A 111,618-nucleotide genomic window follows, 5' to 3' on the forward strand; every position below is an offset into this window, starting at 1 on the left:
CCGGCCAGGCCGCCCTCGACGTGCACCACAACAAGCACCAGGGCAAGGTCGGCGTGCTCTGCCTGGCCCCGGAAGAGGGCCTGGGCGTCCGCGACCACGAACTGCGCGAGAAGCACCTGCCCGCCATCAACCGCTTCCGCGAACTGCCGGCCGGCTAGCACCTCCGGACGTTTTCGACCCAGCACACGAGAAGTGGCCTCGGCGCGCGGTACACCGCACGCCGGGGCCACTGCCGTCAAGGGGTCAGTGGGCGTCGCCCTCCGGCCTGGCCCGGCGGCGGCCGGCGAGCCAGACGTAGACCAGGATGCCGGCGAAGAGGAAGAGGACGCCCTGGTAGACGGCGGCGTAGCCGGCGCCGGCGAGGAGCCAGATCGAGAAGGCGAAGGCGCCGAGGCCGAGGACGGCGTCGCGGACCAGGTGGGGGGTGTCGACCTTGTCGGTCGCGCCGCGGACCAGCCAGTAGAGCTGGGCGGCGGCGGAGAGCAGGTACGGGACGGTGGCGGTGAAGGTGGTGACCAGGACCAGCATGTCGAACGCGCCCTTGGCGCCGCTGGCGAAGTTGAGGACGGTCAGCACCGAGGCCAGGGCGACACTGACGATCACACCGAAGGTCGGTACGCCGCGCTTCTCCTTGCCGAAGGCGGCCGGGAACAGGCCGTCCTTGGCGGCCGCGTACGGCGCCTGGGCGGCCAGCAGGGTCCAGCCGTTGAGCGCGCCGGTCATCGAGACGAGCGCGGCGACGGCGATCACCGTGCCGCCCCAGGAGCCGCCGAACATGGCGTTCACGGCGTCCGAGAAGGGCGCGGCGGAGTGGATCAGCTGCTCGTGGGCGACGGTGCCGAACACGGCGACGGTGCCCAGCAGGTAGACCACGGCCGCGCCGGAGGTGCCGAGCACGCTGGCCCGGCCGACGTTGCGCTCCGGGTCACGGACCTGACCGGCGCTCATCGCGGCCGACTCCACGCCCAGGTAGCTGAACAGCAGGATCGCCGCGGCGGCGGTCATGCCGCCCATCCAGCCCTGGCCGTTGCCGTCGAAGGGCCCGAGGTTCTTCGGGTCGAAGAAGAACAGGCCGCCCACCGCGACCAGTGCCAGCGGGATGAACTTCAGGACGGTGGACACGAGTTGGACCGCCCCGACGTACTTCGTGCCGGCCAGGTTGGCCAGCGCGGGCAGCCACTGGAAGGCCAGCGCGGCGGTGATCTCCAGCGCGGTGTTGTGGCCGACCGGCAGCAGTACGTCCAGGTAGCCGACGGCGGCGACGGCGAGCGCCGCGTTGCTGACCCAGGTGGTGATCCAGTACGACCAGGCCGACAGGAAGCCGGCGAAGTCCCCGAAGGCCTCGCGGGCGTAGACGTACGGCCCGCCGGTGCGCGGGTTGCGGCGGGCCAACTGCCCGAAGACCAGGGCCAGCGCGATCGCGCCCACGGTGAGGACGACGAAGGCGAGCAGGCTGACCGTCCCGTACGGCGCCACGGCGGCCGGGATCATGAAGATGCCGCCGCCGATGATGTTGCCCATCACCAGGGCGGTGGCGGTCGGCAGCCCGAAGCGGCCGTTCTTCGAGGGTCTCGCATCGACCGGGGCCGGGGTTCGCGGGTCGCTCGGTCGGGTCGCCTGCCGGGGTTCGGCGGGGCTGGTCTGCATGAGGGTGGTGCGCCTTTCGTGGTCCTGCTCGCGCTCGGTGGAGCGACCGTTCATGCTCGGACCGGGCGGTACCTAGCACCAAATCGATGGGATTTGTTCGTCCAGCCCGCCGGATCGCCGCAAGACTTACGGCTGTACGCCGGTCGGACGGGCACTCGTCCGGTGCCCATCGCGAGGCCGTTCGACCCGGAATGGGGTGGTTCGGCCGGGCGGGGGAGATGTGTCACCCGGATGCCCCAGCGCGGTTGCGGCGCGCGCCCGCCGGTGCGGGTTCGTATGCCAACGTTGGCGCGGCGCCTCCCCGTGGGGCGCGGCCCGGTCCGCCTGGCGGTCGAACTGACCGTTCGGAGACGCGGGTTGAGGGACAGAGACGAACCAGACGAACCAAAAGGACATCAGATGTCGCTTCGTGGGAAGATCCGCAAGCTCGCCGTGATCACCGTCGTGACGGGTGCCGCCATCGCGGCCGCGCCGACCTCGGCGATGGCGGGGGGCCACTCGTCGGAGCAGTCGTCCTCGCAGAGCCTGGAGGCCGGCTCCGCGGGCGTCGGTCTGTTCGGCCCGCACGCCAACTGGTTCAACTTCCACGAGCACAGCGACAGTGAGAGCGACTGCGGCTGCTGATCCCGCTGAACTACGAGCCCGGAGGCCGCCCGTCGGCCCCCGGGCTCACGGCTGTCCGCTCAACAGCGGATCGGGGACAGCGGCCGAACGGGACGGTCGCCCCGGCCACCGGGCGGCTTCAGGCCCGGACCGCCGCCCGTGCGCGCAGCTCCTTCAGCACCGCGATGTCCAGCGCGTGCCCGGTGCCGTCCCCGCCGTGCTTGCGGTCCGGGGTCTCCACCAGCAGCGGCACCCCGGCCGTCTCCGGGTGCTCGAACAGCTCCCGGAACGGCTCCGCGCCGATCATCCCCGCACCGATGTTGGCGTGCCGGTCCTTGCGCGCGCCGACCACGTCCTCCGAGTCGTTGGCGTGGATCAGCCGCAGCCGGCCGGGACCGGCCGCCGAGGCCAGCGCGTCCAGCGCGGCCGTCACCCCGCCGGGTACGGCCAGGTCGTGACCGGCGGCGAAGGCGTGGCAGGTGTCCAGGCAGACGCCCACCTTGGGGTGCCCGTCCAGCGCCTCCACGTACTCGGCCAGCTCCTCCAGCCGCGAGCAGAGCGAGCTGCCCTGACCGGCGGTGGGCTCCAGCAGCAGCCGGGGCGCGTCCTCGCCGAGCGCGTCCAGTTCGTCCAGCAGCGGCCGGACGTCCGCCCGGACCTGGGCCATCGCCTCGGCCCGGCGGGAGCCGCCGCCGGGCGCCGTACCGACCGCCGAGCCGGTGTGCAGGACGACGCCGAGCGCGCCGATCGCGTGGCCGCGGCGCAGCGAGTGCCGCAGTGAGTCCGCCGAGCGCTCACGGGTGGTCGGATTGTCCGATCCGAAGTTGATCAGGTACGGCGCGTGCACCCACGCCGGGATGCCCTGCTCGGCACAGGCGGTGCGGAACTCCTCGTCCTGCGCCGGACTGCCCGGGGGAGTGGCCCAGCCGCGCGGGTTGGCCACGAACACCTGCACCGTCTCCGCGCCGACCTTCCGCGCGTACGCCAGTCCCGTCCCGGCCAGGCCGCGGGCGGCCACCGGGACGTGGGCGCCGATCGGGTTGTGGACGGTGGCGGCGGACGGTACGGACGCGGTGCTCATGACCCCGAGGATGTCACGGGCCCGGACCGGGCCGGTTCGCGGCCCGACCTCCCGGCGGTCATGCACGCCACGCCGGAGCGTCCCACCGGCGGCCGACGCCCCGTCAGTCCCGCAGCCCAGCCCTGGTGGCGGGCTCACCCGGGCGCCCATACCGTCGATTCGGCCGTACCCACCGAACGTCACCACCCACACACACCGTGTCAGACGCACCACGTCGGACCAGCTCCCCGAAGTCCCGCGAGCACCCGCACCCGCACCCCGCCCCACCACGCGCGCCGAAAGACAGGTCACCACTCATGCCCACGCGTCGGGTCCAACACCTCGCCGCGGCCACCGCCGCCGCCACCGCCCTGACCACTGTCCTCGCCACCCTGGCCGCCGCCCCGGCGGCCCACGCCGCCGACGGCGCCCTGCACCTCGTCCAGCCGGGCGAATCGATTCAGCGGGCCGTCGACGCCGCGAAGCCCGGCGACACCGTCCAGCTGCTCCCGGGCACCTACCGGGGCAGCGTCCGCATCGCCACCCCCGGCCTGACCCTGCGCGGCGCCGGCGAATTCAGCGTGATCACCCCCGGGGACGGTACGGAGAACGCCTGCGCCACCGCCGGGCACGGCGTCTGCGTGGTCGGCACCGAGCAGGCCCCGCTGTCCGGCGTCACCATCGAGTCCCTCGCCGTCACCGGCTTCCGCAAGAACGGCATCGACGCCAGTGGCACCACCGGCCTGACCGTCCGCGCCACCTACGTCCACGACAACGCCCAGCAGGGCATCAGCCAGGAGATCTCCACCAAGGCCACCATCATCGGCAACCGCTCGATCGACAACGGCCAGTCCGGCGTCTTCCTCGCTAACTACGCCTACCGCGAGGGCGGCGCGCCCGACACCGGGGGCACCGTCGTCCAGGGCAACGAGCTCACCGGGAACCGGGTCGGCGTCACCGTCCGCCGGCTGCGCGTGCTGACCGTCGAGGGCAACGAGATCAGCGGCAACTGCGCCGGCGTCTTCGTGGTCGGCGACGAGGGCGTGCCCCGCGCCGGAGACCTGGACGTCCGGCACAACCGGGTGGTCGCCAACAACAAGTTCTGCCCGGCCAACCCGAGGCTGGGTGTCGTCCAGGGCGCCGGCATCGTGCTCACCGGCACCGAGGACACCCGGGTGACCGACAACGAGGTCCACGACAACGTCGGCACCTCGGGCTTCTCCGGCGGCATCGTCCTGTTCAAGAGCGTCGTCGGCATCCCCAACACCCGGGCGACCATCGCCGACAACCACCTGAGCGGCAACGGCCCGGTCGACCTCGCCGACCGCGACACCGGCACCGACAACTCCTACAGCCGCAACACCTGCTCGCTCTCCCAGCCGTCCGGCCGCTGCTGAGCCCCGCACACCCGAGCGCCCGCCGACCCGAGCCCCACACACCCACAGGGACCGCCCATGACCACCGCACCCACCAACGCCACCCCACAGGCCGCGATGCGCCTGCGCGAGCTCGTCTTCGGCGCCGCCTGCGCCGCCGCCGTCCGCGCGGCCGCCCGGCTCGGCCTCGCCGACGCGCTCGGCGACACCCCGGCCGGCGTCACCGAACTCGCGGACAGGCTCGACACCGAACCCCGCCAGCTGCGCCGCCTGCTGCGCGCGCTCACCTGCTACGGGATCTTCGCCGAGACCTCCGAGGACCGCTTCGAGCACACCGAGATGTCCCGCCTGCTGCGCGAGGACGCCCCCAACTCGCTGCGCTACATCTCCCTCTGGTGCACCGAGCCGTGGACCTGGGAGGCCTGGCCGAAGCTGGACGAGGCGGTCCGCTCCGGGCGCAACGTCTTCCCCGACCTGTTCGGCAAGGAGTTCTTCGACTACCTGCACAGCGATGCGGGCGACTCGGCCAAGGTCTTCGACAAGGCGATGACCACCTCCAGCCGGCAGTCCGCCCAGGACTTCGCCGACTACCTGGACCTCACCGGTATCGACTCGGTCGCGGACATCGGCGGCGGCCAGGGCCACGTGCTGGTCAGCCTGCTGGAGAAGCACCCGGCCCTGCACGGCACCCTGCTCGACCTGCCCAAGGTGGTGGCCGGCGCCGACCCCCGACTGCGGGACGGCGGGGCCTTCTCCACCCGCGCCCGCCTGGTGCCGGGCGACTGCCGGGTGGAGATCCCGGTCCGTGCCGACCTCTACATCATCAAGAACATCCTGGAGTGGGACGACGAGAGCACCCGCCGCACCCTCGCCAACGTCGTCGCCGTGGCCCGCCCCGGCGCCCGGGTCGTCGTGGTGGAGAACCTGGTCGACAACAGCCCGTCGATGCGCTTCACCACCGCGATGGACCTGATGCTGATGCTCAACGTCGGCGGCGCCAAGCACTCCGAGGAGAGCATGGTCGGCCTGATGGCGGAGGCCGGCCTGGACGTCACCGCCGTCCGCCCGGTCAACCCCTACCTGCACGCCTTCGAGTCCGTCGTCCGCGGCTGACCCGAAACCGCGACGGCCGCTGCTCCCCGACTCTCCGGGGAGCAGCGGCCGTCGGTCCTGCCGGCGGGCCCGCGCGCTCGGGCCCTGTGCGCTCAGGCCTTGTGCGAGGACTCCAGGTGGGCGAAGACCACCACGTTGTTCAGGTAGTCCTTCCGTTTCTTGTCGTAGGCGCCGCCGCAGGTGATCAGCCGCAGTTGGGCGTCCGGGGTCTTCCCGTACACCTTCTGGTCCGGGAAGGCGTTCTTGGCGAAGGTCTCCACCGAGTCGACGGAGAACACCGCGACCGTGCCGTCCGCCCGGCTCACCTCGACCTTGTTGCCCGGCCGCAGCAGGTTCAGGAGCAGGAACACCGCCGGGCCCTTGGTGGTGTCGACGTGGCCGGCGACGACCGCGCTGCCGCGCTCGCCAGGGGTGACCCCGTCCCGGTACCAGCCGACCAGGTTCTTGTCGTCCGGCGGCGGGGCGTTGAGCTGGCCGGCCGGGTTGAGGGTGAGTTCGGTGAACGGCGCGTTCACCGCGATCTGCGGGATCCGCAGCCGGGTCGGCTTGGACGGCTTCAGCGCCGCCGCGGCCGGGGCGCCCTTCGAGGCCGTGGTGGCGGACGCCGACGGCGCCGGTGCGGCGGGTGCGGCGGGTGCGGCGGGTGCGGCGGCCGCCGGCCGGGCGGCCTGGCCGGCGGCCGAGTCGCCGCTCGGCCGGGGGGCCACCGAGTTGTAGATCAGCAGCAGGCCGACCGCTGCAGCTCCCATCGCCGTGCGTAGCAGCCGGGGCATTCCGGAGCCGGGACCGCCCGTCATTCCTGTCCTCCGCTCGAAGTTCCGCTGGAACCACCGGAACCGTCTGGGCCTGTTCCGCAATGACCCGCCGCCCCCGTGCGCCCCGCCCCGGCCGGGGGAGGCGCCCAGAGGCGGCGGTGGCAGGCTCAGACGGCGGCGGCGCCGGACGTGCGGCGGCCGCGGCGCAGCGCGTAGGCGCCGGCCCCGAGGCCGCCGAGCAGCAGCACCGCGCCGGAGGCCAGGCCGCCGCCGGACATCGCCATACCGCCACCGCCGGTGTGCACGCCGCCGTGCGGGGACTTGTGGTCCTCACCCCGGCCTTCGTTGCCCCGGCCCTCGTTACCGTGGCCTTCGTTGCCTCGGCCTTCGTTGCCTCGGCCTTCGTTGCCTCGGCCTTCATTGCCCCGGCCTTCATTGCCTTGGCCTTCGTTACCGTGGCCTTCGTTGCCTCGGCTTTCGTTGCCTCGGCCTTCGTTGCCTCGGCCTTCGTTACCGCGGCCTTCGGAGCCCCGGTCGGACTTCTCCTGCCAGGTGAGGTTCTTGCCCAGGTCGGAGGAGCCGTCGGCGAAGGCCATGGGGGCGCCGGCGGTGAGGACGGCCGCTACGGCCGCCCCGGCGAGGAGCGTGCGTGCAGAACGCATGAGGTTGATCCTTCCGGCGCGGGGGCCGCGACCGCCGACGGGGTGCCGGGCAAGAGGACTCGCGGGCAATGGCGCCTGATCCACCGTCAACCACCGAGAGGCCGCCTGCCACCGGAGCGTGGCGGCGCCGGTACTGACTGTGCGCCCTTCGGGTGGAGTCCCGGGAAAGTTCACCCGGGTGCCTCGGCGATTCGGGTGAATCCGTGCGGGTGCGGGGTTGTACGGCCTGGGCCCGCCCTCGGCGCACGGCCGGGGGCGGGCCCACAGTGAGAGCAGCGGGGAGCGGGAGGTCAGCGCTCCCAGCGGTAGAACTCGCGCGCCATCGCGTCCTTCGGCTCGCGCCAGGTGGCCGGGTCGTAGGCCTGGACGAAGGCGGTCAGGCGGTCGCTGACGGCCCGGAACTCCGGGTGGCCGATGACCGTGGCGACGGCCGGGCCCGGCGGGCGGTCGGCCTCGATCAGGTGCAGGTAGACGTCGCCGAACTGGAAGAGGCTGCGGCCGGTGACGCCGATCAGGTGCGGCAGTTCGCCGCGGTCGGAGTCGGCGAACACCTCGGCGATGTCCGGGGCCGCCTCGGGCTTCATCCGGGCGACGATCAGGGCACGGTGGGTTCCGGTCATTGCTCGGCCGCCCGCTTCTCGACCTTCTCGCGGATCAGCTGCATCTGGATCCGGGAGTTCTTGTTGATGTGGTTGACCATGCCCTTGTCGTCGACCGGGGCGGTGGGCTTCATCGCGAAGTCCTGGATCCAGCGCATCCTGGTGCCGGCCGGGACCTCCGCGTACTCCCAGCGGATCTCCATGAACTCGAACGGGCCGGGCTCGACCCGGCGGGCGTTGACCGCGAGCGAGGACTTGTCGGTGGTGCGCTCGGAGACCCAGCTCCACACCATGCCGTTCTCGTCCGGGTGCATGGTGAGCCGGAACCGCACCCGGTCGCCGTCACGCTCCAGCACCTCCACCGAGGCGTACTCGCTGAACAGCTGTGGCCAGTTCTCCAGGTCGTTGGTCATCTCCCAGACCAGGTCGAGCGGGGCGTTGATGACGATCTCGTTGTCGGTGTGTCCGGGCATCTCAGGCACCAGCCTTCGTGACGAGGGAATTGTTGACCAGGTCCATGAACTCGGCCGGGGTCTTGGCGGACTCGGCGCCGGAGGTGACCTTGAGGCCGTGCAGGTTCTCCAGCTCGCCGACGACGCCGAGCAGTCCGAGCGAGTCGACGCCGAACTCCTCGAACTGCGCGCCCGGCTGCTCCAGGTCGCCGGGGTCGACGGTGACGCCGGCCCGGGCCTGGAGCAGGGCGGCCAGCTCGGGATAGCTGAGGTTGTTGCTCACGTGGTTTCCCTTCGGAGGAGTGACGGGGTGGTTCAGGACCGGGAGGCCAGACCCGGTCCGGAGCCGAGGTTCGGGGCCGAGGTTCGGGGCCGAGGTTCAGGGCAGCTCCCCGCGCCGGATCACCAGTGCGGAGTTGGAGCCCATCAGCCCGCGGCTGAGCACCAGCGCGGTGCGCAGCTCGGCCGGGCGGGCGTGGTCGGTCACCAGGGCGAGGTCGTGGCAGACCTCGGTGACGTTGGGGGTGGGCGGCAGCACGCCGTCCTCCATGGCCAGTACGGCGGCGGCCACGTCCAGCATCGGGGCGCCGCAATAGGCCCGCCCCGTGCCGGACTTGGGCGCGGTGACCGGGACGCGCTCGGCGTCCGGGCCGAGCGCGTCGGCCAGCGCGAGGACCTCGGCCCGGTCGGCGGCGGGGATGCCGAGGGCGTCCGCGAAGACCACGTCGATCTCCTCGGGCGCCGCCCGGGCCTCGTCCAGCGCGATCCGGATCGCGGCGGCCAGCCCGTTCCGGGACTCCTCCCAGCGGGAGGCCCCGGTGAAGGTGGCGCCGTGCCCGGCCAGGTACGCCCGGATGGTGGCGCCGCGCCGCCGGGCCGACTGCTCGTCCTCCAGCAGCAGCATCGCGCCGCCCTCGGCGGGGGCGAAGCCGCAGGCCTGCGCGGTGAACGGCAGGTAGGCCGCGTCGGGCTGGTCGGACAGGCTCAGTTCGGGGTAGCCGAGCTGGCAGACCATCGAGTACGGCGCCAGCGGGGCCTCGGCGGCGCCGACCACCACCGTGTCGGTACCGCGCTTGATGGAGCGGGCGGCGTGCGCGAGGGCGTCCAGGCCGCCGGCCTCGTCGCTGGCGACCACCCCGCACGGGCCCTTGTAGCCGCCGCGGATCGAGATCTGGCCGGTGCTGGCCGCGTAGAACCAGGCGATGGACTGGTAAGGGCCGACGAACTTCGGCCCCTGGCCCCAGAGTTGCTGGAGCTCGCGCTGGCCGAACTCGCCGCCGCCGGAGCCGGCCGCGGTCACCACGCCGACCGCGAAGGGCTGTTCGGGGTCGAGCCGGAATCCGGCGTCCGCCACCGCCAGGTCGGCGGCGGCCATCGCGTAGTGCGTGAACCGGTCGGTCTGCACGAGGAAGCGACTGTCGATCACCGACCGGGGATCGAACTGCCGCACCTCACCCGCGACTTTGAGCGGTATCTCGGTGCAGCCCTCGCGGGATATCCGGTCGAGGACGCTCACGCCCTGCCTGGTGGCCTTCCAGAAGGCGTCGGCCCCGACACCGTTCGGTGCCACCACACCGAGGCCGGTGACCACGGCCCGGCGGCCCTGCTGACGTGACGTCATGGAATTCACCCCGTTCTGTTGAGCACGACGGCGGACTGGAATCCGCCGAATCCGCTGCCGACCGAGAGGATGTGGCTCAGTGGCAGCTCGCGCGCGGTGCGCGGCACGTAGTCGAGGTCGCACTCCGGGTCCGGAGTCTCGTAGTTGGCGGTCGGCGGCACCACGCCGTGGGCGAGCGCCAGGGTGCAGGCGACCACCTCGATGGCGCCGATCGCGCCGAGCGAGTGCCCGACCATCGACTTGATCGAGCTCATCGGCGTCCCGAAGGCGTGGCCGCCGAGCGAGCGCTTGACCGCGGCGGTCTCATGCCGGTCGTTCTGCTTGGTGCCCGAGCCGTGCGCGTTGACGTAGTCGACGTCGGTGCGGTTGACCCGGGCGTGGTCGAGCGCGTGGTCGATCGCCCGGGACATCTCCAGCCCCTCCTTGGTGAGGCCGGTCATGTGGTACGCGTTGCCGAAGGTGGCGAAGCCGCCGACCTCGCCGTAGATCCGCGCGCCGCGGCGGCGGGCGTGCTCCAGCTCCTCCAACACCAGGACGGCGCTGCCCTCGCCGAGGACGAAGCCGTCCCGGTGGGCGTCGAAGGGGCGGGAGGCGTGCTCCGGGTCGTCGTTGCGCTCGCTGGTGGCCTTGATGGCGTCGAAGCAGGCGACGGTGATCGGCGAGATCGGGGAGTCGGAGGCGCCGGCCACGCAGATGTCGGCGCGCCCCTCCTCGACCGCCTGGAAGCCGTAGCCGATCGCGTCCAGGCCGGAGGTGCAGCCGGTGGAGACGGTCTGCACCGGGCCGTGCGCGCCGACCCGCTCGGCGACCGTGGAGGCCAGCGTGCTGGGCGCGAAGGCCCGGTGCAACTGCGGCTCGGCCCGCCGGTGGTCCACGTCCCAGCGCGCGCCGCCGGCGCTGACCATGGCGTAGTCGTGCTCCAGCCGGGTGGTGCCGCCGACGGCGGTGCCGAGCGAGACGGCGATCCGCCACGGGTTCTCGGCGGCCAGGTCCAGCCCGGCGTCGGCGACCGCCTCGTCGGCCGCGACCATCGCGAACTGCACGTAGCGGTCGTCCCGTCGGACCTGCTCGGGGGTCAGCCCGTGGGCCGTCGGGTCGAAGTCGCACTCGGCCGCGATCCGGGACCGGAACCCGGTGGGGTCGAACAGGGTGATGCCCCGGGTGGCGGTACGGCCGGCCGTCAGGAGGTCCCAGAAGGCGGGGATCCCGATCCCTCCGGGCGCGACCACACCTATTCCCGTGACGGCGACCCGCCGGGTCACGAGGCCACCTTGGCGTGTTCCGGCGGGCCGGAGGCGGCGGTCTCCTCGGTGCTCACGTGGCCGAGGTCGGGGCGCGGGGCGAGCGGGCCGCAGTGGAAGACCATCCGGGCCTCGGTGTCGCCGACGTTGCGGAATCGGTGGCGCATGTTGATCGGGATCATCAGGCCCTGGTCGGGCTTGAGCGGCCGGGTCTCCCCGTCCAGGTCCACCTCCAGGTCGCCGGAGACGACGAACACGAACTCCTCGGAGTACGGGTGGTAGTGCTCGTTGATCCGCTCCCCGGGCTTGAGGATGGCCAGGCCCATGAAGCCGCTGGTCGCCCCGCAACTGGGAGGGGTGAGCATGGTGCGCAGCTCGGCGCCGTGGCGGCGGTTCTCCGGAGCCTCGTCGACGTTGATGATCCGCGGGTACTGCGTGGTCATGATGGATCTCCTCCGGGTCAGTCGCTCTGTGAACTGCGGTCGGTGACCGGGCTCATGGTGCGGGCGGCGAGGAACGCGCTCAGTCCCGCGACGGTGCGCAGGTCGCCTGTCAGGCCGAGGTCCAGCAGCCCGGCCAGCTCGGCGGCCTCCTGATCGCCCGCCACACCCAGCGCGGCCGCCGGCTCGGCCTCGGCCGGCACCCGCAGGTCGACCAGTCGCACCACGGTGTCCTCGCGCTGGAACACGATGGCCGCCGCGACCGGGCCGGTCGGGTCGGCGGTGGCGAGGTTGTCGTGGTCGAAGAGCAGCTCGGCGACGGCCCGGCCCTGGCCCGGGCGGACCGGGTACAGCACGGCGTGCCGGTGCAGCCGCCCGGAGGCGGGGGAGCTGGCGATCGCCTGGTGCCTGGCGGGCAGCGACGCCTTGGCGAAGAAGGCGCGGGCGGCCATCGGGTCGCCCAGCTGGCGGGCCTCCTCCAGGTGCGGGTTGAGCTCCGCCTCGACCGCCCGCACCTCGGGCTGCATCGCCACGTGGCGCAGCGCGTCGCCCAGGTTGCCGACCACCTCGACCGCCCGGACCACCCGGTTCCCGTGCATGAACAGCGAGGTGCGGCGCAGCCGGGTGTGCGCGTCCACCTCGGCCTTGGGCGAGGCGTAGCCGGCCAGGATGCGGGCCACCTCGGCCTCGCTGCCGGGCTTGACGGTGAAGGTCAGCGCATGGCGGATCACACCGTCCGGGCCCGGGTCGGCCTGCGGCGGGCCGACGTGCCCGGCGGGCTCGCTGCGCGGCAGCCCGGGCGGGACCTCCATCGGGGCCCGGGTGCCGGTGGAGCCGGCCGCCGAGGTCTCCCGCAGGACGGTGTAGCGCAGCGAGCGGAAGTTGTCGCTGACGCAGCCGTGCATCGGCTTGACCATCTCCCGGTGGGCCGGGCTCTCCACCCACTCCAGGAAGGTCTCCTGGTCCCGCCACTCGCTGGTGATCAGCCACTGGCGGGGGTCGTTGATCGACTGGCACAGCTGGTCGCTGACATGGCCGGGCACCGCGGCCACCTGGTGGCGTAGCTGTTCGTAGACGTCGAGGAAACGCTGCTGGGCGCCGTCCTGGAGCTCCAGCATCAGCACCACCCTCAACCGGGTGTCGGACTCTTCGTGCTGCTTCGGCTGCGGTTCGGACAGAGTTGTCATGATCCACTTTCTGCTCTGGGCCGCACGCTGCGGGCCGTGTCGGCCGCGTCCGGCGGGTGCTCCCGGCCTGGGCGAGGAAGGTGCGGTGGCGGTCGGCCCGGGGCAGTCGGCGCCAGGCCTGAGGTCGATCGTGAGCGGCCGACCGGGTGCGGCGCGAGATTTGCGGGCCATCCGGGCGAAGGGGTGGCACAGCCCCCCTCCGGCGGGGGATGGAAGACCGGGGCCCCCGGCTGAGCGGGCCCGTCGAGGGCGGCGCCGAGCCCAGTAGCCGGGCCGCGGAATCCCCTGACAGGGTGGAGCAATCGATGAATCCGAAGGTTGACGACCGGGTGCCGGTCCTGATCGTGGGCGGGTCCCTGGTCGGGCTGTCGGCCTCGCTGTTCCTCGGCCGGTTGGGTGTCAGGCACCTGCTGGTCGAGAAGCACGCCGACACCTCGCATCACCCGCGCGGGCGCGGCAACAACGTCCGCACGATGGAGCTGTACCGGGGGGCCGGGATCGAGTCGGCGATCCGCGAGGCGGCCTCGGTACTGGCCCCCAACCACGGCATCCTCCAGGCGCCCTCACTGACCGGCGCGGAGCAGGAGTGGCTGTTCCGGGAGATCGACCCGGGCGGGCGGCTGGCCCGGTTCAGTCCCAGCTCGTGGTGCCTGTGCAGCCAGAACGACCTGGAGCCGGTGCTGTTGCGGGCGGCCCGCGAGCTGGGCGGCGACGTGCGGTTCAGCACCGAGCTGGTCTCCTTCGAGCAGGACGCGGGCGGTGTGACCTCGGTGCTGCGCAGTCGGGAGACCGGTGACGAGCGGGTGGTGCGCTCGGAGTACCTGGTCGCGGCGGACGGTCCGCGCAGCCCGGTCCGCGAGAGCCTGGGCATCGGCCGGACCGGCAAGGGTGAGCTGTTCCACAACGTCAGCATCACCTTCCGCGCCAAGCGGTTGGCCGAGGTGGTCGGCGACCGGCACTTCATCGCCTGCTACCTGACCAACCCGGAGGCGGACGGCGCGCTGCTGCCGGTGGACAACCGGACGGAGTGGGTCTTCCACGCGCCCTGGCACCCGGAGCACGGCGAGCCGCTGGAGGCCTTCACCGACGAGCGCTGCGAGCGGCACATCCGCACCGCCGTCGGCCTGCCGGAACTGGACGTCGAGGTGACCGGCAAGGCGCCCTGGCACGCCGCCGAACGGGTGGCCGAGCGGTACGGCGCCGGGCGGGTCTTCCTCGCCGGGGACTCGGCCCACGAGATGTCCCCGACCGGTGCCTTCGGCTCCAACACCGGCATCCAGGACGCCCACAACCTGGCCTGGAAGCTCGCCGCCGTCCTGTGCGGCTGGGCCGGGCCCGGTCTGTTGGAGACGTACGGGCAGGAGCGCCTCCCGGTCGCCCGGGTGACCAGCGAGCGCGCCTCGGCCCGTTCCGCCGAGCACAGCCACCCCGGCTACGCGGTGGTCCCGGGCGCCGGCCGCCAGGCCGGGGTGCTGGCGGTGGCGCTCGGCTACCGCTACCCGCGGGGCGCGGTGCTCGGCACCGACCCGTCCGGCGCGGTCGTCCCGGAGCAGTTCGAGTCGGCCGGCGAGCCGGGCAGCCGTGCCCCGCACCAGTGGCTGCTGCGCGCGGGCGTGCGGCTGTCCACGCTGGACCTGTACGAGCAGGCGATGGTGCTGCTCACCGGCCCCGGGGGTGCGGCCTGGCAGCAGGGCGCCCGGCGGGCGGCCGACGGGCTGGCCGTCCCGCTGGACGGCTACCGGATCGGCGACGGTGCCGAGGACGACCTGGCCCCGGAGCCGGGCGCGGACTTCGCCGCCCTGCACGGCATCGGCCCGGACGGCGCACTGCTGGTGCGCCCGGACGGCTTCGTCGCCTGGCGCTCGCCCGGCCCGGTCGACGACCCGGAGGCCGAGGTCGCGGCGGCGCTGCGGGCGGTGCTGAGCCTCTAGCGGTGCCGGAGCCGTAGCGGAGAACGTGGCAGGGCCCGCCGGACGCACGTCCGGCGGGCCCTGCCACGGGTTCGGCGGGGGTCAGTGGCCGCCCGCGTCGACCACCTCGACGTCGGCGACCTCGCGCTCGATCTCCTCGGCGGGCAGCGCCACCCGGATCGCCCAGTAGTAGATGACCAGCGAGAACACCGCCACCAGGGCCATGTCGTACCACATGGGGATCAGGTTGGTGCCGTTGCCGAAGCCGCCCTGCCAGGAGATCAGGCCGAGGCCCAGCAGGTAGACCGGCAGCCATTGGGCGGCCTTCCAGTTGAGCCGCGGCGCGTTCGGCAGGCCCTTCTTGATCGCGTACGCCGCGTAGCTGCCGAGCAGGAGGTAGCCGAGCAGGATGGCGATGCCCAGGCGGTACAGGGTGTCCCAGCCGGCCCAGTAGATGATCAGGCTGGAGACCACGAAGGCGGTCGGGGAGATCACGCCGCCCAGCGGCAGCCGGTAGGAGCGCTCGCGGTCGGGCAGCCGGCGGCGCAGGGCGCCGAAGGCCAGCGGGGCGCCCGCGTACATCAGCACGCTCGCGGAGGTGATGAAGTTGACCAGCGTCTGCCAGCTGGGGAAGGGCAGGAAGCAGATCACGCCGGTGACGAAGGAGATGATCAGGCCGAACCACGGCACGCCGTTCTTGTCCAGCTGCTCGAACTTCTGCGGGGCATAGCCGTTGCGGCTCAGGCCGTAGGAGATGCGCGAGGTCGAGGTGGTGTAGATCAGGCCGGTGCCGCCGGGGGAGATCACCGCGTCGACCTTCAGCACGTAGTACAGCCAGCCGAGGCCGATCAGGGTGGCCAGGCCGGCGAAGGGGCCGTCGATGCCGGGGAAGTCGAGCTTGTCCCAGCCGTTGACGAAGGCGCTGACCGGCAGGGCGCCGATGAAGACCACCTGGAGCAGGGTGTAGATCAGGGTGCCGATGGCGACCGAGCCGAGCACCGCGCGCGGGATGTCGCGCTTGGGGTTGCGGCTCTCACCGGCGATCTGAATGGCCTGCTCGAAGCCGAGCAGGGCGAAGATGATGCCGCTGGTGCTGATCGCCGCGAGCACGCCCTTCGCGCCGAACGGGGCGAAGCCGTGCGAGGTGAAGTTGGAGCCGTGGAAGCTGGTGATCGCCAGGACGAAGATCGTGAACAAAGGAACGAAGATCTTCAGCCAGGTGGCGATGCTGTTCGTGCGGGCGAGGACCTTCACGCCGAGGAAGTTCACCGCCACGAAAACCGCCATGAGCAGGGTGGCGACGATGAATCCGCTGGTGGTGAGGGTGTGGTTGGCGTTCAGCAGTCCGCCGGCCCCGGGCAGGTCCTTGCCGTAGCTGATCATGGCCTCGACCTCGATCGGTGCCACGGTAGCCGCCTGGAGCCAGGAGAACCAGCCGAAGGACATGCCGGCCAGGCCGCCGAAGGCGTAGTGCGGGTAGCGCGCGGTGCCGCCCGAGACCGGGAAGAGCCCGCCGAGCTCGGCGTGCACGAGGGCCAGCAGCACGATCGCTACGGCGCCGATGCCCCAGGAGATGATGGCCGCGGGGCCGGCGGCGGTGACGGCGCTCTTGGCGCCGAAGAGCCAGCCGGAGCCGATGATCGAGCCGACCGAGGCCCACATGAGGCCGACGAGGCCGACGTGCCGCTTGAGCGACCGGTGGGCGGTCCCGCTGGTGCCGGTGTTCTGGCCGGGCGGCGAGATCTGGTTGAGGGAAGCCATGTGCGATCTCTCTGTGTGTGGGGGCTCCGAGGTGGGCGGAGCGCGGAGAGTTGCCACACAGTAGGGCTATTCATGGACCTCTGCACAGAGTTCATTGCTGAATGTTTACTTTCTTTGCCGGATATCCGTGCTGGTAGGGGGTGGTACGCGTCCGGCGGATTACGTGACTCGCGAGTAGGTCCAGGATTTGAGCCGGAATTGAGCATCGACTGGCGAGCGTGCATTATTGGCGGCCAGTCGTTTCATGGGAATGGCGATCGCCGCATAGTGATGCGGTTGGCCCGGATCGATGGCCGATCGGCGGCGTCGCCGGCGGGTGGGCTCGGCCTGTCGGGTGGGGCGAGCGGAGCGGTGTCGAGTCGGAGGTCCCGCTCGGTGAACCGGCTCGGCTCGGTGTGGTGCGACGGCTGTCGTGCGGCTGGGGGCGTCGGCCGACGCGCCGGGGTGCCAACGTGCCGGGGCGCGCCGTGTACGGACGCGCGGGAAGTGGATCCCGCGTGACGCGACGTCAATGTCGGTGCCATGCAGAAGTCCCGCGCTCCGATCGATCGGAGCGCGGGACTTCTGCACTGCCTTCACCAGACGGGTCGTGTGCGCAGCGAATTCGGCCCTTCGGCGGCGGGCAGTGGCAGTCGAGGACCGCCTGGATCCGCCGGACGTCGGGGATTGGTTGCGCGTCGCTTTGGAAGCTGGACCACCGGGTGGCCGCTATGCGCCATCCCGGCAGACATCACCCGCGTGCAGGACGCGTAAACCTGTAGGACAATAGCCATGTTGGTGCCCCGGCCCGATTTCGGCGGGCCGGGGCTCCACTTCATGCCGTTGGCTCAGGTCCGGACGTCCCGGTCGGGCTCAGTTCCGGAATTTCCGGGCGGGCTCGGTTACCACTCGCCGCGGCCCTCGCCGCGCTCCTCGCCGCGGCCCTCGCCGCGACCCTCGCCACCGTGGAAGCGGTGGGCGACCCGGAAGCTGCCCACAACGCCGTCGTCGACCTCGATGCCCTCGTGCACGCGCTTCGGGTGAACACCGTCGCTGGAGCTGTGGGGCCCGACGGTGGCGATGGGGGCGCCGTTGTCGCAGACCGCGCCGCTGAAGACCTCAACGTCCCGCCAGCTGTCGTTGCGGATGTTCAGCGACTTGGCACCCAGGCCGCTGACCACGGTGATGCAGCCGAAGTCGTCCGCGGAGTACGACCGCTCGTTGACGTGGATCACGCCACGCTCGCGGTGCTCGCGGTGCCCGCGGTGCTCGCGGCGCTCCTCCTTGCCCTCGTTGCCCTTGCCCTCATTGCCCTTCGAGTTGCCGTCGAGCGGCGCCTGGGCGAGAGCGGCGGGAGCGACAGCCGCCGGAGCGGCCTCGGGGGCCACCTTCTGGACGACCGGCGCCGCCTTCGCGGCCGGCTCGGATGCAGCCGACGCGTAGGTGATGCCGGTGACGGCCACGCCTGCCGTTGCCGCGAGGACAATGGCGGTGGTCATCTTGTTCATGGAACTTCTCCTGTCTCGACTGGATCGGCTTGGTGCCGACAGATATGAACGTACTGGCCGATTGAAGGACTGTCATATCAACCCGTGCCGAATGGTTGATGAGGGGGGCCAAATGGGGGACCTGGGGTGCTCTGACCCTGTTTTCGGGGGTCGACATGGTCGGCTATCAGATTTCTCAAAACGCCTTATTCGAGGGGGAGTTGACGGCGCGGATTGGGTCTTTCGGGTGGCCACTGACTCCTGCTCACCCTTTTGGCGCTCTCCGGGTGCGCGCGGTGTTGGACCGGAATGACGGGGTGCCAAATTGACGGCCTCGCGGCCCGCCCCGAGGCCCCTGGTCCGGGTCGTACGGCCGTGGCGCGCCTGTCGGGATTCGCGTCGGCGAGGGGGGGATCCCTCGGCTCCTCCGCGATCCGTCGCGTGAGAACTCTGATGATCTTTTTCCTCGCGCCCGTCATGAAAAAGGTCCCGCCCTCCGAGTGGCCGGAGGGCGGGACCTTTTCGCTCGATCTTCGTCAAATGTGCTGTGGATTGGGAGAGTTCAGGCCATCAGCGGTGGGAGGCGGGAGCTGGGGCCGCCTGGATCGGCCGGGCGTCGGTGATCGGCTGAGACCGCTGGTCGACCGTCAGGCGGGTCCCGGGTGATCGTCAGGGCTTTCGCCGGCGTCGGGGTCGGCGGCCGACGCGGGGTGGCCGCTGAGGGGTGGGCGGTGCCGTCCGGACCGGTGTCGTCCACCGGCGCCGGGTGCTGCTGGCCGGGACGGCGCCCGCGACGTGGCGCAAGCGGCCTCCGCCGGGGCGGGGGCGGCCGAGGAGGCCACCACAGCCGCTGCAGGGCGGCGAGCGCTGTCGTGTGCTTCCTGCCCGCCACCCTGGGCGGGCCGATCGTCCGTCGACGCGTGAACGGCGTGACGGTTCTGCTACCGCACGAGGTCCGACGGATCCGTGTTGGCGCCGCACAGGAGGACGGCGATGCGCTCGCCGTCCACCTGGTCCAGTGCCGCCAGGGCGGTGGAGGCGGCGTGCTCGACGGCGATCCGGCGCTCGTCCCACAGCTGCCGTCGGGCCCGCACGATGGCGTCGTCGGACACCAGTACCGAGCGGACGCTCTCGTGCCCGGCCGCGTGCACGGCGAGGGCGGTGGCCCGGCGGGCGCCGAGCGCGTCCTGAGCCACCGACGCGACCGGGACGTCCACCGGGCGGCCCGCCGCCAGCGCCGCGTTGAGGGCCCGACTTCCCTCCGGCTCCACCGCCACCACGCGGACGCCGTGCTCGCGGGCCGCGACCGCGACCCCGGCGAACAGCCCGCCGCCGCCCACCGACACCACCACCGTGTCCAGCCCGGGCACCCGGGCGCGGATCTCCGCCAGGACCGTCCCCGCCCCGGCCGCGATCAGCGGGTGGTCGTACGCGTGCGAGGCCAGCGCCCCGCTGTCCGCCGCGAACTCCTCGCAGGCCGCCAGCGCCTCCGCGTACTCCCGGCCGACCAGCCGCACCTCGGCACCGTACGAGCGCAGCCGCGCCAGCTTCACCGGCGAGGCCGTCTCCGGCAGGAACACCGTTGCCCGGACGCCGAGTTCGCGTGCCGCCCAGGCGCAGGCCAGCCCGGCGTTGCCGCCCGAGGCGATGGTGACCCCGGCCGACGGGAGGGCGCCCGCCTCGGCGTGGGCGAGCAGGAAGTTCTGCGCGCCGCGGGCCTTGAAGCTGCCGGTGTGCTGCAGGAACTCCAGTGCCAGCCAGGTCCGTCCGCCCTCGTCACCCGGCGCCACCGCGACCGGCCGCACCCGCCCGGCGATCCGCTGCCCGGCGGCCTCGACCTCGTCGTGCGTCAGCTGGTTCATCGCGCGTGCTCCTTCGCCCGGGGGGTGCTCCCGCTCGACCGTAGTCGGCCCGGGCGGGCCGGAAAAGATCGCCGACGGGCGGCGTAGGCTGGCCCTCATGCGTCTCGTGATCCTCCCGCCGCCGGTCCGCTAGCGGGCGGCGTACTTCACCCGACCCGGCCGAGCGGGAGTGCCCGCCGTCGCCGGGGCGATGGTTGCCGCCCGCCGACCCCGCGGACCTGAACCGGCGATCCATCGTGGAGTACCGACGCATGACCTCCTACGCCGCCGTGCCGTTCCGGCACGGCCTGTTGTCCATTTCCGCCGCCGCCGTCGCCTGGGGCGTGGGCGGAGCCGTGGCCGCGCTGCTGCTGCGCACCAGCGGGCTCGGCCCCGTGGCCGTCACCTGCTGGCGCTTCGGCGTCGCGGCGCTCTGCCTGGCGCTGCTGCCCTCCGGCAGGACGAGCGGCGGCCGCCGGGGCGCCGCCGTGCTGACCGGGATCGGGCTGGCCGTCAGTCAGTGCGCCTACTTCGGTTCCGTGCAGTACGCGGGCCTGGGGCTCGGCACCCTGATCACCATCGGTGCCGGGCCGGTGCTCACCAGCCTCGGCGCCCACGTGCTGCTCGGCGAACGCCTCACCCGACGGGCGATGGCCGCCGTCGTCCTGGCCCTCGGCGGGCTCGTGCTGCTGGTCGCCGCCCCGGCCGCCGGGCCGCGCCCGGCGCTGGGCGTCGCCCTGGCGTTGCTCGCCGGCGCCGGCCAGAGCGGGCTGACCCTGTGGGCGCGCGGCGGTGGTACGGCGAAAGCCAGCACCGGCGCCTTCACCACCGGGCTGCTCTGCCTGCTGCCGTTCGCGGCCGTCCAGGGCGTGCTGCCGACGGCCGGGGACCCGGCGCTGACCGGGGGAGCGCTGCTCTTCCTCGGGACGGTGCCGACCCTGCTCGCCTACCGGTGGTACTTCACCGGACTCACCGCCGTACCGGGGACCACGGCCTCGGTACTGGTGCTGCTGGAGCCGGCGACGGCGGCGGTGATCGGGGTGCTGCTCCTCGGCGAACCGCTCACCGCGGGCCTGGTGGCCGGCTCGGCGCTGCTGCTGGCCGCGATCGCGGCGCTGGCCCGGTCGTAGCGATCGAGCACGGCGGCGTGCACCCGGGAGGACGAGTCGTGCTCGCCGGGCGCACGCCGCCGTGCTGTCGTGGGCCGCATGAACCTCTCACTCCTGGCCCGGGTGGCCGTCACGACCACCACCGCCGTCCTCCTCGCCGCCGGCGCCACCGCGCCCGCCGCCTTCGCGTCGGCGAGCGGCAGGCGCGATGTCACCGCCGAGCAGTGCCGGGGTGCGGGAGGACACGTCGAGGGCAGCGGCTACTGCGTCGACGCCGTCAGCGAGGACGCCTGGGGCGAGCCGATCGACGGGCAGGCGGTCAACCCGAACCCGCGCCCGGGCGAGGAGGACTGAGGGCCTGTCCGCCCTGAGGGCGGCGGGCTCTCCCGGGACCGCCGTTCACGGCACCGGCCGCAGGGTCACCGGCTGCGGGGTCAGCGCCCGCAGCACCAGGTCGATCCGGACCCTGGCGGCGCCCGCCCGCTGGAGCGCGGCGGCGACCGCCCGTAACTCCTCCGGGCCGGTGCAGGCCAGGCGGAGCTCCAGGTCGGCGTCCCCGGCGAGGGCCAGGCCGCTCTGGACCGCCGGGAACTCCGCGGCCAGCCGGTCGAAGTCGAGCGGGGTCGGCCCGTATCTGACCCGGGCGATCGCGTGCAGGGCGCGGGCCTGCTCGGGCCGGCCCGGCACGGGTTCGAGTCCGGCCGGGACCAGCTGGAGCGGGGCCGTCACCGGCGCTGGAGCTGGGCGGTCGGGGCCGGGGCGGGCATCGGAGCCGGGACGGATACGGGCGGGGCGACCAGCCGTGGGTCCAGGACCAGGGTGTCGACCCCGAGCGGGGCGGTGAGGTCGCGCAGAGCGGGCTCGCCGATCTCGGTGTGGGCCTGGTCCGGTCCCAGGAGGGCGGTGAGGGCCTCGGGGCTGGAGAACCCGACCGCGCAGCGGCGGCCGTCGCGCAGGCGGAACAGGCGGAGGGCGGTGGGGCTTCCGGTGCCGGTGATGGTGGCGGTGACCGGAACGTGCCAGACGACGCGGGCCATGCGAATGCTCCCGAGTGGGGTGGTGGTGCCTGCCGGGACTACTTCCTCGACGCTAGGCCGGGCCGGGTGCGGCGTCGCCGGTCCTGACGCAGCGTTGACCGAATGGGGTGGTGCGTTGACGCACTCCTGACACCCGACTCACCCGATTGGACGACACCACTTCCGCGCTCGCCCGAACGCTGCCCGACCACGACCCGAACAGTGTCCGACCGACACCTGATCCGGACGGCCCGGGAGCGCTCCGCTTGCCTCCCGTCCCGTCCCGGACCACGGTGGAGTCGGCCGTCGTCGCAGCCGTCCTCGCGGCCGCCGGAGCGCCCCCGGATCCGACCGGCGCGCACTCCGGGGCGGGGGGAGGTGGAGCGAGGGGCCCGGGACGAGATATCTTGACGTCAAGACGTTGGAGACGTGAAGCGGAGTACCGATGACTGACTCGACCATCATCTATACGCACACCGACGAGGCTCCGGCCCTGGCGACCTACTCGTTCCTGCCGGTGGTCCAGGCGTATGCCTCGACGGCGGGTGTTCGGGTGGAGACCCGTGACATCTCCCTGGCCGGGCGTATCATCGCCAGCTTCCCGGAGCGTCTGACCGAGGCCCAGCGGATCGGCGACGCCCTGTCCGAGCTCGGTGAGCTCGCCAAGACCCCGGGCGCCAACATCATCAAGCTGCCGAACATCTCGGCCTCCGTGCCGCAGCTGAAGGCCGCCATCGCCGAGCTGCAGGCCCAGGGCTACGCCCTGCCGGACTACCCGGACGACCCGCAGACCGACGAGGACAAGGACGTCCGCGCCCGCTACGACAAGGTCAAGGGCAGCGCCGTCAACCCGGTCCTGCGCGAGGGCAACTCCGACCGCCGCGCCCCGCTGTCGGTCAAGAACTACGCCAAGACCCACCCGCACCGCATGGGCGCCTGGACCGCCGAGTCCAAGACCAATGTCGCGACCATGGGCGAGAACGACTTCGCGAGCACCGAGAAGTCCGCCGTGATCGCCGCCGACGGCGCCCTGCGCATCGAGCTGCTCGGCCAGGACGGCACCACCACCGTGCTGCGCGAGACGGTCCCGGTGCTGGCCGGCGAGGTCGTCGACGCCTCGGTGATGCGCGCCGCCGCCCTGAACGAGTTCCTGGCCGCCCAGGTCGCCCGCGCCAAGGCCGAGGGCGTGCTGTTCTCGGTGCACCTCAAGGCCACCATGATGAAGGTCTCCGACCCGATCATCTTCGGCCACGTGGTCCGCGCCTTCTTCCCGAAGACCTTCGCCAAGTACGGCGAGGTGCTGGTCGCCGCCGGTCTGAACCCGAACAACGGCCTCGGCGGCATCCTGGCCGGCCTCGACAACGTGCCGCACCTGGGTGCCGAGATCAAGGCCTCCTTCGAGGCCGAGCTGACCGCGGGCCCGGCCCTGGCCATGGTCGACTCGGACAAGGGCATCACCAACCTGCACGTGCCGAGCGACGTCATCGTCGACGCCTCGATGCCGGCCATGATCCGCACCTCCGGCCACATGTGGGGCCCGGACGGCCAGGAGGCCGACACCCTCGCGGTGCTGCCGGACCACAGCTACGCCGGCGTGTACCAGGCCGTCATCGACGACTGCCGCGCCAACGGCGCCCTGGACCCGGCCACCATCGGCTCGGTCCCGAACGTCGGCCTGATGGCCCAGGCGGCCGAGGAGTACGGCTCCCACGACAAGACCTTCGAGATCGAGGCCGCCGGCACCGTCCGCCTGGTCGACGCCGAGGGCAACGTGGTGCTGGAGCAGGCCGTCCAGCCGGGCGACATCTTCCGCGCCTGCCAGACCAAGGACGCGCCGATCCAGGACTGGGTCAAGCTGGCCGTCACCCGCGCCCGCGCCACCGGCGACCCGGCGGTGTTCTGGCTGGACGGGAACCGCGCCCACGACGCCGTGCTGATCGAGAAGGTCAAGACCTACCTGCCGGAGCACGACACCAACGGCCTGCAGATCGAGATCAAGTCCCCGGTCGAGGCCACCAAGTTCTCGCTGGAGCGCATCCGCCGCGGCGAGAACACCATCTCGGTGACCGGCAACGTGCTGCGTGACTACCTGACCGACCTGTTCCCGATCCTGGAGCTGGGCACCAGCGCCAAGATGCTGTCGGTCGTCCCGCTGATGGCGGGCGGCGGCCTGTTCGAGACCGGCGCCGGCGGCTCCGCCCCGAAGCACGTCCAGCAGCTGGTCAAGGAGAACTACCTGCGCTGGGACAGCCTGGGCGAGTTCTTCGCGCTGGCCGCCAGCTTCGAGCACCTGGCCACCAGCACCGGCAACGCCCACGCCCAGGTGCTGGCCGACACCCTGGACCGCGCCACCGGCACCTTCCTCAACGAGGACAAGTCGCCGAGCCGCCGCCTCGGTGGCATCGACAACCGCGGCAGCCACTTCTACCTGGCCATGTACTGGGCCCAGGAGCTGGCCAAGCAGACCGCCGACGCCGAGCTGGCCAAGGCCTTCGACGGTCTGGCCAAGGTGCTGACCGAGCAGGAGCAGGCCATCGTGGACGAGCTGATCGCCGTCCAGGGCTCGGCCGTGGACCTCGGCGGCTACTACCAGCCGGACCCGGCCAAGGCCGCTGCCGTGATGCGCCCGTCCAAGACCTTCAACGAGGCGCTCGCCAACCTCGGCTGACGCCGGGCGTGAAGCACCGGGAGGCCCCTGGGTCCGCTGCGGCGGGCCCGGGGGCCTCCCCGCGTGTCAGGTCGCGCCGGGGACTACCCGGGCGGGCCGGCGGAGCAGCCGGGAATCGTGCAGCAGGAGGGCCGTGCCGACGCCGAAGACCAGGGCCGGCACGCTGACCGCTCCGCCGATCCGTTGGAGCGGGCTCCACCCGTTCTCCCGTGCTGCCATGGCCCGCCCCCTGCGCGCCCGGTTTCCGTCCTCATACTGACGGACCGGGCGGCACGGTCCCATGGCCTGTTCAGGCCAGCCCGAGCACGACCCCCGTGCCGGTCAGCAGCAGGAGCGCGGCGCCGTTGGCGCGGGGCAGCGCGAGCGCCGTGCCGACCGCTTCGCGCAGCAGCTGGTACGGGCCGTGCGCGAGCGGCCCGTCCGCGCCGAGCACCCGGCCGGGGGCGCCGGCCCGGCGGGCGGCCAGGGCGGAGCGGACGGTGTGGAAACCGCTGGTGACGACGGTGCAGCGGTAGCCGGGGCGCTCGGCGGCCATCAGGGCGGCGCTGAAGCGCAGGTTCTCGGCGGTGTTCACGGCCCGCTCCTCGCGCCGGATCCGCTCGGCCGGCACGCCCCGGGCGATCAGGTAGCGGGCCATCGCGGCGGCCTCGGTGCACTCCTCGTGCAGGCCCTTGCCGCCGGTCACCAGGAGCAGCGGCGCGTACCCGGCGGCCTCCTCGGCGGCGAAACGTTCCAGCGCGGCGTCCAGCCGGGCCGCCAGGGTCGGCGCGGGCCCGCAGCCGTCCAGCGCGGCGCCCAGGACCACCAGGTAGTCGGAGCCGGCGGGTACCGGCCGACGGCGCTGGTGCAGTGCGCAGCCGAGGAAGCCGAGCAGCCAGAGCAGGACGTACCCGCCGAGCAGCACGGGCAGCAGGAACAGGGCGTGCATACCCGTCGAACGCACCCGGTGGGGACACCGTTCCGCAACGCCACGGAGCCCGCGTTCTCCGGGGAGAACGCGGGCTCCGGGTGGTTCGGTCGGAAGGGCTCAGCCGGCGTCGGCCGCCGGGGTGGCGGGGGTGACGGGAGCCGCGGGTGCGGCGGCGGTGCCGGCCGCCCCCGGGCGCTGGCCGCGCTTGTTCAGCGAGGCCAGGTAGGCGTTGTACGCCTCCAGCTCGGCGTCGCCGCTGCGCTCCTCGGCGCGGTCGCGGCGACGGGCCTGCCGCTGTTCGGAGCCCATCCACTGGTAGACCAGGGCGATCAGCACGATCGCGGTCGGGATCTCGCCGAAGGCCCAGGTGATGCCACCGGCCAGCTTCTGGTCCTCCAGCAGGTCCGTCCCGGGTGGTGCGCCCTGGACGGTGAAGGTGGAGACCAGCGGGTGGCTGGCCATCATCACCGCCACGCCGAAGAAGGCGTGGAAGGGCATCCCCATGAACAGCTCGATGATCCGCATCACGTGGCCGGGGCGGTTCGGGCCCGGGTCCACGCCCATGATCGGCCAGAAGAAGGTCAGACCGGTCATGAGGAAGTGCACCATCATGAAGATGTGCCCGAGGCGGTACTGCATCAGGAAGTCGAACAGCGGGGTGAAGTAGACCCCGTACAGGCTCGCGATGAACATCGGGATGGTGAACGCCGGGTGCGAGATCACCCGGACGTAGCGGCTGTGCAGCAGCGCCACCAGCAGCTCGCGCGGACCGCGCGGGCGGCCCTTGCCCGCCGGGCGCAGCGCGCGCAGCGAGAGGGTGATCGGGGCGCCGAGCAGCAGCAGGATCGGCGTCAGCATCGACAGCACCATGTGCTGGATCATGTGCGCGCTGAACAGCACCATGCCGTAGTCGTTCAGCCCCGAGCAGGTCACCAGCAGCAGGCTGGCGACACCGGCCACCCAGCCGACCACCCGGCCGATCGGCCAGCGGTCGCCGCGCCGGTACAGCCGGACCACGCCGAACAGGTACAGCCCGAGCGCGACCAGGCCGCCGAGCAGGAACACCCAGTCCGGGGACCAGGTCCACACATGGGAGAGGGTGAACGGGCCTAGTTGGGTCATCCCGCCGTGGTGGTGCATTCCTGACATTCCGTCGCCCATCGGCGGGTCCTGCTTTCCGTCCTCGTGGTCCCTGTGCGGGTCCGGTTCGCCCGTTTTGCTTGGCATACAGCCTAGGTGGGCCTTACCTCGGCCATACCGCCGCCCCCTCCGTACGGGTGGTCCCCGGCGGAGTGGGCGCTGGCTAGACTGACCGACCGGTCGGCAGGGAGGAGCCAGCCATGGCGGTGTCGCAGCGGCCCGCGGAAGCGGCCACGGTCGCGCTCACCGGGGCGACCGGCTTCATCGGCTCCGCCGTCCTGGCGGCCCTGACGGCGCGCGGCGTCCGGGTGCGGGCGCTGGTCCGCCGGGAGCCTCCCGCCCCCGGGGGAGGCGTCGACCGGATCCTGGGGGACCGCCTCGGCGAGGTCGACTGGATCCGCGGGGACCTCGCCGACCGGGCGGCGCTGGCAGGGCTCTGCGAGGGCGCCGGGGTACTGCTCCACCTGGCCTCCCTGGTCGGCGGCGGCGCCGAGGACTGCGAGGCCGTCAACGACCGGGGCACCGCGGCGGTGATGGCGGCGGCCGGCCGGGCCGGGGTGGGCCGGATCGTGCACCTGTCGACCACGGCGGTGTACGGCGAGGGCCCGCACAGCGGCATCGACGTGGACGGGGTGCCGCCTGCGCCGTTCTCCGAGGCCAGCCGCACCAGGCTGATCGGCGAGCAGCACGCCCTGGGGGCCGGCGCCCTGGTGCTGCGCCCCGCGCTGGTCACCGGCGCGGGCGACCGCTGGGTGGTGCCCGGGCTGGCCGAGCTGGCCCGCCGCGTCCCGGCTCGCTGGGAGGGCGGCCGGGCCCGGCTCTCCCTGGTGGACCGTACGGACCTGGCCCGGCTGATCACCGCACTGGCGCTGGACGCCCCCGCTCCGGTGGTGGGCGTCCAGCACGCCGCCCACCCGACCCCCGTCCGCGTCGGCGAGCTGCTCGACTCTCTGGCCGCGCTCGGTCTGCTGCCCGTTCTGGACGGGCCGGCGCTGCCCTGGGCGGAGTGCCGCCGTCGCCTCGCCGCCACGCCGGGGCGGGTCTCCGAGCGCCAGTTCACCATGATCGCCCGCGACCACTGGTACCGCAGCGAGGAGATCTGGCGGCTCGCCGCCTGCCCGCCCGGGCCGGGCCCGCTCGCCCGCCTCACCGAGGCGGCGTCCTGGTACCGGACGGCGCTCGGGCGCGCCTGGCTAGCACCGTAGCCGTCAGGGCCGCACCCGCCCGGCCCGGGCCGACAGGAACCGCTGCTCGGCCAGGCTCGCGGTGGCCCGCGCCGCTTGGCGGTAGTGGTCGTAGGCCCCGGCCCGGTCGCCGGCGCGCTCCAGCAGGTGCGCCCGGACGGACAGCAGCCGGTGGTGCCCGGCCATCCGCTGGTCGCCGTCCAGAGTGGCCAGCAGGGCGAGGCCGGCCTGCGGGCCGGCCAGCTCGGCGAGGGCGACGGCCCGGTTGAGGGTGACCATCGGGTTGGGCGCGATCCGCTCCAGGATCAGGTAGAGGGCGTGCACCTGCGCCCAGTCGGTCCCGGCGGCGGTGGCCGCGTCGGCGTGGGTGGCGGCGATGGCGGCCTGCAGCTGGTACGGGCCCAGCTCGGGGCCGGCCAGTGCGGCCTTGGCCAGCGCCGTGCCCTCGTTCAGCAGGGCGCCGTCCCAGCTCGTGCGGTCCTGTTCGGCCAGTGGCACCAGGTCGCCCGTCGCGGTGGTGCGGGCCGCGCGCCGGGCGTGGGTGAGCAGCATCAGCGCGAGCAGGCCGGTCACCTCGCCGTCCTCGGGGAGTTGGGCGTGCACCGTCCGGGTCAGCCGGATCGCCTCCCGGGCGAGGTCGGCGCGCTCCAGCTCGTTGCCCGAGGAGGCGGTGTAGCCCTCGTTGAAGATCAGGTAGAGCACGTGCAGGACGACCCGCAGCCGCTCCTCGCGTTCGGCGCCCTCGGGGAGGGTGAACGAGCTGCCGGCCGCCCTGATCCGCTGCTTGGCCCGGCTGATCCGGGCCGCCATGGTGGCCTCCGGCACCAGGAAGGCGCGGGCGATCTCGGCGGTGGTCAGGCCGCCGACCGCCCGCAGGGTGAGCGCGGTCTGCGAGGCCGCGGTCAGCGCCGGGTGGCAGCAGAGGAACAGCAGGAGCAGGGTGTCGTCGGTGTCCGGCACGTCCTCGGGGACCACCTCGGCGGCGGTGGTCGCGCTCTCGCGCTCGCGGCGGGCGTGGTCGCTGCGGACCTGGTCCACCAGCCGCCGGGAGGCGACGGTCACCAGCCAGCCGCGCGGATTCTCCGGCACTCCCTCGTGCGGCCACTGGACGCTCGCGGCGAGGACGGCCTCCTGCACGGCGTCCTCGCAGCCCTCGAACCGGCCGTGCCGGCGTACCAACGTGCCGAGGACCTGCGGCGTGAGCTCACGCAGCAGGCCCTCGAAGTCCGGTGCTGTCATGCCTCCAAGTGTCCGTCGGAGAACATCACCTGACGCACCTCGACGCCCAGCCCCTCGATCGCGGCGTCGGGGATCTGCGCGGCGAGCTGGATCGCACGCTCGCGGTTCTCGCAGTCGACCAGGTAGAAGCCGCCCAGGAACTCCTTGGCCTCCAGGAACGGGCCGTCGGTCACCACGGGCCGGCCGCCCCGCACGGTGACCACCGCGGACTGGGAGGGGTCGACCAGCGCCTGGGTGAGGATCAGCTCGCCGGAGGACTTCAGCGCCTCGATGAACCTGCCGTGCCCGGTGCCGATCGCCGCCTTCTCCTCGTCCGTCAGCGCGTCCAGTACGGCCGGGTTGATGTGCAGGCCGATCAGGAACTTCATCGCGTACTCCTCGTCGTGGGCGGGCCCCGGCTGGGCCCTTCGACCGTCGGTCGGAGCCGCCGCCGCCTTCTTGACATCCCTCGCCGAGAAATCTCCCACGAGTTTTCCGCCGTCGCACCGCTCAGCGACGTCAAGAAGTCCGGGGCCGCTCCGACCACCCCGCGACAACGTTTCCGAGGAGAGGAGTCGCCGGGATGGACGTCACCCGGGCACGACTGGGACTGGCCGTCCTGATGCTGCCGACGCTGCTGGTCGCGATGGACGTGACGGCGCTGCTGCTCGCCCTGCCACGGCTGAGCGCCGACCTGGGCGCCGACGGCGTCCAGCAGCTGTGGATCAGCGACAGCTACGGACTGATGGTGGCCGGCCTGGTCATCACCATGGGCACGCTCGGCGACCGGCTCGGCCGCCGACGCCTGCTGCTGACCGGTGCGGCGGCCTTCGCGGTGCTGTCGGTGGTCGCCGCCTTCGCGGTCGACCCGCTGATGCTGATCGTCGCGCGGGCCCTGCTCGGCGTCGCGGGCGCGACCCTGGCGCCGTCCACGCTCGCCCTGATCACCAACATGTTCCGGGACGGGCGGCAGCGCGGACAGGCCGTCGCCGTCTGGGCCACCTGCCAGTTCGCGGGCGGCGCGCTCGGGCCGGTGTTGGCCGGGTTCCTGCTCCAGCACTTCTGGTGGGGGTCGGTGTTCCTGGCCGCCGTCCCGGCGATGGCGGTGCTCCTGATCGCCGGGCCGTTCCTGCTGCCGGAGTTCCGCAGCGAGGCGGCCGGGCGGCTGGACCCGGCCGGGGTCGGGCTGTCGCTGGTGGCGGTGCTGCTGGTGCTGTACGGCGTCAAGCAGCTGCCGGTCGAGGACGCGCCGCTGGTCCCGGGGCTGGCCCTGCTCGCCGGCACCGCCGTCGGGTACGCCTTCGTCCGGCGGCAGTTGGGGCAGCAGCGGCCGCTGCTGGACCTGCGACTGCTGCGCAGCCGCCCGTTCACGGCCGTGCTGGTCTCGCTGGTGCTCGCCGGGGTCGCGATGGCCGGCACCGGCCTGCTGGTGACCCAGTACCTGCAGAGCGTGCTGGGCCACTCGCCGTTCGCCTCCGCTGTGCTCTTCGCCCCGATGGGCCTGGGCGTGGCGCTCGGCACCATGGCCGCGCCGAGGCTGGCCCGCCGGATGGACGACACCACCGCGATCGCGGGCGGGCTGGCCTGTTCGGCGCTGGGCGGCCTGCTGCTGGTCGCCGCCGACGACGGCCAGGGCTCGCTGCCGCTGGTGATGACCGGCATCACGGTGCTCGCCCTGGGCACCGGACCGCTGTTCGCCCTGGGCACCGGGCTGGTCCTCGGCTCGGTGCCGCCGGAGCGGGCCGGCTCGGCGGCCTCGATGTCGGAGACCGGCAACTACTTGGGCGGCTCGCTCGGCTTCGCGCTGCTCGGCACGGTGGCCGCCGCGGTCTACCGCGCCCGGGCCGGCGGCTCCGACTCGCTGGCGGGCGCCGTCGAGGCCGCCCGGCAGCTGCCCGCGGGGCAGGGCGCCGAGCTGCTCCGGGGCGCCCGGGCGGCGTTCACCGCCGGGCTGCACGTCAACGGGCTGATCGCCGCGGCACTGTTCGCCGGGCCGGCTGTGCTGACCCTGGCCATGCGCTCGGCGAAGCGGTCCGCGCCCGAGGCGTCGCGGCCGGACCACGAGGCGGTCCGGCGGTGAGGGCTTGAACCTGACACCGGTGTCAGCTCCTACCGTCGGTGTGCGACTAACGCGGTGACCACGAAGGGGGAACGAGAGATGAGCGAGCTGACCGGCAAGGTGGCCCTGGTGACCGGCGGCAGCCGGGGCATCGCCGCCGCGGTGGCCTTCCTGGCCGGTCCCGGCGGACGCTACGTCACCGGCACCGCCCTCGCGGTGGACGGCGGCTACACCGCCTGAGCGCAGGGCCCGGGCGGGGCGGCGGCCTCGGTCGCCGCCCCGCACCCGGCCCTGATCACGGTGTGGCAGTCCGGGCTCAGCTGCGGTCGTGGTCCCCGGTCGCGCCGTCGGTGAGTTCGCGCAGGATGTCCATGTGCCCGGCGTGCCTGGCGGTCTCGGTGGTCATGTGGATCAGCACCCAGCGCAGCGACACCGTCCGGCCCGACCAGGAGGTGCCGAGGGAGTCCAGCTCCAGCCGGTCGATCGCCTCGTCGGCGGCGGCCCGGGCGCGGGCGTAGAAGGCCAGCACGTCCGCCGTCGACTCGTGCGGTTCGATCCGCAGGTCGGAGCTCTCGTCGGCGTCGAGGTCGAACGGCAGCGGGCCGGTCTCCAGGCCGAAGGTCTCGCGGAACCAGCCGAGTTCGGCGCCGCCGAGGTGCTTGACCAGCCCCAGCAGGTTCGTCCCCGAGGGCGTCAGCGGCCGGCGCAGCTGCTCGTCGTCCAGGCCCTCGACCTTCCACAGCACCGCGTCGCGGTGCCGGTCGAGGGCCGTGTGCAGGCTTTCCTTCTCACCGCCGGTGAACGGCACGATCTTGACCATGGCCGGGACGGTAGCAGTACCCCGACCCGCACGACGAACGGACGCCGAACCCCCGGAAAGTGCTGTTGTGTTGAATCTTGTGGGTTCCTGATAGGTGCAATATCGTATGGCACCCTCGCCCTGCCCCCCCTCGCAGGGCCACTCACCCACTCGGGAAGCCCCCCACATGCGCAGAACTCCACATCGCGTCGTCGGCATACTCGCCGCCACCGCCCTCGCGGCCTCCGGCCTCAGTGCCGCGGCACTCGCCACCGCCACTCCGGCCGCCGCCCTCGGCAACGGCAACGCCCTGACCCCGCCCATGGGTTGGAACTCGTGGAACAGCATCGGTGCCTACGTCACCGAGGGCGAGATCAAGCAGACCATCGACTTCATGTCGGCCAACGGCCTGGTGCAGGCGGGCTACGACACCGTCACCATCGACGACGGCTGGTCGATGCGCCACCGAGACGGCCAGAGCACGGACTTCGCCAAGACCGCCGACGGCGCCATGCAGCTCTACGACAACAACGGCAATCCGGTCAGCGGCACCGACGGAGGCGGGAACGACACCACCAACGGCCACCTGCTCCCGGAGCCCAACCAGTTCCCCGCGCAGACCGTCGACGGCAGGACCGTCAACGGCATCCAGTACCTGGCCTGGTACGCCCACAGCAAGGGCATGAAGTTCGGCCTCTACGCCACCGACACCTACACCACCTGTCAGGGCCACCCCGGCAGCCTCGGCCACGAGAGCACCGACGCCGCCGACTTCGTCTCCTGGGGCGTCGACTTCGTCAAGTACGACGACTGCCCCTACGGCCCCACCATCTACGGCCCCGACGGCTACGCCTACTACCCGCAGGGCGAGGGCAGGGAGCTCACCCAGTCCATCTACGCCCGGACCCAGACCTTCCAGCGCGCCCTCGACGCGGCGACCGGCGCCGCCGGCAAGCCCAAGGTCACGCTCAGCCTGTCCGCGCAGCCCGCGCACACCGGCATCCCCTACCTGCTGAGCGCCGGCGACCCGGCCCGGACCGATCCGCTGATCACGGCCGCCGGCACCCCGCCGCACCAGGCGCCCGGCTACTCGCCCACCGGAATCTGGTGCGGCCAGGTCGCCAACATGTGCCGGATCGGCGGCGACCGGGACAGCGAGCTGGACGGCGTGCTCTACAACGGTCAGCTGCAGACCGCACTGAAGTACCCGGGCAACGTCCACCCCGGCAGCTGGAACGACCTGGACATGATGTTCGCCGGCTGGCAGGACCCGTACGGCGTCTGGGGCGTCACCGACACCTCCAAGGGCAACAAGCCCTTCACGGACGACGAGTCGCGCACCGAACTGTCCGTCCTGTCGATGATGGCGGCCCCGCTCATCTCCGGCGCCGACCTGCGCACCGCCGCCGACTCGCAGCACACCGCGAACGGCTACACCTGGTCCACCGGCATCAGCTCCTCCGCGCTGTCGCTCCTCAAGAACCGCGACATGATCGCCGTCGATCAGGACAGCCTCGCCAAGCCCGCCACCCTGGTCGGCAACCCGCCCTCCTCCCCGACCGCCCCCGTGGTCCTCAAGCGCCAGCTCGCCAACGGCGACATGGCGGTGGCGCTGATCAACCAGGACCCGAACAACTGGGCCATGATCAGCGCGAGCTTCGCCGACCTGGGCCTGACCGGCTCCGGCTACGGCTACCGGGAGCTGTGGACGGGCGCCACCGGCACCGCCACCGGCTCCGTCGGCGGCAACTGGATCCCCGCGCACGGTGTCGCGCTCTACCGGATCGCCGGCGCGGGCAGCGGCACGAGTGGCGGCAGCGGAGGCGGCCGGCCGGGCGTCGTCGGCGACGGCAAGTACCACGCGATCAGCGCGGGCGGTACCTCGGGCCAGGCGCTCGAAGTCCAGGGCGGCTGCTACGCGCCCGTCGGCGGCCACTCCGACATCAACGCCTACCAGAGCGGCAACGCCGCCCAGCAGTGGATGTTCACACCCAACGCGGACGGCACCGTGACGATCACCGACAACTGCTACACCGCCGCCCAGACGCACACCGTGCTCGCCGGCGGCGGCGGGGTCGGCAGCGCCTACCTGCTCAATCCCACGCCCGGCAATCCCTGGCAGAAGTGGAAGGTCACCCAGAACAGCAGTGGCGCGCTCACCGTCACCAACGTCGGCAACGGCCTGACACTGGACGTCGCCGGCACCGCGGCGGGCTCCACGGGCATGACCAACCCGGCCAACCCGGCCGCGGCCGGTCAGAGCTGGACCGTCCTGTCCTGACAAGCTTCGCGAACCGCCGCCGGGAGGCCACCCGCCTCCCGGCGGCGGTTCGCCTCTTCCGTCACGGCTCGCCCCGGTCGGCACGGCGAAGGGCCCCGGCCGGTCGATGTCGACCGGCCGGGGCCCGGGTGTCGCTACTCGTCGCCGCTCAGCCGCTCAGCTCTGGGTGAAGCCCGTGAAATCGGCCTCGCCACTGGTGCCCGTGCTGTGCGAGGTGGTGAACAGCCCGACGTCCTGGAGGGCGGCCGCTCCCGGGACGGTGGCCTGGCCGACCTTCGTCCAGGTGCTCCCGTCGGTGGAGTAGTAGCCGGTGTACGTCGAGCCGTCGCGCACCAGCTTCAGCCAGCTCGGATAGCTCGCGGACCCCGAACCCTGGTTCGCCGGGGCGCTGTTGGAGTCCAGCTTGCCGTCGCCGTCGCTGTCCCACTGAAGCACGTAGCCCTTGCCCGGTGCCTCGGCGAGGATGAGGTACCCGGTCGACCGGCCCGGCTCGGTGATGTCGTTGCGCACCATGATCCCGGCCTTGGCCCAGTCGCTGGTCGGCGCCTGCGCGGTGAGCTTCACGACCGTGGTGGAGCCGTCGTGTTCGGCGCCCGGCCGGTAGACGGCGCTGTACTCGTCGACGTCGTAGTAGAGGTCGGCGCCCGCGCCGTCGATGGCGAAGGTCCCGTCCTGCGCGCCGAAGACGGCGGTGGTGTCGGTGAAGGTCCGGTACGGCGCCTGCACGGGTGCGGCCAGGACGACCGGCGTGGGCGCGGCGACGCTCTGCGGGCCGCCCGGCCCGTGCGCGGTGGCGGTGCCGGTGAGGGTGGCCCGGGTGATCGGCGTCGGCAGCTTCGCCGGGACGGTCACGCGGAACGTGGCCTCCGCGTGGCCGCCGGCCGGCACGTGCCCGACCCGGGTCCCCGACAGGGGCGCGACCGTCCATCCGGCCGGGACGTCGAGTCCGAGCACGACGTCGTTCGCGGACTGGGCGCCGTTGTTGGTGAAGGCCGTGGTGACCGTGGCCGAGCCGCCCGGAGTGAGGTCGGGCACCTTGGTGTCGAGGACGAGGTCCGGGTGGTGCCCGCCCGGGTGGTCGGTCGGGGTGACCCGGTACATGACGGCGCCGTGGCCCGGCACGGTGGAGCTGATCGTCCCGGAGGTCTCGCCGTCGGTGTGCTCCCACAGGTCCCGCAGGAGGTACCCCTTGGCCTGCGGCAGGCCGACCGTGGCCGCGGTGGTCGAGATCACCGTGGGCTGGGTGTTCTCGTTGAACAGCGTGACGGCGACGCTGCCGTCGGCGAGCGGCTTGGCCAGGACGTCCAGGCCCGCGGCCATGCTCACCGGCCGTCCCTGCTTGCCGAGCCGGTCCTGGTCGACGGCGATGACCTCGGTGTTGCCGTAGATCGCGAGGGTGTCGGCGCTCGCCTTGCGCAGATCGGTGCCGGCGATCAACGGGGCCGCCATCTCCGACCAGAGCGAGAAGTGGGCGCGGTCCTCGGTCGCCGTCATGCCGTTGCCGACCTCCAGCATGTCCGGGTCGTTCCAGCCGCCCGGCCCCGCGGCGTCGGCGAGCTTGGCGTTCGCGTGGAAGATGTCCAGCATCCGGCCGAACGAGGCGTCGATGTCCCCCGTGGTGCGCCAGAGTTGGCCGACCGTGCCACCCCAGGTCCACACGCTGTCCAGACCCCAGTTGCAGAGGCTGTAGACGATCGGGCGGCCGGCCTTCGCCAGGGCGTCGCCCATCGCGCGGTAGCGCTGCTGGGACGGTATGCCTTGGTTGTAGCAGTTGTCGTACTTGAGGTAGTCGACGCCCCAGGAGGCGAAGGAGCTCGCGTCCTGCTGCTCGTGGCCGAGGCTGCCGGGGAAGCCCGCGCAGGTCAGCGTGCCGGCGCTCTCGTAGATGCCGAGCTTGAGGCCCTTGGCGTGCACGTAGGCGGCCACGCCGGTGATCCCGTGGGGGAATTTGACCGGGTCGGGGACGAGCCTCCCCTCGGCGTCGCGGGCCTTGCCCATCCAGCAGTCGTCGATGTTGACGTACTGGTAGCCCGCGGCCCGGAGGCCGGAGGAGACCAGCTTGTCGGCGGTCTGCTCGACCAGCTGCTCGTCGACGTCGCAGCCGAACGCGTTCCAGTCGTTCCAGCCCATCGGCGGGGTGGGGACCAGTACGGCGCCGGACGAGTCGGCGGCTGCGGCGGGGGTACTGGCGAGGGGGACAGCGGCGAGCGGCACCGCTGCCAGCGAGGCCGCGAGTAACGCGGCCCACGTCTTGCGCATCGTGTCTCCTGGGTCCGGAGGGGGTTGCGGACGGTGGTGCAGGAACTGGCACCCTGCGCAGGGCGGGGGAAAGCGAACCAAACCAAACAGAGATAGTCAATACTCAACGCAATCAGACGTATATCAACGTGCTGTGGGGTCCCGGTCATCGAGCGGCTGGAAGGTGCCGCCCACGCCGACGGAGCCATGCCGACGGAAGCGCATGCCGACGGAGCCCACGGCGTCGGTGGTCACGACGCGGTGGGCTCCGGCGGTGCCGTGGGCGGGGTCCGGGTCAGCCGAGCGCGGCGTCCCGGAGTCGGGCGGCGGCCTGCTCCGGGCTCACATCGGTGACGAAGGCGTCCAGACCGGATTCCACGCCGGCCAGGTACTTGAGCTTGCCGGGCGCCCGTCGGATGGTGAACAGCTCCAGGTGGAGCGCGAGTTCGTCGCCGCCGGTGTCGGGCGCCTGGTGCCAGGCCGAGATGTACGGGGTCCGGTTGGGTGCCGCGCCGGGCGCGGCGGGGAACAGCGCGTCGAAGCGGCGCAGCAGGTCCAGGTAGAGGCCGGGGAACTCGGCGCGCTCGGCCTCGGTGAGCGCGGTGAGGTCGCGCACCCGCCGGTGGGGGTAGAGGTGGACCTCGTAGGGCCAGCGGGCGGCGAACGGGACGAAGGCGGTCCAGTGCCCGCCTTGGAGCACCAGCCGCTCGGGGGAGTTCCGTTCGGCGGCGAGCAGGTCCTCGAAGAGGTTCCGGCCGGTGCGGGCCCGGTGCGCCTCGGCCCGGGCGATCATCCGGGCGGTGCGGGAGGGGACGAAGGGGAAGGCGTAGATCTGGCCGTGCGGGTGAGCGAGCGTGACCCCGATCTCCTCGCCGCGGTTCTCGAAGCAGTACACCTGCCGCACGCCGGGCAGGGCGGACAGTTCCGCCGTGCGGTCCGTCCAGGCGTCCAGCACGAGGCGTGCCCCGGGCTCGTCCAGGTCGGCGAAGGAGGCGTCGTGGTCGGAGGTGAAGCAGACCACCTCGCAGCGGCCGTTGCCGGGCCGGAGGGTGTGCAGGGGCGCGTCCTGGGCCGCGACGTGCTCGGCGGAGCCGGTGGCGAGCGAGGGGAAGCGGTTCTCGAACACCGCGACCTCGTAGTCGGCGGCCGGAATCTCGCTGAGCCGCCCGTCCCGGGAGGGGCACAGCGGGCACTCGCCGGCCGGCGGGTGGTAGGTGCGCTGCTGACGGTGCGCCGCCACCGTCACCCACTCGCCGAGCACCGGGTCGAGCCGGATCTCGGAGAGGCTCGCGGTCGGCCCGAGCGGCCGTTCGTCCGGGACATCGCGGAGCGCACCGGGCTCCTGGTCGAAGTAGACGAGTTCGCGGCCGTCGGCCAACGTGGTGGCGGTTCTGTGCACCGCTGTACTCCTTACGCGTGGGACGTCGCCCCGGCAGTTTTCGAGCTCCAACAGATTCAAACAGAGACGATCGCTTGTCAACAGCCATTGTTGCTGGTGACGGGTGTTCCGGACTGCCAACTCGACCCGACTGAACATGGCCATCGCGGGTGTTGACCCTAAGGGCAGTGGTGTTTGATTATGTCGGAATTCACTCCCGCTCGCTGATGGACACTGCCGGCGGGAACCAACCCCGCTCGCACCAGGCATGGAGCTGAACAGATGATCGACGAGGCCGCCACCGACTTCGAGGCCGTCCACGGGGCACGGCCGAGCGGCGTTTGGGCCGCTCCGGGCCGGGTGAACCTGATCGGCGAGCACACCGACTACAACGACGGCTTCGTCCTGCCGATCGCCCTACCGCACACCACCCGGGTCACCGCCCGCCGCCGCGAGGACGGACGGCTGCGGCTGTACAGCGCCCAGGGCGACGGCACGGTCACCGACCTCGCGCTGGACGGCCTGGCACCCGGCGTCGTCGCCAGCTGGGCCGGCTACCCGGCCGGGGTCTTCTGGGCGCTCGCCGAGGCGGGGCACCCCGTCGGCGGCGCCGACCTGCTCGTCGACAGCGACGTGCCCGCCGGCGCCGGTCTCTCCTCCTCGGCCGCCCTGGAGTGCGCCACGGCCGCGGCCCTGAACGACCTGTACGACCTCGGCCTGACCGCGCCGGAACTCGCCCTGCTCGCCCAGCGGGCCGAGAACGCCTTCGTCGGCGTGCCCTGCGGTGTGATGGACCAGATGGCCTCCGCCTGCTGCACGGACGGCACCGCGCTGTTCCTGGACACCCGGACGCTGGAGCAGCGGCACGTCCCGTTCGACCTCGCGGCGGCCGGCCTGCGGCTGCTGGTGATCGACACCCGGGTCAAGCACGACCTCGGCGACGGCGCCTACGCGGCCCTGCGAGCCGGCTGCGAGCGCGCCGCCGGCCTGCTCGGGCTGCCCGCGCTGCGCGACCTCCCGGCCGCCGCCCTGGCCCCGGCCCTGGACCGGCTGCCCGAGGAGCTCCGGCCGCTGGTACGGCACGTGGTGACCGAGAACGGGCGCGTGCTGGAGACGGTCGAGTACCTGGGCCACGGTGAGATCGCCGCGCTGGGGCCGATCCTGACGGCCGGACACGCCTCGCTGCGCGACGACTTCCGGGTCTCCTGCCAGGAGACGGACCTCGCGGTGGAGGCCGCCGTCGCGGCCGGGGCGCTGGGTGCCCGGATGACCGGCGGGGGCTTCGGCGGGTCGGTCGTCGCCCTGGTCGAGGCCGCGCGCGTGGCGGGGGTGTCGGAGGCGGTCGAGGCGGCCTTCCGCTCGGCGGGCTTCGCCGCACCGGTGACCTTCACCGCCGTGCCCTCGGCGGGCGCCCGGCGGGTGGGCTGACCCGGCCGACCGCTCAGCCGGCAGCCGGGACGACGACGAGCTCGCCGACCGCCTCGGCGATCACCTCGCGGGCGGTCGCCGGGAGGGCGTCGTCGGTGACGAAGCAGTCGACCTCCGCCAGAGTCGCGAAGCTGCTCAGCCCGACCACGCCCCACTTGGTGTGGTCCGCGACCACGACGGTGCGGCGCGCCGAGGCGATCAGGGCCCGATTGGTCTGCGCCTCGGCCAGGTTGGGCGTGGTGAGGCCGGCCTGCTCGCTGACCCCGTGCACGCCGAGGATCAGCAGGTCCACGTGCAGCGAATGGATCGTCTGGTCGGCCAGCGCCCCCACCAGGGCCGCCGAGCGGGTGGGGGACCCACCGGTCAACAGCAGCGACGGGACGGTCTCCTTCCCGTCGCTCCCGGCTGCCCACAGCAGGTCCGCGATCCGCAGCGAGTTGGTCACCACCGTCAGCTCCGGGACCTCCAGCAGCCGGGCGGCGACCGCGTAGGTCGTGGTTCCGGCCGAGAGGGCCACCACGCTGCCCGGCTCCACCAGCTTCACCGCGGCGTCCGCGAGCGCGGCCTTGGTGCCCTCCTCCAGCGCGGACTTGGCGTCGAAGCCGGGTTCGAAGGTGCTCGCCGTCCCGGTCGCGACCGCCCCGCCGTGCACCTTCTCCACGGCGCCCTGGCGAGCCAGCGCGTCGAGGTCCCGGCGGATGGTCATGTCGGACACGCCGAACTGCTCGACCAGCTCGGCGACCCGGACCGCGCCGGCCCGGCGGATCGCCTCCAGGATCAGCGCCTGGCGCTGGGCGGCGAGCAACGTCTGGTCAGCCACGGAGGACCTTTCGATCGAACGAGCACGTGCGGCTTGTGCGTTCTCGTGGGCGACCGGGAACGCGGCTGGGTCCTGCGGGAGCCATTATCCCAGGACCGGCGGTCCACCTGTCTCCCCGGTACCCCGGTACCCCGTCGGCGAAAGGAGCCGCCGGTGCCCCAGGCGCTCGCGGCACCGGCGGTCCGGTGGCGGTCCGGTGGCGGTCCGGCCGACCTTCACGGCCGGCCGCCGCAGTCGGGCCCGACCGCGGCAGCCGGCAGCCGGCAGGCGTCAGGCGTCAGGCGGGCAGGCCGACCGCGCGTTCGCGGTTGCGGCGCTGCTGGATGACGACGGCGGCGACCAGCAGGGTGCCCTGGGCGACGTTCTGCCAGAAGGCGTTGATGCCCTGGACGGTGAGGCCGTTCTGCAGTGCGCCGAGCAGCGCGACGGCGAGCAGGGTGCCGCCGATGCCGCCCTTGCCGCCCTTGAGGGCGCAGCCGCCGAGGGCGGCCGCGGTGATCGACTGCAGCTCCAGGCCCTCGCTGCCGGAGACGGGCTGGCCGCTGCCGGTGCGGGCGGTGAGCAGCACGCCCGCGAGGGCGGCGACGGTGCCGGAGAGGGCGTAGGCGGCGATCAGGTACTTGTTGAGGTTGATGCCGGCCAGGCGGGCGGCGGTGTCGTTGCCGCCGATGGCGTAGATGTTGCGGCCGATGTCGGTGTACGTGAGCAGGGCGTGCACGGCGACGGCGGTGAGGATCAGCAGCCAGACCATGGTGGGCAGGCCGGCGATCTTCCCTCGGCTGAGGAAGACGAAGACCGGGTCGTTGAGCACGTAGCCCTGGGCCCGGCCGTCCGAGACGAGCTGGGCGACGCCCTTGTAGGCGGCCAGTCCGGCGAGGGTGGCGATGGTGGGGTTGACCCGGCCGTAGACGATGACCACGCCGTTGAACAGGCCGATGCCGGCGCCGATGGCGAGGGCGGCGCCGATCCCGAGGTAGGGGTTGGCGCCGGTGGAGGTGAAGACCATGGCGCTGGTGACGGAGGCCAGGCCGGCCTGGGAGCCGACCGAGATGTCGAGGCCGCCGCAGATGATCACGACGGTCTGGACGACGGCCAGCAGGCCGGAGATGGTGGCGGCCTCGGCGATGACCTGGATGTTGTCCCAGCCGACGAAGTTCGGGTTGAGCCAGCCGAACAGGGCGACGACGGCCACGAGGGCGCCGATCAGGCTGAGGTTCTGGCCGCCGACCGCGGCGAGCAGGGCGCGCGGGCCACCGGACCGGGCGGGCAGGGCTCCGGCGTCCGGCACCGGGGCGGTCGGGGGCGTGACGGTGGTCATCGGGTCTCTCCGGTCTGGGCAGGGGTGGTGGTGGCGAGGTCGTCGGCCATGGCGAGGGCGAGGACGGCCTCTTCCGTCGCCTGCTCGCGGGTGAGCTCGCCGGTGGTGCGGCCGTTCTGCATCACCACGACCCGGTCGGCGAGGCCGAGCACTTCAGGCAGTTCGGAGGAGATGACCAGGACGGCGGTGCCCTCGCGGGCGAGGTCGGCGATGATCTGGTAGATCTCGGCCTTGGCGCCGATGTCGACGCCGCGGGTGGGTTCGTCGAGGATCAGCAGGTCGGGCCTGCGGGCGAGCCAGCGGGCCAGGACGACCTTCTGCTGGTTGCCGCCGGACAGGGTGCGGACCTCCGCCTCGACGGAGGGCGCGCGGACCCGCAGCCGGTCGGCGTACTCCTGGGCGAGGTCCTTCTCCTGCCGGCGCTTGACGAACCGCCACCGGCTGAGTCGGCGCAGGCTGACCAGCGAGGTGTTGTCCCGGATCGTGCGCTGGAGGAACAGCGCCTGGGCCTTGCGCTCCTCGGGGGCCAGGCCGATGCCGGCGGCGATGGCGGCGCGGGGGTTCCTCAGTCGCAGGACTTCGCCGTTGAGGGCCACCGTGCCGGAGCGGATCGGGACGTCGCCGGCCAGGGCGAGGGCGAGTTCGGAGCGTCCGGCGCCGATCAGGCCGGCCAGCGCGACGACCTCGCCGGCCCGGACCTGCAGACTGATGCCGCGCACGTCGTCGGTGGTGACGTCGTCGACGTCCAGGACGACGCGGTCGGTGGCGACCTGCTGGCGGACGAACAGCGAGGACAGGTCGCGGCCGACCATGAGCCGGACGAGCTCGCTCTCGCTGGTGGTGGCGGCCTGGACCACGCCGGCCACCCGGCCGTCACGCAGCACGGCGATGCGGTCGGCGAGCTGGAAGATCTCCTTCATCCGGTGGGAGACGTAGATGACCGCGATGCCCTCGTCGCGCAGGCGTCCGATCAGGGCGAACAGGGCCTCGACCTCGTGCTCGGAGAGCGAGGAGGTGGGCTCGTCGAAGGCGATCGCGCGCGGCGGGACCGCGCCGGTCAGGGCCCGCATGATCTCGACCAACTGGCGTTGGGCGGCAGTGAGTTCGGAGCCGAGGAGGTCGGGGTCCAGGACCTTGTCGAAGCCGAGGCGCCGCAGGTCGGCGACGATCCGGCGGCGCAGCCCGGTGCGGTCCAGGCAGCGCAGCCGGGTGCGGGGCAGCGAGCCGGCGTAGACGTTCTCGGCGACCGGGACGTGCGGGATGATCTCGGGTTCCTGCGGGATGATCCGGATCCCGGCGCGGCGGGCGTCCTGCGGGGAGTGCAGGTCCAGGGCCCGGCCGTCCAGCAGGACGCGTCCGTCGGTGGGGCGGTGGTCGCCGGTGAGGATGCGCAGCAGGGTCGACTTGCCGGCGCCGTTCTCGCCCATCAGGGCGGTGACCTGGCCGGGCGGGAAGGTGAGGGTGGCGTCCGTCAGCGCCTGGACGGTGCCGAAGCGCTTGGACACCCCCTCGGCGCTCAGGCCGGCGGAGCCGTCCGGTGGCGGGAGGGGCGAGGAATCAGGTGGGGTCATCGGGGCCTCGTTGGCGGTGCGGTACGGACGGTCTTCGGGAGCGTCAGGGGTGCGGCGGGGCCGGCGGCGGCCTGCCGCACCGCCGGCTCGGCGCGACGCCGGGTGCGGCGTCAGCTGCAGGACACGCCCGCGGACTGCCAGGTCGCGGCGTCGACCATCTTGGTCGGGGCGAAGGCCTCCTTGGGGAAGTCCTTGCCGTTCTTGAGCTTGTCGAACATCGTCTGCACCGACAGGGCGCCGACGTCCTTGCCGTTGATGAACAGGGCGGCCTTCATGCCGGAGGGCTTGCCGGAGGCCCAGTCCTTGCACGCCAGGTAGGCGCCCAGACCGACGCCGTCGATGTCGTCGGGGCTGATCCCGGCGTTCTGCAGGGCGGTGACGGCGCCCTGGACGTTCTCGTCGTTGCAGCCCCACGCCACCCAGTGCTTGACGCCGGGGTTGGCGGTGATGGTGGCGGCCACCTTGTCCTGCGCGCCGGTCGGGGTGTTGTCGGTGGCCACGTCGATGCTCTGCACGCCCGGCACGGCCTGGTCGAAGGCGGCCTTGGCGGCCTTGACCCGGTCGCCGCAGACGGTCACGTCCTGCTTCCAGGCGGAGAGGATCCGGGTGTCGGCCGGGTTCCAGCCGGCCTTCTTGAACTCCTCCGCGGCGCGCTGGCCGACCTGCTGACCCATCTGCTGGCCGGAGAAGCCGATCCGGGGCACCAGGTCGCCCGCGGCGCACTGCGCCGGGGAGGGGCCGCTCGCGCAGACCTGGTCGTCGGAGGTGAGCAGGGCGGCCTTGGCGTCTCGGGCCGTCTGGACGACCTGCGGGCCGACCGCCGGGTCCGGGACCACGATGATCAGGCCGTTGCTCTTCTGTGCGATCGCGGCCTGCACCTCGCTGACCGTCTTGTTGGCGTCGTCGCCGAGGTTCACGACCTTCAGGTCGGCGCCCAGTTCGGCCGCCTTGGCCTTGGCGCCCGCGGCCTCGTCCACGAAGTACTGCTGGTCGCCCTGCTTCTGCAGGTAGGTGATCGAGACCTTGCCGGACACCGGGGCCACCGAGGCGTTGGCGCCGGAGGGGGAGGTCTGTCCGGTGGAACAGGCCGTCAGACCGAAGGCGGTGACCAGGCTCAGTGCGGCGAGCGAGGCCAGGCGGCCACGGGGGGAGAGGTGCATGGTGGGGCTCCTGAGGGTGGGGGTCGATCAGCCAGTAGCAACAGAATCAATCAGAAAGCATCGCAATCAAACGCGATGGAGCAAAAGGAAACGCCCGGCTCAGGCCTGAGTCAAGCTCAGGTTTGCCTCTGGGGCGGATTCGAAACCGTCTCGTTATGCCCGCCGGTCCTCGCGGGCGCGCTGCGCACTCCATCGGGCTCCTGGCGGTCGTCCTGGTCAGGAGCGGTCAACGGGGGAGCGCTCGACGGCATCCACCTACCGGTCGATAGGTAGGTAGGTGCTCATGACAGCTTCGGGGAAAGCCGGGGCAGCGTCAATGGTCACGGCACCCAGGCGTGTTGGGTCGCCGTGATGATGTGTGGATCGATGATCCCAGGTTGTTGATTGGTGTTGGAAGTCGGGACGCACGAGACCGGGCGGGGACGCACGCGGGCCCCCGGACCGTCAGGAGCGGTCCGGGGGCCCGAAGTGCGGCGGGCGGACGGTCAGATGACCGTCTCGGCCTCCATGTAGCGGTCCTGGGGGACGGTCTTCAGCTCGGCGACCGCCTCGGCCAGCGGCACCAGGTTGATGTTGGTGCCCTGCAGTGCGGTGATGTGCCCGAAGGCACCCTTGTGGACGGCCTCGACGGCGTGCCAGCCGAACCGGGTGGCGAGCACCCGGTCGTAGGCGGTCGGGGTGCCGCCGCGCTGGGTGTGGCCGAGGATCACCGGACGGGCCTCCTTGCCGAGGCGGTGCTCCAGCTCGCGGGAGAGCTGGGTGGCGATGCCGGTGAAGCGCTCGTGGCCGTAGATGTCCTTGCTGCCCTCCTCCCAGTGCATGGTGCCGGGCTCGGGCTTGGCGCCCTCGGCGCAGACCACGATGGCGAACTTCTTCTGGCGGTCGAAGCGCTCGCGGACGACGGCGGTGAGCTTCTCGATGTGGAACGGGCGTTCCGGGACGACGATGGCGTGGGCGCCGGCCGCCATGCCCGCGTTCAGCGCGATCCAGCCGGTGTGCCGGCCCATGACCTCGACGACCATGACCCGCTGGTGGGACTCGGCGGTGGTCTTCAGCCGGTCCAGCGCCTCGGTGGCGACCGAGACGGCGGTGTCGAAGCCGAAGGTCACGTCGGTGGCGGCGATGTCGTTGTCGATGGTCTTCGGCACGCCGACGATCGGCAGGCCCGCGTCGCTCATCAGCTTGGCGGCCTTCAGGGTGCCCTCGCCGCCGATCGGGATCACCGCGTCCAGGCCGAGGTCGGAGCAGTACTTCTTGGCCCGCTCCACGCCGTCCCGCAGGTGGCTCGGCTGCACCCGGGAGGACCCGAGGATGGTGCCGCCCTGGGCGAGGATGCCGCTCACCGAGTCCAGGGTCAGGGGGCGGTGGTGGCCCTCCAGGAAACCGCGCCAACCGTCCTCGAACCCGATGATCTCGTCGCCGTGGTCGACCACCCCCCGGTGCACCACGGAACGGATCACCGCGTTCAGGCCGGGGCAGTCACCGCCGCTGGTCAGCACTCCGATACGCATTAGCTTTGCAACTCCCGAGCAGAACCGAGGAACGGCCGGACTACAGGCTGGGACGACGAGCCGACACCGTAACGAGGCGCCCCCACGCCGGGATGGCGGGGAGGTGGCCGCGAGGTGAAGGACCGGCCGATCCGGACAGAACGCCCGAAAACGGCCGCGAAGTCGAGCATACGGCCCCTGGTCCGGCCGGGCAGGAGCCGACGCGGGAGCGGCGCCGTCGGCGCCCCCGCGCGGAATTGCAGCCTGCTGCCGAGGAGGGTGTGCAGCCGGCAGCCCCATTGTCGTACGTCCGGGGCCGCCCGTGGGCCGGGTGACCGCATGGCGGGCACCCGGCGGGGCGTACCGGGGTACTACGAGGGGCGCGTCGTGGCGGCGATGCGCTCGGCGCGCAGCGCGTCGTACCAGGTGGTGTCGGCCGGCGGCAGGGCGTTGACGTCCAGTGCCAGCCTGATCAGCATGTCGGCCACGGCGGGGTTACGGGCCAGCACCGGGCCGTGCAGGTAGGTGCCGAAGACGGTGTCCCGCCAGGCGCCCTCGGTGCCGTCGCCGGTGCCGTTGCCCCGGCCGACCGTGACGGTCGCGAAGGGCTGGACGCCCTGGCCGAGGTGGGTCACGCCCTGGTGGTTCTCGAAGCCGGTCAGCTGCGGCAGGCCGAGCTGCGGGTTCACGTCCGCCAGCACGTCGCCGACGCAGCGGGCGCCCTCGCCGCGCGCCGTCCAGACGTCCAGCAGGCCCAGGCCCGGCTCGCGCTCGCCGAGGTCGTTGATGAACTCGTGGCCCATGATCTGGAAACCGGCGCAGACGCCGAAGATGATCGCGCCGTTCTCGGCGGCCCGCACCAGGCCGCTGTCGGCGCGCAGCCGCTCGGCGGCCAGCCGCTGGGGGCGGTCCTCGCCGCCGCCGATCAGGTAGATGTCCCCGCTGGTGGGGATCGCCTGGTCGGAGCGGACGTCGATCCGGGTCACGTTGAGATGGCGCTGGCGGGCCCGGCGCTCCACGACCAGGGCGTTGCCCCGGTCGCCGTAGGTGCTGAGCAGGTCCGGGTAGACCCAGACCACGCGCAGGCTGCTCTCACTCATCCTCGAAGGCCTTCCGTCACGAAAAGACTGGTGTGCGGGCGCGGCATCAGCCGGCCACGACCTTCCGCAGCTGCTGGAAGGCGGTGTAGTTGGCGATGGCCTCGATCCGGCCGGGCGGGGCCATCCGGACGGCCTGCTCCAGGGTGTCCACCACGTGGAACTGCAGCCCGGCGACCTCCAGGCGGACGGCCAGGTCCAGCTTGCGCTGGCCCATCACGAAGATGGGGTGGCCGGCCAGGCGCTCGTAGTCGACGTCCCACAGCCAGGAGGTGTCGGTGCCGTCGGCGTCGAGGGCGTTGACGGAGAGGATCACCGGGGCCGGCGGGCCGTCGATCAGCGAGAAGGTCTCCAGCCAGCCGGCCGGGTTCTTGGCCAGCAGCAGCCTGATGTCCCGGCCCTGGTACTGGACCACGTCGTAGCGGCCGGCCACGGCGGTCACCGAGCGCATCCGCTCCAGCGCGACCTGCGGGGAGACGCCGAACACGGCGGCGACGGCGGCCGAGCTGGTGGCGTTGGCCAGGTTGGCCCGGCCGGGCAGCTGCAGCTGGATCGGCCAGGCGCCGCGCTGCGGGTCGATCACGTGGGTGCCCTGGAGCGCCCAGTGCGGGTTGGGGCGCCGGAAGCCGCAGTCCTGGCAGAACCAGTCGTCGCCGGGGCGCTGCATCACACCGCCGCACGCGGGGCAGGACCAGGCGTCCTCCTTCCAGGCCTGTCCGGCGGCCACCCAGACCACCTTCTTGCAGGAGGAGGCGGCCCAGGTCACCAGCGGGTCGTCGGCGTTGGCGATGACCACGGCCTCGGTGTCCTGCAGGCCCTCGCGCCACTTCTCCGCCATCATGCGGGTCTCGGCGGCGCGGTCGAGCTGGTCGCGGGAGAGGTTGAGCAGGGCGATCGCCTTGGGGCGGGTGTCGCGGGCGACGGTCGCCAGGTACTTCTCGTCGACCTCGATCACGCCGAAGCGGGCCTCGCTGCCGCCGGCCAGGGCGGAGGTGATGCCGGCCGGCATGTTGGCGCCCAGGGCGTTGGAGACCACCGGGCCGGCGGCGCGCAGCGCCTCGGCGATCAGGCGGGTGGTAGTGGTCTTGCCGTTGGTCGCGCTGACCAGGACGACGTCCAGGTGGTCGGCGAGGGTGGCGAGCAGATCGGGGTCGAGCCTGAGGGCGACCTTGCCGCCGATCACCGAGCCGCTTCCGCGTCCGGCCTTGCGCGACACGGCGGCGGCGACCCGACCGGCCGTGACCGCGATCTTGGCGCGGGCCGGCAGCGAGGCGTCGCGTGCGCCTGTGGGCTCCGATTCGGTGCCTGCCATGCTCAGTGGTTCCTCCTTGCTGCGGCACCACCCGTGGCCGGATAACAGGCCGTCGGGCGGCGGGGACGGGGTCAGCCTACCGACTCCGTCGACCGACCGGACGACCCGGACCCCGCGCCGCCTGCTGCGACACGGGCGCGGGGGCCGCTGACGGTCCGTCAAGGAGGGCGGTGTACGGAGGGACCCTTCGTTCCCGGGGGGACGCTCCGCGGCTGTCGCCGGGTTCCCGGGACGCTTGGTAAGGATGTAGTGAAGAAATGATCAGCAGCCCGGCGTGCGGGCCGGTGCGGGGGCGGTTCCGGCGGCCAGGGTGGCGGTGATCACCAGGGTGCCGTCCTCGGCGCGGAAGTCCAGCGGCGCGGCCAGCCGGCGCATCGCGGCGATCAGCGCGGCGTTCGCGGCCTGGGTCACCGCGTACACCGTCCCGATCCCGGCCGCCCGGGCCGCCGCGGTCAGCCGCCGCAGCAGGGCCAGGCCCAGTCCGTGCCGCTGCCAGGCGTCCTCGACCAGCACGGCGAGCTCCGCCTCGCCGTCGTCCCACATCAGGTGCCCGAGGGCGAGCAACCGCCCGTCGGGGGCGGTCACGGCGAGGCTGCGGCCGTGCCGGGCGTCCAGCAGGTGGTCCAGGTAGCGGCCGGCGTCGCGGACCGGCCCGTGGTAGCGCAGCCGCAGTGCGGTGGGGGAGCAGCGGCCGTGCATCGCGAGGGCCGCCGCCTTGTCGGCCGGCCCGGCGGGGCGCAACTGCAGCTCGGTCCCGTCCGGCAGGGACAGCCGGGACACCTCCTCCGCGGCCTGGGCGCTCGAACGGGCCGGGGTGTCCGGACGGGCCGGCGCCGGGTGCGGGCGGGCCTGCCGGTACGGGCCGCCGGTGAGCGCGGGCAGCCGGGCGGCCTGGCCGTCGGGCGCCGCGCACCTGCGGTCGGACCTGCGGAAAGGCCGGTGCCAGAGCCGTTCGGAACCAGTGCGTGATGCCGTCATGGAGGCGACGCTACCGACGGCGCGCTTCCGGCCGGTTACGTGATCGTGAACGCACTGATGCCCGGGGCGCAGGCGGCCCCCGGGCCGGGACGGTCCCGTCAGAGGTCCGGACCGGCGCCTCATGCGGTCGGGACGGAGCGACCGCGCACCGACCGCGCACTGACCGGACACGCTCACGGACGGCCCAGGATCCGTGATCGCGGGAGCCCCTTCGGATAGGGATGGCTCGGCTTTCCGCCGAACCCACCTCGACCCGAAGGGGCTCTGCCGTGTTCACCAGGAACTCCGCACTGGCCACCGCCTGTTGCGCCCTGCTGCTGGCCGTACCGCTCGCCCTCGCCCAGTCGGCCGCCGCCGACAGCATCAGCAGTACCAGCAACAACGGTCCCAAGACCCCGGAGGAAGCCGCCACCTGCAAGGCCGTGACCGGCGCCCTGCTCGGGGGCTTCGGCAGCATGCTGGGCAACGCCGTGTGCGTCGTCCAGCCGCCGAGCAACGGCTGAGCCCCGGTCCTCGTCGAACCGGCGGCGGGTGCGTCCTCGGGTGCCCGTCGCCGTCGGTCCCGGTGGTTTCAGCCGATCCGGGTCGGGGTGTCCTCGACGGTGTGGCCGGTGGCGGTGAGCAGGGTGGTGAGGGCGGCGGGGCCCAGGGATCGGGGAGTGCGGAGGAACAGTTCGTCGGTGGTGGGGTGGGGGTGGAGCGAGAGCAGGGTGATCTGGTGGTCGGCGAGGGTGGTGTGGGTGTGGGCCAGGGCGGTGGTGCGCACCCGCCACAGGACGGTCGGGGGAGGGGCGTGCGGTGACCACCAGGCGTGCAGCAGGGCGGCGGCGAGCAGCGCGAGGGCGGAGGTGGCGAGGACGATCGGGCCGTCGGAGCCGTGGAGGACGACCTTCGCGATCAGGTCGGCGGCGGTGACGGAGAGGAAGGCGGCGGCGAGTTCGACGGTGTCACGGCGCCAGCGGCGGGCACGGTGGAAGGAAGGCTTCGAGTGCTCCATGGCCTCCACCGTGCCCGACCGGTGTTTCCCGATCACGACCCCGCCGTGACCTGGCCGTTAAGGTCCGCCCGGCGGTGTTACGGGAGCAGCTCGCAGGCTGCGGCCTTCACCTCGGCGAGGAGCAGGTGCAGGTCCTCCTCGGTGGTCGCGGCGTTGAGCAGGCAGGCGCGGAGCATCTCGTGCTCGCCGAGCCGGGCGCCGGTGACGAAGACCCGTCCGCGCCGCTGGACGGCGAGCGGGAGGTCGCGGTTGAGGGCGTCGCGGGCGGCGGCGTCCCGGCCCGGGGCGCGGTGGCGGAACGCGACGATGGACGTCTGTACCTCGGCGAGCAGCTCCAACTCCTCGTCGGCCTCGACGAGTTCGCCCAGGCGCCGGGCGAGCGCGGTGCAGTGGGCGATGTCCCGGGCGAGGCGGGCGCGGCCGCGGTGGGCGATGGTCGCCCAGACCTTGAGGGCGCGGAACGGGCGGGTCTGCTCGGTGCCGTACTCGGAGAACCAGCCGAGCGAGCCGGCCGCCTCGTCGCGCAGGTAGGACGGGACGAGGCTGAAGGTGCCGCGCAGCTCGTCGGTGTCGCGCACCAGCGCGCAGCCGCAGTCGACCGGGACGCCGAGCCACTTGTGCGGGTCGAGGGCGAGCGAGTCGGCGCGCTCCAGACCGGCGTAGCGGTGGGCGATGGCGGGGTCGAGCCGGCCGAAGGCGCCGTACGCGCCGTCCACGTGCAGCCAGAGCCGCTGCTCCCGGCACAGGTCGGCGATCGGGCCGAAGGCGTCCACCGCGCCGGTGCCGACGGTGCCGGCCGAGGCGACCACCAGGAAGGGCAGCAGTCCGGCGGCGCGGTCGCGCTCGATCGCCGCCCGCAGGTCCGCGGTGTCCAGGCGGCCGTCGGGCCCGGTGGCGACGGTGCGCAGCCGCCTGCTGCCGAGGCCGAGGAGCTCGGCGGCCTTGCGGACGCAGGAGTGGGTCTCGCCGGTGACGTAGCCGACCAGCGGCGGCATCCCGGTCAGGCCGTCCTCGCGGACGTCCCAGCCGGCCTGCCGGGCGGCGCGGTTGCGGGCGGCGGCGAGGCAGACGATGGTCGCCATCGAGGTGCCGGAGGTGAGCAGGCCGCCGCCGGCTGGGTGCGGGAAGCCGACGAGTTCGGCGATCCAGCGGACCACGGCGCGCTCCAGGTGGACGTCGGCGTGGTCGCCGCCGGCCGAGCTGGGGTTCATCGCGGCGGCGGCGAGGGTGGCGAGCACCCCGGCGGGGGCGGGGGCGGAGTTGACCCAGCCGAAGAAGCGCGGGTTGCCGTTGCCCATGGGGTGGGGGAGGACGTCCCGCCCGATGGCGGCCAGCAGCTCGGTGAGCGGCCGGCCCCGGTCGGGCAGCGGGGCGTCGAGCAGCGCTTGCCGGGCGGCCGGGTCCATCGGCTGCCAGACCGGGCGGGCGGGCAGTTCGGCGAGGTAGTCGGAGACGAGCTCGGCGGTGGCGTGGGCGGCGCCGCGGAAGTCCTCGGTGGTCATGGCGTGCTCCAGGAAGGCCGGGGTCGGACTGGGCGAGGCGCGGCTTCCTCGGCGCACCCTGATCAGGCGATGGTCGGGTGATCCTACGCAGAGGGCCCGCGCCGTGTGGCGCGGGCCCTCGTGCCGGGACAGGGTGGGTCAGTCCAGCGAGGTGGACAGTCCGCTCGCGGAGCGGCAGTAGCCCTGCATCTCCTTGTTGCTGATCTTCGCGCAGAGCCGTCCGGCCGCGCCGCCGTCGGTGTAGTTGACCGTGTAGTAGCTGACCAGCCCCTCCGTGCAGGCCTTGCGCTGCCAGCCGTCGGCGGCGGTGGCGCACTGCTGGGCGGCCCAGTCCTCGCGGTCCAGGTTGTACTTCATGGTGCGCGAGCCGACGCCCCGGCTGCAGTCCACGGCCCCGCCGTTGGCCTTGCCGTTGAGGCACCACTTGAGGGCCTCGGCGTAGACCTCGGGGTGGTTCGGGTAGTCGTGCGAGGAGAGGTAGAAGGTCGGGGCGTAGAAGTAACAGGCGGACTGGAACAGCGCCGGCTGGTCCTTGCACGGGTACAGCGGGTCCTGGGCGAGCTTGTCGGCGGGCAGGTTCGCCTTGGCCTGCTCGTCCTCCTCGTCCGGGCCGAAGAGCTGCATGAACAGGCCCTCGGAGCAGCGGATCCGGTTCTGCTCGGTGGTGAACTCGCTGCACAGGCCGCGCGCCTTGGCGACGTCCTGCTTGGCGACGAACATGGTGCCGTGGCCGACGCCGTGGATGCAGGGGCCGGTGTTCTTGGGGGCGCACAGCTTGAGCAGGTCCACCTCGGGCTGGGTGGAGGCGTTGAGCATCTCCTCGACCGCGCCGTGCAGGTAGCCGGCCGCGCAGGTCTCGTGCGGGAAGGAGATGACCTTCTGGAAGTCCTCGTGGTAGCGCTTGACCGCCGCGTGGCCGAGTTCGTGCGCGACCGGGTGGCAGAAGCGCACGGTGTACGGCTTCTCCTTGGTGATCCGGTCGAGGTCGGCGAGGGCGACGCCGGGGTCGGTGGCGTCCATCTCGGCCATCAGCTTGTTGCGCAGCGTCGAGCGGGTCCACACCGCCGGGTCGCCGGTCGGGGTGGCGCTCGCGGTGCCCGCCACGGCCGGCTGGGCGCCGGGGGCGGTGCCGGCGACGGCCGGGGCCTCGCCGGCCGCCGCGGGCGACCAGTCGGTGACGGCCACCGAGCCGAGGCCCAGGACGCCCAGGAGCACGGCGGTGAGAATCGCGAATACTCGCGGCTGCATGACGGGATCCCCCGGCGGATCGAGGTGAACGGTTCGCTCCCATCCTGACGGCGCGGGGGGCGGGAAGCCGCGTTTTCGCCCGCCAATCGGGAGGTGTCGGCGACGCTACCGCATCGTGCGACGACCGGGCGGGGCGGGCCGCCCTGCACCATCGGATGGGCGATGATCACCCGGACGGGTGCGGCGGCCCGCGCCCGGGCCGCCGCACCCGTCCGGTCACAAGGGTCAGAGCTCCAGCGTCACCTGGTACTCCGTCAGCCAGGCGTCCAGGTCCAGCGCGAAGTCGACGCTCAGCAGGACCGACCGCGGGTCGGTGTCCGGGGCGAGCGCGGCGGCGAGCCGGCCCCGGTCGAGCAGGCCGAGGGCGGGGGACTCGTGCCCGGCGGCGAGTTGGGCGAGTTCGGCGCGCAGCAGCGCCGGGTAGTGCGGGTCGGCGGTGACCGGGTACGGGCTCTTCACCCGGTCGGCGATCGCGGCCGGCAGTACGTCCCGGACGGCGGCGCGCAGCAGGCTCTTCTCCCGTCCGTCGAAGCTCTTCATCGCCCACGGGGTGTTGAAGACGTACTGGACCAGCCGGTGGTCGCAGAACGGCACCCGCACCTCCAGCCCGTTGGCCATGCTCATCCGGTCCTTGCGGTCGAGCAGGATGCAGACGAAGCGGGTCAGGTTGAGGTAGGAGATCTCGCGCATCCGCCGCTCCAGCGGGTCGGCGTGGTCCAGGTGCGGGACCTCGGCGATCGCCTCGCGGTAGCGGGCCCTGCGGTAGCCGTCCAGGTCGAGCTTGGTGAGCAGGCCGGCGTCCAGCAGGTGTTCGCGCGGGACGGAACCGGGGCCGGCGATGGTGGCCATGCCGGCGAGCCAGGGGAAGTCCTCGGTGGCGACGGTCGTCGGGTCGTGGAACCAGCGGTAGCCGCCGAACAGCTCGTCGGCGGACTCGCCGGACAGCGCCACGGTGGACTCCCGGCGCACGCCCCGGAAGAGCAGCAGCAGCGAGATGTCCATGTCGCCGACGCCGTTCGGCAGGTCGCGGGCGCGCAGCACGGTGGCGCGCCGGGACAGGTCGGTGAGCTCGGCGGCGTCCAGCTCGATCACCGTGTGGTCGGCGCCGACGTGCTCGGCGAGCAGCTCGGCGTAGGGGCTGTCCTGGGTCTGCCGCACCTCGTCGGTGTGGAAGTTCCGGTTCTGGCCGGTGAAGTCGACGGAGAAGGAGCGCACCGGGCCGGCCCCGGCCCGGCGCAGCGTCATCGCGGCGAGGGCGGTGACGGCGCTGGAGTCCAGGCCGCCGGAGAGCAGCGAGCACAGCGGCACGTCCGAGTCCAGCTGGCGGTGGACGATGTCGTCCAGCAGGGCCCGGACGGTGGCGACGGTGGCCTCCAGCGAGTCGGTGTGCTCGCGCGCCTCCAGCGCCCAGTACCGGCGTACCGAGATGCCCTCGCGGCGCACCCGCACCACGTGTCCCGGCCGGACCTCGTGGATGCCCCGGTACGGGGTGAGGCCGGGGGTGCGGGTGTGGGCGAGCAGTTCGCGCAGCCCGTCCAGGTCGACCACCGGGCGCACCGAGGGGTGGGCCAGGATCGCCTTGACCTCGGAGCCGAAGAGCACGCCGTCCGGGGTGGGGTGGTAGTGCAGCGGCTTGACGCCCATCCGGTCGCGGACCAGCAGCAGCTCCTCGCGCCGGGCGTCCCAGATCGCGAAGGCGAACATGCCGTTGAGCCGCTCGGCCAGGCGCTCGCCCCACTCCAGGTAGGCGTGCAGCACGACCTCGGTGTCGCTGCGGGTGCGGAAGCGGTGCCCGGCCGCCTCCAGTTCCGCGCGCAGCTCGCGGTGGTTGTAGACCTCGCCGCTGTAGGTGAGCGCGGCCAGCAGTCGGCCGTCGTGCTCGACCGTCATCGGCTGGACGCCGCCCTCGACGTCGATCACCGCGAGTCGGCGGTGGCCGAGCGCGGCGTGCGGCTGCAGGTGGACGCCCCCGGCGTCCGGGCCGCGGCAGAGCTGGGTGGCCGTCATCGCGTCGAGGACGTCCCGTTCGGCGGTGAGGTCGTGTTCGAAGGCGACCCATCCGGTGATCCCGCACATCAGCAAGCCTCCGGTCTTCCGCTGCGTGTTCTCCGGATCACGCTACGTGTGGAATCGGCGCCGCTTCAAGGGCCTGTCGGGAGGGTGACGGGCGGGCGTCCATCTGGCTGCCTGAGCTGAAAGTCGCAAAGTCTGCCCGAATTCGGGCAAGATCTTTGGCTTCGGCGGGCGGCGCGACCTAGAGTCCTCACTCGTGCCGAGCTCACCCCACCCTCACGAAGACCTCCTCGCCCACCTCACCCGGACCAGCCCGCTCGGGCCCCGGGAGGCGGCGCGGGTCGTGGCGGAGGTGCTGGCGTACTTCTCCGAGAGCACCGAGGAGTACGTGCGTCGCCGCCACGGCGAGCTCCAGGCACGCGGCCTGACCAACGAGCGGATCTTCGCCCGGCTCGCCGAGGAGCTCTCCGCCCGCCGCGTCGCGGCGCCGGAGCTCTCGGCCCGCCAGTTGCGCCGGATCGTCTACGGCTGAGCGCCGCCCCCCACCCCGCCAGGCCGCGCGACCGTCCCGAGACCCGACCTTCTCCAGATCCGACCTTCCCAAGAGGAGATCACGCATGTGCGGAATCGTGGCCTACATCGGCCCCAAGGACGCGACCCCCTTCCTGCTGGAGGGGCTGGCCCGGCTGGAGTACCGCGGGTACGACTCGGCCGGCGTCGCCGTCGCCGGGCGCACCGGCGGGATCAAGCTCCGCAAGGTCAAGGGCCGGGTCGCCGACCTCGCGGCGGCCGTGCCGGCCCGGTTCAAGGGCACCACCGGCATCGGCCACACCCGCTGGGCCACCCACGGCGTCCCCAGCGACGCCAACGCCCACCCGCACCTGGACACCGCCGAGCGGATCGCCGTCGTCCACAACGGCATCATCGAGAACGCCGACGAGCTGCGCGCCAAGCTGACCGCCGACGGCGCCGTGTTCCGCTCCGAGACCGACACCGAGGTGCTCTCCCACCTGATCGCCGCACACGCCACCGAGGGCGTCGAGCTGGAGGACGCCGTCCGCGCGGCGCTCGGCCGTGTCGTCGGCACCTACGGCATCGCGGTGCTGGACGCCGAGCAGCCGGACCGCATCGTGGTCGCCCGCAACGGCAGCCCGATCGTGCTCGGCCTCGGCGAGAAGGAGATGTTCGTCGCCTCCGACGTCTCCGCCCTGGTCCGCTACACCCGCCAGGTCGTGCACCTGGAGGACGGCGAGCTGGCCACCGTCCGCGCCGACGGCTTCCGCACCTTCACCTCGGACGCCCGCACCACCCACCGCCAGCCGTCCACCGTGGACTGGGAGATCGACTCCTACGACACCGCCGGCTACGAGCACTTCCTGCTCAAGGAGATCCACGAGCAGCCCACCTCGGTCGAGCGCACCCTCAGCGGTCGGCTGGACGAGCGCTTCAGCACCGCCCACCTCGGCGGCCTCAACCTGGACGCCCGGGAGCTGCGCGAGATCCGCCGGGTGAAGATCCTCGGCTGCGGATCCGCCTACTACGCGGGCGAGATGGGCGCGCAGCTGATCGAGGAGCTGGCCCGGATCCCCGCCCACAGCGAGCCGGCCTCCGAGTTCCGCTACCGCAACCCGGTGATCGAGGCGGACACCCTGTACGTCGCGGTCAGCCAGTCCGGCGAGACCTACGACACGCTGGCCGCCGTCCAGGAGATCAAGCGCAAGGGCGGCCGGGTGCTCGGCGTCGTCAACACCGTGGGCAGCGCGATCGCCCGCGAGTGCGACGGCGGCATCTACCTGCACGCCGGCCCCGAGGTCTCGGTCGCCTCCACCAAGGCGTTCACCTCCACCGTGGTCGCCTTCGCCCTGCTCGCCCTGCACTTCGGCCGCATCCACGACCTCTCGCCCGCCGACGGCCGCCGGATCGTCTCGGCCCTGCAGGCCCTGCCGGACCAGATCCGCGAGGTCCTCGAGCAGAGCGACGCGATCGCCCGGCTCGCCGCCGAGTACGCCGACTCCAGCGGCATGATGTTCATCGGCCGGGTCCGCGGCTACCCGGTCGCCCGTGAGGGCGCGCAGAAGCTCAAGGAGATCTCCTACGTCCACGCCGAGGCCTACCCGGCGAGCGAGCTCAAGCACGGCCCGCTGGCCCTGATCAGCCCCGAACTGCCCACCGTGGCCCTCGTCCCGGACGACGAGCTGCTCGACAAGAACCTCACCACCCTCGGCGAGATCAAGGCCCGCCACGGCCGGGTCATCGCCGTCGCCCACCGCCGCCCCGAGGAGAAGCTCGCCGACCACTGCATCCTGGTCCCCAAGAGCGAGCCGGAGTTGGACCCGCTGCTGCTCAACATCCCGCTGCAGCTGCTGGCCTACCACGCCGCCGTCGCCCTTGAGCGGGACGTGGACAAGCCGCGCAATCTGGCGAAGAGCGTGACGGTGGAGTAAGTCCCGTAGTTCGTGAGGTAGTTCGTACGGCGCTCGGGCCCGGTCGCGGTGTGTGCGGCCGGGCCCGAACTGCTGTCACAGGTGTGTGCGAACGGCCGTAGCCACGGCGGCGGAGCGGAGGTAGCGGGCGGCGGTGTGGAAGTCGAAGAGCGAGATGCTCTCGGTGAGGTCCTCGTCCACGTCGGGGAAACGGCGGGTCAGCGGGCGGGGGACGGCCACCGGGTCGCCGTGGTCGCTGATGTTGACCCAGCGCCGCACGCCCGGCGGGCGCCGGCCGACGTCGTCCTCGGGGGCGGGGGAGAGCCGGTGGAACACGCCGTGGGGGAGGGCCAGCGGCGAGCCGAGGGTGAGCAGGAGGTCGACCTCCAGCTCCGGACGGGCGTGCAGCGCCTCGTAGGTGACCACGCTGCCGAGGGAGTGGGCGATCACGATCCGCGCCCCGCGGTCGCCGATGGCCGCGGCGACGGTCTCGCGGGCGGCCTCGCGGGCCGTCGGCTCACCGAGGTAGCGGGCGACGTCGCGGAACAGCGTCGCGATGAACGCCCTGGTCAGCCGGCCGTCCAGGCTGAGGTGGCGGGCGACCATGCCCGCGAAGTGGCGCAGCGGGATGGCGAGTCGGCCCTGTGCGGTCGCCCCCGGCAGACCCAGGGCCTCGGCCCAGTCGGCGGCCAGGGCGGCGGCGGTGGGGTCGTCCCGTTCGAGGCGGTCGAGGTCCGCGTCGTCGTCGGCGCCGCCCTGGGCGGTGGGCCGGCCGGCGTGCAGGTGGTGCGCGTAGTAGGCGTAGCGGAGGTCGAGGCGCTCGGGGCCGAGGCCCAGGCCCTGGGCGAGGTCCTCGGCCCAGCGGCGGGAGCGGGCGGCAACGACGGACTCGGGGGAGTGGGCGGGGGCGTGGTGGCCCACGCCGTGGACGGCGACGATCGGGGTCATGCGGGCACTCCTGGGGTCGGCGGCGCGGGGCGCAGGACGGGGCCGGAGGGATCGAGGTCGAGGCGGATGATGTCCGGGCCCACGCCGACGAACACACCGCCGTCGGGGCCGACGGCGATGGCGAAGACGCTGTCGGGGAACCAGAGTCGGTGGAGCTGGGTGCCGCCGGTGAGGTCCCAGATCCGCAGGCAGCGGTCGAGGCCGCCGGTGAGGGCGACGGGGCGGCCGTCGAGCAGGGCGGAGGCGATGGCGAAGACGGCGCGGGTGTGACCGGGGAGGTCGCGACGGGACGTGCCGTCGAGCGCGACGAGGTGCAGGCTGCCGTCGCTGTGGCCGCTGAGGACGTACGGGCGGCCGTCGACCGTCGACACCGCGAGCGCGTGGACGTCCGAACCGGCGTTCATGTACAGGCGCTCGGGCTTGGCTCGGGTGCGCGCGTCCGCCTTCCAGACGGCCCCGCGCCGGTCCCCGGCCAGAACGGTGCCGCCGATGGTCGTGACGGACAGCACTTCGGCGCCCGCTCGCATGAGGTGGCCGGTCAGGCCGGGCTGGTCGCGGTGGTGGAGCCACACGTGGCCGTCCTCGTCCCCGGTGACGGCGTGCTCGGTGCCGTCGTCCAGGTGGACGGTGGCGATCGCGGTGCTCCGGTGCTGCTGGGCCGGAGATATCCAGTACCGCTCGCCGTCCGGTTCGAAGCCGAGGAGGCCGTGGCCCTGACCGGCCACGAGCAGCAGCGGTACGGGGCCGGCGGAACCCGCCGCGATGGTGTGCGGCCAGTTCCCGGTGAGGAAGCGGAACCGGTCGCGGTCGTCGGCGCGGTCCGCGTTGAGCACGGCGATCTCGCCGTCCCCGCTGGCCGACGCCAGCCGGCCGTCCGGTAGGAGCGCCAGGGCAGTGACCGCGTGCCGGTGGCCCCGGCGCTGGCGCTGGACGGACCTCCCGTCCGGATCCCAGACCCGCACGGTGCCGCCCTCGCCGGCGGTGAGCAGCCGCCAGCGGCCGTCCACCGTGGCGTCGGTGACCGCGGTGACCGCCGTGGTGTGGTTCGCGACCACCCGCCAGCGTTCGTTGGGCACGCCCTGCACGAAGACGTAGTCGATGTCCGCCATCCGGACGGTGCCGTCGTCGCTTCCGGTGAGGAGGTACCGGCGCCGGTCGCCGTCGGGCTGGTTCGCGGCGGTGAGCACGGTGATCTCGGCCGCGTGAGTGGCCTCCCTGCTCCGCGGGCGGACGGTGCGCCCGAACAGGCTCACGGCTGCGGATCGGTGGGCGGTGGCGATCTCCGCGCGGTGGTCGTCGATGGGCGTGGCCGCGGTGATCCGGTCCGCCTGGTCGGTGTGCTCGCCGACGGCGATCCGGGTGCCGTCCGCCGCCCAGGCGGTCACCTCGCCGCCCTCGTGGTAGGCGAGCACACCGCTGTCGCGGTAGCGGGCGAGCCGTTGGACGGTGCCGCTGTACTTGGGCAGGGCGATGGTGGCCGCCGGCGAGCCGGTCGTCAGGTCCCAGTGGCGGATCCGCTCGTCCTCCCCCGCGCTGGCGAGCAGGAGCGCGCCGTCGACCGTCAGGGTGACGACCGTCCAGACCGGGCCGTTGTGTGCCTCGACGGTCCAGAGCCGGCGGCCACTGGTCAGGTCCCAGGCCCGGAGCCTGCCGTCGTCGCAGCCGGTCACCGCGACCGGTCGGCCGGCCACCTCGGCGGCGGCTACGCAGCCCACCGGGGTGCCGTGGTCGGGGAGTTCGAGCACGGTGGTCGCCGTCCGCAGGTCCCAGAGCCGCGCCGTGCCGTCCTGGCCCGCCGTGAGCGCGTGGGCCCGACCGTGGATCTCCAGTGTGGTCAGGTCCCAGATCTTGCCCCGGTGGCCGATCAGGGTGGTGAGCAGCCTGGTCGGCAGCGGGCGTCCGGCGGTCCAGCGGATGGTCCACGGACTGCCGCCGGACAGCGCCCGGTACAGCTCCCACGACTGGTAGCGGGCGGCGTCGACGGCGAGGATCTGTCGACGCTCCGCCGGGGTGGCGTCGCTGTGGGCACCCAGGGACGCCCGGTAGACGACGCTGTGAGGGTGCTGCTCGCCGTGGTGGTAGAACTCGGCCGCCAGCGCCGACGGGTCGGCGTGGACCAGGAACTCCGGGTCCTCCAGCAGCTCGGGCAGTGCCCGCGCCCGGCCGGCGTGGCGGGCGGCGTGCCGGAGCAGGTAGGGCTCGGCGAGGTCCCACCGCCCGGGGCGGATGTCGGCGGCGAGCCGCTCCCACACCACCCGGGCGTTCAGCTCGGGGCGGGCACGCAACCGGTCGGCGAGCCCCTGGTGGAACAGCCGGTACACCGGCGTGCCCTCCTGGTCGGCGGAGCGCCGCAGGTAGAAGCGGGCCTCCTCCAGCAGCGGGCCGGTGCCGGTGGTGCCGGCCGCCAAACCGAGCAGCCGCTCCGGCAGGCCGGCGCCCTCGGCCCAGGCGAGGGCGGTCAGCACCACCCGCATGCCCTGGTCGGGCTGGTGGCTGAGGTCCAGGTCGAGGATCTCGTCGAGGGTCCGGGGAACGGCCCGGCCCAGGGCCTCGGCGTCGCCCGGCGTACGGAGCGGAGGCAACTGCTTCAGCAGTAGCCGGATGTAGAGGCTCGCCACCAGGAACTCGCCCCACTCCTGCTCCTCCGAGACCAGGGTCTCGGCAACCGTCGAGGCCAGCCGCTCGACCAGGGCGACCGGGTGGGCGGCATAGGCGTCCGAGCGGCTGAGCAGCTCGGCGACGTAGTCGGCGAGGTCTCGGCCCAGCTGCTCCCGGGGGACGAGGCCGAGGTCGAGCAGGCCGTCCCGGGCGCGGGCGGCGTCGAGCAGCGGGCGGAGGCCGGGCTCCGGGCGGGTGGCGACCAGGACCCGGCAGAGCGGTGCGTCGTCCCGCCGGCGGCGGGAGGTCAGCGGCAGCAGCAGCGCGGTGAGCAGGTCGACCGGCTGTTCGGCCTCGTCGAGCGCGTCGAGCAGCAGGACCGGAGGGGCCGGCAGGGCGTACAGGGCGCGGATCAGCCGGTCGGCCGTCCACTGGCCGCTGTCCGCGGGGAGCGGGAGGCCCCATTGGGAGGCGAGGGAGGCCACGACCTCCGCCAGTCCGCGTTTCCGGGCGTGGACCACGGCGAGCTCGGGGACCTTGCGGGGCGCCAGTCGGCGCAGGGCGCTCCAGATGTGCTGGGTGGGCGCGCGCAGCTCGGGGTGCGCGGCGCAGGCGAGCATGCCCATCAGCGCGGACTTGCCCACGCCGGGCTTGCCGGTGACGACCCGGAGCGCCGGGCCCTGCCCGTCGAGCCACTCGCCGAGCCGGGCGAGCTCCTCGGCGCGGCCGGTGAAGGAGGTCGACACGTGGGCGCCGTACGCCTGTTGGTGGCCGAGGGCGCGGGTGGCGAAGTGGCCGGGGTCGGCGGTCTCGTCGAGCAGGGCGGCCAGTTGAGGGTCGGTCGAGGCGCCGGGGCGGTGGCGGGGATTGCGGAAGAAGCGCAGATGGCTCAGGTCGGCGCCCAGCGTGGCCATCGGGCGCTCGATCCGCTGCTCGGGGCCGCCCCGGCCCAATTCCTCGACCCTGCGGGCGAGTTCGCGGCAGAAGCGGTCGATCGGGATGTACTCCAGGGACTCGTCGAGCGGCAGCGAACCGTCGGTGAAGCCGTCGAGCACCTCGGCCACGGCGGAGCTCAGCCGGCCGTCGTACGCGGGCTCGTCGGGAAGGCTGGCGGCGACCACCCAGACCCGGCGCCGCTCGGGCCGGGCCACGCTGGCGAAGTGGCTCCACACGACCCGGCCGGAGTAGCAGAGGTCGAGCAGGAGCAGGACGGTCGGGCGGTTGTCGTCCGTGCTGGACTCGATGCCGCTGATCCAGGTGGACAGCTCGTCGGTGAGGAGGCCGTCGCCGCCGACCACGTGGAGGCCCTTGTCGATCCGGTCGGAGCGTTTGCCGTGGGCGAGGAGGTGGACGATGACGAAGCCCGGGCCGCTGTCCAGGGCGGCCCGGACCGCCTCCGACAGCGCGGCGGCGGTGGCGGCCGGATCGTCGGGGGCTTCCACCAGGCCGTAGCGGTAGTCCTCGGTCAGGATGGTGCGCAGCCGGTCGGCGCAGGCCGGTGCGTAGTCGAGCCGCGGCCACTCGCGCGGCCCCTCGTCGGCCGGATCGCCCGCCTCGCCCTCGACCCCCACCACCAGCGCACGGTGCTCCACCGGCCGTTCCCCCAACTTCCCACCCGCGTGCCCGACTGGTCGGGCGTGGACCGGTGTCAGGGTAGCGAGGTGGTGGGTGGGTGGGCGCGGGTGGGCGTGGGTGATGGGGGCGCGGGTGGAGGGGAGGCGATGGCCCGGTCAGAACACCGAGCAGCCGGAGAGGGTGGTGAGGGTGTCGAGGGCGGTGACGGCGGCGACGGAGTTGCCGGCCTGGTCGAGGCGGGGGCCCCAGGCGCAGACGGCGGCGCGGCCGGGGAGTATGGCGAGGATGCCGCCCCCGACGCCGCTCTTGCCGGGCAGGCCGACGCGGAAGGCGAACTCGCCGGCGGCGTCGTAGGTGCCGCAGGTGAGGAGGACGGCGTTGACGCGCTTGGCCTCGCTGCGGGACATCAGCCGGGTGCCGTCGGTGCGCACGCCGTAGCGGGCGAGGAAGGAGCCGGCCAGCACGAGGTCGCGGCAGCTCGCGGCGACGGCGCAGTGGGCGTAGTAGTGGTCGAGGACCGTCTCGACCGGGTTCTCCAGGTTGCCGTGGCTGGCGATGAAGTGGGCGAGCGCGGCGTTGCGGTGGCCGTGCTCGGCCTCGGAGGCGGCGATCACCGGGTCGGTGTCCAGCAGGGGGTTGCCGGACTCGTGGCGCAGGAACTCCCGTACGGCGCCGGAGGCGTCGCCGGTCAGCGACTGCAGGCGGTCGGTGACCACCAGGGCGCCGGCGTTGATGAAGGGGTTGCGCGGGATGCCGTGCTCGGTCTCCAGCTGCACCAGGGAGTTGAAGGGGTTGCCGGAGGGCTCACGGCCGACGCCCCGCCAGAGGGCGTCACCGCCGTCGCGGCTGTGGGCCAGGGCGAGCGCCAGGGAGAACAGCTTGGAGACGCTCTGGATGGAGAACGGCTGCTCCCAGTCGCCGACGCCGTACAGCTCGCCGTCGACGGTGGCCACGGCCATGCCGAAGGCCTCCGGGTCCGCCGTGGCGAGGGCCGGGATGTAGTCGGCGACCCGGCCGCGGCCGGTGGTCGCCCGGGCGGCCGCCTCGGCGGCCTCCAACAGCACCGGCCAGTCCAGGCTCTCCCCGTCGATCACGGCTTCCTCCACGTGCACACGCTTGACGATCATGGTTCGGACCGGGTGTCGGCCTTTCGGTGACACCCGGCCCGACCAGTGATTATCCGTGCTCCGGGGCCTTGCCGCGTCCGTGGTCCGCGTAGTGGTCCGTCCGTGCTGTGTCGGTGCTGCGCCGTGCTCCGTGCAGTGGGTCGTGCAAGGTGGGTGGAGCCGACGGCCGGCGGCCCAGCCGCGACGGTGTCGCCGAGGACGGCGTCCACCTCAGTGGCGAACTGCTCGGGGCGCTCGGCTATCCCGTTCTCCACCCGCACCTTGTAGCGGTAGAGGTGCTCCCCCGTGCCGAAGCGGGCGGAGCCGCCGGGCGCGGTGGTGAAGGCCAGCGAGGCCGGTCCGGTGTGCCAGGGCTGCCACCACAGCAGGCCCGCCGTCACCGCCGAGACCAGCGCCAGGGCGAGCGCGCCGTGCCAGGGCTTCCAGTGCTTCCAGTGGTTCAGCGAGGTGGCCGCCATGCGGAGCAACTCCTGAGCTGGGTCAAAAGGGGTGCATCAGGAGGGACGGGCAGTCGGGCGGTGGCGGTTCAGCGGGGGGTGCCGGCGGCTCCTGTCGGACGCGGGGTGCGGTCGGTTCCCGGAACCACTCGAAGGTGCCACCCGTGTGGCGTGTTCCTGGGGAACGGCGTCGGATTGGGGTGTTGTGGTGCGGGTCGACCGGTTCGACCGCTCCAAACCCACCAGCTGCCCTATCGGAGGCACCGTCATGTCCATCACCACCGTCCTCACCGTCGACGGCATGAGCTGTGGCCACTGCGAGAAGACCGTGAGCGCCGGGCTGGCCGCCATCCCCGGTGTCACCGGCGTCGTCGCGGACGCGCCGAGCGGCCGGGTCACCGTGGCCTCGGCCCAGCCGCTGGAGGAGACGGCGCTGCGCAGCGCGGTGGACGGGGCCGGGTTCACCTTCGTCGGCCAGGTCTGACTCCGGTGCGGTGGGGTCTGCCGCCCGGACCCCGGCGGCAGACCCCGTCCGCCTCAGCCCATGCTCTTCGCGCCGTCCAGGGCCTCGCGGATGATGTCGGCGTGGCCCGCGTGCTGGGCGGTCTCGGCGACGATGTGCATCAGCACCCGGCGGGCCGACCACTCGGCGTCGGCCTCGAACCACGGGGCCTTCGGCAGCGGCTGAGTGGCACTCAGGTCGGCCAGAGTGGCCACCAACTCGTCCGTGCGGAGGGCCGCTTCGGCGTACTCGGCGAGCACAGCGGCCAGCGTCTCACCGGGCAGCATGCGGAACTCGTCGGCACGGCGGGCGAAGTCGGCCTCGGTCCAGGCGGTGAAGTCGGGCATCGCGGAGGGGCCCTCCACGATGAAGTTCGCCCAGAGGCGCTCGACCGAGGTGACGTGCTTGATCAGCCCGCCCAGGCACAGCTCGCTCACGGTGCTCCGCGCGCCGGCCTGCTCGTCGGTGAGGTCGCGGGTGGTGAACCGCAGGAAGTGCCGCTGCTTCTCAAGCGCCACCAGGAGGTCGGCGCGCTCGCCGGTGACGGTGGTCTTGGCGTTGGCGTTGGCGGCGGAGGTGGTGGTCATGGCTCTGGCCTTCCGTTCGGTTCCTGATCCCTCGGACAAGAACCACGGTACGGACCATTGCGGTCACTTCCTGTCCTGAATCCCGGAGAGAATCAGGGCATGGCGAACACCAGCACCCGGACGCTGCGACTGCTCTCCCTGCTCCAGACCCACCGGTACTGGCCCGGCGAGGAACTGGCCGACCGACTCGGCGTCTCCGTCCGCACCCTGCGCCGCGACGTCGACCGGCTGCGCGAACTCGGCTACCCCGTCGAGGCCCAGCGCGGGGTCGACGGCGGCTACCAACTGGCGGCGGGCGCGGCGCTGCCACCGCTGGTCATCGACGACGAGGAGGCGGTCGCACTCGCGGTGGGCCTGCAGGCGGCGGCCGAGAGCCCGGTCGAGGGCGTCGGCGAAGCCTCCGTACGGGTGCTGGCCAAGGTCGTCCAGGTGATGCCGGCCCGGCTGCGTCGCCGGGTCGAGGCGCTGCGCGCGATGACCGTCCCGGTCGACTGGGGCACCTCCACGGGCTCCGGCGTCGACCCGGACGTCCTCACGGTGGTCGCCCTGGCCTGCCGCGACGGTGAACGGCTCCGTTTCTCCTACACCGCCGCCTCCGCGTCCCGCACCGAACGCCACGTCGAGCCGCACCGGCTGGTCAGCCTGGACCGGCGCTGGTACCTGGTCGCCTACGACCTCGACCGCGCCGCCTGGCGGAGCTTTCGCCTGGACCGCCTCACCACCCCCCAGGGCAGCGGTGCCCGCTTCGCCCAGCGGCCCCTCCCCGCAGCCGACGCCGCCGAGTTCGTCCGTGCCGGCCGCAGCGGCATGCCCCGGCCGCACCGGGTGGAGGCCCTGGTGGAGGCGCCCGCCGAGCGCGTGCGTGCGCACGTGGGGCGCTGGGGCGAGGTCGAGGAGGCCGGGGCCGAGCGCTGCCGGCTCGTGATGACGGCGGACTCGCTGGACTGGCCCGCGATGGCCCTGGGCTCGCTCGGCGCCGAGTTCCAGGTCGTGCGGCCGCCCGAACTGCGGGAGCTGCTCGGCGAGTGGGCTGCCCGATTCGGGCGGGCGGCGGGGGCGGGGACGGAGTAGGAAGTCGGCCCGGTCGACTTCTCGTGCGGCGGGGGCTCACGGGGCGATGGACTCGATGGTGCTGCGGAGGCGGTGGAGGGCCTCGGGGAGTCGGTCGAGTGGGGGTGTGGCGAGGGCGAGGCGGACGGCGTTGGGGTGGTGGGGGGTGGTGGCGAAGGCGTCGGCGGTGGAGATGAGGATGCCCTCGGTGGCGAGGAGGGCGGCGACCTGGTCGGGGCGTTGGTGGGGTTCCAGGGTGAGCCACTGGATGTAGGAGCTGGGGTGGGCCGTGACGTCGAGGCCGGCCAGGGCGGTTCGGGCGAGGGCCTGGCGGGCGGCGGCGTCGGTGCGGCGTTGCTGTTCGAGGCGGGCGACCGTGCCGTCCGCGAGCCAGCCGGTGGCGAGGGCCGTCGTCAGGCCGGGGGCGCCCCAGGCGGCCGCGCGTAGCTGGGTGGCGGCGGCGCGCAGGTGGCGGTCGGGCAGGACGGCGAAGCCGAACCGCAGGCCCGGGGCGACGTTCTTGGACAGGCCGGCGACGTAGCAGGTGCGGTCGGGGGCGAGGGCGTGCAGCGGCGGGGGCGGTGCGGCCTCCAGGAAGGCGTAGGTGCCGTCCTCGATCAGCGTGCAGTCGTGTTCGGCGGCGATCGCGGCGAGGCGCTCGCGCTGGGTGCGGTCCAGCACCCAGCCGAGCGGGTTGTGGACCGTCGGGATCGTGTACACCGCGCGGACCGGCCGGGCGCGGCAGAGGCGGTCGAGCGCGTCGAGGTCCGGGCCGGCCGGGGTGACCGGGACCGGGGCCGGGTCGAGGCCGTGGGCGGCGGCGAGCAGCTTGATGCCCGGGTAGCTGAGCGCGTCGACGGCGAGTACGTCCCCGGGGCGGGTGAGCGTGCGCAGGACGCAGTCCAGGGCCTGCTGCGCCCCGCTGGTGAGCAGGACGTTCTCCGGCGCCGTGTCGACCCCGCGGTCCAGCAGGTAGGTGGCCACGACGGCCCGGTCGTGCCGGTGGCCGCCCGGCGGGTGCTGGCGCAGCAGGGCCTCGGCGTCGCCGGAGGTGGCGAGCGCGCGCAGGGCTTGGCGCAGCAGGTCGCCCTGGCCGGGGGCGAGCGGCTGGTTGAAGGACAGGTCGGCCACCCGGGGCACCGGGAGCGCGCGCGAGGGCTCGATGCCGTCGTAGCCGGAGCGGACCCGGACGAAGGTGCCCCGGCCCTGTTCGCCGACCACCAGCCCGGCGGCGCCCAGTTCGGCGTACACCCGGGTGGCCGTGGCGAGGGCGATCCGGCGTTCCCGGGCGAGTGCGCGGTGGGTCGGCAGCCGAGTGCCGGCCGGCAGGGCACCGGAGCGGATCGCGGCCGCGTACTCGTCGACGACGGCCTTGTAGGAGGGCGGTCGCATGGGTGGCCTGCCGTTCCGTGGTCCGAGCTGGGCGGGGGGTGGGGCGGAGCGCGTCAGGAGTGTATCCATGACAATAACTGGATTGTCCTGGGCCGGTGTTCCTAGCCTGCGACGAGCAGGATCAAGGCGAAAGGGAGCATCCGGCCATGACCGTCCGCAGCGAGCGGGACCAGCACGTCGTCACCCTCACCATCGACCGGGAGAAGAAGCTCAACGCCCTCGACTATCCGACGATCGACGCGTTGCTCGCCGAACTCGACCGGATCGACGCCGACGACACCGTCCGCGCCGTCATCCTCACCGGCGCCGGGCAGCGCGCGTTCAGCGCGGGCGCGGACATCCCGGCCCTGACCGCCAGCATCGCGGGCGGGCCCGAGCGGGCGCTGCGCGAGTTCGTCCGGCGCGGCCACACGCTGACCCGGCGGATCGAGGAGTTCCCGAAGCCGGTCATCGTCGCCGTCAACGGGCTCGCGTACGGCGGTGGTTGCGAGATCACCGAGGCCGCGCCACTGGCGGTCGCGGCCGAGCACGCGACCTTCGCCAAGCCGGAGATCTTCCTCGGCTTCCCGCCGCCCTTCGGCGGCTCACAGCGGCTGCCGCGCCACGTCGGTCGCAAGCGCGGGCTGGAGATGATCCTCACCGGCGACCCGATCCCGGCGGCCCGGGCCGCCGAGATCGGCCTGGTCAACTCGGTCGTTCCGGCCGACGAACTCCTCGACTCGGCCCGGGACCTGGCGGACCGCATCATCCGACACGCGCCGACCGCCGTGGCGGCCTGCCTGCGGGCGGTCACCCGGGGGATCAACCTGCCGATCGACGAGGGCCTCGCGGTCGAGGCGGCGGCCTTCGCCGCCACCGTGCCGACGGACGGCGTCCGGGACGGGCTGCGGCGGTTCCTCGACCGCTCGCAGGCCCGCTGAAATTTCGCTTGGCCCGGAGCGGCGGCGGGGCGATCATGGCGGGATGTCCGATCTGCTTGCGCGTGTGACCGCCTTCCATGTCGCCTTCGCCCGCCGCCAGGCGGCCGAGATCGTCGAAGCCCCCGAGTTCCCCGGGGTGTTCGCGGTCCGGGACGAGGAGTTCGTCCGCTCCCACGAGCACAACCACCTGGTCGTCACGGGGCCGGGCACCGATCCGGCGATGCTGCCCGAGCTGGCGGCGCGGTGGCTCGGGCGGCGCGGCCAGTACGCGATCACCGTGCTGGACGACGAGTGGGGCGAGCGGGCCGCTCCGGCGCTGGCCGAGGCCGGGTACGAGTCGGGTGCCATCGTGCTCCTGACCCGCGAGACGGAGGGCTGTGAACTGCCCGAACCGGCCGCACTCCCCGCCGAGTTGGCCGAGCTGCGGGCGCCGGTCCTGCGTCAGCAGTCGGAGTGGTACGAGGACGCGGAACTCGCCCGTCAGCTCACCGAACGCCGGGCCGCCCGGCTGCGCGGCGCCGAGCAGGTGCACTTCCTGGCCGCCCGGACACCGGACGGGCGGATCGCGGGCTGGAGCGACCTCTACCTCGACCGGGCTGCCGGGCTGGCCCAGTTGGAGGACCTGGTCACCGATACCCGGCATCGCGGTGCGGGCCACGGTGACACCCTGCTCGCCACCGGCCTGGCGCTGGCGGCCGCCGCCGGCATCCCCCGGCTCTTCCTCGCCGCGGAGGCCGCCGACTGGCCGCGGGAGTGGTACGGACGGCGGGGCTTCACCGAGTTCGGCCGCATCCACTCCTTCCACTCGCGCTGAGCGGCGAAGGGACGCTGGCCGGCGGCCGACCTCGGCCGGTCAGGATGGAGACGTGAACTTCCCCGTGCGGTGAAGGCCCTCGACACGCCCGCGCTGCTCCGGCTGGAGGAGCGGGCGCTCGACCTCGGCCTCAGTCAGCGGCTGGACCCGGCGTGGGTGCGCGCTCACGCGGCACCCGGCGGACGGCACTACCTGCGCCCGGCCCTGTGGCACGTGCTCTGCCACCGCCCGGAGCTGCCGGGCCAGTTGCGCTGCGCGGTGCTGCTGGCCGTACGGACCGGGGAGTACCTGCGGAGCCTGCTGGACGTCCTGCCGGAGGACTTCGCCGAGCTGCCGGGCGCCGTCCCGGGGGGAGGAGGGCCTGCGGCGGGCCCTGGACGGTGGCGCACCGTCGGTCAGGGAGTGGCGGCGGTCGGAGGGCCAGCGGGTGTCGCGTCCCGCCCGCAGTGGGCCGCGACGGTGTCGGCGAAGGCCCGGGCCAGCGGGCCCAGGGTGTCCCAGTCGCGCAGCGCCCAGCCGACGGTGAGGCCGGGCAGGTCGGGCAGCGGCAGCAGCCGCAGGCCCGGGTGGCCGGGGCCCTGCCACTCGGGGAGTGCGGGTACGACGGCCTGGCCGAGGCCGAGTTCGGCCAGCAGGATGGCGGTGTCCCAGTCCGTGACGCTGGTGTCGAAGACCGGCCGGATGCCCGACTTGCCCAGCCAGTCGTCGAGTTGGGAGCGGGACACCGAGTTCTGCGGCAGCCCGATGAGCCGGGCGTCCTGGAGGTCGGCGGGTTCGACGCTGTCCCGGGCGGCGAGCGGGTCGTTGGCCGCGACGGCGAGGACCCAGGGCAGGTCCACCACGGGCCGCTGGTCGACGCCGCGGACGGGGGTGCCGAGGGTGATCCAGGCCAGGTCGACGTGCCCGGCGGTGAGCGCCTCCAGGCAGTTGCGGCTGGAGACCCCGGTCTGGAACTCCAGGCTGACCTGCGGGAAGCGCTGCCGGAAGTCCACCACGGCCGCGGACATGAAGTGCCGGATACTGGTGGCGCCGGTGGTGATCCGTACCGATCCGCCTTCCCCGCGCGCGAGTTCGGCGATGGTGCGCAGCGCGTGGTCGATCCCGCCCAGGCCGGTGGCCACGGCCGTCTGCAGATGGCGTCCGGCCTTGGTGGGGACGACGCCGCGCGGGTGGCGCTCGATCAGGGTGAGGCCGAGTTCGCGCTCCAGCCGCTTCACGTGCTGGCTGACGGCGGACTGGCTGCACGCCAGGTCGCGGGCCACGGCGCTGAGCGAGCCGGCCCGGCAGACGGCGGCGAAGACACGGAGGTCGTCAAGGGTCACGGGGATCCAAGGTAATGCTTGGAAGTGTCCCAGCAAACCGGTGGATTGACTTGGATGTCCGGCAGGATCGATCATCGATCGCAGGGCCCGCGAGAAGGGCGGCAACCCGCCCGCTGCCTTCGCGGTGTTCCGGACGCCGAGGCGGGGGTACGGCGGGTGTCGACCCGTAGGAGTTCGCTGGATCGGCTGCATCAGGTACGTGAGCGACATCAGGTACGGAGGGGGAGCGGCATGCGGTACGCCGATGGTCCGGGCGCGCAGTGCGAGGTGATCGTCGGGGCTGAGGTGGAGCGGGTCTGGGGGTTGGTGACCGACATCGCCCTGCCCGCCCGGCTCAGCCCGGAGCTCCAGCAGGTCGCCTGGCTGGACGGCGCGGACGGTCCCGTGGTGGGCGCGCGCTTCGAGGGGCACAACCGCCGGGTGAACATGCGCGACTGGCGGACGGTCTCCGAGGTGATCGAACTGACGGAGTGCCGCGCCTTCGCCTGGGCCGTCATGGACGTGGACGGCCGGTACGGCGACCCGGTGTCGGAGGTGCCCGGTGCGCTGGCCCGGTGGCGCTTCGACCTGACTCCCGAGGACGGTGGCACCCGGGTGCGCCAGTCGGTGGTCATCGGCCCCGGCCGCAGCGGCGTCACCCTGGCCATCGAGGCCAGGCCGGAGCTGGAGGAGAAGATCGTCGCCTTTCGGCTGGATGAGTTGCGCGGCGGGATGACGGCGACCCTGGAGGGCGTCAAGTCGCTGGCCGAGGCGGGGCGTTAGATCGACGTGGAGACGGAGTACGCGGGCCTGCTGGAGGCGGTCCGGGCCTCGGCGGAGCGGCTCGGCGCGAGTGTCGGGACGCTGACCGACCGGGAGGCCCGGGAACCGTCGCCGCTGCCCGGTTGGAGTCGGGGGCACGTCCTCACCCACCTCGCCCGCAGCGCCGACGCGTACCGGTGGATGCTCGCCGTGGCCCGTACCGGCACGCCGCCCGGGCCGCGCGCCGACTCCGCCGAGCTGGAACGGCGGTTGCGCGAGGGCGCGGGGCGGGGCGCCGGCGCGCTGGTCACGGACCTGCGGGGCAGTCTGGACGGGCTGCTCGCGGACGCGGCGGCGCTGCCCGCCGAGCGCAGGGCGGTGCTGGTCGCCGCGCTGGCGGGGTGGCGGCACCCGGCCTGGTACCTCCTGTGGCGGGCCTGGCGTGAGCTTGAGGTGCACCATGTGGACCTGAACCTCGGCTACTCGGCGCGGAGTTGGCCGGAGGCCTTCGTCCGGCGGGCGTTGGAGGAGAGCGTGGCGGCGCTGGCCGCGCGGCGGGTCGCGGTCGCCCGGATCGAGGCCGAGGACCTCGGCCGTACCTGGACCCTCGGCGAGCAGGGCCCGGTGGTGCGCGGCCCGGGGCACGCGCTGCTCGCCTGGTTCGCCGGGCGTGGTCCGGCGGCGGACCTGTGCTCGGACGGTCCGCCGCCGGTTCTGCCGCCGTGGCCGCTGCCGCCGGTGCCCGGCTGGGGGTGAGGGGTCAGGGGTTGAGCGTCCGGCCCTCCGCGGCGAGCAGGGCGGCCGCGATCTCCGGGAAGCCCCGCCGCTCGGCGTGGGTGCGGGCCGTGGTGCCGTCGGCGTCCGGGAGGAGCGGGTCGGCGCCGTGGGCCAGGAGGATGTCGACGATCTCCCGGTGGGCGGGGCCGCCGTCGCCGAGCAGGACCGCCTCCAGCAGGGCCGTCCAGCCGAGATCGTCGACATGACCGACCCGCAGGCCGCCCTCCAGAAGATCCTGCCCGGCTGGCTCATCCCGGTCTTCCTGCTCTCCCTGGTCGTCGGCACCATCGCCGTCAACGCCCTCACCGCGTACAGCGCGGGCCTCGCCCTGCAGGCGGTCGGCATCCGGATCCGGCGCACGCTCAGCGTGCTCGTGGCCGCCGCGGTCTACGCCCCCCTGATGCGTCGAGCCGCAGGGCGGCGCAGCGCCTGACGGCCGTGGCCGGTCGCTCGGGAAGTCGGCGGGTCCGACTTCCCGAGCGGGCGGTTGGGGGCGCTGACTAGGGTGACCGGGTGGACATAGCAGCAGTGGCGATCGCAGTGACCGGTGTGGCGGGGACCCTCGGGGCCGCGCTGCTCACCCAGCGGGGTGCCGAACGGGCCAAGCGGCGCGAGTTGGAGCTCGGCCAGGCCTTCCAGGACACCCGTGAGAACCTCGCCCTGCGGCGCGGCTGCTACACCCGGCTGTACCGTGACGCACGGCAGTTCGCGACCGCGCTCAACCGGCACCTGCACGTCCTGCGCGACCGGACGCCCGAGGAGGGCGACATCCGGGCGCTGGAGGAGGCCAAGGACGCGCACCGCAACCACTGGTCCGAGACGCTGATGATCGCTCCCGATGTCGTGATCGCCCCGGGCGACACGGCGAATCAGGCGCTCACCCGCGTCTACGGGATGGTCAAGCGCCTGGAACAAGGCGATGCGAGGCCCGGTGAGAGCCTGCGATCCGCCACCGAGGCGCAGGACGAGCTGTGGGCGCTGATCAAGATCATGCGGCATGCGATGCGGCAGGACCTGGGGGTGGCCGGGGAGTTCTAGCCACACGGGTTCGCCGGGGTGCTCGATCGGGCGGCGAGGGCGGCTCCGCAGTGCGCCTCGGTTCGGGTCGGCCCCGGAGGCGTCGGTCGGGGCGGAGCACCGCGGACAGCCCTCCGTCGGGCGGCGGCGACTGCGGCTGAACGGCGGCTCACCGCAGGTGAGTTCACCTGCCGCACCAACCTCTGCCCGCCTGTCGGTGCTGCATGTCGGTGGTGTCGGCTAGGGTGCGTCCGGCTGCGCCTGTCCATCGCGGGCCGGCGTGAAGGGGAGGGACGTCATGGGCGACGGTGCACGCGGGGGCGAGGGGCGGGGCGGTGGCGGCACCCTGCGGGACGGCACCCCGCCGAACGGCACCCGGCGGGACGACATCCAGTGGCTGGCGGACGCCGGTGCCGAGGTCGACGGGGTGGTGTTCGCCCGGGGCATCCCGCCCGAGGAGCTCGCCCGCCGGATGGGGGCCGACCCGGCGGGCGTCACCGGGCCGATCAGCGGGACGGAGATCTGGGACCTGGACATCGAGGGCTACCGCCCCGGTGGCGACGGCGACGGTGTGATCCGGGTCGGCGAGGCGGGCGGCTGGTCCTTCGCGATCGAGTACGGCGACTCGACCGGTGGTGAGTTGCTCACCGAGATAGCCCGACGCGGCGCCGAGGTGGTGCACTTCCGCCCGATGCCGGAGCAGCCGCCGGCCCTGCTCGACTACGCCCGGGACGGCGCCGTGCTGTGCGGCTTCGGCCTGGGCGAGGAGCGCTGGCGCTGGGGGCAGGAGCCCGATCTGCTGCTGCCCGAGCTGGTCGCCGCGCAGGTCCTGGAGGCCGACGGCATCACCCACTGCGCTCCCGGGGGCGAGCGCGCCGGGGCCGTCCGGCGCCGGGCCCTCGGCGTGGTCGGGCGGCGGTTCGGGCTGCTCCTGCCCCGGGCGGTGCTGGGCGAGCTGCGGCTGCCCGCCTACGTGGTGCGCGGCACGCCGGGGCTGGGGCCGCGCTGAGGTTCCGGAGCGGGTCCTCACCGCGAACGGGAGACGCCGCTCCGACGGCGGACGCCGCCCGGGGGGCGTGACTGCGGGTGCCGCTGTGATGTCGGTCGCGCACGGATCCGGCCAAGTTGCCGAGGACGTCGCCTTCGGACGGTAAGGTTCGCGATCATGGATGCCGCTGAATTCGACCGTCGGGCCCGCGGTACGCACGTGGACTGGATCCCCTCCGACCTGGTCGCCCGGCTCATCGAGCACGGCCACCTCGACCGGGTGCGACAGGAGGCGTCGTCCGGCGACTGGCACTGCGCCCGGGCGTGGGTGGAGCAGTTGGCCGCCGAGGACCGGCAGGACGACGCCCTGGCCGTGCTCGCCCCGTACATCGAGGCGGGCTCCTGGGACGCGGCCCGCGCGCACGCCGAGTTGCTGGAACGGTGGGGCTACGAGGAGGAGGCGATCGCCTTCGCCCAGGTGCTCTCCGAGGTGGGCGTCGGCGAGGGCGCGGCGTTCGAGCACCTCGCCCGGCTGCTCGCGCGGCACGGGCGGGGGGAGGAGGCGTTCGAGCTGCTCCGGCCGCACATCGAGGAGGCGGAGTTCGCGGCGGCGCTGGTCGACGTGACCGGGGGGCTCGGCCGGGACGAGGAGGTCGCGGAGCTGCTCGGGGCCAGGATCGAGGCGACGGCCGAGCGCCGGCCGAACGCGGAGCTCGGCGTCCCCGAGCCCGACGACGCCGTCGGCCTGCTGGCCGCCGTCCGCGAGCGGCAGGGCCGGGTGGACGAGGCGATCGCCCTGCTGCGCACCCGGGAGACCACCTCCGGCAACGGCCGTGACCGGCTGGCCGACCTGCTGGCGCGACACGACCGCGTCGAGGAGCTGCGGGCCTACGCGGCGGAGGACCCGCTCGGGAACGCCGCGACCGCCCTGGCCGAACTGCTGGAGCTGCGCGGCGACATCGAGGGCGCGGTCGAGGTCTACCGGGCGCGCGCGGCGCAGTCGCCGAACCAGGCGGTGCTGCTCGCCCGACTCCTGGCCCGGCACGGGCGGGGGGACGAGGCGATCGAGGTGCTGCGCGCCCTGCCGTGGGCGAGGGGCGGCGATGAGGACCGGATCGTCTCCACCCTGTGCGAGCTGTACGTCGACCAGCGGCGTGCCGAGGAGGGGCTGGCGTACCTGGACGGTGTGCTCGCCAGGTTCGGTGCGCCGGAGTGGGAGTACGTCCGGCTCCGGCCCCGACTGCTCGCCGCCTGCGGCCGCCTGGAGCAGGCGATCGAGGAGCTGCGGGCCGATCTCGATGCCCCGTACGCGGCGGGCGAGTTGGCGTCGCTGCTCGCTGACGCCGGCCGCCTGGAGGAGGCTGTCGCGGTTCCCGCCGTTGCGGCGGACCGCCTGCTGCTCGCGCCGCTGCTGCTGAAGCTCGGACGGATCGACGAGGCCATGGCCGCCCTCCGGCCGTCGGTCTGACGCGCCTGGCCGCCTGGCCCGCGAAACCCGCCTGACCTGCGTAGCCCGCCCTCGAGCGGCGACGGCCGCCGTGCGCAGCCGCGCCGCCGCCTGATTCTCCCGCCGCGTCCACTGCCGGGACAGCGGTGTCGCCGCTCGATGCGTCTGCCCTCCGTGCCCGCGGCTGCGGCCCCGGCGCGGGTGGCCGGCGGTGAGGCTGCCACCCGGTGGGCCGGTTGAACCCTCACCCGGTCGGCCGGTGGCAGTCCGGACGGCGCACGCCCCCCGTCCGGGGCTTCCGGCGAGCATTGCCGCGCCGTGGCCCCTAGGGTCTGTGGTGCGTCGACGGTGCCGCGCGCCGGGGCGTACGCCGCCCGCCGCGCGCCGGTGCGCGGCGGGCCCGAGACCGCGCCGCGCGGCAGACCCCGAGAGGTGGACCGCTCCATGCACACCGTCGTCCGCGGCGCCGGCGCGCTCGGCCTGGCCGCACTGCTGCTGGCCCCCGCCGCCGGCTGCCGGAGCGAGAGCAGCTCCGCCGCCGAGCCCGCGCCGACCTCCCCGGCCACCGGCGCCACCGCCACCGGCCTGGCCGCCCAGCAACTGGTCTGGCGCCCCTGCCCGGCCCCGAGCGCCGCCCAGGGCGGCGGCGCCGCGCCCGGGAACGACTGGCAGTGCGCCACTCTCAAGGCCCCGCTGGACCACTCCAAGCCGGACGGCGGGACCGTCGACCTCGCGCTCATCCGCAGCAAGGCCAAGGACGAACAGCACCGGATCGGCTCGCTGTTCTTCAACTTCGGCGGCCCCGGCGCCTCCGGCGTGGCCACCCTGCCCGCCTTCGCCAGCGCCTACGCCTCCCTCAACACCCGCTACGACCTGGTCAGTTTCGACCCGCGCGGGGTCGGCGACAGCGCCGGGGTGAAGTGTCTGGGCGACCGGGCGATGGACGTCAACGTGGCCCTCGACAGCACCCCCGACACCCCGGCGGGGGTCAAGGCGCTGGACGACGCCAACGCGCAGTTCGCCGCCGCCTGCGAGCGCAACTCCGGCCCGGTGCTGCCCTACGTGGACACCGAGAGCGCCGCCCGCGACCTCGACCTGATGCGGCAGGTGCTCGGCGACCAGAAGCTCTTCTACTTCGGCATCAGCTACGGCACCCAGCTCGGCGGCGTCTACGCGCACCTGTTCCCGAAGGAGGTCGGCCGGCTCGTCCTGGACTCGGTGGTCGACCCGAGCAAGGACCCGCAGCAGGACGCGCTCGGCCAGGCCCAGGGCTTTCAACTCGCCCTCGGCAACTTCATGAAGGCCTGCGCCACCCAGGCCGCGATCGCCTGCCCGACCGGCAACGGCGGCGCCGAGGGCACGGCGAAGATCACCGGCCTGCTGCAGAAGCTCGCGCAGTCGCCGCTGCCCACCGACAGCGGGCGCAAGCTCACCGAGAGCCTGGCCATCACCGGCATCGCGGCCGCGCTGTACAGCCAGCAGACCTGGCCCGTGCTGGCCTCCGGGCTCACCGAGGCGATGCAGCAGGGCACCGGCAACACGCTGCTCCAGCTGGCCGACTCGCTGCTCGGGCGCGACCAGCAGGGGCGCTACAACAACCTGAACGCGGCCAATCGGGCGATCTCCTGCGTGGACGCCCGGCAGCGCTACTCCGACCAGGACGTCGAGCAGCAGCTGCCGCAGTTCCGCACCGCCTCCCCGGTGTTCGGCCCCTTCACCGCCTGGGGCCTGACCGGCTGCACCGGCTGGCCCGTCCCCGGAAAGACCGACCACCCGGAGGTCTCGGCCGAGGGCGCCGCCCCGATCGTGGTGGTCGGCACCACCGGCGACCCGGCCACCCCGGTCGAGGGTGCCCGCACGATGGCGCAGCAGCTGGGAGCGGGCGTCGGCGTCATGGTGACACTGAAGGGCGAGGGCCACGGCGGGTACAACACCGGCAACCCCTGCCTGAAGCGGACCGTGGACGCCTACCTGCTGGACGGCACGGTGCCGGCGGACGGGACCACCTGCAGCTGAGAAGTGGCCCATGGTGGTGGGCGGTGATTGGCCCTGAGGAGTGGTCCAATCGGGCCCTAGGATCGTCGATATGAACGAGAACGCCACCAAAGTCGACTTCTACTTCGATCCTGTCTGCCCCTTCGCCTGGATCACCTCCCGGTGGATCCTGGAGGTCGAGAAGCAGCGCGAGCTGGACCTCAGCTTCCGGGTGATGAGCCTGTCCGTCCTCAACGAGGGCCGCACCGACCTGCCCGAGCGCTACCAGCGTCTGATGACCACGGGCTGGGGCCCCGTCCGGGTCTGCATCGCCGCCGCCGAGAAGCACGGCGAGCACGTCCTGCGCGACCTCTACACCGAGCTCGGCACCCGTCTGCACGACCAGGACCGCGCCGCCGACGACACCCTCATCCGCGAGGCCCTGGTCGCGGCCGGCCTGCCCGAGGAGCTCGCCGAGGCGGCCGACAGCACCGCGTACGACATCGCGCTGCGCAAGAGCCACCACGAGGGCATGGACCCGGTCGGCGAGGAGGTCGGCACCCCGACCATCCACGTGGACGGCGTCGCCTTCTTCGGCCCGGTGCTGAGCGCGATCCCGCGCGGGGAGGACGCCGTACGGGTCTTCGACGGGGTCCGGCTGCTGGCCGGGTACCCGAAGTTCTTCGAGCTCAAGCGGACTCGGACGGGGTCGCTCGACTTCTCCTGACCGACTTCCCCGGACCGACGGGCCGCCGCCAGGCCCCACCCCTCGGCGGCGACGCTGCTTGATCTTGATCGCCCCCGACCGGGGATGGCCGACGACGGTCACGGTCGGGGCTCCGACCTCCGCCGGCTCGGCCGCCTTGTTGACGATGTGGCCGGTGTTGGTGGGCCTGTGGACCACGGGCGATCGGGTCGGCCGAGGCCGGTCGACGGTGGCTCAGCTCCCGGTCTGGCGCAGGTCCCTGAGGGCTGCGGCGAGCGGCCAGGCGAGCAGGACCAGCAGGATTCCGGCGGTCAGCGCGGTGGCCGCGTGGTCGGCCGTCCAGGTGGCCAGCAGGGTGGAGCCGGCCAGCACCCCGGCGGTGGCGAGGGCGCCGAGGCCCAGCCTCAGCCGGAACGGGGACGGCGTGGCCAGCGCGGCCCGGCCCGCCGGGCCCGCCACCGTGCGGCAGGTCTGCAGGGCGCCGACGGCCAGCACCGTCCACCAGCAGGCGACGGCGGCGAAGCGGTAGTCACTGGCCGCGAGGGCCGAGCCGAGCGTGGAGTGCGCGAGCGCCACCAGGCCCGCGCCCGCCAGGGCCGGGGCGGTGAGGCGGCGGGCGGCGGTGGCGAGCAGGGCGCGCAGCGCGGCGGGGTCGCGGTGGGGGAACGGGGTGACCAGCGCCAGCCCGACCAGCAGCAGCGCCTGGCCGAGCGGCGCCGCCCAGGCGCCGCCGGGCGCGGCGGCCTGGCGGGCGCCCTGTTCGGCGGCCAGGGCGCCGACGAACCCGGTCGCCAGCGCGACGGCGAGGGCCAGGACGGCGGTTCGGTCGCGTCGTTGGGCGCGGTGGTCGGCGGGCCAGATGGCCGGGTGCAGCCACAGGTCCGCGATCGCGGCCAGCAGCCCGGGCCAGGCGCGCCAGTCGGCCGACCGCACCTCCTCCGCCAGTTCCTCGCCCCAGTGCTCGCGCATCGGCGCCGGGTAGAGCCGGAACAGGTCGACGGTCCGCCGCGGACGCCCGCCGCTCACGCGGGGTTGACCTTGAGGCTGGCCAGCCCGGCGGCGGCCACCTTCGCCATCGACCGCAGCTCCTGCTCCAGCAGCCGCCGGCCCTGCGGGGTCAGCCGTACCGGACGCTGGCGCGGCTGCGACCCGGCGTCGTCGGCGGGTTCGATGAGCTGCTTGGCCTCCAGGCGGGTCAGCGCCCCGTAGAGGCTGCCGGGGCCGAGCTTCTGACCGACCAGCCGCTCGATGGCGGCGTTGACGGCGTAGCCGTGCAGCGGCCCCTCGGCCAGTGCGCAGAGCACCAGCGTCTGTGCGTCGTACGCCTGCATGGGCGCTCACTCCCTCGGATGCGACTCTCCGGGCCACGATACTACGTGACAAGTACTACGCGGCGTGTACTATTCCGGCGTGGTCGAGGCGCAGCCGCCGGCGACCGAACATGCCGTGGAGGTGGGGGAGTTGACGCGCAGATGGGGATCGGTGCGGGGATGGGGATGGCTGCCGGTCGCGGCGGCACTGGCCGTGGTCGCGCTGGTGGCCGTACGGATGCCGACCGGGGTGATGGGCACGCTCGGCCGGATCCTCCCGGCGGAGTACCAGCTCGCGCGGCACGCGGCGCCGGGGTTGCCCTGGCTGCCGGACCTGCTGGTGCGCGGCGGGAAGGGCGACGGGAAGGTCGGCGGGAAGGACGGTGGGCCGCGATGAGCGGGGCGCAGCGGCGCGCGCTGTGGGGCGCCCTCGCCCTGGCGCTGGCGTTCACCGGCTTCGCCTACTCGACGACCCAGGTGCGGCTGCTGCGGGCGGCGAGCCCCTGGCAGGCGGATCCGTACGACGCGGTGGTGTCCTTCACGCTCTTCCTGGTCCCCGCGCTCACCGCGCTGACGGCAGTACGGGCCTGGCTTTGCCGGGGCGGCGGGCCGCAGCCCGGCTACCGGGTGGACCAACTGCTGAGGGCGGCCCGGCTGGGTGTCGCGCTCGTCGCGGCGACCGTCGCCACCGATGCGACCGCCGCGGCCCTGCGGGCGGAGCGCGAGCTGTGGGACGGGCGGACGGCCTGGCTGATCGCCGCCCTGCTGCTACTGGCGTCGGGCGCCGGCTGGTGCCTGGTCCTGCTGCGGCGGGCCGGGCGGGAGGTGCCGCCCGAGGAGCGGCGGCGCCCGGGCGGCGACTGGCTGGACGATCTCGCCCTGCTCGCGGCGCCACTGGCCGACCTCGGGGCCACCACCCGCTTCCTGCGCCGCCACGTCGTGGCCGCCGCGGCCGGGCTGAGCCTGCTGGCCGGCGCGCTGGTGGTCACCGGACAGGCGGTCGGCGAAGGCTGGCCCGGCCGGCAGCTGGCCCTGGCCGAACTCGCCGTCTTCTTCAGCGGGTTCTTCGCCTTCTGCCTGCTCTGCGACGCCCTCCTGATGATCGCTGTGACGCCGCGCAAGCCCGGTGCGGGGCGGGCCGCCGCCTTCGCCGCCGCGCTGGCGGTGCCGGTGAGCGGCGGCTTGCGGGACGCGCTGTGGTCGCTGGTCGGGTTGCCGGGTGCGGTGGACTCGGCGGTCAGGCTGTTGGGGCTGATGGCCGGGTGTGCGGTGTTCGTGGGCGCGGCGACCCTGGCCGCGGTGCGGGTGCGGGTGGCGAGATCGCCCAGTACGGCCGGCTGACCCTGCCCGGGCCGGCGGAGGCTGTGGGGCGGTGGCCGAACGCGTCGGACGGGCGGCTCGCGTTCGGCCGGTACCTGTTCGGCCTCCCGTCCGGGCCCGGAGCGTCCGACCATGGAGAGGAAGGCCCCCGAGAGGGACTCCGGGTAGCGGCACCGAGAGGCGGTGAGCGTGGATGATCGTACGAACGCGGCTGCGGGCTGCCCGCCACCCCGCGACCCCGCCCGGCACGGGACCCGGCTCCGGCCCCGGCGGCCCCGGCAAGGGCCCGGGTCCATGGCAGCGGCCGGGCCCCGGCCCCGGTGGCACCCCGCCCAAGCCCCCCGCGCCCTCGTGGCGCCGCTGGCTGCTGCCCGTCGCCGTCCTCGCCACTCTGCTCCTGCTCGCCCTGTTCTCCAAGTCCGCCCCGACCGGCGCCCGCTACGGCTACACCGACTTCCTGAACCGGGTCGACGCCGGCCAGGTGCAGACCGTGGACGTCAGCGACACCGGCGGGGTGAGCGGCACGCTCAAGGACGGCACCCGCTTCACCAGCCAGATCCCCACCGCCCTGGACACCTCCCAGCTCAGCCACGCGCTCTCCGACCAGCACGTGAACATCACCGCCAGCCACTCCGGCAACGGCAGCTCGCTCTGGTCCACCCTGCTGCTGTTCCTGCCGCTGCTGATCTTCGGCGGGCTGTTCCTCTGGTCGGGCCGGATGGCCGCACGAACGCTCGGCGGCGGGCTGAGCGCGATCGGCCGCTCCCGGGCGAAGATCATCGAGGCCGAGCGGCCCGCCACCGGCTTCGCCGATGTGGCCGGGTACGAGGGGGTGAAGCAGGAGGTCAGCGAGGTGGTCGACTTCCTGCGCAGCCCGGAACGGTACGCCGCCGCCGGAGCCAAGGGGCCACGCGGGGTGATCATGGTCGGCCCGCCCGGCACCGGCAAGACGCTGCTCGCCCGGGCGGTCGCCGGGGAGGCCTCGGTGCCGTTCCTCTCGGTGACCGGCTCCGGTTTCGTGGAGATGTTCGTCGGTGTCGGCGCCTCCCGGGTCCGCGACCTGTTCGAGGAGGCCCGCAAGCGCGCGCCGTCCATCATCTTCATCGACGAGATCGACGCGGTCGGCGGCCGCCGTGCGGGCGGCTCCCGGATCGGCGGCAACGACGAGCGCGAGCAGACCCTCAACCAGCTCCTGTCCGAGATGGACGGCTTCGACCAGAGCACCGGGATCGTCGTCATCGCCGCCACCAACCGGCCGGACGCCCTCGACCCGGCCCTGCTGCGCCCCGGCCGGTTCGACCGGCAGGTCACCGTGCCGCTGCCCAACCAGGCCGAGCGGGCGGCCATCCTCGCCGTGCACACCCGGGGAAAGACCCTCGCTCCGGATACCGACCTGGACCGGATCGCCCGCGGCACCCCCGGCTTCTCCGGCGCCGACCTCGCCAACCTGGTCAACGAGGCCGCGATCAACGCGGTCCGCGCCGAACGCGCCACCATCACCGCGACCGACCTCGACGACGCCCGCGACCGGGTGCTGCTCGGGCGCCGGGAGTCCTCCAACGCGCTGCTGCCCGAGGAGCGGCAAGCCGTCGCCGTGCACGAGTCCGGGCACGCGCTGATGGCCGCGCTGTGCGAGCACGCCGACCCGGTCGCCAAGGTGACCATCCTCCCGGCGGGAGTCGCACTCGGCGCCACCGAGCAACTCCCCGAGGCCGAGCGGCACCTGTACAGCGAGAGCTATCTGAACGATCTGCTCACCGTCCAACTCGGCGGACGGGCCGCCGAGTTGGTGGTCTTCGGTGAGGGTTCGACGGGCGCCGCCAACGACCTCGCCAACGCCACCTCGGTGGCCACCCGGATGGTTCGCGAGTTCGGCCTCTCCCCGGACCTCGGCCCGGTCGGCTACTCCAGCGGTTCCCCGCAGTACCTCGGCGAGCACCCCGAGGACCTGCTGCGCCGCCCGTACTCCGAGCAGACCCAGCGCGCGGTGGACGAGGCGGTGGCCGCGCTGCTGCGCGGTGCCGAGCGCCGGGCCGTCGGGCTGCTGCACGAACACCGGCACCACCTGGACGAGTTGGCGGAGCTGCTGGTCGCCCAGGAGACCGTGGACGGCCGCGTGGTGCTGGACATCCTCCGGCATCCCGCGCCCGCGCCTGGGGTCGGGGCCGAGACCGCGAGCGAGGCCGAGACTGCGACCGAGGCCGAGGTCTAAGGCTTGGGCGGGCGCTCGAAGAAGGTCTCCAGCACCACCGTGGCCTGGGTGCCGTTCACGCCCTCGATCGCGTAGAGGCGGCGCAGCACGTCCTGGAGCTGCTCGGTGGTGGCCGTGCGCACCTTGACCAGCACCGAGGCGCTGCCCGCGATGATGTGCGCCTCCTCGATCTCCGGGACGGCGGCGAAGGCGGCGGCCGAATCGCCCATCCAGGCCTGGCGGCAGGTGATCTGGAGCGACATCCCCAACGACCGCCTGCTGCGCTGGGACGAGGCCACCGGCACCGTCGGCGTCTTCCGCTCCCCGGCCGGCCACCCCAACGGCAACACCCTCGACCGCGAGGGCCGTCTGATCGGCTGCGAACAGGGCAACCGCCGGGTCACCCGCACCGAACACGACGGCAGGATCACCGTCCTCGCCGACCGCTACCGGGGCAAGCGGCTCAACTCGCCCAACGACGCCGTCGTCGGCTCCGACGGCGCGATCCGGTTCTCCGACCCGGACTTCGGCATCACCGGCGACTACGAGGGCCACCGCGCCGAGCCCGAGATCGGCGCCCGCAACGTCTACCGGATCGACCCGCACAGCGGCGAGGTCCGGCTCGCCGCCGACGGCTTCGAGGGGCCGAACGGACTGGTCCTCTCCCACGACGAACGGCGGCTCTACGTCAACGACAGCCGGGCCGGGCACATCCGGGTCTTCGACGTCGGCGCGGACGGCACCCTCGGCGGCGACCGGATCTTCGTCGGCGGCGACGGCCACCGGTTCGACAACATCCGCTTCGACCTCGACGGCCGGCTCTGGGCGGCCGCCTTCGAGGACGGCGTCCACTGCTACGCGCCCGACGGCACCCTCATCGGCCGTATCCTCGTCCCCGAGCCCGTCTCCAACATCACCTTCGGCGGCCCGAAGAACAACCGCCTGTTCATCACCGCCACCACCTCGCTGTACTCGCTGGTGACGACGATGACGGGCACCCACCGTGTGACCTTCCCCAAGGAGTCGGCATGACCGTGACCCCGCCCGCGGACCTCCAGCGGCAGATCGCCCTCGCCCTCGGAGTGGCGCCCGTCCCCGACCCCGCGAAGGAGGCCGAGCGGCGGGTGGCCTTCCTGGCCGAGCAGCTGCGGGCCTCGGGTGCGCGCACCCTGGTGCTGGGCATCAGCGGCGGCGTCGACTCCACCACCACCGGGCGGCTCTGCCAGCTCGCCGTCGAGCGGCTGCGGGCCGAGGGGCACCGGGCCGGCTTCACCGCGATGCGGCTGCCCTACGGCGTCCAGGCGGACGAGGCGGACGCCCAGCGCGCGCTCGACTTCATCCGTGCCGACGAGGTGCTGACCGTCGACATCAAGCCCGCGACCGACGCCGCCCTGGACGCGCTGCTGGCGGCCGGGCTGACCTTCACCGACCACGCCCACGAGGACTTCGTGCGCGGCAACGTCAAGGCCCGCCAGCGGATGGTGGTCCAGTACGCGGCCGCCGGCGCCTCCGGCGGCCTGGTCGTCGGCACCGACCACGCGGCCGAGGCCGCCGTCGGCTTCTTCACCAAGTACGGCGACGGCGCGGCCGACGTCATGCCGCTCTCCGGGCTCACCAAGCGCCAGGTGCGCTCGATCGCCGCGGTGCTGGGCGCGCCCGCCGAACTGGTCGGCAAGATCCCCACCGCGGACCTGGAGAACCTCGCCCCCGGCCGCCCCGACGAGGAGGCCCTCGGCGTCGAGTACGACGCCCTGGACGACTTCCTGGAGGGCCTGCCGGTCAGCGAGGAGGTGTTCGACACCGTCCTCGGCCACTACCGCCGCACCGAGCACAAGCGCGGCCTGCCGATCACCCCGGGCCAGGCCTGACCGGCCGGGTGTCCCGGGTGCCTGAACCGCCGGACCCGATGCGGCGGCCGATGGGCCGGTGACCCCCTTGATCGTCGGGGCGTGAGCCCGGTTACGGTACCGGGTGAACGATCGTTAGCTCGAAGGGGGAGTCGGCGTGGAAGAAATGACGGTGCGTCCGGTGGGACGGGTGGTCGGCGGACGGGAGGACGTCCGGGACGACGACTGGGGGAGCGTCGGGGCGGTGATCCGGCTGGACGGCGGGCAGTTCGGGGAGGAGGCGCTGTACGGGCTGGCGGACTTCTCGCACCTGGAGGTGGTGTACCACTTCGACCGCGTCCCGGCGGGGAAGGTCGAGACCGGCGCCCGCCACCCGCGCGGCAACACCGACTGGCCGCTGGTCGGCATCTTCGCCCAGCGCGGCAAGAACCGCCCCAACCGGCTCGGGGTCTCCCGCTGCGCGCTGGTCCGGGTGGACGGACTGGAGCTGCACGTCACCGGCTTGGACGCGGTGGCCGGTACGCCGGTGCTCGACATCAAGCCGTACATGGGCGAGTTCGGCCCGCGCGGGGAGGTCCGCCAGCCCGCGTGGTCGACGGAACTGATGCGTGCCTACTACGACGGCGAGGCCTGACCGGTGGCCCAGGAGCGACTCGCGGTGGTGTCCGGCGGCGGGACCGGGATCGGGCGGGCGATCGCCGCCCGGCTGGCCGGGGACGGGAACCGGGTGGTGATCCTCGGCCGCCGGGCGGCCGTGCTGGAGCAGGCCCGGGAGGAGATCGAGCGGGGCGCCGGAGCGGGCACGGTCGTGCCGCTGGCGGGCGACCTGACCGACCCGGCAGCGGTCGGGGCGGTGGCCGCCCGGATCGCCGGACTCGGGCCGGTGGACGTGCTGGTGAACAACGCGGGCGCGATCATCACCCCGCCCGAGGACGACAGCCTGGCCGCCCTGGCCGCGTCCTGGCGGCGGGACCTGGACACCAACCTGCTCACCGCCGTGCTGCTGACCACCGCCCTCCAGGGCGCGCTGCGCCGCCCCGGCGGCCGGCTGGTGGTGATCAGCTCGGCGGCCGCCCAACGCGGCGGTGCGGGCCCGCACTCGGCCGGTTCGTACGCCGCTGCGAAGGCCGCCCTGCACGGCTGGGCCTTCGGCCTGGCGCGGCAGTTGGGGCCGGACGGGATCACGGTGAACGTGCTGGCGCCCGGCTACGTCGAGGACACCGAGATCTTCGGAGCCGACCGGGACGAGGAGTTCCACGCCCGGAAGATCGCCGACACCCTGGTCGGCCGGGCCGGCACCCCCGAGGACGTGGCCGAGGCGGTCGCCTACCTCGCCTCCCCGGCGGCCGGCTACCTCACCGGGCAGGTGATCGGCCTGAACGGCGGTGCGGTACTGGGCAGATGAGCCGTTCATCGGTCGTCTACCGCCCCTGCCTACGGTGAGTCGCAGAACGAGCAGAACGCACCGGGCCCGAACACAGGAGTTTCCGCTGTCCAGGATCATCACCACCGCCCTGCCCGCGCACGGGCACGTCAGCCCGTTGCTGGCGATCTCCGCCGACCTCGCCACGCGCGGCCACGAGGTGGTCTTCCTCGGCGGTTCGCGCTTCGCGGGCGCCGCCGAAAGGGCGGGGGTGCGCTTCGTCGCGCTGCCCGCCGAGGCCGACTGGGACGACCGCGACCTCGACGCGTTCTTCCCCGGCCGGGCGAGCCTGCCGCCCGGGCCGGAGCGGATCGCCTTCGACGTCCAGCACGTGTTCCTCGACCCGATCCCGCACCAGTACCGGGCGCTGCTCGCGCTGCTGGAGGAGTTCCCGGCCGATGCGGTGATCGCCGACGCCTTCGTCCAGGGCGCCCTGCCGCTGGCCCTCAGCCGGCCGCGGGCGGAGCGCCCGGCCCTGATCGGCATCGGCCTCACCCCGGCGATGCTGCCGAGCGTGGACACCGCGCCGTTCGGGCTGGCGCTGCCGCCGCTGCCGGGGGAGGAGGGCCGGGCCCGCAACCGGGCCCTGCAGGAGGAGATGGACCGGCGCGGCGAGCCGCTGCGGCGCCACGCCGAGAAGGTGTTCGCGGGGGTGGGCGTCCGGCTGCCGGAGGGCCCGCGCGGGCAGGCGCAGGTGACGGTGCCGGACGAGTACCTGCAGCTCACCGTGCCGGGCTTCGAGTACCCGCGCAGCGACGCGCCCGCCACGTACCGGCTGATCGGCGCGCTGCCGGGCCTCGTCGGCGACGAGCGGCCGCTGCCCGGGTGGTGGGACGAGGTGACCGACGAGCGGCCGGTCGTGGTGGTCACCCAGGGCACGCTGGCCAACACCGACCTCGGCGAGCTGGTCGCCCCGACCGTCCGCGCCCTGGCGGACCGGGACGACCTGCTGGTGGTGGCCGCCACCGCCCGCCCGGACGGGCCGCAGCGGCTGGCCGAGCTGCTCGGCGGCAGCCTGCCGGGCAATGTCCGCGTCGCCGGGTACGTCCCGTTCGACCGGCTGCTGCCGCACACCGACGTGCTGGTGAGCAACGGCGGTTACGGCGGGGTGCAGACGGCGCTGCGGTACGGGGTGCCGCTGGTGGTGGCCGGGGCGAGCGAGGACAAGCCGGAGGTGGCGGCCCGGGTGGAGTGGGCGGGCGTGGGGCTGGACCTGCGGACCGACCGCCCGGCGCCGGAGGCGGTCGGCCGGGCGGTGGACCGGGTGCTCGGCGAGGGCCGGTTCCGCGAGCGGGCCCGTGCGCTGGGCGCGGAGTTCGCGGAGTACCGGCCGTTCGACACCATTGCCGAGCTGGTGGAGTCGCTGTAGCCCCGAGAGGCGCCGTGGCCCCGAGAGGCGCTGCGGTCCCAGAGGCGGCGCTGCGGCCCCGAACGTCGCCGGGGAAACGATTCGTCAGTCGCCGTCCGCGTCCGGCTCCGGGGTGGGCGCGGCGGCGGGCTTGAGGCCGACCTTGGCCTCGGCCGTGGTCCAGTCGGTGGCGATCGCGCTCTGGGCCGCGGCCAGGGTGACCTGCCCCTTGCAGATCGCGGTGTGCAGGTGGGTCTCCACCGAGTCCTTGGGGTTGTTCGGGCCCTTGCCCGGGACGTGGCCGGGGGAGGGCGGCTGGATCCACAGGTTGCGCGGGTCGTTGGGGTCGCCGCCGAGCTGCAGGCTGATCAGGTGGTCGTACTCGGCGTCGCCCATCGGACCGGTGTAGCCGTAGGACTTGGCGTTCTCGGCCTTCTCCTTGCCGGTGATGTTCGCCGACGGGCGGATGGTCGAGGTGTAGCCGCCCGGCTTGCAGATGGTGTCGTTGATGTTGCCCTGGTTGACCGCCGGGCTGATCGCGCCCGGGGTGCAGTTCGGGTCGGGCAGCGGCTGCTTGTCCGCGGTGTAGCGGAAGTGGCAGCTGCCCGCCGCGGGCTGCGGCTGGACGTCGTACGAGGGCTTCGGGCCGGGCCCGGTCACGATCGCGGCCGGGGCGGGCTGGGCGGCGTCGCCGCCGGCCGTCGGGGCGGAGCTGTGGGCGCTCGCCTTGCCGTGGCCGGTGTCCTTGGCGGTGTGGCCGCCGCTGGACGAGCAGCCTGCGGCTGCTGCGAGCAGGACGGCCGCGGCTATGGCGAGGGCGCCTCGGGCGGGAGCCGGCACGGAGTTCCTCCAGGTCGTTGCGGGTGCGCGTGCAGCCGGTCGGCGATGTGCCGATGGCCGCGCCAGCGGACACTACCGTGTGGAGGGGGCCGAACGGGTGACGCCACGTCCGGGCGCGGGAGGAGTGTCGCGGGCGCGCGGAATCGTTTCCGCACTCCTGACGTGACGGCAGGGCGCTCCCGCGACCCGACCTCGGGCACGGGGCGCTCGACTCGGTGCCGAGGACCGTCCGGTCTCTGAGCCCCCGTGGTGCCGGTGGGGGCAGGCATCCCCACCGGTACCGTCGCGGCCGGTGCGCGGCGATCCACTCGGTGATCAGGTCCTCCAGCACCCCGAGCGGCAGGCTGCCGTGCCCGATCAGCTGGTGGTGGAACTCGCGGATGTCGAAGCGCCCGTCGAGCGCGGCCCGGGCCCGCTCGCGGTGCCGGACGATCTCCCGACGGCCGATCAGGTACGTTGGTGGCCTGGCCCGGCCAGGCGAGGTAGCGGTCGAGGCGATCGCCTCGTACTCGTAAATCAACTCGACCCGGCCCTGAAGGGACCTGGCTTGTGGGTAGGGCGCGGCTGGCTGTCACCTCCCACGTCTGAGAGCTGCCGTCAGGCCGGCTCTGGGACGCATGACTGACGCCCCGCTGTCCACGCGGCAGCGCCGCGAGCGGCGATGTTGCGGGCACCGTTGAGGTCCGCGTGCATCATGACGCCGCAGGCGTGGCACGCGAACTCGGACGGCGCGGTCAATATGCGGCGGAGGGAGAGGAGTTCCGTCCGCGCGTGGTGAACGCGCCGCCGCCGAAGCGGAATTCAGGATTCAGCCGGATCGGGCGCGGTGCTCAGCGGTAGGCCTCCGGCGCGGCCGGCCGGCCCGCGTCCTGCACTTCGACCAGGTAGCGCCAGCAGTCCGGGCGGCTGCCGTCCCGGTCGGTGAAGCCGTACTCCCGGGCCAGCTGTCCGCTGGAGAGGGACCGGCCGTTCCAGCGGGCGACCTCCGGGTCGGCGGCCAGCGCGGCGACCGCCCGGCCGACGTAGTACGGGGTCTCCGAGATGCCGAAGTGCGGCTCCCGGGTCACGGCCTCGCGCCAGTTCTCCTCGGTCACGCCGAAGTGCTCCAGCATGATCTCGGAGCGTATCCACCCCGGGGTCAGGGCCACGGCGGTGGCGCCGCGCGGGCCGAGCTCGTGGCCCAGGGAGAAGGCCATCCGCAGGACGGAGGCCTTGGCCAGGTCGTAGAAGAAGGAGTTGCGGTAGGTGGCGCGGTTGTACTCCTCCGTGCCGTCCGTCATCTCCACCAGCAGGCCGCCCGGGTTCTTCAGCAGCAGCGGCAGGGCGTGGTGGCTGGTGATCGCGTGGGTCTCCACCGCCAGGCGCAGCAGCCGCAGGCCGTCGTCCAGGCTGTGCTCCCAGACCGGGGTGTTCCAGCCGAACAGCTTCTCGCCGCCCCAGATGTCGTTCACCAGGACGTCCAGCCGGCCCTGCTCGGCCTCGATCCGCTCCACCAGGGCGGCCACCTCGGCCGGGACCAGGTGGTCCGTCGGCACCGCGATGCCCCGGCCGCCCGCCGCGGTGACCAGCTCGGCGGTGTCCTCGATCGTCTCGGGCCGGTCGTACTCCGAGCGCTGCTGCCGGGTGGTGCGCCCGGTCACGTACACCGTCGCGCCCGCCGCACCGAGCTCCACCGCGATGCCCCGCCCGGCGCCCCGCGTCGCTCCCGCGACCAGGGCGATCCGACCGTTCAGTGTCGCCGCCATCTGCCTGCCCTCCCGAGTGGATGAACTCATGGCCGTGCCGGCGCCCGTCCGTGGACGAACGCCGGCACCATCCAAGCGCGGGGGTCTGACAAACGGCGCCGGGGCGCGCGTCAGCGGATCAGCGGGCCTGGGACTCCTTGGCGGCCTTCGCGGCGGCCTCGGCGGCCTCCTTCTCGTGCTTGGCCTTGATCCGGGCGTTCTCCTTGCGGACGTCCACCTGGTTGGCGCGCTCGTGCTGGAGCCAGAGCGGGTTCTCGGCCTTGACGGCCTCGATCTGCTCGGTGGTGAGCGCCTCGGTCACGCCGCCGCGGGCCAGGCCGGAGATCGAGATGCCGAGCTTGGCGGCGATCACCGGGCGGGGGTGCGGGCCGTTCTTGCGCAGCTCCTGGAGCCACTGCGGCGGCTCGGCCTGCAGCGCGTTCAGCTCCTCGCGGGAGACCACGCCCTCCTGGAAGCCGGTCGGCGCCGCGGCGAGGTAGATCCCCAGCTTCTTGGCCGCCGTCTCCGGCTTCATGGTCTGGCTGGTCTTCTGCTTGAGCGATGTCATGAGGACAAGGGTAAGGGAGTGCGCGGGCGCTTCCGGTCACGGTCGGTAGCCTTGCCCTGTGACAGACATGCAGGTGAACCCGTCCTTCCGGCTCGCGTACGTCCCGGGCGTGACCCCCGGCAAATGGGCCCGGGTCTGGGTCGAGCGGCTCCCGGACGTCCCGCTCGACCTCGTCGCGGTCCCCTTCGAGGAGGCCGAGCGGACCGTGCGGGAGGGCTCGGCGGACGCCGGGCTGATCCGTCTGCCGGTCGACAAGGACGTGCTCAGCGCGATCCCGCTGTACACCGAGACCACCGTCGTGGTCTTCCCCAAGGACCACTGGCTCGCCGCCGCCGAGGAGGTCACCCTCGACGACCTCGCCGAGGACGTGGTCTTCCACCCGCTCGACGACACCCTCGGCTGGGCCGCCGACGCCCTGCCCGGTCGCCCGGCCGTCGAGCGCCCGGCGACCACGGCGGACGCCATCGAGCTGGTGGCGGCCAACGTCGGCGTGCTGCTGGTGCCGCAGTCGCTGGCCCGGCTGCACCACCGGCGGGACCTCACCTACCGGCCGGTGCTGGAGGCGCCGCAGTCCCAGGTCGCGCTGTCCTGGCTGCAGGAGCGGACGACGGACCTGGTGGAGGAGTTCATCGGGATCGTCCGGGGGCGGACGGTCAACAGCTCGCGCGGGCGGGGCGCCGGGCAGGCCGCGGCCGCCCCGGCCGCTCAGCCGAAGAAGGCGGCGGCTCCGCGGAAGCCGCAGCAGCAGAAGGCGGGCGGGCAGCAGCGGGCCGGCGGGCAGAAGACGGGCGGCCAGAAGTCCGGTGCCCAGAAGCCCGGGGCCCGGGGCGGTGCGGCGGCGGCCCGGCGCGGCAAGCCGAAGCGGCGCTCGTAGCCGGGCGCGTGGCGTAGCGGCGGCCCCGTTCCGGACCGTGGTGGTGGGAGGAGCGGGGCCGTGTGGCACGACCTGATGGTCGTCCAGATTCCGATCTTGACATCCTCCCTCGGTTGAAGCCGGGGGATTCCAACACCGGTGGGGTGTTGAGGTTCACGGGCACTCGACCGCCGGCGCGGTGTTGCCCCTCCGGTACCGGAAGATGCCTTCCGGGGCCTTACGGCCTGTCCTACCGCGACGTTGGTTACGGCGTTGGTGACCGCGTTGCAGGTGAAGCCTGCACACTCGAAGTCGGCCTGGATCTTGCGCGACTTGTCCCCGGCGCGCTGCACCGCCTGGCGCTGCGCCCGTCCGAGCTGGAACACGTCGTTCGGCTCCAGAACGGCGACAACGTCAGCGACGTGGCCCGCGCCCGGCTGGAGCCGGACGGGCAACTGCTGGTCACCCTCCGGGCGGCCGAACAGAGCGCCACCAAGGGCGACGTCGAGGAGTTGCGGGAACGGCTGGCGGCGATCGAGCGGCTGCTGGCCGGCATGGCGGCCGGAGGCCGGCCGCCCCGCTGACGGCGAGGCGGTCGGCCGCGGCTGATCACCCCTTCGGGCCTGCGGCGGCGGGTGCGCCCGTGTGGTGGCGGGTGGTGGCGGCCGTGGTGGCGGCGAGGGCGAATCCGAGGGCGGCGGCGAGGAGGTGGCCGACGGTGGTGAACTCGGGGAGTGGGCCGGGCCATACGTGGTCGCTGCCGAGCGGCCAGGCGAGGACGAAGGCGGCCCAGGGCAGCCGGGCCCAGCGGGGCAGGGCGAGGACCGCGAACGCGAGGGCGGCCTGGGCGCCGTAGCTGATGCCGTAGTCCGATGCCGCGCGGACGCTCTCCGGGTACCAGTCCTGCCGCAGCGCGAGCAGGATGACCAGGGCGGTGATCAGGGTGGCGCCGACGTGCCCGGCGAGGAACACCGCGGCGGCGCGCAGCGTCCCGTAGCGGCGTTCGGCCCAGGCCAGGCCGACGACGATGCCGAGGCCGAGGGTGATCAGGGTGCCGCCGAAGCCGGTCGAGGTGACGTCGGTGAGCGTGCCGTCGTACAGCAGCGCGCTGCCGAACAGGGCCCTGATCGGGTGGTCGTGCAGGTTGTCCAGGTTGGTGCTGATGTAGTCCCGCAGGTCGTCGGCCCCCGCGTCGGAGAGCCCGTACTCGACCCAGGCGTGGCCGAGCAGGAGCAGGCCGACGTAACCGAACGTCAGCGGTGAGCGGCGCGGGTACGTCCGGACGGCGCGCAGCAGCCCGGTCAGGAGCCCCAACGGGGATCGAGCGTTCATGGTGTGATGGTGTCCCGGTCGAACGGCAGGTCCGGCCGGCGCACCTGTGGCCGGCCCCGCCGGGACAGTACCGAACTCCGACCACCGTGCGACCCGCGCGCCCCTCATCGCGCCCGGCGGGTCAGCGTCGCCGTGAAGGGGCGGGGGGACATCGAGGAGCCGCGGGCGGGGCGGACCGGGCGGCCGGGGGTGGGGGTGACGGTCCAGCGGGCGGCGACGGTGGCGATGGCGAGGGCGGCCTCGGTGGTGGCGAAGGCCTCGCCGATGCAGCGGCGGGCGCCGAGGCCGAAGGGGACGTAGGTGCCGGGGGCGGGGCGGGCGGTGGTGAGCCAGCGGTCGGGGTCGAAGCGGTCGGGGCAGGGGAACAGGTCGGCCCGGCGGTGCAGCAGGTAGGGGCTGAACAGGATGGTGGCGCCGGCCGGGATGCGGTGGCCGCCGAGTTCGGCGTCGGCGGCGACGGTGCGGCTGAGCACCCAGGACACCGGGTAGAGCCGCAGCGTCTCGCTGACGATCCGGGCGGTGAGCGGCAGCGCGGGCAGGTCCTCGTAGCGGGCGGGGCGCCCGTCGAGGACGGTGTCGAGTTCGGCGTGCAGGCGGTCGCGGATGGCCGGGTTGGCGGCGAGCAGGGTCCAGGCCCAGGAGAGGGTGGCGGCGGTGGTCTCCGTGCCGGCCAGCAGGAAGGTGACCACCTGGTCGTGGACCTCGGTGTCGGACAGGACGGTGCCGTTCTCGTCGAGGGCGCCGAGCAGCATGGAGAGCAGGTCGTCGCGGTCGGTGCCGGCGGCGCGGTAGTCGGAGATCAGCCGCTTGGTGATCTCGCGCAGGTTCCGCTCGGCGCGGCGGAAGCGACGGTTTCCGGGGGTGGGGATCCGGTCGGCGCCGGGGATCGGCAGCATGATCCGCCGGGCGACGCCCCGGGTGACCACGTCCATGCACTCGTGCACGGGCAGCGAGCCGGCCCGTTCGTGGGCGGCGAACAGGCAGCGGGCCGTGACGGCGGTGGTGAGGCGGTACATCGCGGCGGGCACGTCGATCACGTGGCCGTCACGCCAGTGGGCGGTGGTGCCGGCGATCTCCTCGGCCATCATGGCGGCGTAGCCGGGCAGCCGGTCGCGGTGGAACGCGGGTTGCAGCATGCGGCGTTGGCGCCGGTGGTCGGCGGCGGGGCAGGTGGCGAGGCCGTTGCCGAAGGCCTCGCGGGCCTTGTCGATGACGACCCCGCCCTTGTGGTACGTGTGGTCCTCGGTGAGCAGCCGGTGCACCAGGTCGGGGTGGCAGGCGACGTACGCGTCGAGCGGGCCGAGCCGGAGCCTGACCAGGTCGCCGTGGGCGGCCAGGCCGGCGATGAAGCCGAAGGGGCGGCGGACGAAGGCGGGGGCGTGGCCGAGCAGGGGGAGCGCGCCGGGGGCGGTGGCCGAGGTGTATCGGGCGGTTGGGTGGTACTGGGTGGTCAAGGGCGTCACCTCGGGTGGGGGATGGCCGGATCGATGGGCGATCTGGATCTTTCCCGGGGCCCGCCGGTGAAACGGTTCGTGACCGGCGGGTGGGGTGAACGCGGGGGCGCATGCCGAACGCCCGTGCGCCGTCCGGTGTTTGACGGATCGTGGTCCGGCTGCCGGAGGCGAGCCCCGGTGTCGGGGCTACCGGGCGGTGGTGTCGCGTGCCTACACTGCGAACTCCTGTGAGACTACCGGTCAGTACTACCGGGCAGTAGAAGGCCCGGCGGGGAATGGGGAGTTGAATGACCGACGAGCGGGCCCACGCGTTCACCGACGACGCCCTCGGCGCGCACGACGCGGTGGCGCTGGCCGCCCTGGTGCGGGCCGGCGAGGTCAACCCCCGCGAGCTGGTCGCCGCGGCCGTCGCCCGTGCCGGGCGGATCGACGGCGCGCTGCTGCCCGTCGCCCACGCCTCGTACGAACGGCCCCGGATCAGCCGGGAGGGCATCGGCGGCCCGCTCTGGGGCGTGCCGACCTACCTCAAGGACAACGTGGACCTGCGCGGCCTGCCGACCGCCATGGGCAGCGAGGCCTTCCGCGCCCGCCCGGCCCGCCGCAACGCGCGCTTCACCGACCAGTTCCTGGCCACCGGCCTGGCCGTGCTCGGCAAGACCCGGCTGCCCGAGTTCGGCCTCAACGCCTCCACCGAGTTCGCCACCGCCCAGCCGGTGCGCAATCCCTGGAAGCCCTCGCACTCGGCGGGCGCCTCCTCGGGCGGCTCCGCCGCGCTGGTCGCCGCCGGCGTCGTGCCGATCGCGCACGCCAACGACGGCGGCGGGTCGATCCGGATCCCGGCGGCCTGCTGCGGCCTGATCGGCCTCAAGCCCACCCGGGGCCGGCTGGTGACCAACGCCCAGGGCGGCAAGCTGCCGATCGACCTGGTCACCGACGGGGTGGTGACCCGCTCGGTGCGTGACACCGCCGCCTTCTTCGCCGCCGCCGAACGCCACCACCACAACCCGAAGCTGCCCCCGCTCGGCCTGGTCGAGGGCCCGGGCCGGCGCCCGCTGCGGATCGGGCTGGTGGTGGACTCGCCGATCGCCAAGACCGACGAGCCGACCCGCCGGGCGGTCGAGGAGACCGCCGCCCGGCTGGAGGCGATGGGCCACCGGGTCGAGCCGACCACCCTGCCCTTCGGCGAGGAGTTCTCCCGCGACTTCCTCTCGTACTGGGGCTACATCGCCTGGGTGATCGCGGTCACCGGCCGGCTGGTGCTCGACCCGAGCTTCCGCAGCGGTCGGCTGGACGGCCTGACCACCGGCCTGCGCCGCCGCTTCCAGGCCGAGTTCCCGCGCACCCCGGGCGCGCTGCGCCGGCTGCGCCGGGCCGAGGCGGTGTACGCGGGGATCTTCCGCGACCACGACGCGATCCTCTCCCCGGTGCTCGCCCACACCGCCCCGCCGATCGGCCACCTGAGCCCGAACGTGGCCTTCGACGAGCTGGTCGAGCGGCTGCTGCGCTACGTCGCCTTCACCCCGGTCAACAACGTGACCGGCGGCCCGGGCATCGCGCTGCCCACCGGGGCGGCGCCCGGCGGCCTGCCGATCGGGGTGCACCTGTCGGCCGCGCACGGGCAGGAGCAGCTGCTGCTGGAGCTGGCCTTCGCGCTGGAGGCGGACCGGCCCTGGCGGCGCATCCAGGACTGACCCGCGAGACGCCGCGACGGGGGGCACGGCGCCGCGACGGACCTCGCCGCGACCGGGGGGTCACGGCGCCGCGACCGACCTCGCCGCGTGCACCTCGTGGAGCAGCCGGGCCAGCGCGCAGTCCGGCGCCACCGCCTCCGGGTCGGCCGGGGGCAGCGGGGCGCCGGTGCGCAGCGCCTCGGCCAGGTCGGACAACTCCTGGGTGGCGGCGCCGACCTCCGCCGGGGTGGGCACGGGCGCGCCGTGCTCGACCCGTACCCGGGTGGCGGTGGTGGTGTCCACGATCCGCTCCACCGCGATCACCAGCGGCCACCAGGCCTCCGCCCGGGCGCCGACCGGCGGCGGCTCGGTGAGCGCCCGCTGGAACTCGCTGCGCACGGTGGACAGGTCCCGGTAGAGCCTCCGCCGGTAGCGGGCCCGGGCTGGTTCGTCGCGGCCGGGCGCGGTGGTGAAGGCCAGCGACACGTAGGAGGCGGTGTCCTGGACGGCGTCGGCCAGCCGGTCGCCGATCCGGGTGTGCCAGGACTCCGGCCACAGCAGGTAGCCGGCCAGCAGTGAGATGCCGCAGCCGATCAGCGAGTCGTAGAGCCGGGGCAGCACCAGGTGGAAGCCCTGGTGGTTGAGCAGGTCGGAGAGCAGCAGGATCACCGGGGTGATCGCCGCGGTCTGGAAGGCGTACCCCTTGACCGACAGCGCCGGGATCAGGGTGGCCAGCGCCGCCATCACCGGCACGTCCCACCAGCCGTGCGGCACCTCGGCCAGCACCGGAATGGCGATCAGCAGCCCGGCGGCCGTGCCGAGCGCGCGCAGCACCGCGCGGGAGAACACCGAGCCGAAGTCGGGCTTCATCACGAAGGTCACGGTCAGCGTCACCCAGTACGAGCGGGGCACCGCGATCACCGACACCAGTACCTGGGCCAGCCCGATGCACAGTGCCAGGCGCAGTCCGTACCGCCAGGACGCCCTGGACAGCAGCAGCGCCCGCGCGGCCCGCCGGGCCCGGACCTCCAGAGCGGCGGGCCGGCCGAGCCGGTCGTCGGAGGCGTACGGGTCCGGCTCGGCCTCGTGCACCACGGTGGCGGCGTGCCGGATCGCCTCGGCCAGCGCGCGGGTGGACGGGCCGCGCGGTTCGGGCAGGTCGGGCAGGGGCGCGGGGCCGGTGCGGCCCAGCTCGACGGCGGCGGCCAACTCGCGGACGGCGGCCGGGTAGCCGGGCGCCAGCGGGCCGAACTCGGGCGGGCGCAGGTGGACCGCCGAGGCGCCCTCGACCACCGGGACCACGGCGTTGAGCTGGGCGAGCAGCCGGACCAGGGTGGGGGAGCGGCCGTGCCGGCGGGCGCGGCGGGCCAGCAGCAGGTCGTAGGACTGGTTGAGCGCATGGGTGAGCTCACGCCGCTTGGCGTCGTAGCCGGGCGAGCCGGCGGCCTCCAGCATTTCGGCGACCGCCCGGTAGGTGCCCGCGACGATCCCGCGCTCGGGCGTGCCGCCGCGCAGCGGCCAGGCCAGCAGGGTGAGGGCGAGCACCACCAGGCCGCCGAGCAGCAGCAGGGCGGGCGGCAGCCACCAGGGGGAGGGCATCGGCAGGCCGGCCCCGATCACGGTGTTGAGCAGCAGGAGCAGTCCGGAGGCGGAGGCGACCGCGCCGATCGAGGAGATCATGCCGGAGACCAGCGCGACGACGGTCAGCACCACGACGGTCGTCCAGCCGGAGCCGTGTACCTGGGTGCCGGCCAGCACCCCGAGGGCGCCGATCAGCTGCGGCACGGCGATGTTGAACACCCGCATCCGGTAGGCGTCGGCGGTGTCCCCGATGACGCCGGACAGTGCGCCCAGCGACACCAGCGCGCCGTAGCCGGGCCGCCCGGTGGCGGTGCCCACCGCGAGCGGGGCGGCGAGCGCGACCGAGGAACGGGCCACCGCGGCCCAGGGGATCGGCGTGTCCCGGGGCCGCAGGCCCTCGGTCAGCCAGCCAGGCGGGGCCAGCCGGGTGGGTGCCAACCGGGTTCGTGCCACAGTCCCAAGCTACGGCGAGCGGGCGGGCGGCGCGGGCCCGGCGCAACGGTGCGCGGGGTGCCGGGGTTCACCGCTCCCGGTTATGTCAATTCCCGAAACATACCCGCCCTTATGTCGGCCTCCGAAACATAAAGCGAACCGCGAGAGGCGCTGTGAACTGCGCCGATTTCCCAATCGGCAACCCGAGGGAAAGGGTTGACACCATTAGTTGGTCTAGTCCAACGTATGGGGAGTGCGGTTCGGCAGGGGCTGATGCGAAGTGAGAGGCCCTGCCGGACGGGCGAGTTGGCCCTCCTGGCGTGGCGCTGTCCCGTGCTCGCGGACCGAGACGGGAAGGAGCGCACGCGCACGGGCGTCCGGTCCGCGCACCGAATTCCCCTTCCGGTCGAACGACCGGCCGTCGGCTCGCCGTGCCCGCACCGGGTGTCCGAGGCAGCGCCGCATCGACCACGAACCATGGAGTGACCGCCCATGCCGAGCCCTGACGAACACCCCGAGGGATATCTGTACCGGGCCGCCTCGCCGCGCCCCTACTTCAGCGCCGACACCGAGAGCTACCTCGCCCGCACCGGCCTGCGCGAGCTGCGCAAGGAGCGCCCGCTGCGGGTGCTCTCCGAGCAGGGCCACGCGCACTGGCAGACCTACGGCTACGTCGTGGTGAGGCAGGCGATCCCGGCCGAGGCCGCCGAGCGCCTGCTCGACTTCGCCTGGGACTTCCAGGGCCTGTCGCCCGACCGCCCCGAGGAGTGGTACCGCGAGCGCCACCACCGCGACGAGCTCGACCAGCACCTGCACATCTACGGCTTCGTCGAGGCCTACCACCACCAACTCATCTGGGACAGCCGCCAGTCGCAGCGCGTCTACGACGCCTTCGTGGACGTGTGGGACTGCGAGGAGCTCTGGGTCACCCTCGACCGGCTCAACCTCAACCCGCCGAACGTCCGCAACCGCGACCGCGCGCTCATCGAACCCACCGACAAGGGCTTCGACATCGAACTGCACTGGGACGTCGACACCACCCGGGGCATGCTGCCGCAGCGCGTCCAGGGCATCATCGCGCTCAACGACACCGAGCCCGACCACGGCGGCTTCCAGTGCGACCCGGAGCTGTTCCGCCGCTTCAACGCGTGGCAGGCTGCCCAGCCCGCCGACCGCGACCCGATCCGGCCGGCCGTCGACCGCGACGAGTTCCCGGTGATCCGGCCCGAGCTGAAGGCCGGCGACCTGCTGATCTGGAACGGCCTGCTGGCCCACGGCGTCGCCCGCAACACCTCGGCCGGCGGCGTGCGCGCCGTGCAGTACCTGTCGATGATGCCCGCCCTGGAGGAGGCCGAGCCGCTGCGCCGCTCCCGGGTCGAGTCCTGGCGCACGCTGAGCACCCCGGACTGGAACCGCACCCTGGTCGGGGACGCCGACAAGCCCGAGGCGCTGCGCTACGGGCCCGCCGAACTGACCGAACTGGGGGAGAAGTTGCTCGGCCTGCGGTCCTGGACCGGCCGTACCTTCGGGGAGCCCACGGGGGAGCGGGAATGCGCGCCGTCTGCCTGACCCTGCCCACCAACCGCGAGTGCGCGGGCACCATCACCTCGATCGGCGCCGAAGCCGCCTACGCCGCCCGGCGGTTCGGCGTCCAGGTGCACCTGCTGGTGCTCGACTCCGCCGACCCGCAGGCCCGCCGGCGCCACGCCGAGGCCGTCGCCGCGCTGCCGCCGGCCGAAGGCGTGCTCGTCCACCACCTGGACGAGGCGGCCCAACGCGCCTTCCTGCGCGAGGCGATCGAGCGCTCCGGCCTCGCCGGGCCGGACAAGCTGCTCGACCTGATGCTGCCCGACGCCGTCTCCTACGGCGCCTGCACCAACCGGGCCTTCCTGCTGGCCGCCGCGCTCGGCTGCACCTCGGTGCACCGTCGCGACTCCGACAGCCGATACCAACTGCTCGACGGCGAACCGGTGTTCCCGATCGAGCACGAGCTCGCCACGATCGGCGTCAGGGCCGCCGACGCGGCCGCCGCCGTCACCGAGCACACCCTCGACCCGGCGCACGCCGACAAGCCCGTCGCCCTGGTCGGCGCCTCCTTCATCGGCGAACTCTCCGTCGACCTCGGCGAGATCCGCGACCTCGACCCCGAGGTCTACCACGACGTGGTCGCGCTCTGGGCACCCGGCGCGGCCACCGAGGAGCAGAAGCGCGAACTCGTCGCCGAATCCTTCGTCGGCGCCGGCACCGAGCCCTTCATCGCCGACCGCGCCGTGCTCGACCGGCCCGACATCTGGCGGATCGACATGTGCAACATCGCCCTCGACCACGAGGTGTACGAGCGCGTCCCGCTGCCGCCCGCCACCGACACCATCGGCAGCGACTACTTCCTGCACCACCTGGTGCACGGCGCCACCCTTCCCGGGGTCACCCACAACCGGCACATCGTCAACTACTACACCCCGGAACGCCGCACCGGCTCCGGCTTCACCGCCTACCAGGGGCGCTACGCCAAGTTCCTGCTCGCCATGCTCTACCACCACCCGGTCTACTCCGAGATGGAGCTGGCCGGCGACACCCTGCTCGACGAGCGGCACCACGTCCGCCCCGAGGTGATCGCCGACTGCGCCCGCCGCAGCGCCGCGGCGGACCGCACCGAGAACCACCGGCGGCTCGCCGAACTCGACCGCTGCTACCGCCGACTCGGCGGGAAGTACGCCGAGTTCGCCGACCACCTGGCGCCCCGACGGGCGCGTCTGCTCGACGAGGCGCAGGCGGACATCGAGGACTTCGCGCTGCTGATCGACGCGTGGGGCCCGCTGGTGCGCGCGAGCAGGTCCACCCCCACCGAACGGCTGCCGCGTTAGCCGGACCGGGAGTTCATCCGTGATACGTCAGACCACCGACCCGCGCCACCAGACCGACGGCCGCGGAACCGGCGCCCTGCGCGCCGCGCTCGCCGCCGCCACCGAGGACACCCTGATCTACGACCTGGACGGCATCGGCCGCCAGTACGCCGCCCTGTGCGCCGAACTGCCCGGTGTCGCCGTCCGGTTCGCGATGAAGGCCTGCCCGGTCGACGAGGTGCTCGACCACCTCGCCCGGCTCGGCTCCGGCTTCGACGCGGCCGGGCCGCAGGAGATCGCCCAGGCGCTGCGCACCGGGGTCGCCCCCGAACTGATCCACTACGGCAACACCGTCAAGTCCGACCGCAACATCGCCGAGGCCTACCGGCTGGGCGTGCGCGACTTCGCCACCGACAGCCTGGAGGACGTCGCCGCGATCGCCGAACACGCCCCCGGCTCACGGGTGTTCTGCCGCCTGGCCACCACCGGCGAGGGCGCGCTGTGGGGACTCAGCCACAAGTTCGGCTGCTCGCCCGAGGACGCCCCGCGGGTGCTGGACGCCGCCCGCACCTGCGGGCTGGTGCCCTCCGGCCTGTCGGTCCACGTCGGCTCGCAGCAGATGACCGCCGAGGCCTGGGGCGCGGCCGTCGAGTCGCTGGCCGCCGTGCTGGAGGCGGTCAACCGGCGCGGCATCGTGCCGAACCGGATCAACCTCGGCGGCGGACTGCCCGCCCTCGGTGTGCTGGACCGGCACGGCCGCCCGCTCGAACCGCCGCTGGACAAGATGTTCGCGGTGATCCGCGAGGGCATGGACCGGCTGCGCGCCGTCAACGCCGCCCCGCTGGAGTTCCTGCTGGAACCCGGCCGCCACCTGGTCGCCGACCACGGCGCGATCCGCGCCCACGTCGCCCGGCTCTCCTCCCGCCGCCGGCTCGACGGCACCCGCGAGGACTGGCTCTACCTGAGCTGCGGCAAGTTCAACGGCCTCTACGAGATGGACCAGTTGCAGTACCGGCTGGAGTTCCCCACCCACCCCGGCGGGCGGTTCGTCGACGCCGTGGTGGCCGGTCCGACCTGCGACAGCGACGACGCGTACGCCCAGGAGGACGGCCTGGTACGGGTGCCGCGCGCGGTCGCCTCCGGCGACCCGGTGTGGATCCACTCCTGCGGCGCGTACTCCACCGCCTACGCCACCCGGGGGTTCAACGGCTTCGTGCCGCTGCCGTACACCTGCGTCGGCGGCCCGGCTCCGGACGGAGGACGCGCATGACCGACACCCGGATCCGGCTGCTTCGGGAGGAGGACTGGGACGACGTGGTCGCGCTGGAGGAACGCGCCTACGCCGCCGACGGCCTGTCCGAGGGCGGCGAGGCGCTGCGCTCCCGGCACCGCGCCTCGCCCTCCACCTGCTTCGTCCTGGAGCACGCCGGCGGCATCGGCGGCTACCTGCTCGCCCTGCCGTACCCGCTGTTCCGCTGCCCGGACCTCAGCCGGGCCGAGTCCGGCGGCGGTGTACCGGCGAGCAACCTGCACGCCCACGACCTGGTGATCGCCGAGCGGGCGCGCGGCCGGGGCCTGGCCCACCGGATGCTGCGGCACCTGGAGGAGACCGGACGGGCGGCCGGCCACCGGACGCTCTCGCTGGTCGCGGTGCGCGGCTCGCAGGTGCTGTGGACCCCGCTCGGCTACCGCGCCCGGCCCGAGATCGGGCTGCCCGCGAGCTACGGCGCCGAGGCGGTCTACATGGCCAAGCCGTTGGAAACCGCCCCGGCCGATCCCGTCCCGTCCCCCTCCAGAGCCGAAGTGGGCTGATGCACATGTCTCCCGTACGCGACGAGTTCCGCCGCTCCCAACTGGCCACCGGCGCACTGTTCTTCGTCCTCGGATTCCAGTACGCGACCTGGGTCTCCCGGGTGCCCGCGCTCAAGGCCCGGCTCGACCTGGGCGAGGCCCGGATCGGTCTGCTGCTGATGACCTGCGGGATCGGCGCGGCGGTGTCCTTCCCGCTGGTCGCGGTGCTGATGCGGCGGCTCGGCTCCCGCCTGCTCTCGGTGCTGTCCGCGCTCGCCCTGGGCGTCGTCCTGCTCGCGCTGTCGGTGGTGCCGAACTACCCGGTCACCCTGCTGGTGCTGTTCTGCGACGGCGTCGCGGTCGGCTGCCTGAACGTCGCGATGAACGCCCAGGGCGCCGCGCTGGAGGCCCGCTTCGAGCGGACCACGATGTCCAGGCTGCACGCCACCTTCAGCGCCGGCTCGCTGCTGGCCGCCCTGCTGGCCTCCGGCGTCAACGCCTTCACCGGCACCCTCGCCGTCCACTTCGGCCTGGCCGCGCTGCTGCTGGCGGTGCTGGTCGTCGTCGCCCGGCCCGGGCTGCTGGCCGACGGCCCGCAGGAAGCCGCCTCGCCGACGGAGCGGAAGGAGCGGCGCGGCTTCACCCTGCCCGCCGTGGCGACGCTCTGGATGGGCCTGGCGATGGTCTTCGGCACCGTCACCGAGGGCGCCATGAACGACTGGTCCGCGCTCTACCTCAAGGACGTGGTGCACGCCGCCGCCGGACTCGCCCCGATGGGCATCGCCGTGGTCTCGGTGATGATGGTCTGCGCCCGGATCTTCGCCGACGGCTGGCGCACCCGCTTCGGCGACGGCCGCATCGTCCGCACCGGCAGCCTGCTGGCCGGCCTGGGCCTGGCCCTCGCCCTGCTGGTCGGCGGCGTCGTCCCCACGTTGCTCGGCTTCGCCTGCGTCGGCCTCGGCGTCGCCGCCGTCACTCCGTGCGTCTACGTCGCCGCCGCCCGCCAGGGCTCCGACGCCCTCTCGCTGGTCGCCGCCATGGGCACCACCGGCCTGCTCGCCGGCCCCGCCGCCATCGGCTTCGTCGCCGGCGCCACCAGCCTGGCGTGGGGCATGGCCGCCGTCGCCGCCTCGACCGCCGTGGTCTCCCTCTGCGCCACCCGCATCCGCTGGCCGCAACCTGCCTCTGCTGCCGCTCAGCTCGCCCCTGACGCCGCCTGACCCCTCAGTTCTCGCCCGGCACGTCCGCGCCCCCGTCGCGGACGTGCCGGGCGAGCCGTTCCCTCCTCGCGGTGAGGCGGGCGATCTCCGCGTCCAGGGCCTCCAGCCGGGCGGTGACCACCGGCGCGAAGGTCTCCGGCCCGGGGTCGGCCGTGCAGCGCTGTGGCGGGTCCTTGCAGTCGCCTGCAGAAGGCGTTGAGCCGCTCTGAGAAGGGATCGAAGAACCGGGACAAGGCCCGAAAGAAGGTCGCGCGTCAGCACGCTAAGGTGGCCGACCGCCGCCGGGACTGGCACCACAAGGAATCCACGAAGATCATCCGAGAGAACCAATCGGTGTACGTGGAAGACCTAGCGGTGGCCGGCCTCGGGCGGACCCGGCTCGCCAAGTCCGTGCACGACGCCGGATGGTCACAGTTCCTCATGATGCTGGAGTACAAGGCCGCAAAGCACGGCCGTCACTTCAGCCGCATCGGACGCTTCGAGCCGACCTCGCAGGTCTGTTCGGCCTGCGGCGTCCAGGACGGTCCCAAGCCCCTATCGGTCCGCGAGTGGACCAGCGGGGCGTGCGCGGCCGTTCACGACCGCGATGTGAACGCCGCACGCAACATCCTGGCCGCCGGGCGGGCGGACAGGCTAGACGCCTGTCGAGCGCAGGTAAGACCGGGAGCAGTCCCGGCACAGCGCGATGAAGCAGGAACCCACCGAGACGGTCAGACGACCGTGGCAGGAATCCCGTTCCCTCAGGGGCGGGAGGACGTCAAGCATGCGTCAGGGGCAAGTGCGGCCGATGAAACCAGGTCTGACGGTACGTGGGGGAAGTAAGTCTTCTAGAGTCGCCTGCGGTACGACCGTATGACCATGAGCAGCACGAGCCGGATGAGCCGCGTGAGAGGTTTGGACAGCATGACCGAGCAGGCCCCCGAGCCCTACGAGCACGTCGACGAGGACTGGCAGACCGCGGTGGCGATCGTCGCCCACCCCGACGACATGGAGTACGGCGGCGCTTCGGCCGTCGCCCGCTGGACCGCGCAGGGCAAGAAGGTGATCTATGTGATGGTCACCAGCGGCGAGGCCGGGATCGACTCGATGCAGCCCGAGGAGTGCGGGCCGCTGCGGGAGGCCGAGCAGATCGCCTCGGCGCGGGTGGTCGGGGTGGAGACCGTGGAGTTCCTCGGGTATCCGGACGGGGTGGTGGAGTACGGGCTGCCGCTGCGCCGGGACATCGCCCGGGTGGTGCGCCGGCACCGGCCGGAGATCGTGATCACCAGCAACTTCCGGGAGACCTACGGCGGGGCGTTCCTCAACCAGGCGGACCACATCGCGGTCGGCCGGGCCACCCTGGACGGCGTCCGGGACGCCGGGAACCGCTGGGTGTTCCGCGAGTTGGTGGACGAGGGGTACGAGCCGTGGAACGGGGTGCGGCAGATCTGGGCGGCGGCCTCGCCGGGGTCGAAGCACGCGGTGGACACCACCGACACCTTCGACGCCGGTGTCGCCTCGTTGGAGGAGCACAAGGCGTACCTGGCCGGGCTGGGCGGGGCGATGGCGGACGCCCGGGAGTTCCTGGAGGGCTTCGGCCGCGGCGCGGGCACCCGGCTGGGGACGCGCTTCGCGGTGCCGTTCGAGGTGTTCCCGCTGCGCTAGCCGGGGGGCTCGGCGGAGTCGGAGCCGGCGTCGACGCCTTCGCGGCGCCGACGCCGGTAGCGCAGCACCTGCCGGAGCAGGAAGGCCGCGACCAGCAGCCCGAGGCCGATCGCGAACCAGAGCTGGTAGTGGATCGCCGTCCGGTAGACCGTGCCGATGTTGGCCCCGGCGACGTAGCCGAGGGTGCCCCACACCGCGGTCCACAGCACCGCGCCCAGCAGGTTGAAGACCGCGAAGCGGCGCCACGGCATCTCGGTGGTCCCGGCGATGATGCCGTTGTACTGGCGCAGCCCGTCCACGAAGCGGGCGACCGCGACGACCTTGCCGCCGTGCCGGGCGAAGAAGCCGTCCGCGCGTTCCATCCGGGCCGGGGTGAGCAGCACGTAGCGGCCCCAGCGGTGGACGAAGGCGCGCCCGCCGGTGTGGCCGATCAGGTAGCCGAGGCTGTTGCCGACCGTGGCGGCGGCCGCCGCGATCAGCAGGACGGCGGCGAAGTCCAGGTGCCCGGTGCCGGCGTACACCGAGGCGAGCACCAGGATGGTCTGCCCGGGCACCGGGATGCCGCAGTTGTCGAGCAGTACGAGCAGCGCCACCGCGATGTACCCGTAGTGGTCCAGCAGTGGTGCGAGATCGGCGAGTGCCCCGGGCAGCGGGGGCGAGGGGGCGGACACCGCTCCTCACCACCTCGCGCGGGTCGGGCACGGGGTGGTGGGGGAGTCGGTCAGTGTCCCGCCTGGCGGGATCCGACGTGTTCGATGTTGCAGTCGGGGCCGGGGTAGATCAGGCCTTCGTGGCCGTCCTCGAAGCGGACCACGTACGGGGGCTCGCCGTCGGTGCCGCGCACCTCCGTGATGATGCCCTTCTGGTCCACCATGCCCACCGACCTGCTGTGGATATGGAGCTGGTCTCCTACCGCTGCGTGCATGGTCGTGCTCCTCGGGTCGCGGTGGCCGCCTCCGCGGCCGTTCCGCTTTCCACTGTGCTGCGGGCGCGGCGGGCTCGCAACGGCTCGGGCGGACGGGATGCGCGGGGCCCGTGGGTCGTGCGTCAGCCGCCGGACGGCTGTTGCGCCAGGTAACCGCGCACCAGCCGCTTGCACTCGGCGATCAGCGCCGGATCGCCGTCCGGGTCCCCCCGGAAGGCGAGTTTGAGCACCGCGTCGGCCGCCTCCAGGGCGACCCGCAGGGTGAGCGTGGTGGCCGCCGGGTCGCCTGCGGCGAACAGTTCGCCGCCGAGCGCCTGCAGCCGCAGGGCGACGGCGGTGTTGTTGTCCACGCCCGCGTCCAGCAGGTGCTTCTCATCCCGGACCCCGGCCGGCACCGCGGTGCCGGCCAGCCCGAAGTCCACCTGGCCGAACCCGGGCACCGCGCGCTTCATCGCCACGAACTCCTCCACCGCGAGGTCGCTGAAGCCGGCCGGGCCGACCGGCGCGGAGGCGTCCAGCCGGGCGTCCAGCCGTTGGAGGTACCGGTCGAGGTTGCGGGCGGCGAGCGCGGCCAGCAGGTCCTCCTTGCCGGCGAAGAACTGGTACAGGGTGCCGATCGGCACCTGGGCACGCTGGGCGACCTCCTTGGTGGTCAGTGCGGTCGCCCCGACCTCGTCCAGCAGCCCGGCGCAGGCGTCCAGGATGCGGCTGTACCGCTCCTGGCTGCGCTGCTGGACCGGCCGCCGCCGGGTCGGCCCGGCTGTGTGGTGACTCCGCGTGTCCGCGACGGCACCCACCTTGCTGCGCTCGGCGGGCGCTTCGCGCAACGCGCCCCTCTCGACGGTTCTCCCCCAGCCTTCGGCCGGGGGTACCCCCATGCTCCGCTCGCTCATGTGGCAACTCTGCCGCATCCGATGTTCCGACGGCGAATCACCGGGGCTCGGAAGGACCGGAGTTTCCGGTGAGGGAGGAATCGACTGGTGGCCGGAGCTGAACGGCACGGTGGCGGGAAGGTGGCCACGGGTTGGCGTTGGTCTTGTCGTGGACGCGAAGACCGGTTCATACTCCTGAGGCGGATCACCTTGTGTGATCGAGGCATGCCTCTTCGTGGTGATCGCGAAGTCGGTGGTGATCGCGAATTCAGGTGATCGCGCATCCCAGCAGTCCGTGGCGACGACGGGCGACACCGCCGCCACCCGAGGTCTGGATGAACCCGTGTGCCCCCTGGCTCATCACGCGTCCCGTACCTGTGCGTCCCGTCGAACGGAAGGAGGGGATCGGTTCGGTGACCTCGTTCTCCACCGGGCGTGAGGCCCTCGACACCGAGCACCGCCGTCAGTTCCTGGAGTCCGGGTACCTGGTCCTGCCCGCACTGCTGCCCGAGGCACTGCGCGAACGCCTCGTCCCCGAGGTGGACCGGTGGGTGGACGAGGGACTACGGGCCCGCTCGATCGAAGCCTGCACCGACTCCGACCGGCACGGGTCACCCCCGCTGCTGGAGCTGGAGCTCCCCGCCCACGGTCGGCTGCTCACCCACCCGCCGCTGATGCGGGCGCTGACCGGGCTGATCGGGCCCTCCTTCGTCTTCCACCACCTGCACAGCGACCGCCAGGCCCCGGGCATCCCCGGAAAGCCCTGGCACCACGACTGCGAGCCCAACGACGGCCCCGACCCGGCGCTGGTGATGGTCCACGCGCTGCACTACCTCGGCGGCCTGGACGAGAAGGTCGGCAGCCTGGCCGTGCTGCCCGGCTCGCACCACAGCACCGCCGGCAAGACCGCCTATGCCCACCACGGCACCGCGGAACTGCCCGGCGAGGTGGTCATCGACCGGCTGCCGCCCGGCTCCACCGTGCTGCTCAACTCGGCGCTGTTCCACACCCGCAGACCGGCACCCGACGGGCCGGGCAGGCCCCGGTACTTCATCGACGCCTCGTACTGCCAGGTGGGGGCGCGCTGGCGCCCGGTGAAGCCCTCCTGGCGGCAGATGCTCGCCCGGGCCCGCGAACTGGACCTGGCCGACGGCCAGTGGCCCGAGCTGTTCGGGGAACACCACTTCACCGAATACACCGGAACCGTCTGAGGAGCACAGCCGTGGAGATCGTCACCGCCGTCGCCTACCCCGAGGTCCACGACGCCTACCTGCGGGACCACCCGGTGGAGCGGGCCCACGCGGCGAACAGCAACCTGTACGGCGAGGAGAACGTCGAACGCGCCGACCGCATCCCCGGCGGCTGGTGGCGGGTCCGGCTGAGCCGGGCCGACCTCCTGGGCGTCGTCCTGCCCTGGCACCTCAGTGAGGGCGGCGAGCTCGAACTCGTCCCGCGCGCCGGGCTGACCGTGGCCCGGGCGGCCGAGCGCGTCCGCTCCGGCGGCGCCGCCTGGGCGGCGGCCAACCCGGTCTGCGCGGGCAAGCTGCGGGTGCTGCGCCGGGCGCCGTTCACGCCGCTGTTCCTCAGCACCGGACCGGTCGACCACCCCGACTACGCGGACCTGCTGGTCAGGGAGGGACTGATCCACATCGACGGCCTGCACCGCATGCTGGCCTGGGAGTTGGCCGGGCGGCTGCCCGAACGGGCCGGACTGGACGGGTACCTGGTGGGCGACCCCGGGGTGCTCGCCCGGCCGGTGGGAGCGGTACGGACGGGGGACGAGTCGGCGTGACCCCCGCGACGCAGCACCTCCGCTCCGTGTCCGCCGCCACCTCGCTGACCGCGCTCCTGTCGCAGCTCGCCCGGTCCCACCCGGACCGGCCCGCCCTCACCGACGGCGTCCGCGCCTACGACTACCGCACGCTCGACACCGCCGCCGGGCGGATCGCCGCCCGGCTGGCCGCCGACGGCACCGGGCGGGGCGACCGGGTCGCCCTGCTCGGCCCCCGGGACGCCCGGATGCTGGTGCTGCTGCACGGGGTGCTGCGCTCCGGCGCGGCGGCCGTGCCGGCCGACCCGGACTGGTCGGCGGCCGACCTCGCCCGGCGGCTGGCGGCCGTCCGGGTCTCGCGGGTGCTCGCCACCGGGGGCGGCCTCGGCGGGGAGGTGGTGGACGTCGAGGCGGCCGGCCCGTCGTGGTCGGGCGGCGAGGCGGCGGGGGAGGACCTCGCCTACCTGTCCTTCACCTCCGGGTCCAGCGGCGAGCCCAAGGCGGTGGCGGTCACCCACGACAACGCCGCGCACTACGCCCTGTCGCTGGCCGCGCGGCTCGGCCTGACCCGGGCGGACGCCCCCCGCCTGGCGCACGTCACCACGCTGGCCGCCGACCTCGGGCACACCGCCTGGCTGCTCGCCCTGGCCGCCGGGGGCTCGGTGCACGTCGTCCCCGACCGGGAGGTGCGCGACCCGGAGGCCTTCTGGGCCTCGCTGCGCCGGGCCGGGGTCGACACCCTGAAGACCACGCCCTCGCACCTGACCGCCCTGCTGGAGGGACGCCCGGCCGACGCTGCGCCGCTGCGCACCCTGCTGCTGGGCGGCGAGGCGCTGCCGCGTCCGCTGGCGGCCGCCCTGCTGGACGGCAAGGTCACCGAGCGGCTGGTCAACCACTACGGGCCGACCGAGACCACCGTCGGGGCCACCTGCTTCCTCGCCGCCTCCGCCCGGGAACTGCCCGCCGGGGAGCCGACCGTGCCGATCGGCAGCGGGATCGGCGAGGTGCTGCTCACCCTGGTGGACGGGCGGGGGCGGGCGGCGGCCGAGGGGGAGCTGCTGGTCGGCGGGCGGGGCGTCAGCGCCGGCTACTTCGGGCGGCCGGCCGAGACCGCCCGCGGCTTCGTCCGGTGGGACGGCCGACTGATGTACCGGACCGGCGACGTGTGCCGTCGGCGGGCCGACGGGGAACTGGTCTTCCTCGGGCGGGTGGACCGCCAGGTGAAGGTCCGGGGCTACCGGGTCGACCTCGCCGAGGTCGAGCGGGCCATGGACGGGTACCCGGGCGTCGCCGGCTCGGCGGCACTGCTGCGGGAGACTGCCGTCGGGAACCAGCTATTGGGCGCGGTACGGCTGTTGGAGGGCGCCGACGTCGAGGGCCTCGATGCGTATCTGCGCGACCGGCTGCCCGGCTACTCGGTGCCGCAGCCGGTCCTGGTGCTCGCGGAGTTCCCGGTCGGGCCGAACGGCAAGCTGGACCGGCCGCGGCTGGGCGAACTGGTCGCCGACCTGGTCGAGGCCAGGGCGGAGTCGTCGGGGCCCGGCAGGGACGGCCTGGCGGGGGAGATCGCCCGGTTCTGGGCCGGCGCGCTCGGGCTGTCCGGCGTCGGGCCGCAGGCGGACGTGCTCGCCCTCGGCGGGGACTCCATCCTCGCCATGCGCACCATCGCCCTCCTGCGGCGCTCCGGGCTGCGGGTCGCCTACGAGGACTTCTACCGGCACCCGACGGCGGCCGGGCTGGCCGCGGTGGCGGTGCCGGTCGCCACTGCCGTTCCGGCCCCGCGCCGACCCGGTGGCGGCAGCCGACTCGCGCCCGCCCAGCGCTGGCTCTACCGGCAGCGGTCCGTCGAGGACCCGCGGCACTGGAACCAGTCCGTCCTGCTGCGCTGCCGCACCGCCGTCGACCCGGCCGCGCTCTCGGCGGCCGTCGCGGCCGTGCTGGAAGGCCACCCGGCGCTGCGCCGGCCCGTCGCGCCGGACGGGTACGGCGAACCCCGGGCGGTGACCGAGCTCGACCCGCTCTCCCACTCCCGGATCCCGCGCGCGGCGGGCGCGATCGCCGACACCGTCACCGGAGTCTGCACCGAACTCCACCGCAGCCTCGACCCCCTGGCCGGACGGCTGCTGCGCGCCCACCTGTTCACCGGCCCGCCTGGCACCGACGACCGACTGGCGCTGATCGCCCACCACCTGGTGGTGGACGGGCTGTCCTGGCGGATCCTGCTGGACGACCTCGCCCACGCCTACCGCACGGTGCTCGACCAGGCCGGGTCCGATCGACAACCGGCCGACCTGCCGCCGACCCCCGACTTCTACCGGTGGGCGGCGGCCGCGCCGCCCCCGCCCGCGGCGCCGGAGGCTCCGGCGCCGCCCGGCCCCGCCACCGTGCCGCCCGCCCGACCGGCCGCGCTCAGCTGGGCCCTGGACGAGGACGCCACCGCCCGGCTGGTCGCCCGGCACGGTGGCGGGGCCGGGCTGGAGGCCGTCCTGCTCACCGCCTTCGCCGGGGCCGTCGCGCACTGGCAGGGTGAGCCCCGGCTCGCGGTGGAGGTGGAGACCCACGGCCGGGACACCGTCGGCGACCCGGGCGAATTCCTGGACACCGTCGGCTGGTTCACCGCCGTCAAGCACGTCGAGCTGGACCCTTC

At 73.5% G+C, this 111,618-nt stretch carries 100 protein-coding genes and 7 pseudogenes (1 of these 107 only partly in view); 49 read left to right on the forward strand and 58 right to left on the reverse strand.

Annotated elements, in window-relative coordinates; genetic code table 11:
- Positions 1-158 (forward strand): annotated as a pseudogene (locus ACIRYZ_RS29130) (crotonyl-CoA carboxylase/reductase); the annotation flags it as partial.
- Between the two features lie 85 nt (positions 159-243).
- Here ACIRYZ_RS29130 and ACIRYZ_RS29135 read toward each other — a convergent pair.
- Positions 244-1,647 carry an amino acid permease gene (locus tag ACIRYZ_RS29135; RefSeq protein WP_402949982.1) on the reverse strand — a complete coding sequence of 468 codons (1,404 nt, stop codon included), beginning with the start codon at positions 1,645-1,647 and terminating at the stop codon, positions 244-246.
- 399 nt (positions 1,648-2,046) lie between these two features.
- On the opposite strand from ACIRYZ_RS29135, the gene ACIRYZ_RS29140 reads away from it, so the two are divergent.
- Positions 2,047-2,271, forward strand: a complete 225-nt coding sequence (locus ACIRYZ_RS29140) for a hypothetical protein (RefSeq protein ID WP_402949723.1) — start codon at positions 2,047-2,049, stop codon at positions 2,269-2,271.
- A 118-nt stretch (positions 2,272-2,389) separates the two neighbouring features.
- Here the strand turns inward: ACIRYZ_RS29140 and ACIRYZ_RS29145 are convergent, their stop codons facing one another.
- Positions 2,390-3,331 carry a deoxyribonuclease IV gene (locus ACIRYZ_RS29145; protein WP_402949726.1) on the reverse strand — a complete coding sequence of 314 codons (942 nt, stop codon included), beginning with the start codon at positions 3,329-3,331 and terminating at the stop codon, positions 2,390-2,392.
- Between the two features lie 296 nt (positions 3,332-3,627).
- Between ACIRYZ_RS29145 and ACIRYZ_RS29150 the strand changes: the two genes are divergently transcribed.
- Together ACIRYZ_RS29150 and ACIRYZ_RS29155 are read left to right on the forward strand one after the other, a co-directional pair.
- Complete coding sequence (locus tag ACIRYZ_RS29150; protein ID WP_402949729.1) at positions 3,628-4,707, forward strand: nitrous oxide reductase family maturation protein NosD; 1,080 nt, start codon at positions 3,628-3,630, stop codon at positions 4,705-4,707.
- 57 nt (positions 4,708-4,764) lie between these two features.
- On the forward strand, positions 4,765-5,799 hold the full coding sequence (locus ACIRYZ_RS29155) for a methyltransferase (RefSeq protein ID WP_402949731.1): 1,035 nt from the start codon (positions 4,765-4,767) through the stop codon (positions 5,797-5,799).
- Positions 5,800-5,891: 92 nt separating this feature from the next.
- Here ACIRYZ_RS29155 and ACIRYZ_RS29160 read toward each other — a convergent pair whose 3' ends face one another.
- The 9 genes from ACIRYZ_RS29160 to ACIRYZ_RS29200 all read right to left on the reverse strand — a co-directional run bounded on the left by ACIRYZ_RS29160 (position 5,892) and on the right by ACIRYZ_RS29200 (position 12,756).
- The gene (locus tag ACIRYZ_RS29160) at positions 5,892-6,548 is read right to left on the reverse strand and encodes a class F sortase (protein ID WP_402949733.1); all 657 of its coding nucleotides are present in this window, start codon (positions 6,546-6,548) and stop codon (positions 5,892-5,894) included.
- 173 nt (positions 6,549-6,721) lie between these two features.
- On the reverse strand, positions 6,722-7,216 hold the full coding sequence (locus ACIRYZ_RS29165; RefSeq protein ID WP_402949735.1) for a hypothetical protein: 495 nt from the start codon (positions 7,214-7,216) through the stop codon (positions 6,722-6,724).
- Positions 7,217-7,506: 290 nt separating this feature from the next.
- On the reverse strand, positions 7,507-7,836 hold the full coding sequence (locus ACIRYZ_RS29170; protein WP_402949738.1) for a TcmI family type II polyketide cyclase: 330 nt from the start codon (positions 7,834-7,836) through the stop codon (positions 7,507-7,509).
- On the reverse strand, positions 7,833-8,288 hold the full coding sequence (locus tag ACIRYZ_RS29175; protein WP_402949741.1) for an SRPBCC family protein: 456 nt from the start codon (positions 8,286-8,288) through the stop codon (positions 7,833-7,835). Before ACIRYZ_RS29175 ends, ACIRYZ_RS29170 begins: the two co-directional genes overlap by 4 nt.
- 1 nt (position 8,289) lies before the next feature.
- Positions 8,290-8,550, reverse strand: a complete 261-nt coding sequence (locus ACIRYZ_RS29180) for an acyl carrier protein (RefSeq protein WP_402949744.1) — start codon at positions 8,548-8,550, stop codon at positions 8,290-8,292.
- 96 nt (positions 8,551-8,646) lie between these two features.
- Positions 8,647-9,888, reverse strand: a complete 1,242-nt coding sequence (locus tag ACIRYZ_RS29185; RefSeq protein ID WP_402949747.1) for a ketosynthase chain-length factor — start codon at positions 9,886-9,888, stop codon at positions 8,647-8,649.
- A gap of 5 nt (positions 9,889-9,893) precedes the next feature.
- The gene (locus tag ACIRYZ_RS29190) at positions 9,894-11,150 is read right to left on the reverse strand and encodes a beta-ketoacyl-[acyl-carrier-protein] synthase family protein (RefSeq protein ID WP_402949750.1); all 1,257 of its coding nucleotides are present in this window, start codon (positions 11,148-11,150) and stop codon (positions 9,894-9,896) included.
- Positions 11,147-11,572 carry a cupin domain-containing protein gene (locus ACIRYZ_RS29195; protein WP_387627598.1) on the reverse strand — a complete coding sequence of 142 codons (426 nt, stop codon included), beginning with the start codon at positions 11,570-11,572 and terminating at the stop codon, positions 11,147-11,149. Before ACIRYZ_RS29195 ends, ACIRYZ_RS29190 begins: the two co-directional genes overlap by 4 nt.
- Before the next feature lie 17 nt (positions 11,573-11,589).
- Positions 11,590-12,756, reverse strand: a complete 1,167-nt coding sequence (locus ACIRYZ_RS29200) for a SchA/CurD-like domain-containing protein (protein WP_393040303.1) — start codon at positions 12,754-12,756, stop codon at positions 11,590-11,592.
- A gap of 209 nt (positions 12,757-12,965) precedes the next feature.
- Between ACIRYZ_RS29200 and ACIRYZ_RS29205 the strand changes: the two genes are divergently transcribed.
- Positions 12,966-14,687, forward strand: coding sequence for an FAD-dependent oxidoreductase (locus ACIRYZ_RS29205; protein WP_402949754.1), 1,722 nt, complete (start codon positions 12,966-12,968; stop codon positions 14,685-14,687).
- Between the two features lie 81 nt (positions 14,688-14,768).
- On the opposite strand, the gene ACIRYZ_RS29210 is transcribed toward ACIRYZ_RS29205, so the two are convergent.
- The 3 genes from ACIRYZ_RS29210 to ACIRYZ_RS29220 form a co-directional block, all read right to left on the reverse strand.
- Positions 14,769-16,427 carry an APC family permease gene (locus ACIRYZ_RS29210; protein ID WP_402949756.1) on the reverse strand — a complete coding sequence of 553 codons (1,659 nt, stop codon included), beginning with the start codon at positions 16,425-16,427 and terminating at the stop codon, positions 14,769-14,771.
- Positions 16,428-17,308: 881 nt separating this feature from the next.
- Positions 17,309-17,914: a hypothetical protein gene (locus ACIRYZ_RS29215; protein ID WP_402949759.1), complete on the reverse strand. Its 606-nt coding sequence runs from the start codon at positions 17,912-17,914 to the stop codon at positions 17,309-17,311.
- Positions 17,915-18,834: 920 nt separating this feature from the next.
- Positions 18,835-19,755 carry a serine/threonine dehydratase gene (locus ACIRYZ_RS29220; RefSeq protein WP_402949762.1) on the reverse strand — a complete coding sequence of 307 codons (921 nt, stop codon included), beginning with the start codon at positions 19,753-19,755 and terminating at the stop codon, positions 18,835-18,837.
- 251 nt (positions 19,756-20,006) lie between these two features.
- Here ACIRYZ_RS29220 and ACIRYZ_RS29225 point away from each other — a divergent pair, with 251 nt between their 5' ends.
- Both ACIRYZ_RS29225 and ACIRYZ_RS29230 read left to right on the forward strand, forming a co-directional pair.
- On the forward strand, positions 20,007-20,864 hold the full coding sequence (locus ACIRYZ_RS29225) for an EamA family transporter (RefSeq protein ID WP_402949764.1): 858 nt from the start codon (positions 20,007-20,009) through the stop codon (positions 20,862-20,864).
- 78 nt (positions 20,865-20,942) lie between these two features.
- On the forward strand, positions 20,943-21,197 hold the full coding sequence (locus ACIRYZ_RS29230; RefSeq protein ID WP_402949767.1) for a hypothetical protein: 255 nt from the start codon (positions 20,943-20,945) through the stop codon (positions 21,195-21,197).
- Between the two features lie 45 nt (positions 21,198-21,242).
- Here the strand turns inward: ACIRYZ_RS29230 and ACIRYZ_RS29235 are convergent, their stop codons facing one another.
- Both ACIRYZ_RS29235 and ACIRYZ_RS29240 read right to left on the reverse strand, forming a co-directional pair.
- A complete protein-coding gene (locus ACIRYZ_RS29235; RefSeq protein ID WP_402949770.1) occupies positions 21,243-21,572 on the reverse strand; it encodes a hypothetical protein in 330 nt (109 codons plus the stop codon).
- Positions 21,569-21,880: an SAV_915 family protein gene (locus ACIRYZ_RS29240; protein ID WP_402949773.1), complete on the reverse strand. Its 312-nt coding sequence runs from the start codon at positions 21,878-21,880 to the stop codon at positions 21,569-21,571. Before ACIRYZ_RS29240 ends, ACIRYZ_RS29235 begins: the two co-directional genes overlap by 4 nt.
- A 424-nt stretch (positions 21,881-22,304) precedes the next feature.
- Between ACIRYZ_RS29240 and ACIRYZ_RS29245 the strand changes: the two genes are divergently transcribed.
- Positions 22,305-24,527 carry an NADP-dependent isocitrate dehydrogenase gene (locus tag ACIRYZ_RS29245; RefSeq protein WP_402949775.1) on the forward strand — a complete coding sequence of 741 codons (2,223 nt, stop codon included), beginning with the start codon at positions 22,305-22,307 and terminating at the stop codon, positions 24,525-24,527.
- A 66-nt stretch (positions 24,528-24,593) separates the two neighbouring features.
- Here the strand turns inward: ACIRYZ_RS29245 and ACIRYZ_RS29250 are convergent, their stop codons facing one another.
- From ACIRYZ_RS29250 to ACIRYZ_RS29260, 3 genes are all read right to left on the reverse strand, one after another.
- Positions 24,594-24,746: a hypothetical protein gene (locus ACIRYZ_RS29250; RefSeq protein WP_402949778.1), complete on the reverse strand. Its 153-nt coding sequence runs from the start codon at positions 24,744-24,746 to the stop codon at positions 24,594-24,596.
- Between the two features lie 70 nt (positions 24,747-24,816).
- Positions 24,817-25,455 carry a YdcF family protein gene (locus tag ACIRYZ_RS29255; protein WP_402949781.1) on the reverse strand — a complete coding sequence of 213 codons (639 nt, stop codon included), beginning with the start codon at positions 25,453-25,455 and terminating at the stop codon, positions 24,817-24,819.
- A gap of 99 nt (positions 25,456-25,554) precedes the next feature.
- Positions 25,555-26,577, reverse strand: a complete 1,023-nt coding sequence (locus ACIRYZ_RS29260; RefSeq protein WP_402949984.1) for a cytochrome c oxidase assembly protein — start codon at positions 26,575-26,577, stop codon at positions 25,555-25,557.
- A 200-nt stretch (positions 26,578-26,777) separates the two neighbouring features.
- On the opposite strand from ACIRYZ_RS29260, the gene ACIRYZ_RS29265 reads away from it, so the two are divergent.
- Positions 26,778-27,782 (forward strand): NAD-dependent epimerase/dehydratase family protein, encoded by a 1,005-nt coding sequence (locus ACIRYZ_RS29265; RefSeq protein ID WP_402949784.1) that lies wholly within the window; start codon positions 26,778-26,780, stop codon positions 27,780-27,782.
- Between the two features lie 3 nt (positions 27,783-27,785).
- Here ACIRYZ_RS29265 and ACIRYZ_RS29270 read toward each other — a convergent pair whose 3' ends face one another.
- Entirely contained in the window at positions 27,786-29,000 is a 1,215-nt protein-coding gene (locus ACIRYZ_RS29270) for an RNA polymerase sigma factor (protein WP_402949787.1), read from the reverse strand.
- Positions 28,997-29,368 (reverse strand): YciI family protein, encoded by a 372-nt coding sequence (locus ACIRYZ_RS29275; protein ID WP_402949790.1) that lies wholly within the window; start codon positions 29,366-29,368, stop codon positions 28,997-28,999. The genes ACIRYZ_RS29270 and ACIRYZ_RS29275 overlap by 4 nt, the downstream gene beginning before the upstream one ends.
- Before the next feature lie 194 nt (positions 29,369-29,562).
- Here ACIRYZ_RS29275 and ACIRYZ_RS29280 point away from each other — a divergent pair, with 194 nt between their 5' ends.
- Together ACIRYZ_RS29280 and ACIRYZ_RS29285 are read left to right on the forward strand one after the other, a co-directional pair.
- Positions 29,563-31,059 carry an MFS transporter gene (locus tag ACIRYZ_RS29280; protein WP_402949793.1) on the forward strand — a complete coding sequence of 499 codons (1,497 nt, stop codon included), beginning with the start codon at positions 29,563-29,565 and terminating at the stop codon, positions 31,057-31,059.
- Between the two features lie 78 nt (positions 31,060-31,137).
- Positions 31,138-31,278, forward strand: a complete 141-nt coding sequence (locus ACIRYZ_RS29285; protein ID WP_402949795.1) for an SDR family oxidoreductase — start codon at positions 31,138-31,140, stop codon at positions 31,276-31,278.
- A 76-nt stretch (positions 31,279-31,354) separates the two neighbouring features.
- Here ACIRYZ_RS29285 and ACIRYZ_RS29290 read toward each other — a convergent pair whose 3' ends face one another.
- The gene (locus ACIRYZ_RS29290; protein ID WP_393029091.1) at positions 31,355-31,858 is read right to left on the reverse strand and encodes a DinB family protein; all 504 of its coding nucleotides are present in this window, start codon (positions 31,856-31,858) and stop codon (positions 31,355-31,357) included.
- 166 nt (positions 31,859-32,024) lie between these two features.
- Between ACIRYZ_RS29290 and ACIRYZ_RS29295 the strand changes: the two genes are divergently transcribed.
- A complete protein-coding gene (locus tag ACIRYZ_RS29295) occupies positions 32,025-34,118 on the forward strand; it encodes an alpha-galactosidase (protein ID WP_402949798.1) in 2,094 nt (697 codons plus the stop codon).
- A gap of 156 nt (positions 34,119-34,274) precedes the next feature.
- Here the strand turns inward: ACIRYZ_RS29295 and ACIRYZ_RS29300 are convergent, their stop codons facing one another.
- Complete coding sequence (locus tag ACIRYZ_RS29300) at positions 34,275-36,377, reverse strand: NEW3 domain-containing protein (RefSeq protein ID WP_402949800.1); 2,103 nt, start codon at positions 36,375-36,377, stop codon at positions 34,275-34,277.
- 274 nt (positions 36,378-36,651) lie between these two features.
- Positions 36,652-37,755 carry a galactose-1-phosphate uridylyltransferase gene (galT, locus tag ACIRYZ_RS29305; protein WP_402949802.1) on the reverse strand — a complete coding sequence of 368 codons (1,104 nt, stop codon included), beginning with the start codon at positions 37,753-37,755 and terminating at the stop codon, positions 36,652-36,654.
- Positions 37,756-38,016: 261 nt separating this feature from the next.
- Between galT and galK the strand changes: the two genes are divergently transcribed.
- Complete coding sequence (galK, locus tag ACIRYZ_RS29310) at positions 38,017-39,162, forward strand: galactokinase (protein WP_402949805.1); 1,146 nt, start codon at positions 38,017-38,019, stop codon at positions 39,160-39,162.
- A gap of 13 nt (positions 39,163-39,175) precedes the next feature.
- Here galK and ACIRYZ_RS29315 read toward each other — a convergent pair whose 3' ends face one another.
- The 8 genes from ACIRYZ_RS29315 to ACIRYZ_RS29350 form a co-directional block, all read right to left on the reverse strand.
- Positions 39,176-39,982, reverse strand: coding sequence for a DeoR/GlpR family DNA-binding transcription regulator (locus ACIRYZ_RS29315; RefSeq protein WP_402949808.1), 807 nt, complete (start codon positions 39,980-39,982; stop codon positions 39,176-39,178).
- Between the two features lie 277 nt (positions 39,983-40,259).
- A complete protein-coding gene (locus ACIRYZ_RS29320; protein ID WP_393029074.1) occupies positions 40,260-41,300 on the reverse strand; it encodes an ABC transporter permease in 1,041 nt (346 codons plus the stop codon).
- Positions 41,297-42,871 (reverse strand): sugar ABC transporter ATP-binding protein, encoded by a 1,575-nt coding sequence (locus tag ACIRYZ_RS29325; RefSeq protein ID WP_402949811.1) that lies wholly within the window; start codon positions 42,869-42,871, stop codon positions 41,297-41,299. Before ACIRYZ_RS29325 ends, ACIRYZ_RS29320 begins: the two co-directional genes overlap by 4 nt.
- A 110-nt stretch (positions 42,872-42,981) precedes the next feature.
- Positions 42,982-44,031: a substrate-binding domain-containing protein gene (locus ACIRYZ_RS29330; RefSeq protein ID WP_402949813.1), complete on the reverse strand. Its 1,050-nt coding sequence runs from the start codon at positions 44,029-44,031 to the stop codon at positions 42,982-42,984.
- Between the two features lie 485 nt (positions 44,032-44,516).
- The gene (locus tag ACIRYZ_RS29335; protein ID WP_402949816.1) at positions 44,517-45,542 is read right to left on the reverse strand and encodes a 6-phosphofructokinase; all 1,026 of its coding nucleotides are present in this window, start codon (positions 45,540-45,542) and stop codon (positions 44,517-44,519) included.
- 350 nt (positions 45,543-45,892) lie between these two features.
- A complete protein-coding gene (locus ACIRYZ_RS29340) occupies positions 45,893-46,621 on the reverse strand; it encodes a type 1 glutamine amidotransferase (protein WP_393029065.1) in 729 nt (242 codons plus the stop codon).
- A 46-nt stretch (positions 46,622-46,667) separates the two neighbouring features.
- The gene (locus ACIRYZ_RS29345; RefSeq protein ID WP_393029062.1) at positions 46,668-47,930 is read right to left on the reverse strand and encodes a MurT ligase domain-containing protein; all 1,263 of its coding nucleotides are present in this window, start codon (positions 47,928-47,930) and stop codon (positions 46,668-46,670) included.
- Between the two features lie 261 nt (positions 47,931-48,191).
- Positions 48,192-48,908 (reverse strand): GNAT family N-acetyltransferase, encoded by a 717-nt coding sequence (locus tag ACIRYZ_RS29350; protein ID WP_402949820.1) that lies wholly within the window; start codon positions 48,906-48,908, stop codon positions 48,192-48,194.
- Between the two features lie 269 nt (positions 48,909-49,177).
- Here ACIRYZ_RS29350 and ACIRYZ_RS29355 point away from each other — a divergent pair, with 269 nt between their 5' ends.
- Positions 49,178-49,411, forward strand: coding sequence for a hypothetical protein (locus tag ACIRYZ_RS29355; RefSeq protein WP_402949823.1), 234 nt, complete (start codon positions 49,178-49,180; stop codon positions 49,409-49,411).
- Positions 49,412-49,479: 68 nt separating this feature from the next.
- Here the strand turns inward: ACIRYZ_RS29355 and ACIRYZ_RS29360 are convergent, their stop codons facing one another.
- The 4 genes from ACIRYZ_RS29360 to asnB form a co-directional block, all read right to left on the reverse strand.
- Positions 49,480-49,905 (reverse strand): hypothetical protein, encoded by a 426-nt coding sequence (locus ACIRYZ_RS29360; protein ID WP_402949826.1) that lies wholly within the window; start codon positions 49,903-49,905, stop codon positions 49,480-49,482.
- Positions 49,906-49,982: 77 nt separating this feature from the next.
- Positions 49,983-51,407, reverse strand: coding sequence for a pyridoxal phosphate-dependent decarboxylase family protein (locus ACIRYZ_RS29365; protein WP_402949829.1), 1,425 nt, complete (start codon positions 51,405-51,407; stop codon positions 49,983-49,985).
- A gap of 138 nt (positions 51,408-51,545) precedes the next feature.
- The gene (locus ACIRYZ_RS29370) at positions 51,546-52,655 is read right to left on the reverse strand and encodes a hypothetical protein (RefSeq protein ID WP_402949832.1); all 1,110 of its coding nucleotides are present in this window, start codon (positions 52,653-52,655) and stop codon (positions 51,546-51,548) included.
- Positions 52,656-52,880: 225 nt separating this feature from the next.
- Positions 52,881-54,731 carry an asparagine synthase (glutamine-hydrolyzing) gene (gene asnB / locus ACIRYZ_RS29375; protein ID WP_402949835.1) on the reverse strand — a complete coding sequence of 617 codons (1,851 nt, stop codon included), beginning with the start codon at positions 54,729-54,731 and terminating at the stop codon, positions 52,881-52,883.
- Between the two features lie 193 nt (positions 54,732-54,924).
- On the opposite strand from asnB, the gene ACIRYZ_RS29380 reads away from it, so the two are divergent.
- Together ACIRYZ_RS29380 and glmS are read left to right on the forward strand one after the other, a co-directional pair.
- Positions 54,925-55,200, forward strand: coding sequence for a hypothetical protein (locus ACIRYZ_RS29380; RefSeq protein WP_393029042.1), 276 nt, complete (start codon positions 54,925-54,927; stop codon positions 55,198-55,200).
- Between the two features lie 85 nt (positions 55,201-55,285).
- Positions 55,286-57,112 carry a glutamine--fructose-6-phosphate transaminase (isomerizing) gene (gene glmS / locus ACIRYZ_RS29385; protein WP_402949838.1) on the forward strand — a complete coding sequence of 609 codons (1,827 nt, stop codon included), beginning with the start codon at positions 55,286-55,288 and terminating at the stop codon, positions 57,110-57,112.
- Between the two features lie 75 nt (positions 57,113-57,187).
- Here glmS and ACIRYZ_RS29390 read toward each other — a convergent pair whose 3' ends face one another.
- The 4 genes from ACIRYZ_RS29390 to ACIRYZ_RS29405 all read right to left on the reverse strand — a co-directional run bounded on the left by ACIRYZ_RS29390 (position 57,188) and on the right by ACIRYZ_RS29405 (position 63,797).
- Complete coding sequence (locus ACIRYZ_RS29390; RefSeq protein WP_402949840.1) at positions 57,188-58,039, reverse strand: serine peptidase; 852 nt, start codon at positions 58,037-58,039, stop codon at positions 57,188-57,190.
- Positions 58,036-62,229 (reverse strand): hypothetical protein, encoded by a 4,194-nt coding sequence (locus ACIRYZ_RS29395; RefSeq protein ID WP_402949842.1) that lies wholly within the window; start codon positions 62,227-62,229, stop codon positions 58,036-58,038. Before ACIRYZ_RS29395 ends, ACIRYZ_RS29390 begins: the two co-directional genes overlap by 4 nt.
- A gap of 138 nt (positions 62,230-62,367) precedes the next feature.
- Complete coding sequence (locus ACIRYZ_RS29400; RefSeq protein WP_402949845.1) at positions 62,368-63,339, reverse strand: glutaminase; 972 nt, start codon at positions 63,337-63,339, stop codon at positions 62,368-62,370.
- Positions 63,336-63,797, reverse strand: coding sequence for a hypothetical protein (locus ACIRYZ_RS29405; RefSeq protein WP_402949847.1), 462 nt, complete (start codon positions 63,795-63,797; stop codon positions 63,336-63,338). Before ACIRYZ_RS29405 ends, ACIRYZ_RS29400 begins: the two co-directional genes overlap by 4 nt.
- 247 nt (positions 63,798-64,044) lie before the next feature.
- On the opposite strand from ACIRYZ_RS29405, the gene ACIRYZ_RS29410 reads away from it, so the two are divergent.
- The gene (locus ACIRYZ_RS29410) at positions 64,045-64,260 is read left to right on the forward strand and encodes a heavy-metal-associated domain-containing protein (RefSeq protein WP_402949850.1); all 216 of its coding nucleotides are present in this window, start codon (positions 64,045-64,047) and stop codon (positions 64,258-64,260) included.
- Positions 64,261-64,313: 53 nt separating this feature from the next.
- Here ACIRYZ_RS29410 and ACIRYZ_RS29415 read toward each other — a convergent pair whose 3' ends face one another.
- Positions 64,314-64,865: a DinB family protein gene (locus ACIRYZ_RS29415; RefSeq protein WP_402949852.1), complete on the reverse strand. Its 552-nt coding sequence runs from the start codon at positions 64,863-64,865 to the stop codon at positions 64,314-64,316.
- Between the two features lie 99 nt (positions 64,866-64,964).
- Between ACIRYZ_RS29415 and ACIRYZ_RS29420 the strand changes: the two genes are divergently transcribed.
- Positions 64,965-65,936 carry a helix-turn-helix transcriptional regulator gene (locus tag ACIRYZ_RS29420; RefSeq protein ID WP_402949855.1) on the forward strand — a complete coding sequence of 324 codons (972 nt, stop codon included), beginning with the start codon at positions 64,965-64,967 and terminating at the stop codon, positions 65,934-65,936.
- 36 nt (positions 65,937-65,972) lie between these two features.
- Here ACIRYZ_RS29420 and ACIRYZ_RS29425 read toward each other — a convergent pair whose 3' ends face one another.
- Positions 65,973-67,307: a PLP-dependent aminotransferase family protein gene (locus ACIRYZ_RS29425; RefSeq protein ID WP_402949857.1), complete on the reverse strand. Its 1,335-nt coding sequence runs from the start codon at positions 67,305-67,307 to the stop codon at positions 65,973-65,975.
- A gap of 146 nt (positions 67,308-67,453) precedes the next feature.
- Between ACIRYZ_RS29425 and ACIRYZ_RS29430 the strand changes: the two genes are divergently transcribed.
- Positions 67,454-68,227 carry a crotonase/enoyl-CoA hydratase family protein gene (locus tag ACIRYZ_RS29430; protein ID WP_402949860.1) on the forward strand — a complete coding sequence of 258 codons (774 nt, stop codon included), beginning with the start codon at positions 67,454-67,456 and terminating at the stop codon, positions 68,225-68,227.
- A gap of 43 nt (positions 68,228-68,270) precedes the next feature.
- Positions 68,271-69,041: a GNAT family N-acetyltransferase gene (locus ACIRYZ_RS29435; protein WP_402949863.1), complete on the forward strand. Its 771-nt coding sequence runs from the start codon at positions 68,271-68,273 to the stop codon at positions 69,039-69,041.
- Positions 69,042-69,436: 395 nt separating this feature from the next.
- Here the strand turns inward: ACIRYZ_RS29435 and ACIRYZ_RS29440 are convergent, their stop codons facing one another.
- Positions 69,437-70,363, reverse strand: a complete 927-nt coding sequence (locus ACIRYZ_RS29440) for a LysR family transcriptional regulator (RefSeq protein ID WP_402949866.1) — start codon at positions 70,361-70,363, stop codon at positions 69,437-69,439.
- Between the two features lie 231 nt (positions 70,364-70,594).
- Between ACIRYZ_RS29440 and ACIRYZ_RS29445 the strand changes: the two genes are divergently transcribed.
- Positions 70,595-71,125, forward strand: a complete 531-nt coding sequence (locus tag ACIRYZ_RS29445; protein WP_402949868.1) for an SRPBCC family protein — start codon at positions 70,595-70,597, stop codon at positions 71,123-71,125.
- 6 nt (positions 71,126-71,131) lie between these two features.
- Entirely contained in the window at positions 71,132-71,860 is a 729-nt protein-coding gene (locus tag ACIRYZ_RS29450; RefSeq protein WP_402949871.1) for a maleylpyruvate isomerase family mycothiol-dependent enzyme, read from the forward strand.
- 28 nt (positions 71,861-71,888) lie between these two features.
- On the opposite strand, the pseudogene ACIRYZ_RS29455 reads toward ACIRYZ_RS29450, so the two are convergent.
- A pseudogene (locus ACIRYZ_RS29455) lies at positions 71,889-72,098 on the reverse strand (hypothetical protein); the annotation flags it as partial.
- On the opposite strand from ACIRYZ_RS29455, the pseudogene ACIRYZ_RS29460 reads away from it, so the two are divergent.
- The 6 genes and pseudogenes from ACIRYZ_RS29460 to ACIRYZ_RS29485 form a co-directional block, all read left to right on the forward strand.
- Positions 72,069-72,269, forward strand: a pseudogene (locus ACIRYZ_RS29460) (nitrate reductase); the annotation flags it as partial. The pseudogenes ACIRYZ_RS29455 and ACIRYZ_RS29460 overlap by 30 nt on opposite strands.
- 125 nt (positions 72,270-72,394) lie before the next feature.
- Positions 72,395-72,919 carry a hypothetical protein gene (locus ACIRYZ_RS29465; protein WP_402949874.1) on the forward strand — a complete coding sequence of 175 codons (525 nt, stop codon included), beginning with the start codon at positions 72,395-72,397 and terminating at the stop codon, positions 72,917-72,919.
- 277 nt (positions 72,920-73,196) lie between these two features.
- Positions 73,197-73,907: a DUF6461 domain-containing protein gene (locus tag ACIRYZ_RS29470; protein WP_402949877.1), complete on the forward strand. Its 711-nt coding sequence runs from the start codon at positions 73,197-73,199 to the stop codon at positions 73,905-73,907.
- A 156-nt stretch (positions 73,908-74,063) separates the two neighbouring features.
- Entirely contained in the window at positions 74,064-75,353 is a 1,290-nt protein-coding gene (locus ACIRYZ_RS29475) for a tetratricopeptide repeat protein (protein ID WP_402949880.1), read from the forward strand.
- Between the two features lie 423 nt (positions 75,354-75,776).
- Entirely contained in the window at positions 75,777-77,348 is a 1,572-nt protein-coding gene (locus ACIRYZ_RS29480; protein ID WP_402949883.1) for an alpha/beta hydrolase, read from the forward strand.
- Between the two features lie 70 nt (positions 77,349-77,418).
- On the forward strand, positions 77,419-78,033 hold the full coding sequence (locus tag ACIRYZ_RS29485; protein WP_393028987.1) for a disulfide bond formation protein DsbA: 615 nt from the start codon (positions 77,419-77,421) through the stop codon (positions 78,031-78,033).
- Positions 78,034-78,246: 213 nt separating this feature from the next.
- On the opposite strand, the gene ACIRYZ_RS29490 is transcribed toward ACIRYZ_RS29485, so the two are convergent.
- Positions 78,247-79,038 (reverse strand): hypothetical protein, encoded by a 792-nt coding sequence (locus ACIRYZ_RS29490; protein WP_402949887.1) that lies wholly within the window; start codon positions 79,036-79,038, stop codon positions 78,247-78,249.
- Positions 79,035-79,343, reverse strand: coding sequence for a PadR family transcriptional regulator (locus tag ACIRYZ_RS29495; RefSeq protein ID WP_402949889.1), 309 nt, complete (start codon positions 79,341-79,343; stop codon positions 79,035-79,037). Before ACIRYZ_RS29495 ends, ACIRYZ_RS29490 begins: the two co-directional genes overlap by 4 nt.
- 79 nt (positions 79,344-79,422) lie before the next feature.
- Here ACIRYZ_RS29495 and ACIRYZ_RS29500 point away from each other — a divergent pair, with 79 nt between their 5' ends.
- From ACIRYZ_RS29500 to ftsH, 3 genes are all read left to right on the forward strand, one after another.
- Positions 79,423-79,719 (forward strand): hypothetical protein, encoded by a 297-nt coding sequence (locus ACIRYZ_RS29500; RefSeq protein ID WP_402949892.1) that lies wholly within the window; start codon positions 79,423-79,425, stop codon positions 79,717-79,719.
- Entirely contained in the window at positions 79,716-80,663 is a 948-nt protein-coding gene (locus tag ACIRYZ_RS29505) for a hypothetical protein (RefSeq protein ID WP_402949895.1), read from the forward strand. The genes ACIRYZ_RS29500 and ACIRYZ_RS29505 overlap by 4 nt, the downstream gene beginning before the upstream one ends.
- A gap of 172 nt (positions 80,664-80,835) precedes the next feature.
- Positions 80,836-82,854 (forward strand): ATP-dependent zinc metalloprotease FtsH, encoded by a 2,019-nt coding sequence (gene ftsH / locus ACIRYZ_RS29510; RefSeq protein ID WP_402949898.1) that lies wholly within the window; start codon positions 80,836-80,838, stop codon positions 82,852-82,854.
- Here ftsH and ACIRYZ_RS29515 read toward each other — a convergent pair.
- Positions 82,851-83,069: pseudogene (locus tag ACIRYZ_RS29515) on the reverse strand (Lrp/AsnC ligand binding domain-containing protein); the annotation flags it as partial. The gene ftsH and the pseudogene ACIRYZ_RS29515 overlap by 4 nt on opposite strands.
- On the opposite strand from ACIRYZ_RS29515, the pseudogene ACIRYZ_RS29520 reads away from it, so the two are divergent.
- The 5 genes and pseudogenes from ACIRYZ_RS29520 to ACIRYZ_RS29540 form a co-directional block, all read left to right on the forward strand.
- Positions 83,050-83,865 (forward strand): annotated as a pseudogene (locus ACIRYZ_RS29520) (SMP-30/gluconolactonase/LRE family protein); the annotation flags it as partial. The pseudogenes ACIRYZ_RS29515 and ACIRYZ_RS29520 overlap by 20 nt on opposite strands.
- A 2-nt stretch (positions 83,866-83,867) precedes the next feature.
- Complete coding sequence (gene nadE / locus ACIRYZ_RS29525; protein ID WP_402949987.1) at positions 83,868-84,701, forward strand: ammonia-dependent NAD(+) synthetase; 834 nt, start codon at positions 83,868-83,870, stop codon at positions 84,699-84,701.
- 145 nt (positions 84,702-84,846) lie between these two features.
- Positions 84,847-85,314, forward strand: a complete 468-nt coding sequence (locus tag ACIRYZ_RS29530; RefSeq protein WP_402949988.1) for an SAM-dependent methyltransferase — start codon at positions 84,847-84,849, stop codon at positions 85,312-85,314.
- A 3-nt stretch (positions 85,315-85,317) separates the two neighbouring features.
- On the forward strand, positions 85,318-86,085 hold the full coding sequence (locus ACIRYZ_RS29535; protein WP_402949901.1) for an SDR family NAD(P)-dependent oxidoreductase: 768 nt from the start codon (positions 85,318-85,320) through the stop codon (positions 86,083-86,085).
- A 34-nt stretch (positions 86,086-86,119) separates the two neighbouring features.
- Entirely contained in the window at positions 86,120-87,472 is a 1,353-nt protein-coding gene (locus ACIRYZ_RS29540) for a glycosyltransferase (protein WP_402949903.1), read from the forward strand.
- An 84-nt stretch (positions 87,473-87,556) separates the two neighbouring features.
- On the opposite strand, the gene ACIRYZ_RS29545 is transcribed toward ACIRYZ_RS29540, so the two are convergent.
- The 5 genes and pseudogenes from ACIRYZ_RS29545 to ACIRYZ_RS29565 form a co-directional block, all read right to left on the reverse strand.
- Positions 87,557-88,291: a hypothetical protein gene (locus tag ACIRYZ_RS29545; RefSeq protein ID WP_402949906.1), complete on the reverse strand. Its 735-nt coding sequence runs from the start codon at positions 88,289-88,291 to the stop codon at positions 87,557-87,559.
- Between the two features lie 328 nt (positions 88,292-88,619).
- Positions 88,620-88,811: pseudogene (locus ACIRYZ_RS29550) on the reverse strand (DUF885 family protein); the annotation flags it as partial.
- Positions 88,812-88,888: 77 nt separating this feature from the next.
- Positions 88,889-89,029 (reverse strand): zinc ribbon domain-containing protein, encoded by a 141-nt coding sequence (locus ACIRYZ_RS29555; protein ID WP_402949908.1) that lies wholly within the window; start codon positions 89,027-89,029, stop codon positions 88,889-88,891.
- A 92-nt stretch (positions 89,030-89,121) separates the two neighbouring features.
- Positions 89,122-90,036: an SDR family oxidoreductase gene (locus tag ACIRYZ_RS29560; RefSeq protein ID WP_402949911.1), complete on the reverse strand. Its 915-nt coding sequence runs from the start codon at positions 90,034-90,036 to the stop codon at positions 89,122-89,124.
- A gap of 118 nt (positions 90,037-90,154) precedes the next feature.
- Positions 90,155-90,583, reverse strand: coding sequence for a DUF5997 family protein (locus ACIRYZ_RS29565; RefSeq protein WP_402949914.1), 429 nt, complete (start codon positions 90,581-90,583; stop codon positions 90,155-90,157).
- A gap of 58 nt (positions 90,584-90,641) precedes the next feature.
- On the opposite strand from ACIRYZ_RS29565, the gene ACIRYZ_RS29570 reads away from it, so the two are divergent.
- A complete protein-coding gene (locus ACIRYZ_RS29570; protein WP_402949917.1) occupies positions 90,642-91,457 on the forward strand; it encodes a LysR family substrate-binding domain-containing protein in 816 nt (271 codons plus the stop codon).
- A gap of 143 nt (positions 91,458-91,600) precedes the next feature.
- Entirely contained in the window at positions 91,601-92,020 is a 420-nt protein-coding gene (locus tag ACIRYZ_RS29575; protein WP_402949990.1) for a YetF domain-containing protein, read from the forward strand.
- Positions 92,021-92,045: 25 nt separating this feature from the next.
- Here ACIRYZ_RS29575 and ACIRYZ_RS29580 read toward each other — a convergent pair whose 3' ends face one another.
- The gene (locus tag ACIRYZ_RS29580; protein WP_402949920.1) at positions 92,046-92,768 is read right to left on the reverse strand and encodes a rhomboid-like protein; all 723 of its coding nucleotides are present in this window, start codon (positions 92,766-92,768) and stop codon (positions 92,046-92,048) included.
- 104 nt (positions 92,769-92,872) lie between these two features.
- Positions 92,873-94,222, reverse strand: a complete 1,350-nt coding sequence (locus tag ACIRYZ_RS29585; RefSeq protein WP_402949923.1) for a cytochrome P450 — start codon at positions 94,220-94,222, stop codon at positions 92,873-92,875.
- Between the two features lie 287 nt (positions 94,223-94,509).
- Here ACIRYZ_RS29585 and ACIRYZ_RS29590 point away from each other — a divergent pair, with 287 nt between their 5' ends.
- Complete coding sequence (locus tag ACIRYZ_RS29590; protein WP_402949926.1) at positions 94,510-95,913, forward strand: amidase; 1,404 nt, start codon at positions 94,510-94,512, stop codon at positions 95,911-95,913.
- A gap of 60 nt (positions 95,914-95,973) precedes the next feature.
- Here the strand turns inward: ACIRYZ_RS29590 and ACIRYZ_RS29595 are convergent, their stop codons facing one another.
- Positions 95,974-97,926 carry an FUSC family protein gene (locus tag ACIRYZ_RS29595; protein WP_402949928.1) on the reverse strand — a complete coding sequence of 651 codons (1,953 nt, stop codon included), beginning with the start codon at positions 97,924-97,926 and terminating at the stop codon, positions 95,974-95,976.
- 471 nt (positions 97,927-98,397) lie between these two features.
- On the opposite strand from ACIRYZ_RS29595, the gene ACIRYZ_RS29600 reads away from it, so the two are divergent.
- The 7 genes and pseudogenes from ACIRYZ_RS29600 (at position 98,398) to ACIRYZ_RS29630 (ending at position 105,403) form a co-directional block, all read left to right on the forward strand.
- Positions 98,398-99,474, forward strand: a complete 1,077-nt coding sequence (locus ACIRYZ_RS29600; protein ID WP_402949931.1) for a phytanoyl-CoA dioxygenase family protein — start codon at positions 98,398-98,400, stop codon at positions 99,472-99,474.
- A complete protein-coding gene (locus tag ACIRYZ_RS29605; RefSeq protein WP_402949934.1) occupies positions 99,456-100,769 on the forward strand; it encodes a DUF6271 family protein in 1,314 nt (437 codons plus the stop codon). The genes ACIRYZ_RS29600 and ACIRYZ_RS29605 overlap by 19 nt, the downstream gene beginning before the upstream one ends.
- Positions 100,770-100,788: 19 nt before the next feature.
- Complete coding sequence (locus ACIRYZ_RS29610) at positions 100,789-102,018, forward strand: type III PLP-dependent enzyme (protein ID WP_402949938.1); 1,230 nt, start codon at positions 100,789-100,791, stop codon at positions 102,016-102,018.
- Entirely contained in the window at positions 102,015-102,560 is a 546-nt protein-coding gene (locus ACIRYZ_RS29615; RefSeq protein WP_402949941.1) for a GNAT family N-acetyltransferase, read from the forward strand. The genes ACIRYZ_RS29610 and ACIRYZ_RS29615 overlap by 4 nt, the downstream gene beginning before the upstream one ends.
- A gap of 5 nt (positions 102,561-102,565) precedes the next feature.
- Positions 102,566-103,759: an MFS transporter gene (locus tag ACIRYZ_RS29620; protein ID WP_402949944.1), complete on the forward strand. Its 1,194-nt coding sequence runs from the start codon at positions 102,566-102,568 to the stop codon at positions 103,757-103,759.
- Between the two features lie 180 nt (positions 103,760-103,939).
- Positions 103,940-104,581: pseudogene (locus ACIRYZ_RS29625) on the forward strand (RNA-guided endonuclease TnpB family protein); the annotation flags it as partial.
- An 81-nt stretch (positions 104,582-104,662) separates the two neighbouring features.
- Entirely contained in the window at positions 104,663-105,403 is a 741-nt protein-coding gene (locus ACIRYZ_RS29630; RefSeq protein WP_402949947.1) for a PIG-L deacetylase family protein, read from the forward strand.
- Here the strand turns inward: ACIRYZ_RS29630 and ACIRYZ_RS29635 are convergent.
- From ACIRYZ_RS29635 to ACIRYZ_RS29645, 3 genes are all read right to left on the reverse strand, one after another.
- Positions 105,400-106,074: a DedA family protein gene (locus tag ACIRYZ_RS29635; RefSeq protein ID WP_402949950.1), complete on the reverse strand. Its 675-nt coding sequence runs from the start codon at positions 106,072-106,074 to the stop codon at positions 105,400-105,402. The two genes, ACIRYZ_RS29630 and ACIRYZ_RS29635, sit on opposite strands and share 4 nt — an antisense overlap.
- Positions 106,075-106,124: 50 nt before the next feature.
- A complete protein-coding gene (locus ACIRYZ_RS29640; RefSeq protein ID WP_393028912.1) occupies positions 106,125-106,328 on the reverse strand; it encodes a DUF1918 domain-containing protein in 204 nt (67 codons plus the stop codon).
- Positions 106,329-106,450: 122 nt separating this feature from the next.
- The gene (locus tag ACIRYZ_RS29645; RefSeq protein ID WP_402949953.1) at positions 106,451-107,221 is read right to left on the reverse strand and encodes a TetR/AcrR family transcriptional regulator; all 771 of its coding nucleotides are present in this window, start codon (positions 107,219-107,221) and stop codon (positions 106,451-106,453) included.
- Positions 107,222-107,613: 392 nt separating this feature from the next.
- Here ACIRYZ_RS29645 and ACIRYZ_RS29650 point away from each other — a divergent pair, with 392 nt between their 5' ends.
- The 3 genes in view from ACIRYZ_RS29650 to ACIRYZ_RS29660 are tightly spaced (at most 11 nt apart) and all read left to right on the forward strand, a layout consistent with a single transcriptional unit that may run on beyond the window.
- Positions 107,614-108,411, forward strand: a complete 798-nt coding sequence (locus ACIRYZ_RS29650; RefSeq protein WP_402949956.1) for a phytanoyl-CoA dioxygenase family protein — start codon at positions 107,614-107,616, stop codon at positions 108,409-108,411.
- 11 nt (positions 108,412-108,422) lie between these two features.
- Positions 108,423-108,992 (forward strand): DUF6309 family protein, encoded by a 570-nt coding sequence (locus ACIRYZ_RS29655; protein WP_402949958.1) that lies wholly within the window; start codon positions 108,423-108,425, stop codon positions 108,990-108,992.
- Positions 108,989-111,618, forward strand: the 5' portion of a protein-coding gene (locus tag ACIRYZ_RS29660; RefSeq protein WP_402949960.1) for an AMP-binding protein. It continues 1,462 nt past the right edge of the window; only the first 2,630 of its 4,092 coding nucleotides appear in the window; it begins with the start codon at positions 108,989-108,991; its stop codon lies off the right edge, out of view. The genes ACIRYZ_RS29655 and ACIRYZ_RS29660 overlap by 4 nt, the downstream gene beginning before the upstream one ends.

The sequence above is a fragment of the Kitasatospora sp. NPDC101155 genome, assembly GCF_044768305.1.
In the GTDB taxonomy this organism is placed as follows: Bacteria; Actinomycetota; Actinomycetes; order Streptomycetales; family Streptomycetaceae; genus Kitasatospora.

Coding starts and splice junctions, on each gene's coding strand:
- ACIRYZ_RS29135 (WP_402949982.1), bottom strand. CDS start 1,647: ATGCAGACCAGCCCCGCCGAACCCCGGCAGGCGACCCGACCGAGCGAC.
- ACIRYZ_RS29140 (WP_402949723.1), top strand. CDS start 2,047: ATGTCGCTTCGTGGGAAGATCCGCAAGCTCGCCGTGATCACCGTCGTG.
- ACIRYZ_RS29145 (WP_402949726.1), bottom strand. CDS start 3,331: ATGAGCACCGCGTCCGTACCGTCCGCCGCCACCGTCCACAACCCGATC.
- ACIRYZ_RS29150 (WP_402949729.1), top strand. CDS start 3,628: ATGCCCACGCGTCGGGTCCAACACCTCGCCGCGGCCACCGCCGCCGCC.
- ACIRYZ_RS29155 (WP_402949731.1), top strand. CDS start 4,765: ATGACCACCGCACCCACCAACGCCACCCCACAGGCCGCGATGCGCCTG.
- ACIRYZ_RS29160 (WP_402949733.1), bottom strand. CDS start 6,548: ATGGGAGCTGCAGCGGTCGGCCTGCTGCTGATCTACAACTCGGTGGCC.
- ACIRYZ_RS29165 (WP_402949735.1), bottom strand. CDS start 7,216: ATGCGTTCTGCACGCACGCTCCTCGCCGGGGCGGCCGTAGCGGCCGTC.
- ACIRYZ_RS29170 (WP_402949738.1), bottom strand. CDS start 7,836: ATGACCGGAACCCACCGTGCCCTGATCGTCGCCCGGATGAAGCCCGAG.
- ACIRYZ_RS29175 (WP_402949741.1), bottom strand. CDS start 8,288: ATGCCCGGACACACCGACAACGAGATCGTCATCAACGCCCCGCTCGAC.
- ACIRYZ_RS29185 (WP_402949747.1), bottom strand. CDS start 9,888: ATGACGTCACGTCAGCAGGGCCGCCGGGCCGTGGTCACCGGCCTCGGT.
- ACIRYZ_RS29195 (WP_387627598.1), bottom strand. CDS start 11,572: ATGACCACGCAGTACCCGCGGATCATCAACGTCGACGAGGCTCCGGAG.
- ACIRYZ_RS29200 (WP_393040303.1), bottom strand. CDS start 12,756: ATGACAACTCTGTCCGAACCGCAGCCGAAGCAGCACGAAGAGTCCGAC.
- ACIRYZ_RS29205 (WP_402949754.1), top strand. CDS start 12,966: ATGGAAGACCGGGGCCCCCGGCTGAGCGGGCCCGTCGAGGGCGGCGCC.
- ACIRYZ_RS29210 (WP_402949756.1), bottom strand. CDS start 16,427: ATGGCTTCCCTCAACCAGATCTCGCCGCCCGGCCAGAACACCGGCACC.
- ACIRYZ_RS29215 (WP_402949759.1), bottom strand. CDS start 17,914: ATGAACAAGATGACCACCGCCATTGTCCTCGCGGCAACGGCAGGCGTG.
- ACIRYZ_RS29220 (WP_402949762.1), bottom strand. CDS start 19,755: ATGAACCAGCTGACGCACGACGAGGTCGAGGCCGCCGGGCAGCGGATC.
- ACIRYZ_RS29225 (WP_402949764.1), top strand. CDS start 20,007: ATGACCTCCTACGCCGCCGTGCCGTTCCGGCACGGCCTGTTGTCCATT.
- ACIRYZ_RS29230 (WP_402949767.1), top strand. CDS start 20,943: ATGAACCTCTCACTCCTGGCCCGGGTGGCCGTCACGACCACCACCGCC.
- ACIRYZ_RS29240 (WP_402949773.1), bottom strand. CDS start 21,880: ATGGCCCGCGTCGTCTGGCACGTTCCGGTCACCGCCACCATCACCGGC.
- ACIRYZ_RS29245 (WP_402949775.1), top strand. CDS start 22,305: ATGACTGACTCGACCATCATCTATACGCACACCGACGAGGCTCCGGCC.
- ACIRYZ_RS29250 (WP_402949778.1), bottom strand. CDS start 24,746: ATGGCAGCACGGGAGAACGGGTGGAGCCCGCTCCAACGGATCGGCGGA.
- ACIRYZ_RS29255 (WP_402949781.1), bottom strand. CDS start 25,455: ATGCACGCCCTGTTCCTGCTGCCCGTGCTGCTCGGCGGGTACGTCCTG.
- ACIRYZ_RS29260 (WP_402949984.1), bottom strand. CDS start 26,577: ATGCACCACCACGGCGGGATGACCCAACTAGGCCCGTTCACCCTCTCC.
- ACIRYZ_RS29265 (WP_402949784.1), top strand. CDS start 26,778: ATGGCGGTGTCGCAGCGGCCCGCGGAAGCGGCCACGGTCGCGCTCACC.
- ACIRYZ_RS29270 (WP_402949787.1), bottom strand. CDS start 29,000: ATGACAGCACCGGACTTCGAGGGCCTGCTGCGTGAGCTCACGCCGCAG.
- ACIRYZ_RS29275 (WP_402949790.1), bottom strand. CDS start 29,368: ATGAAGTTCCTGATCGGCCTGCACATCAACCCGGCCGTACTGGACGCG.
- ACIRYZ_RS29280 (WP_402949793.1), top strand. CDS start 29,563: ATGGACGTCACCCGGGCACGACTGGGACTGGCCGTCCTGATGCTGCCG.
- ACIRYZ_RS29285 (WP_402949795.1), top strand. CDS start 31,138: ATGAGCGAGCTGACCGGCAAGGTGGCCCTGGTGACCGGCGGCAGCCGG.
- ACIRYZ_RS29290 (WP_393029091.1), bottom strand. CDS start 31,858: ATGGTCAAGATCGTGCCGTTCACCGGCGGTGAGAAGGAAAGCCTGCAC.
- ACIRYZ_RS29295 (WP_402949798.1), top strand. CDS start 32,025: ATGCGCAGAACTCCACATCGCGTCGTCGGCATACTCGCCGCCACCGCC.
- ACIRYZ_RS29300 (WP_402949800.1), bottom strand. CDS start 36,377: ATGCGCAAGACGTGGGCCGCGTTACTCGCGGCCTCGCTGGCAGCGGTG.
- galK (WP_402949805.1), top strand. CDS start 38,017: ATGATCGACGAGGCCGCCACCGACTTCGAGGCCGTCCACGGGGCACGG.
- ACIRYZ_RS29320 (WP_393029074.1), bottom strand. CDS start 41,300: ATGACCACCGTCACGCCCCCGACCGCCCCGGTGCCGGACGCCGGAGCC.
- ACIRYZ_RS29325 (WP_402949811.1), bottom strand. CDS start 42,871: ATGACCCCACCTGATTCCTCGCCCCTCCCGCCACCGGACGGCTCCGCC.
- ACIRYZ_RS29330 (WP_402949813.1), bottom strand. CDS start 44,031: ATGCACCTCTCCCCCCGTGGCCGCCTGGCCTCGCTCGCCGCACTGAGC.
- ACIRYZ_RS29335 (WP_402949816.1), bottom strand. CDS start 45,542: ATGCGTATCGGAGTGCTGACCAGCGGCGGTGACTGCCCCGGCCTGAAC.
- ACIRYZ_RS29340 (WP_393029065.1), bottom strand. CDS start 46,621: ATGAGTGAGAGCAGCCTGCGCGTGGTCTGGGTCTACCCGGACCTGCTC.
- ACIRYZ_RS29345 (WP_393029062.1), bottom strand. CDS start 47,930: ATGGCAGGCACCGAATCGGAGCCCACAGGCGCACGCGACGCCTCGCTG.
- ACIRYZ_RS29350 (WP_402949820.1), bottom strand. CDS start 48,908: ATGACGGCATCACGCACTGGTTCCGAACGGCTCTGGCACCGGCCTTTC.
- ACIRYZ_RS29360 (WP_402949826.1), bottom strand. CDS start 49,905: ATGGAGCACTCGAAGCCTTCCTTCCACCGTGCCCGCCGCTGGCGCCGT.
- ACIRYZ_RS29365 (WP_402949829.1), bottom strand. CDS start 51,407: ATGACCACCGAGGACTTCCGCGGCGCCGCCCACGCCACCGCCGAGCTC.
- ACIRYZ_RS29370 (WP_402949832.1), bottom strand. CDS start 52,655: ATGCAGCCGCGAGTATTCGCGATTCTCACCGCCGTGCTCCTGGGCGTC.
- asnB (WP_402949835.1), bottom strand. CDS start 54,731: ATGTGCGGGATCACCGGATGGGTCGCCTTCGAACACGACCTCACCGCC.
- glmS (WP_402949838.1), top strand. CDS start 55,286: ATGTGCGGAATCGTGGCCTACATCGGCCCCAAGGACGCGACCCCCTTC.
- ACIRYZ_RS29390 (WP_402949840.1), bottom strand. CDS start 58,039: ATGACCCCGATCGTCGCCGTCCACGGCGTGGGCCACCACGCCCCCGCC.
- ACIRYZ_RS29400 (WP_402949845.1), bottom strand. CDS start 63,339: ATGATCGTCAAGCGTGTGCACGTGGAGGAAGCCGTGATCGACGGGGAG.
- ACIRYZ_RS29405 (WP_402949847.1), bottom strand. CDS start 63,797: ATGGCGGCCACCTCGCTGAACCACTGGAAGCACTGGAAGCCCTGGCAC.
- ACIRYZ_RS29410 (WP_402949850.1), top strand. CDS start 64,045: ATGTCCATCACCACCGTCCTCACCGTCGACGGCATGAGCTGTGGCCAC.
- ACIRYZ_RS29415 (WP_402949852.1), bottom strand. CDS start 64,865: ATGACCACCACCTCCGCCGCCAACGCCAACGCCAAGACCACCGTCACC.
- ACIRYZ_RS29420 (WP_402949855.1), top strand. CDS start 64,965: ATGGCGAACACCAGCACCCGGACGCTGCGACTGCTCTCCCTGCTCCAG.
- ACIRYZ_RS29425 (WP_402949857.1), bottom strand. CDS start 67,307: ATGCGACCGCCCTCCTACAAGGCCGTCGTCGACGAGTACGCGGCCGCG.
- ACIRYZ_RS29430 (WP_402949860.1), top strand. CDS start 67,454: ATGACCGTCCGCAGCGAGCGGGACCAGCACGTCGTCACCCTCACCATC.
- ACIRYZ_RS29435 (WP_402949863.1), top strand. CDS start 68,271: ATGTCCGATCTGCTTGCGCGTGTGACCGCCTTCCATGTCGCCTTCGCC.
- ACIRYZ_RS29445 (WP_402949868.1), top strand. CDS start 70,595: ATGCGGTACGCCGATGGTCCGGGCGCGCAGTGCGAGGTGATCGTCGGG.
- ACIRYZ_RS29470 (WP_402949877.1), top strand. CDS start 73,197: ATGGGCGACGGTGCACGCGGGGGCGAGGGGCGGGGCGGTGGCGGCACC.
- ACIRYZ_RS29475 (WP_402949880.1), top strand. CDS start 74,064: ATGGATGCCGCTGAATTCGACCGTCGGGCCCGCGGTACGCACGTGGAC.
- ACIRYZ_RS29480 (WP_402949883.1), top strand. CDS start 75,777: ATGCACACCGTCGTCCGCGGCGCCGGCGCGCTCGGCCTGGCCGCACTG.
- ACIRYZ_RS29485 (WP_393028987.1), top strand. CDS start 77,419: ATGAACGAGAACGCCACCAAAGTCGACTTCTACTTCGATCCTGTCTGC.
- ACIRYZ_RS29495 (WP_402949889.1), bottom strand. CDS start 79,343: ATGCAGGCGTACGACGCACAGACGCTGGTGCTCTGCGCACTGGCCGAG.
- ACIRYZ_RS29505 (WP_402949895.1), top strand. CDS start 79,716: ATGAGCGGGGCGCAGCGGCGCGCGCTGTGGGGCGCCCTCGCCCTGGCG.
- ftsH (WP_402949898.1), top strand. CDS start 80,836: ATGATCGTACGAACGCGGCTGCGGGCTGCCCGCCACCCCGCGACCCCG.
- ACIRYZ_RS29530 (WP_402949988.1), top strand. CDS start 84,847: ATGACGGTGCGTCCGGTGGGACGGGTGGTCGGCGGACGGGAGGACGTC.
- ACIRYZ_RS29560 (WP_402949911.1), bottom strand. CDS start 90,036: ATGGCGGCGACACTGAACGGTCGGATCGCCCTGGTCGCGGGAGCGACG.
- ACIRYZ_RS29565 (WP_402949914.1), bottom strand. CDS start 90,583: ATGACATCGCTCAAGCAGAAGACCAGCCAGACCATGAAGCCGGAGACG.
- ACIRYZ_RS29580 (WP_402949920.1), bottom strand. CDS start 92,768: ATGAACGCTCGATCCCCGTTGGGGCTCCTGACCGGGCTGCTGCGCGCC.
- ACIRYZ_RS29590 (WP_402949926.1), top strand. CDS start 94,510: ATGACCGACGAGCGGGCCCACGCGTTCACCGACGACGCCCTCGGCGCG.
- ACIRYZ_RS29600 (WP_402949931.1), top strand. CDS start 98,398: ATGCCGAGCCCTGACGAACACCCCGAGGGATATCTGTACCGGGCCGCC.
- ACIRYZ_RS29605 (WP_402949934.1), top strand. CDS start 99,456: ATGCGCGCCGTCTGCCTGACCCTGCCCACCAACCGCGAGTGCGCGGGC.
- ACIRYZ_RS29615 (WP_402949941.1), top strand. CDS start 102,015: ATGACCGACACCCGGATCCGGCTGCTTCGGGAGGAGGACTGGGACGAC.
- ACIRYZ_RS29620 (WP_402949944.1), top strand. CDS start 102,566: ATGTCTCCCGTACGCGACGAGTTCCGCCGCTCCCAACTGGCCACCGGC.
- ACIRYZ_RS29630 (WP_402949947.1), top strand. CDS start 104,663: ATGACCGAGCAGGCCCCCGAGCCCTACGAGCACGTCGACGAGGACTGG.
- ACIRYZ_RS29640 (WP_393028912.1), bottom strand. CDS start 106,328: ATGCACGCAGCGGTAGGAGACCAGCTCCATATCCACAGCAGGTCGGTG.
- ACIRYZ_RS29645 (WP_402949953.1), bottom strand. CDS start 107,221: ATGAGCGAGCGGAGCATGGGGGTACCCCCGGCCGAAGGCTGGGGGAGA.